Here is a 115343-nt window from a genome sequence, read left to right as displayed (position 1 = left end):
GATTTTTTCGAAAAGCTTGAATATGGAGCGCAGTATTGATTATTCGATTATCATTTTCGTTAAAAGACAACTTTCCAGTAGTTTGCTCTAAGGTATAATCATTAAAAATGGACAAACAGCCAGTACCATTACTATCTTCTCGCGCAGGGATCGGAACACCAGCAAGCACCTCTTCTGGTGAAGCATTAGCAAGTGCATCTTCTAACGCACGAATAGCAACACGTGCATCACGGCTAACATCTTTACGACGATCTTTTATTGAATCTAGTTCTTCTAATACCGTCATTGGGACGACGACATCGTGTTCCTGAAAGGATAAAAAGGCGAAAGGTTCGTGAAGTAAAATATTGGTGTCTAAGATATAAATCGTTTTCTCTTCAGTCATATACACAAATTCCCTCAACATTGAAAAACCTGCGTTAATCAACTCGGCAATCCGCTACCTAAGCAAGCTGTCAAATTGATCAACAATTGCGATTGATATTTGACCCTCCTCACGTCACTAAATGAATGAAGCAATTCCACTTTGACAGTTATTTTCATCACTTGCAAGCGAGATTTACAACAATTTACAACTGTTTTATTTCACTTTTTGAGAAGCATAAAAAAGGCCATTGAGCAAACCCAATAGCCTTTTTATTTTTAAGTTATTTGTTACTAGACTTATTTTAGTTCTGGTAACTAATACCGAAGTACACTACGCGACCTTGCGAGTAGTAGCCGCTTGTCGTGTTGTAATCTTCATTGAAGGCATTATTTACTTTCGCTTCTAATTTAATCGCCTCAGTAACTGGGTAGCTAACACCTAAATTAACTAACTGATAGCTATCTAATTCTACTGTACCTACACCCCACACAGAATCGTAACGCTTACCTTTGTATTGCCACTCTAGGTAAACATCAGCATTGGCCACTTCTGCATTGAACTGGTAACTGTAAAATTCCTTCGCACGACGGATAAGTTGCGCAATTTCACCCGGCTTTGCACCTTGGTCTTCTGCTTCAACATAGCTCGCATTAAACTGGTGAACACCGCCAAAACCACGGTAGTTTAAGCCAAGTTCCGCACCTTTAATTTCCACATTAGCAACATTTATTGGCGTAGTGTTTCCATCGCTATCTTTGCCTGTCCACTCGATAAGATTTTCGATATCCGTTTGATAAAGGTTAAAATCAACGCGCAACTCGTCAAGCTGACTAGTCAAGGTAAACTCATAGTTTTCTGAAGTCTCAGAAACTAAATTTTCATTACCAATCGAACCCCATTGTGGTGGGTAGTAAAGGTCATTAAAGGTTGGTGCTTTAAAACCTGTTCCTGTTGAAAAAACCATGCGCGTGTTATCAGTTAACTGATAAGCGACACTTGCGTTGTACGATGTTTCTGAATCAACACCATGTACATCATCATAACGAAGAGCTAATTCATAAGTGAATTTGTCTTTGTTGTACATGGTGTGACCAAAAATACCGTAGATATCACGTTGTTTTTCTTTGTATTCGTTCGTACCTTTTAGCTGTTCATCGATGTAATCAACACCAAAGCTCGCTTGCCAATCAGATGAAAAAACTGTGCTGTTTACCCATGAGACTTGATCACGTCGAGTATCATAAACATCTCCTGTTGGCGTGACTTTACCTTCGTCATTTCTAAATCCTTCATTTGAAGTACGGCTTTGACCAACTGAAAACTCAGAAACATTGTCGTAGTTACCAAGCATAGAATCAATTTTTGCACCTAAATGCCAAACATGGTTACTAACTTCTGTTTCATTCGCACCCCAGCCGCTATCGTATTCTGTATCGCCCGTATCAACTTGTACTAACCAGTTAACAGAAAAGCTATCCGTAACTTGTTGCTCGCCATTAACTGCAATAGAGTCGTAACTGAAACCATCTTCATCAGTTTCGTCGCCCTCGCGAACGTCAAAGCCATCACTTTCTTCATGGTTAACACTAATACTGGTAAAGCCATTGCCGTGCTCGATACCAACACCTGCACTGAACTTTTGGTAACTTTCACTACCAAATGTAGCGCTGGCAAAGTGCTCACCACCTTCAAGCTTACGCGTAAAGATTTGAATAACGCCACCGATAGCGTCTGAGCCCCAAAGTGCCGCGCGTGGACCTTTAACAATTTCAATACGGTCAATTAATTCAGGTGCAATTTCATTTAAATTTGCTGTACCAAGTGTTGCCGAGCCAACACGTACACCATTCACCAAAATTAAAGTATGCGCTGAGTCATTACCACGAATATAAACTGATGAGTTTTGACCTCTATCACCGTTTTTAGAAATATCAACGCCTGAAACAGTCGCTAACACGTCCAAAACAGATTTCGCTTGAATTAGCTCAATTTGTTCACGAGTAATAATCACTTCTGACGCTAATACATCTTCCGCTTTCGTTGCGAAGCGGTTTGCTGTTACCGAGATGTATTCATCTGCGTCAGTTGCTTGAGTAGTGTCGTTTGCTAATACCGGGGTTGTTAATGCCGTCAATACCGATGCGGCAATTATAGTTTTTTTCATATGCTCCTCGCCATCAAAGCCGCCCGCTTTGATAAGAAAGTTAGGTATTGAACCGGTCTCCGGACTGATGGTTTATCTAAACCAATTACCGTTGCGGGGGCAGTGTAGGAATTTCACCTACTTCCCTTTTTGCTCAATCTAGTCGAGCGCTCAATACGTAGTGTTTACGCCAGTTTTACTGGCAGGTTATTTGGCTCGCTGGCGAATCTCGTCAATTTGCTGACAAAGTAACGTTAATTCGTCTAACGAACGTATGGTCATCCGATGCATCTTGTCAGCATTCGGATGTAAAAATGCATTGTTTTTTACCGCTGGAATAGTCTTCCATTGTTGCCAGTTAATACTATCTGGCATGCTATTGCTGTGAGCGCTTGGCTGAATAATAATGTCAGGCGACGCTAACACCACATCTTCAACATTGATTTGCGGATAATCCGTTTTACTATCAATAAATGCGTTATTTACCTGACACAAATCCAGTTGCTGCTGCGGCCAAGCTTTTTTAGCAATGGTAGTTAACGGTCGCGGCCAAAGCTCATAAAATACAGAAATGGGCGCTTTATCTTGATATTGTGCTCGTAGCGCTTGCAAACCAGCCAAGTATCTTTGCGCAACTTGCTTGGCTGCTTCGTTTTTACCCGTTAGCTCACCAAGAAAAATAAGCTCCTCCGCCACTTCTTCGAGAGTTGTTGGCTTAGATTGCACTATGGGAATGCCAAAGCTTTTTAGGCGCTCAATATCATCGCTTGGACTGCCAGATTTCCACGCAATAATCAGATCTGGATCCGACGCTAATATTTGCTCTATGTTCAATCGTGCGTAGTTGCCAACTCGAGGAATTTCTTTAGCAGCTTCAGGGAAGTCGGCATGCTCAGTCGTACCAATAATTAAATCACCAGCGCCTATCGCATAAAGGTTTTCAACAATATGCGGCGCTAACGCAATAATACGTTTCGCAGGTGCTGTCTCTTTATTTTCACTTTTGTCAGTTGCACCTACTACAATAGAAAATGAAAGTGCAAAGACAAAACACAGGTAATGAAAAAACTTCATAGTCGTTCCTTTTTATCGATTGGCGGTGCTTACCAATCAATGCCTTTTTGTACTTTGATGCCTGAATCAAAAGCGTGCTTCAAAGATTGTACTTCCGATACAGTATCTGCCATTTCCGTTAGACGGCGATGAGCACCTCGACCAGTAACAATGACATGTTGCCCTTCTGGGCGATTAGCAATAGTCTCTAGTACTTCGTCGATATCTAAGTAGTTGTAACTCAACATATAGGTTAATTCGTCCAGTAAAATAGTATTTACCGACGCATCAGCAAGTAACTTTTTCGCTTCCTGCCACACTTTATCTGCAGCCGCCATATCGAGTTCTTTATTTTGTGTTTCCCAAGTAAAACCGGTTTTCATCACATAAAATGGAACACCGTTTTGCTCTAACAAGTTGCGTTCGCCACACTCCCAAGTACCTTTGATAAACTGGCATACAGCCGCTTTCAAACCATGGCCAACAGAGCGCGTTACCATACCAAAGCCTGATGTGGATTTACCCTTACCATTACCTGTAATTACCAAAAGTAAGCCTTTATCTTCAGTAGCATTCGCAATGCGCTGATCGACTTTTTCTTTTACTTTTTGTTGTCGAGCTTTATGTTTTTCTTGCTTAGTTTGATTCTCTTTTTCTGTGCTCATGTTAGTTTCCCCATTGTGCAATTAAGTGCGTTAACTGTTTCATATCTAAATGCTCGTGGCAGACATCCGCCAACTTATCGATGGCCTGTTCTTGTATTTCAGCCAAATCATGGTGTTCTGACAAAGCTGTCTCGCACCAGCTTGCTAATTCTTGGATCGCTTGGTCGTTATCGAAAATGCCATGCAAGTAACAACCAGCAATGTTGCCGTCATCATTCATCATGCCTTGTGCTTGATTTTCGATGCTAAGAATGGTGTTGGTCGACTCGGTAGCAAGACTCTCACCCATATGAATTTCATAGCCTGATACGTCAACATTGCCACCGGCTAAATTCAATTTACCAGTGCAATTTTTGAGTGTTTTCTCTTTAGCAAGCTCTGTCGTCATGGGTAAAAAGCCAAGCCCTTTACTTTCACCGGCTTCACCTTCTACACCGTATTTATCAATAATTAAACTGCCTAGCATTTGGTAACCACCACAAATGCCAAACACCTTACCGCCATAGCGAATATGACGCGCAATCTGTTTATCCCAGCCTTGCTCAACAATGAAAGCAAGGTCCGCTCGCGTATTTTTACTGCCGCCAAGGATGATTAAATCTGCTGCAGGTAAATCGGTTTTATGAAGCTCGGAGGCATAAACAAATTGGAAATTTATTTCAGGGTGAAGTTGCAAGGCATCAAAGTCATTGTGATTACTCATACGCGGCGTAACAGGCACGATAACGTTTAACTTAGTACCTTTATCTTCTTGACGCACCGTTACCGCATCTTCTGCTGCAATATGTAAACCGTGAATGTAGGGTAAAACACCAAGAACAGGCTTTCCGGTTCTCTCTTCTAACCAGTCTAATCCCGACTCTAAAAGCGCAATATCACCGCGAAAACGGTTAATAACGAAACCAATTACGCGCTTTTGCTCACTCTCACTTAACAGCGCTAGCGTACCAACTAAATGAGCAAAGACACCGCCTTTATCGATATCAGCGATAAGAATAACTGGACAATCAGCTTGCTCAGCAAACCCCATATTAGCGATATCTCGTTTGCGCAAATTGATTTCAGCAGGGCTACCCGCACCTTCTACCATGACATAATCGTAGTTGGCGGTTAAACGGTTATAGGAATCAAATACCGCTGCCCGCGCTATGTCTTTGTAGTGATGGTAATCCACAGCGCTCATTTGCTCTAACGCTTTACCCTGAATGATCACTTGTGCGTTTTTGTCTGAAGATGGCTTTAACAAAATAGGGTTAAAATCAATGGAAAGCTCGACATTGGCCGCTTGGGCTTGAACCGCTTGTGCGCGACCTATTTCCCCGCCACACGGAGTCACTGCGCTATTTAATGCCATGTTTTGTGGTTTAAACGGTGCTACTTTATGCCCTTGCCTAGCAAGAATACGACACAGGGCCGCAACTAGCGTCGATTTGCCCGCATCACTTGTTGTGCCTTGCACCATTAAGGTATTGGACATTACGCAGATTCCTTATGATCGGCACCAAGACCTGACTGAAGGTAAATTCGGTCACTATCTTCAACCAAAGGCTTACCAATATGTTTAACACGAGCGCCAGATTCAGTCAGCGTTATCTGGGTTATGCTTGCATAGCCTATTGCCAGCTGTGTGTACCAATTGGGATTACGAAAATCGATGTTAAGCAAGTGCGCTAAGATCATGCGAATAACCCCGCCATGGCACACCACAAGAATATCGCCTTTGTCTTTGCTCACCTGACTCAATATATTTTGCCACGCTTGAACAACGCGATAGCTAAAGCCCGTTAAAAGCTCAGCTTCAGGCAGCGAATGTTGTACGGGATTTTGCCAGAACTTCTCTAGCTGCGACCAAATATCTTGATCTTGATGAACATCATCAAACGGCGTACCGTCGAAACGGCCAAAGTTCATTTCTTTTAAATCAGTATCTTGCTTAATCTGACTAATATGTTGAACGGCAGCGATTTGTTCTGACAGTGACAAGCAACGAATTAATGGTGAGCTAATCACTTGCTCTATTTGAATATTTTTGTCCTGTAAATATTGCCCAAGCTTTTCAACAATCAGTCGATTTTCTTCTGGCGTAACAGTGATATCAGTATGACCATAAAGTGCCGCGGGCCCATCAACCTTACCATGTCGAAGTAAATAGATATTAGCCACGAGCAGCTCCTTTAATTGATATCGGGATGCCTGAAACCACTAAAGTCACTTCATCCGCTATTTTCGCCGTTGCCTGATTAACCCATCCGGCATGATCAACAAAAAGTCGGCTTAATTCACCTAATGGCACAATGCCACTGCCAACTTCGTTAGTAACAATAACAATATCGAGTCGGTATTGATGCTTTAAAAAGGCAGCAACAAGCGCTTCTCTTTGCTTAGTAAGCATGTCGTGTTGTTGTTCGCTGGTTAAGCCATCAACTTCTAACAACAAGTTGTTAAGCCACAAGGTTAAACAGTCAATCAGTACGCTACTGCCATCAGCAAATCTGTCTAAGGTATCTGCTATCGATACTGGGCACTCTATAAGCTGCCAATTATGCTGCACTCTATCTTGTTGATGTAAGGCAATGCGCTGCTGCATTTCTTGGTCAAATGCTTGCGCAGTCGCGAGATAAATAGGAGCCAAATCTTTAGCACCTTTTCCCGCAACTTTCTCAGCACACATGACCAATACTCGCTGTTCAGCAAAACTAGACTTTCCACTGCGAGCGCCACCTGTAACAAGATGAATCATTGAGCTGCTCCCGTCACTAACCCTTGAGGTATTTGAAAAAATGCATGCTGCACAATTACCAAGTAAATCAGCAATTCTGCTATCTGTTGCGCCGCGCCAAGGCAATCACCAGTAAAGCCTCCAAGCCTATTCATTAACCAACGGCGATACCACCAACGAAACGCTAATAGCACTGCGGTAAGCTTTAATACGAAAGAAAAATTAAAGCCTTCTGGAAGAAACAAAACAGGAGCGCCTCCTATTGCCAGCAAAATAACAAGCTCATGACCTGATTGTTGTTGCGCTAAAGGCTTACTCTTGCTTTTCGCATCTTCACTGACGTAAGGCATGGTAAAGATTAAGCTGCCAGCAACCGCTCGAGACAAAGCATGTGCCACCACTAACGCGATAAACGCTATACCTAACTGAGCTAGCTCAGTAAGTGCGCTAAACATAATCAAAGCACTAGCGATTAATGCAACCGTACCATAAGTGCCAATGCGGCTATCTTTCATGATATCGAGACGCCTCTCTATCGTGTAACCACCACCGATACCATCAGCCATATCAGCTAAACCGTCCTGATGAAAAGCGCCAGTGAGTAACAAACTTATTGTCATAACACATGCTATGGTCACAGACGCTGGAAAATATTGCGCCAGTAGTTGGTATGCAAAAGCAAGTATCAGCCCTAAAGCCACACCCACCAAAGAAAAATAACGATTTGACTTGTTTAAGCGCAGTGGAGAATAAGCCACTTTAACCGGCACAGGAATACGAGTAAAAAACTGCAATGCCAATAAAAAATACTGCCACTGCTGGTATACCTTTATCCCTAACCTTTTATGGTTAAACAATGGTACTGACATTACACAGTAACTCCTGCGCTTTCAAAACTTGCCATATCGTTATAAAACGCTGTAGTTGCCTGTAATAAGGGATAAGCGAGTGCCGCCCCAGTTCCTTCACCTAATCGCAACGACAAATCAAGTAATGGTGTCGCTTCCAGTGCTTCGAGTATTTTTTGGTGAGCCTGTTCATGGGATTTGTGGGCAAAAATCATATAATCACGGCTATTTGGCGCTATTTTCGTCGCTAACAATGCAGCTACTGATACGATAAAGCCATCTATAAGCATAGGCAGTTTCGCTTGAGCGCCGCCTAACATAGCCCCTGTCATCTGCACGATTTCAAATCCTGCTAACTCAGCCATCAAAGCAAGAATGTCAGTTTCAGACGCTAATGTATTTTCAACAATGCTCTTGCGAGATACAGCTTGTTCAACCAAACACACTTTTAGCTGAAGTTGCTCATTGGTGATGCCAGTACCTAAGCCAACCGCTTGTTCAGCCGTTAGTCCTAACAAAGCACAAACTAAGGCTGAAGCACTACTGGTATTGGCAATACCCATTTCACCAAACATAAGTAGATTTTTACCCGATTTAGCAGCCTTTTCAGCTAATTTAGCGCCAAGTTCAATGCCCTTTGCTACTTGTTCGACACTCATAGCCGCTTGTTCACTGAAATCTACTGTTCCTGTGCCTAAACGTTGTTCAATAAAGTTATGATGCTGCTGCGCAATGTCGTTAGGGATAGGCAGTTTTATACCGCAGTCAATCACCTGCATATCAATGGTAAACTGTCGGCAAAAGCAGTTAATCGCCGCCCCACCAGCTAGAAAGTTCATCACCATCTGATGAGTCACTTCACTCGGTGCAATACTAACGCCTTTAGCAGCAATGCCATGATCGCCAGCAAAAACCAACATTTGTGGTGCGTTAACAGAGATAGACTGCCACTGCCCTGTGCTTCCACTTTCAATGTTTGCCAGCTGTAAAGCTGTTGATTCCAATGCGCCTAATGCGCCTAATGGCTTAGTTTTCTGATCGATTTTCGCTTGGATTTGTTCAGAAAATTCACGAGCTAATGGTTCGATGGTAAACATGACTACATCCTACGCATTAAGAAAAGAAAGAAGATACTGCCGATGACCGAAGTGATAACGCCGATAGGAATTTCTTGCCCAGCAACGATGGTACGTGCAATAACATCAACCCATATCAAGAAGCAGCCACCAATAAAGCCAGCACTTAGCAGCAACTTCGCCGTGGTAATACCAAAAAACGGTCTTACGATGTGCGGGATCATCAAGCCAACAAAAGCAATGCCACCACAATAAGAAACGATAACAGCAGTCATGGCCGCACAAGCAACAAGCGCCACAATGCGCACTAACGCAACATTAACGCCTAGCGTTCTTGCACTTTCGTCAGAGAGTAATAGCGCATCTAATTGACGTGAAAAGACTAAGGCGAGTAAACAGCAGCATAAAATCACAGGAACAACCACAGACAGCGCCATATAATCTGCTCGAGCAACTGAGCCCATCAGCCAGAAAATGACGCGATTTGCCGCAAATGCCTCACCAAAATATAAGATAAAGCTGGTAAATGCGCTCAACATAAAAGAAACAGCAACGCCGGCAAGCAATAAATGCTCTATTCGGCGCCAGCTGTTATGCATCAACACTAAAACAACGATAAAGACCGCAAATAGCGCACCTAAAAATGCGGCAACAGGAACTGAAAACACCTGCCAAGGTGGCGGCAATAAGCTTGCTAAAGTAGCACCTAGACCTGCGCCAGAAACGATACCGAATAAGTAAGGGTCAGCAAGTGGATTTCGAGTGACATTTTGCATCAAGGCGCCCGCTGCTGCTAAAGCAAACCCAGCAAAGAAACCCATAATGACTCGAGGCAATCTAATGTCGACTAAGATGGTCTCGTAAATGGGACGTTGGCACTCATCGGTTAAACACTGCCAAACATTTTTAAAACCTAGTTCTGCCGTACCGAAGCCCATCGCTAACAACATAGAAGTAATGGTGATGGCCAGTAATAGCAATGATGATTGCCAAAAAGATAATCGTTTGATCATGGCTGAACTCCGGCAAAGGAAACACGTAACTTATGCGTAATCGGATGTTCATCCACTAAGCAATCTAAGTGGAACACTTCTTTGATAAGTGCTTCTGTTAAGACTTGTTCAGGTTCCGCGAAAGCAAGTGCTCGGCCCTGATGAATCAACAATAAGCGATCGCAATACTGCGCTGCTAAATTAAGATCGTGAATTGTCATCACCACGGATAAACCGAGTTCTTTCACGAATGACAATATCTGATGTTGATAATAGATATCTAAATGATTAGTAGGTTCGTCCATAATCAACAACTTAGGTTGTTGAACGAGGGCTCGAGCAATCATACAGCGCTGTTGCTCACCACCAGATAAGGTACTAAACACTTGCTCTCGTTTATCGAGTAAATCTACTTTGATTAACGCATCGGTCACCGACTTTCTGTCTTGGTCGGTATCTCGCTCAAAATAAGACTTGTGAGGAATAAGCCCCATGGCAACAATATCGTTTACAGACAAGGCAAAAATAGCATCGTATTGCTGGCCTACAACTGCCACTTTCTGAGCAACTTCTTTGCGGCTAAGTAAGTTAAGCGGCATATCGTCTAACGTAACATTGCCCGAATCAACAGTATTTTCTTGGTATAAACATTTAAGTAGCGAAGTTTTGCCTGCGCCATTAGGACCAACAATACCAACAACTTCACCGCAATTCGCAGCAAAGCTAACGCCATCAACAATAACCTTATTGTCGACCTGCCAGGTAATGTTATCTGCTTGTAATCGTTGACTCGCCATAATCCACTAAAAACATCTATTCAGTGCAGGCGAACAGAAAGGCTAGACGAAAATCATCTAGTACTTACCGAGTAACCCGCACGGTGTGTAAAAAATTTCATGGCAGGTCTCCTGACTTATAGGGGTAACCCAAGCTTCCCCTTCCCAGTCAAAAACCAGTGGATGAAAACTCAGCCCTACTTACAGTTGCGGGAACAGTTGTGGACTTACACCACATTCCCTTTTAAGCGGATTTATTTAGAAAAATGAACATTAAGATCACTTAAACAAATCTGCACCATAAAAAGCGGCGACACTCTAGCACAGAAAACAAGCTTTTACCAAGAATTAGAAGTATAGACGTCCAAAACGGCAAATTTATAATGTATACCAACTTGAGTGGGTAAATTTGAAAATAAGATGGATAAGATAACTACCAAGGACCGATCATGTAATCTAAGGTAGATAAAAACAAACTCCAACAAAATGCAGGAAGAGCACTCACCAATATGTACCAGTATCGAGCGGGACTCTTGGTTATTTGATTAACGATTTGAGCTAAAATAAAAGATAAGAAAGCAATCAGCAGAAAACCACCGATAAGCCCATAGAAAAAAAATGATGTAGTACCAGAGTTAAAGGCACTTTCAACAGTGACAGAACCATTAACCGAGTATGGGCCAAAATACCCAAACAATGGCACTGGGTAACGAAAAAACAGCATAAACGCTATTGACGTAATCCAGTTAAATAGTATTGCTGCAAGCAACACCCACCTGTTAAACGTGATACTCGCGGATTGCGCTGAGTTATCCGTGTGAATATCCATTATTTCGCTTACTCCTTAGTCCATCAAGCTACATATCAAAACAGTAACTGTATTACAAATCAAGCACTTCTCCACACTGGTTCACATAAAAAAAGCCAACCGGTTAAGGTTGGCTAGGACAAGAAATGTTGCGAGCATTTTCTTTAATTCAATAAAACACGTTTAGCTGATGTTACTTAACGATGACCTCGTTACCGTTAACTACGTAAACGTTATTTCCCTCAGTTACACCAGTACACTGTTGATTAGGACCAGAACACCAAGCATCAACTACCTTCAGTTCACCTTTAACTTCAACAATATAGCGCCAGCCATAAACAGTTTGTTGCTTTTTGGCTGCTTGACGTTTTGCACCAATTAATCCACCGACAACCTTGGCAGCATCGTTACCGCTACCAGAGCCAAAAGCTGAACCTATGCCAACACCAACGGCTGCACCTAATAATGGCTTACCATCTTTACCCGCTTTTGTCGTAATAACTTCAGCTTTTTTAATGACGCCCTCTTCAACGGTAGACTGAGCGAATGTTGCAAAACTTAAACCCATCATAGCAACGGCAGAAATTAGGGTGACTAAATACTTTTTCATTTCGGCTTCCTGTTTCGATTCAATGACAACAGTATAGGTGTTACATTCCTGTTTCATTGTTAACAATTGTTAACTGAGTGAAGCAATTTGTAGCTGCTTTTTTAACCAAGCAGCTACTAGAGGTAAAATTGATAGGTTGCTTTAAGGAAAACTAAGCGACATTTTCTATGTCTTCTGACGATTGCTGAGGCTCTAATTGATTCTGTTCACCATTTAGAGCATTTAAAATTTTACTCACTAATACAACGCGCCCTGCTAAACTTTCCTTACAAGCTCGCTCATTAACGGTATGGTCGCCATCGCCAAATGGCCCAAAACCATCTAGAGTTGCTAAACCCGCGCCTGAAGCAACATTGGCATCACTTACCCCACCTCGGCGCTCTAATTTAAACGGATACCCTGTTATTTTCTCTAGGCGCTGAATAAGTGCCACTTGGTTATCACTGGTTTCCATCACATCGCGTTGCAATCCACCGGATAGTTTTACAGATACACCTTTTACCTTAGGTGCATTAGCAATTTCTTCAATTGCATCTAAGACACGACGCTTTTCGTCACTATCGGTAAAGCGGGCTTCTACTTTTATTTTTGCGCTAGGCGAAATCGTATTAGCACCTATGCCACCCGACATTTTCCCAGCATTAACGGTGGTGCCACGGGAAAGTTTAGTTAAACTCGATAAAGCGATAATCATGTGAGCCGCGGCTAAGTTTGCGTCAGCACCATCAGAAAAATGATTACCTGCATGTGCGGCCTTACCTTCAAGCTCTATATCAAAAGTAGCAACACCTTTTCTTGCAATCACCACGTTGTCTTCAGGACCAGCTGCTTCAAATACTAAGCAAATATCGTAATCTTGAGCGATGGACGCTGTGACGTGTTTGCTATCATCACTGCCGGTTTCTTCATCGCTCACCATCAGCACGTCGATATTGCTCACTTGCCCGTGTTCAGCTAGAACATTTCTTAATGCTAACAAGGCAACGTAATTTCCACCTTTCATGTCACACACGCCAGGTCCATATATCCACTTTTCATCTTGTGAGAACCCTTCAAAAGTATTCGGTGGAAATACGGTATCGAAATGACCTAACAACAGCACTTTAACCCCTGCTGTTTTCGGGCTGACATACAAATGATGATTGCCAATGTTTTCACGTGCAAAAACACGGTCTTGAAAGCCAAGCTCAGACATCCATTGCCCATAAAGCGCCGCAACTTCATCTACACCTGCTTTATTTTTCGTGTAAGAGTTAATGTTAATCAAGGCGGCTAATTCCTGATAATCCACCTTTAATGCTTTCTGCTCTGTGTTTGCCGTTTCTATTGCCACTTCTATATCTCCGTTATACACATGACCCGTATTAGTTCGATTTCAACTGCATTTACCCCACGAGTTCTGCTGCGAACTCTGTCTTCGACATTTGCCTCGAACATTGCTTACGATTTGTACAGGCTATTTCAGCGCTTGAACTTGGCAGTAATATGACAATTTCAAGTCGAAACGATGAAATTTTCACATAACTGTTCCACCAGTTTTCAGATGACAGAAACGCGACATTTTTGTGAATTATTTTTGTCAAAAATCATTCGTCATATATCGGTAATAACCCTTGCCTAGTCTTGCCTTTCACTCATAACTTGCACTGCAAAATCTTGGCAAAAAATCGAAAATTTTAAGGAAGCAAATTCATGGCTAAACACCGTATTGGTACGTGGATGTATAAAAATGGCGGCGGAGACCAAATACATGACAAACTCACCGAACTTTTAAGAGAAAGAGACATTGAAGTCGTTTCGAATTTAAACCTTGCAAGAGCAGTAGCTACTAAAGGTGAAATTATTTGCAACGGGATAGCCATGGAAGAACTAGATGCGTTTTTCTCCTATAACGCAGGTAAGCAGACACAGTATCAAATGTACCTTTACCAAACGCTAAACGATTCTATTCCTTGCTTAAACAACTATGACGCTTTTGCGCTAACTGAAGACAAATTTAGAACCGCTCATCGACTTAACCGTGCAGGAGTAAATACTGCCGAATACAAAATGCTGAAATCGAAAGATAAAAAACGCTTAAAGAAAACGCTTAAAGATTGGGACGGACGCCTCGTCTATAAGCCTACCGATGGCTGGGGTGGCATGGGCATCGTAAAAATAGAAAACCAACGTGCACTAGACATGCTTTTTCCATTTTTAGATCAAACCAATATCCCCCACTTTTATGTAGAGCGCTTTGTTAACTACGACCACACCGATTTGCGCATTGACATTGTTGACGGCGAATTCGTCGGTTGCTACGGCCGTAAAGCGCCCAAGAACGATTGGAAAACCAATATCACCAGCGGCGGCTCAATCTTACTGCGCGAGCCGAGCGATGAAGCCGTTGCTATAGCAAAGCGCGCTGCGCAAATTACTGGCTTAGAAATAGCCGGTGTAGACCTTATTTATGATCTGGACAGAGAAGAATATGTTGTACTCGAAGTAAATGGCATTCCAGCCTTTGCTACCCCAGAGCAGCAAGCCTTAGGGCTTGATTTCAACGACAAGAAAATCGAGAAAATTGTCGACCTAATCCACCGCAAAGTGGACAACTCAATTAGCTACTTATCTGAAGTTAAATCAGTACAACAGGTTAATATTTAACATGAAAAAATCTACTTCTTTACCAAAACTTGGTTTTATATACCTAGATCACGTTCTTCGTTTCTTTGATAAATCTAACTTTAAAGGCTGGCCAGACAAAATCGAATCTGTGGTTTATCACTGGGGCAACGATAAACAGCGCTTTATCAAAGAAGTTAAGCGCAAAAAAATCGAGGTTTTAATTGGCAACATTCCGGCCACAGCATACGAGACTTTCCGCGAAATCGCGCGTGAATTACCTAATGTTAAATTTGTTCCTTCACTCGATGCGCAGTTTGCGAACAAATCAAAAGAGAACGTGACCCACTTTTGTCAAAAGTACAATTTGCCGATTCCGAAAACAGATATCTTTTACGAAGCCGAAGAAGCCATGGCATTTTTGTCAAAAACCTCTTACCCGAAAATTATCAAGAAATCTTACGGCCCTTCAAACTATGGTGGTTATTACGTTCACAAAGTTGATACTTTCAAAGAAGCACAAGCCTTACTTTCCCATAAAAAGTACTACCCCGTTTACGTTCAAGAATTTGTCCCTATGGCGGCAGATATTCGCGTTATGTTAGTGGGACACCGACCAATTTGTGCCTTTTGGCGCAGGCCACCTGAAGGTGAATGGTTAACGAACACCAGCCAAGGCGGCTCGATGGATTACACCAATGTACCGCAAAAAGCCTTAGACATAGCCGTGAAAGCATCAAAGGCAGCGAATGCAGAATACTGGGCATGTGATATTGCATTGGGTGTTGACGGCAAATTTCGCATCTTAGAGTGTGCTACCGCTTTTGCTGCCTTTCCGTATGTGCGCGATTGGATTGGGCAATACCTGATGTGGAGCCTGTCGAACGGTCAATTTAAAAAGCCATATATTCCATTATTTAACTGGGAAGAGTTAGGCAAAATCCGCTCTAGCTTACTACGCACTATGCGCCATATTACTTTTGGTGAATATACGCCGAGTTATGATGCAGGTGATGCGCTAGCGCGTGAAGAGCTTTGGTCACTGTTACCTATTGAACTTAGAGGCAAAGAAGAATGGCCGAGCGAAGAGTGGAATTTTCAAGATAACTACATCCCACGCTCAATGCGCGAACAAGCCCTATTAAGCCAACAGTCTGCAGAAATTGTCGAACTTGGTTTAGAAGATTCAGGTGATTCGGAAAACGAACTTCCACAACTGACTGAAGCGGAATTGGTTGAGTTTTTCTCTTCAGTAAAAGGTATTGGCAAAGTCATGGCAAACAACATTGTTGAATCACTTGGCGCACTCGAGTGCATTGTCGCTTTAACAAAAGATCCACTGCCACTGCTTCAAGTTAAAAACTTAAAAGAAAAGAAACTGGAAGCCATATTACTGGCATGGCAAGAAAAAACTCAAGTAACGGCATAATAGCGGCACGCTAAGGTAAACAGCAGATGAAAAAGCAATACACATCATACGATCAAACACTCGCTTTTCTTGAAAAAGCGATGGGAGAACACCCCCATTTAATTCGCCTGAAGAATATTGGCTACACGTGGGAAAACAGGCCAATTATGCTGGTAACCTTGTCGTTAGATGTAGAGTATGCTGATCAAAAACCTGCGTTGTTATACACGGGCACTATTCACGCTCGAGAATGGATTGGTAATGAGTTAGCGATTAAATTTATTGAGTATGTGATCGCTAACTATCAATTCAACCCCAAGCTAAAAGCGGCACTAACACGAAACACTCTGTATATGGTGCCCTGCCTAAACCCTGATGGTTTCGAATATTCTCGCAACCACTTTTCTTTTTGGCGCAAAAATCGTCGCGATAACAAAGACGGCACTTTTGGTGTTGATCTTAACCGTAACTTTTCAGTGCGCTTTCGAAAAAGTAATGACACAAACTCCAATATTTATGGTGGGCCTGAAGCGTTTTCAGAGCCTGAAACCCGAGCGATTAGAGACTTTGTGTTATCGCGAAAAAATATCACCATTGCATTAGATTATCACTCGCAAGGTAACGTCTTTTTTCCTGCCCATAAATTTAACCATGAAACGGAAATTGAAGGCACTGACTTAAACGTTTTATGTGCCAATATGAACCGCGAAATTCACAAAGTAACCGGCAGAAAGTACGGCATACATCGCGGCAAACCGCCTGCTAATTTAATAAACGGTAGTGGTAGAGAGTTTTACTATTCACTCGGTATTTTGGCCACAGTAGTTGAAGTAGGTACGCGCAACATTCCTGACTACTTAGTGAATATGTCACAAAGTGTTGATGAAAATATTCCGGCTGTGCTTTATGCACTTTCTGAAGCCATAAACTATTCGCCTATTGCGCCAAAGCGCCCAGACAGTTTCAGCTTAGTAGAAATAGATAATAATAACGCTACCTTGAGCTGGCAGTATTCAGGTGAAAACGAAGTCTACTTTGAGGTGTATCGCAGCCAACACGTAAAATCGCCCACCTGCGATGGCAGTTTAGTGGCTATTACAAAAGCGATGCAGTTTACCGATGTACAGCTGAAAAGCGGTCAAAAATACTATTACAACCTGCGTGCTGTAGACTCGGTAACTAAAATTAAATCGCCATTTGCCCCAGAGCTAAAAGTAAAAACCGAGCTGAACAATGATGAGTTTTCTCGTGCGCTATTTCCTTCGAAAAAAGATGTAGGCTATGTTAGCCAGCGCCTGCTAGACAAAAATAAAGAGCACTTCGGCCACAACTCTATGTTCGTCGGTGTAAATAAACGCAAAGGCATTTGTTATGGCATCGTGGTATTTTCGTTAGAAAACTTACCCGATGATGCCAAGTTAAAAAGCGCAAATTTCTCGTTGTACCCGATGAACCGCGTAAACGCCAAAGTAGAAAATTTTGGCGAATGGACGGTATCTATTTTAGATGCTAATGAAATTAGTGACGTGACAGACTTCAATCAAATTCAACAAGCAACACCCATTCAAACCTTAGGCCAGGCTATTACTTCTGATCAGCTCACCCAAGGCATTTGGAGTGAATGGACCTTTAACGTTAATGAGCGTTATTTGCTAAAACAAGCGATAAAATCGGGCCATGTGATTTTGCGCATTGAAGGACCTCAAAAGCTGCCGCTAGGTGCAGACTCGCAAATGATGCAGTTTGATATCGGTTATGGACGCTTTGGAGCAGGTATTCATTACCGCCCTAACCTAGAGCTTATTTACACGCGCACACCACAAAGTATTTCGTTAGAGCCTACAGCCCTTAACACCATTAACAAATACGCTGTCATTGAAAACCAGCTTAGCTCAGGCTTTGATGCCGAAGGCGATATTGTTTACGGGCAAATGGAATTTTCACTGAACGCGTTGCCTCAATCAGACAAAACGGTCATCACCAACGCTTATTTGGTGATGAGCAATAAAACTGTGATGAACTCTAACAAGGACACGCGCTTTACCATTGAAATGGCGGGCTTGAAAGACGTTGATTATCAAAGCGTAAAAAACCGCAAAAAGAAAGAGTTTATAGGCTATGAAGTTAGCGCACTGCAACTGAAAGAAAAGTCGCCCCATCACTTTATTCTCGACAGTTTTTGTAAGCAACAACTCGAAAAACTGCAACATGAAAATAAGCCAGTGTACTTAATTATTAGAGCAACTGCGTCGTCAAGCGATACCAGTGAGCAGATTGACTGGCATGGAGAATCTGGCGCACAGCCACCGCAATTAGTCATAGAATATATTCACCGCCGTAAAAACCCTGTTGCCCCTGCAACTCAGTTAACGACACAAATTGAGAACGGTGCGGTTAAACTCAGTTGGCAAAACCCAAATGATGAAGATTTCGTTGGCTGTTTTGTGGTGCGCAATCGATTCCACCCCCCTAAATCTCCATTAGATGGCGTGAAACTATACGGTGGCCCAGACAATTACACCTATGACAACTTCGGTAACGGAAACCTTGCTAAGTATTACTCGGTATTTACTTACGACGATGTACCAAATTACTCAGAGCCAGTAAGCGTTTATTACACCTCTGATGAAACCATCGTGATTGAAGAACAAGAGTACGAAATTCAAGACGACGACGAGATTATTCGTTAGCCATAACACTCCTAAGAGTTAGCACAATGGGTAGTTACTGAGAATGCTTGGTAAATACCCATTTCACTTAAAGGCAGCCATAAGCTTCTAATGTAGCAAAAACAACAAAGTTGAAAACTTACAAAGTTACGAGCAGTTAATCGTTTGAATTAATAAAGCTTTCTGATAAATTGTATACAATAAATAAACAAATATTACTAAGAAGCCTGCATAATAAGCGATAAAGAAAGGCTGTAGCTACTAAGCAAAACAAGTCTTAGCAGTGTGGAATTATTAACTGTTGGCTTTTGTCATTGCATTAATTTCTTTTGCCAGCAATAAGAAGCCCAAGAATCGAGCGTTAAGTAAACTAAGGAAGGATTAAATGAAATCTCGAGTATTAAAGTTAATTTCAATATTATCTGTTTTAATTGCAACAAGTGCTAATGCAAATCACGCAGATGTAAAGCTCACTCATATCAAACCAGAAAAAGCAGATGCGCGATGGATCAGAACGAAGCAATTCACTCCTAAATATCCCATGAAACTTGCAATGAACGGTATTACTGGTTGCGGTGTGTTTAAGGTTACCGTGGATAAAAACGGTAAAACAAGTGATGTTGAATTAGTTAGCTCAATTCCAAAAAAAGTTATTTATAAACCTGCCAAAAAAGTAATAAAAAACTGGGAATGGAAAAATATTGCAGGTGAACCTAACCTGGCAGAAGAAAAACTCATTCGTTTAGATTTTTGTATGGGCGGTAAAACAGAGGCCGAAGCTAAGGCTAGGTGCGCTGAACAAGCAAAATTAGCGTGTAATGGGTAATTTCATCTAACAAGTTGCTCAAAAGGACGCAAACGTTTGGCTTGTGCTCCTTTATCGCTAACTTTAATCAAGCATTGTCAGCCCCAATCGGGGCGTTAAGTATTTAGGAGTATTCAATGAATTACACAGAATGGATTAAAGCTGAATTACCCCATTTAGAATCAGAGTCGAGCGCAAAAACTTTCAAATATATCCAACAAGCAAAAGAGTCAACTGCCAAGCTTCGAATGATTATTTCGATTGTCAGTTTTGTCTTTTACGTTCTTGCTGGATACTCGGCTGGTTACATACTTGGCAAGGTCACTCAAATTGGTTATGCAATACCTTTAGCTATATCAATAGGTATTGTCATTTGGATGATTTCCCGCATAGAAGAGCGCGTCAAAAGCAATGTAATAAAAAAAGAGCTAATAGTTATCGCCGGAAAAGTGCCTAATTAAGAAACTTCCGCAGGACAAATAAATCTTAGCGTTGCTCATTGAGAGTAGAACTACTAGCCTAAATAAAGCGTTTCTCTTCAAGCTAATGATAGGTATATTAGGCACTTTGGTTTTCTTAAGCAATTTAGCAGCAACGTAACCTAGCAGGCTATTTCAGCTTTGCTAAATTTTAACCCACAATTTTCAGCACCTAAAAAACAAAATTCAACACACGAGATTTAAGGAGTATTAGTGGATAAAGAAATAGATAAACTAGCTTGGTTGTTTGTTCAAGATGGCAAATTACTAAGCGCTAGATCAAAAAATAAAGAATTGTTCTACATTCCTGGTGGCAAAAGAGAAATTGGTGAATCTGACGAGGAAGCGCTTGTTAGAGAAATAAAAGAAGAGATTTCCGTAGACTTAGTGCCGAGCTCTATACGATATGCAGAGACCTTCAAAGCAAAAGCTGACGGGAAAAATAGCGATGTTACTGTAAAGCTAACTTGCTATTTCGCAGACTATGTAGGAGAGCTTCGCCCTGACGAAGAAATAGAGGAAATAGAATTCATTTGTTACGAAGATAAATCGCGTTGTTCATTAGCATCGATTAAAGTAATGGACTGGTTAAAGAGCCAACACTTATTAACGTAATCAAATTTAAAATAAATACCTAAATGTATTCAAAGAAATTTAGCCACTAATCATCAGCATGCTAAGTGCAAGGAAGTAAAGTGTTTATACCCTACAAAGCGGAAGTTGAGCTACTCGCTAATCCTATTTCAAACATACTCATCATAGGTTTCACGTTTCTGTTCTTTATCGCTGTTTATTCCGGCTTAACCTCCATTGATTTCTATGTTTTAGATGGCTTCAATGCCAGCCTTTTTGCTCATGGATTTATGCATGGCAGTTGGGGGCATATTTTAGGCAACATGTTTTATTTGCTTCTTTTTGGCAGTGTAATCTGCTCTCGAATAGGCAATGCTACATTTCCCGCCATATATTTCACTCTTATAATCACTTCTGGCTTGATACATTTGGTGTTTGATGGCTCGCCAGCAATCGGCGCGAGTGGTGCTGTTAATGGCGTAATTGGAATTTACTTATTCTTATACCCTCGCTCAAAGATTAAATGTATGTGGACAGTCATTTGGGCATGGGGAAAAACCTTTAGTATTAAAGCCCACTGGCTCATCGGTTTATGGTTTCTACAAGACTTCTTTGGCGCTTTATACAGTGACGCACCTATTGCCTATGTAGCTCACTTGGGCGGTTTATTTTCCGGTATGGCGATAGGATGGTGTATGTATAAATATAACTGGGTAAAACGCCCGAACAATGAACCTAATCTAGCTCAAGTGCTAAGTAGTAGTTAGTAAGCATAATGAGCGAAACCTAAGAAAAGGAAGTCACATGTTAAAAAGTATCCTGCTATTCATTTCAGGCGCTATTTTATCTGGATTAGCGAGTTTTTATTATTTCACCGATCAAATTGAGTCTTCCAATGAGCTAAATAAGTTAATTGTTAATAATCAGGTTGATTACTTGAAAGCGCTGCATAGTGAAAAGGCTTTACAAATAATTAAGATAAACAATGCTTACATTCAACAATCCATGTCGAGCTCTTTAACGAATGAACAAATCGTTGCATCAAAGGCATTATTAGCATCCTCTCTTTTTTTGAGTGACATCACTAGTCAAAGCTTTGAATCTAAAGAAGAGACGTTTTTATCTATGATGGTTGTTTATGCTAGAACAATCAGCCTTAAAGAGTTTCAAGAGAAAATTTCCGATACAGCTAGCTTCTGTAAAAAGCATACAACTATTGAAGATTGTTCACCCGAAGCAATGATTACGATGTATGCCAAATTCAAAGAAATGGATTTCGAGACCCCCCAAAAAACGTCACCTTAAAAAGCAAGGACAGCCAATGAAATCGAGTTTGCGTTTAGTGTTATTGAGCATGTTAACAGTTACTGTTAGTGAAAAATGCTTTAGTCAGAACATTACTGCTAACAGCGAAGCATCGACTACTTCTCCAACGTCTGTAACTACAGAGCCAAATTATTTTGGTCAAAAGTTGCCAAGTACTGAAGCTGAGCTATTTCCCATTGAAGCATTAGCGTATAAAGATTGGGCACTAGGTGGTGATATTGGTCAGCACATGACTGAATTTTATATGGTCAATACTAGTAACGTACCACACCTACCTACGGTGATTGTCTTTGCGAAAGAAAATCGTGTGTGGAAAAAGCATGATTTCTACTCGGCATTTAGTGGTAATGACAATATTCTCTATTCAAAGAAAAAGTATATAGAACGTACTGATACGGGCTGGTCTAAAATGAAAAGCCTTGGCCCTATGATTGATCGTGATGAACTAAACATCATGCGCTTATCGGCGTCGTCAAATGGCACCTATGTTTTCGATGATGCACAAAGAAATAGTGATGTTATTCGCATATCACAGGTAAAGAATGGTAAGCGTGAACAGCCAAAACTGCTAGGACAACAAATAAACACAGGAAAATGGACCGCCCACCCATTTATCGCTCGAGATGAGTCGTATTTAATATGGGATTCAGAAAGAGACGGAGGTCATGGTGACTCGGACATTTATATTAGTTTTAAACAGAAAGATGGCTCTTGGGGTTCGGCAATTAATTTAGGCGACAAGATAAACACTGAGCACACAGAAAATGGCGCATTCGTGACTCCTGACGGTAAGTTTTTATTTTTTGGTCGTTCAGAAGAAAAACATAAAGACGACGGCAGCTCTTATTGGGTCAGCGGCAAGTACTGGGTGGATGCCCAAATTATAGAGGACCTTAGAGATAAACAATAATGTTTACTCTATTCCCCTTTACTTAGTAATATAACTAAGCACCGCACACACTTTTACGCAGTACTTAGCAATTAAGAAAAGGATTGTAATGGAATACCTATATTCACTCGTTTTATTCACTATCTCATCTTCTGCAACACCTGGGCCGAATAACATTTTGGTGATGACCTCTGGTGTTAATTTTGGCATAAAAAAAAGCTTACCTGTCTTTTTCGGTATATGTGTTGGCTTTGCCTTAATGCTGCTATTGGTTGGTGTCGGCTTTGGCCAAGTTTTCGAATTATTCCCCAATTTAAACACGATAATAAAAGTGATTGGTGTTGCCTATTTACTTTATTTAGCCTGGGGTATAGCGGTTTCTCGAAATAGCTTTTCATCTAACGAACAAGAAAAGCCATTAACCTTTCTCAATGGTGCTTTGTTTCAATGGGTTAATGCTAAAGCTTGGATTGTCGCCACAGGCGCGATTGCGGCATTTACCGCGTCAGGCGGTGAGCACTTGCTGCAAGTTACCATCATATCGACTACCTTTCTCGTTCTATCTTTTCCAAGTGTAGGCGTGTGGTTACTGTTCGGTTCGTGGTTAAAGAAATTTTTAACCAGTGATAGAAATCAACGAGTATTTAATATCACGATGGCCAGTTTATTGGTGTTATCGGTTGTGCCTGTTGTCGGTGAGTTAGTGGAACAATTTGCCTGATATCTACTCTTACCATTGCATAACATAGCGTTAAATTACTTTATCAGTTCAAGGAGTGTTGAATGAAAATTACCAAGAAAAATCTGGAGGATGCGGTAAAGGAAAACATTCTTACTTCGGAGCAATCTGATAAGTTATTTGAGTTTTTAAGTAATCAACCGAATGCTGGACCTAAATTCGATTTTACCCATGTGCTTTATTACCTAGGTGGTATGATAGCTATTGGCGCAATGACGCTATTTATGACCTTGGGCTGGGAGTCTTTTGGCGGTTTAGGCATTCTTGTTATTTCTTTGTTATATGCCGCGGCAGGTCTAAAACTTACTAATGTCTTTCAATCGAAATGCTTAGCCATTCCAGCAGGCATTTGCGGCACTTTTGTTATTGCGTTAACACCTTTAGCTGTTTATGGGTTACAGCAAGCCCTAGGCGTTTGGCCAGACGACACTGTTTATCGCGAATATCACCGCTATATCAAATGGCACTGGCTGTATATGGAACTCAGCACGTTGGCAGTAGGTGTTATTATCGCTAGGAAGTATAAATACACTTTTCTCATCATGCCCATTGCCGTCACCTTGTGGTATCTCACCATGGATATAGCAGTCATGATTAATGGCGGAGATTATAGTTGGGAACTTAGAAAGCTAGTCTCTATGTACACAGGCTTGCTGATGATTGCGCTAGCCTTTTGGGTTGATATTCGCACTCGCAGCAGAGCAGATTATGCTTTTTGGATTTACCTTTTTGGTGTCATTGCTTTTTGGGGCGGTTTATCTGCGCAACACTCTGAAAGCGAGCTAGCTAAGTTCGGCTACTTTTGCATAAACCTAACAATGATATTTATCGGAGTTCTGCTCGTTAGGAGAGTGTTTGTTATCTTTGGTGCAATAGGCTGTACCGGCTATATCGGTTATTTAGCATCAACGATGTTTAAAGACAGCTGGCTTTTTCCAATATCCTTAACACTTCTTGGCTTGTTTGTGGTGTATCTCGGCGTTATCTGGCAAAAAAACGAGCCTGCCATAACCGCCAAAACACGACGCTTTTTACCAAGTGCGCTGCGTGAGATGTTGGAAGCTAAACATGGATAATTTTAAGAAAGGAAGTTTATGAAAAACCTATTGTTAATCACCCTAACTATATTCACGTTTGGTACTCAAGCTAACGTAGCAAAAAGCTTCGTCAACATTTCGGTAAATACCTTAGGGAGCCCTAATGATAAAGTAGAAGCATCTGTACACATTGTTAGTGAACTTCCTTTAACACCAATCGTTGCTCAACTAGCTGCACGAGAAGTAATCGCTAAAACCTTAAGCTCATTTAAAGCACAAGAGCTAGTTTCAAGTGGCGCCATTGAAACCGTTAAGCATCATATATTCAAAGAGATAAAAGCGAACGATCACCTGACCCCCTTTTCTATTACAGAGGTATTCGTGACCGATATGGTTGTTTCTAATGTTGGTAATGTGAAAGTGAAACGAGTTGTTATTCCCACAAAGAGCTAAACTGACTTTATGAATCTAGCTTTAAAATACCTTCTGCGACTAGGAATATTTGTAACAGCGCTTTCTCTATTGGCTGTTTTATCTTTTACTTTCTTTACTTCTGATATGTGTGGCAATGACATCTATTCGGAATTATACGCACCAAATCGCGAGAAAAAAGCAGTGATATTTCAACGTGATTGCGGCGCTACAACAGGTTTCTCTACGCAAATATCCATTATAGAAAGCGAAACCACACTGGCCAACGAAAAAGGAAATGTCTTTATTATTAAAGGCCATCCAAAAGATGTTGCTCCAAAGCTTGAGTGGCTAAATAACTCTACACTGGACATAAACCATCTCCTCTCGGGAGACGAGTACCTTGCAAATACAAGCATTGGTTGGTTTGATAAAACGTCAATTAAGTATCGTTTGTAATGGGTAAATTGAATATGGACTATTGCTTTCAACCTTAACTACAAATAGGAATAGAATGAAACACCCTTGGTATTGGACACAAAATCAGCACCACTTTTGGTCAGAACAACGAACGCGAGGAAAGCTCGCTTTTTGGAAGGGGCATGTACTTTTCTGGACTGTGTTTATGTTTATTGTTAACGGGTTAATGCCCATGTATTTTGGCTTTCCGTATTCAGCAGATAAAACATTAACCCAACTAGTAATATCCCTGTTTATTTGGTCGCTAGCGGGTATAGCATACGGTCAATTAAGTTGGCACTGGAATGAAAAACTCTTCAAAAAATATAACAATTAAACACGTTCAATACATAAAAAGGTGTGAAAAAAGTCATGTACATAGAGTCTGAACAACAACTTAGAGAATTGTATGGGTTTGCCAAGGGGCGTGCCAAAGACAAACAACTAACGTCTTTGGAAAAACACTCTCGCCACTTTATTGAAGCATCACCTTTTATGCTTATATCAACTTATGGAAAAACAGGTTCAGTTGATTGCTCTCCTCGCGGCGGTAAGTCTGGTTTTGTCAAAGTAGTAAACAACAATTGCTTAGTTATTCCAGATGCCAAAGGAAACAATCGCTTAGACAGTTTGGTTAATATTATTGAAACTAAAAATATCGGTTGTTTGTTTCTTATTCCGGGTGTTGATGAAACGCTTCGCGTAAATGGTGTTGCTAAGCTCTCAACGTCAGCAGAATACCTAGCCATGTTTTCTGAAGAAAAAAATCCCCCTAAGGCTTGTATAGAAATTACTATTCAAGAAGTATTTTTACATTGTGCCAAAGCACTAATGCGTTCAGCGCTATGGTCGGAGGGTGCGAAAATTGAACGTTCAACGTTTCCGACTATGGGCGTAATGATTAATGATCAGCTTTCGATAACCGAACCTGCTGAAACTCACGCAGACATGGTCGCCCGTTACACAAAAGATTTATAATCGGTTGTTGGTATTCATCATTAACTTTGATTGAACCCATAAAAAAGGTGGGCATCGTTATCTGCGTACTACTGCCCACCTAACGACAGTCTACTTTGCTTAAGGCTCGTTTTTTAATTGGGAAATTTCAGCTAGCTTGTGTTCGAATTTTTTTCGTTGCGACACCTCTACTTCAGGTATCAGCTCAAGGGCCTTTTTCAACAGATTTTTTGCCATAATAGTCTTACCCAAAGCAAGGTATGTATCTGCTAAATGATAATAGGCATTCGGGTTTTTATCTGATTGAGATACCCACAGTTTGAATGCAGTTGCGGCTTGTTCTAATTCATTACGGCGCGTTAACTGAATGCCTATTGCTCGTAAACTATTTATGTTTCTTTTAAGGTCTGGCTGCGGAGGAATAACAACACCATAGCGTTCGCTTAACTTTTGATAATGTGCTTCAATTGCGGAGACAACATCACCGCCAGCGTTTAATAATGAACGAAACGAGGCAAAGTCTTCTCTGGGAAAGATCAGTTCAAGTCCATTAATCAAACCATGTAAGGCCATCGGATAATGGCCAAAACCTTCGACAAATTCCGCCTTTACCGTAAGCTTACTTTGGTTATTCGCTAGTCGTTTATTTAATTCAGCAACGTTTTGTGCCCGCGCGGGATCACGCACCGCCTCTTCTGCTGCAGAAGCTATATAAAGGTATTTTTTGGCAGTAAATTTATTACTTTTCGTAAGGTTAACAATGGCGTCAACCAACGACTCTTCTTTACTATAGCCTAACCCGAGTAAGTCAGTAGAGGCATTTAAAATATACCCGTTAAACAGTTCCGGCTCACTTACTAAGGTGTGCAGCCCAACCATTGCCGAAGGTGACATACCCACTAAAACTCTAAATTCATTGCCTCGATATTTATCTTCAATCAGCGGAAAAAGTTCTTTTTTAAAGAATTGGAAAAGCTTGTCATCATTACCATCGACATGATTTGCTTTGAAAATAGAGCTAGTACCGTCAGTTTTGTCATGCCCCCAATTTCTGGTGTTGTGTACATACATATTGGGTACATAAGGCCACGGCTCATCGTATAGGCTAACGACGATACTTCTCGGCATTGCCGCGGTGTTTTGCAAATGACTCACCACACCTGAAACGGCTTGAGATAAGGTCCATTTTTCAAACGTGTAGACCACCGGATATGTCACCGTTTTAGCGTCAAGCTCATAGCCACTTGGAAAATAGATATCAACACGCTTATCTTGTCCAAAAACTTTAGAGTTAATGGTAAGTGTTTTCCCATAAGGTAACGGATTAGAAGAAGCCTCGAGTGAAGCAGCGCTTAATTTAGAGCAAACAGCGGCAACAATTAGCGGGAGTAAAAACAGTAACTTTTTCATTATATATAATATCCTTATGGGGTACACATTGATGTAACCAGATTTAAGTCACCTCTTATGTGCCTATGTATTTATCTTTATAATTACGAAAAACATCGTAGCACAAAAAAAGTACATGTAAACAAAGCACAATGGCACAAAATACCTTTTTTTGAGGAAAAAATAATACCAAAACTCCTCGATAGCTTATGAAAGATATGGCTTTCAACCACTCTTATTCAAAGTACATTCGGAGCTAATATTTTCTTAACGAGCGTAATTTGATTTGTTACAGAATGTTTAAGTTTATTTGAGAAATTCTCATCATGCAGAGCGATTCAGTATGGACTCAACACTTTACTTGATATTCTTTGAGCAAACGGTTGAACTGAGACAGCTTTATGGTAGATTGCTTAATATTATAGGTGCAGGTGTAAATGGTAACGCAATGATTATTAAACTATTTATCGCAACAACTTCACCGTCAAAATAACGGATTTAAAGTATGTTTGACTCATTTCAAGACAAAGCCTCAATCAAGAATATTGCCAAGACACTACCGAAAAAACTCGTAAGCGACTATGGCAAACAGGAGTTTTACACTCAAGAGCAAGTAGACACTATTTTTCTTACTGCTTTTAAGGAGAAGTTCAATATTCAGTATGCATACGCTATGTTTTGTTTACCGCAAGACTTCACTCAGATAGCTAAGGCCAACAACTTTACCGCTAGTTATTCTGAGCTGCGACTAGAAATATCTGACACATGCTTTGAAAGTTGGCCCCGATTCAATTTTGATTCACTTTTACACTTATCATCAGAATCGCCTTTGCCTGATTTAGTCAATGAAGTCACTGATATTGGGCTTGACTTACTGCGCTAGCAAACTCTCCACAGAACAGATTTAAGGAAAAAACATGCAATTTGTAATTACTGCGTACGATCACAAAGATAGTGATGCATTAAACAGAAGATTAGCCAACAGGGAGTCTCACCTAGAAGGGATTCAAGCCATGATTGAGGCGGGAACGTTTCTAAGTGGTGGCGCAATACTCAACGATGATGGCACTATGGTTGGTTCAACTGTTCATGTACAGTTTGAAACTCGTGAACAGTTGGATTTATGGCTGGAAAGTGATCCATACGTTACAGGAAATGTATGGCAATCAATCGAAATTAAAGAGGTTAAGCTCGTTCCAATGGGTAAATAACCCCACTCTACGAGGCACCAAGTTAATAGCGAATAAAAATAACTGGTTATTTTTATTCGCATTGAAGAATAGCCTAAATTTTGCACGAAATTTCTCGCCAATTGCTATTAGAAAACGTATAACTAATAAACAGCATTCAAAAATAACAGAAAGTCGCAGTCCCCTAGGTGGGAGTTTTTAACCGTGAGGAATCTATAATGAACATGAGATCCCCGTATTTGCATCTGTTCGCATTCGCATCTTCGGTTATGTTGCTACCTTTTTTTTCTAACTTTTATCTAGATGGCTTTAATTGGTCCATAGCAGATTTTGCCATAATGTTTACTATGATTTTAGTGTTTGGTAGCTGCGCTATTTTTATCGATAACACGCTTACCGTTAAGTTTAAGCCTGTTATTATTGCTTTCGTTATTGTCGCATTTTTACTACTTTGGGCTGAATTAGCGGTAGGTATTTTTACCACATGGGGAAGTTAAAACGAGATGGAATTTACTAAATCGCTACATATCATGCCAGTAAAAAAATGGCTTATTCAGTATGCAATCGCCTTTCCTATCATTGGCGCTTTGCTTGCATTGGTTCAATACAGTAAAGGAAAAACTGTTGAGTATGCCGCTGAATTTGGCCTGCTTTGGGCAGCTATCTCCCTTTTGGTATTTGCTTTGCGAAGAGCTTATAACTTTCATAAAAATATAGATTGTGCGCTATGTAATGACCTAGGAGCAAAAACTTCTGGTCAACATCAAGAAGATACAAGTGCCTCACCTAAAACCTACTCTGTAAACGACGATGACTGAATACGTAGACATTAACCTACCAAGTAAAATGCGCATCGAGCGTAAAACTAAGCAGCTCGTTATCACAAAAAAATGGTTCGGCTCGAGTACCTTATTCTTTGCTTTAATCATGATTGGATTTTGGTGGGCAATACTTGATGAATTGCTTTACTTTTCTTGGAATTATTTTAGCTTCTATGAGTATACGATGGCATTTATTGGGGCGTTCGGTAGCTATTATGTGGTTGCTGACGCTATTAACCAAACACGTATTATTGTCTCGCGTTGGCAAGTTCAGGTAACACACGGCCCTTTACCCTTAACCAAAGGGAAACGGCTTAACGTCAACGACATAAAGCAACTTTACTGCAAAGAAGTCTCAAATAAGGCTCATAGCCATCATCTTTCATATGAAGTGCATGTAATAGCTCACTCTGGCAAAGACGTGCCATTAGTTGAGGGGTTAGACTCAAGTGAACAGGCCATTTATATTGAACAAGAAATAGAAAAATATCTTGGTATTGAAAATAAACGCGTTCGTGGAGAGTTATAACCTCTTCCTATTAAGCGCCTGTTGTTACCATGCTTTTTGTTAGATTGAACATCCAACGACACTGAGTAAAGCCTGGCACCAATACAACAAGGCTAACTAACAACAGTGAAATCTATAAGGGCTAAACTTTTCAGCCCTTCCTACCCGCTATTTAAATTCTCCGAGAATCACTCATTCCAGATTTTAATGAGTACCTAACATTAAACTTTTATTAATCTTACTGTTTACATTTCGCACTATTGACGATAATTTGAATTACGAAAATAATCGTAAATAAAAATTAATACCTAAAACTAAAAACAGAAAACAATAATAAATATTAATAATATCAACTAAGTTAGAAGGAAATTTACTTAATGAAGGCTTTCAAACTAGCTATCGTACTTTTACATTTGGTTTTGCTATCAATATCTTCGTACGCTTACGATAAAACTTCAGAGACAGTCACACTAACCTCTAAGGTGCTAAAAGAAGAAAGAGGAGTCACGGTTCACTTACCACCGAGCTATGAACAATCCCCCAAAAAGACCTATCCTGTACTATATATGCTCGATGGGCCAGGGCATATAGATTACGCCAAAGGAATAATTGAGACTGCAGCGAGAAGAGAGCTTACTTCTGAGATCATCATTGTTGAAATACCAAACACCAATCGAACCCGAGACTTTACGCCTACCCGCACAGAAGACCAAGCAGAATCAGGGGGTGCAGATAATTTTATCAGTTTTATCGAAACTGAGCTTATGCCTCAAATTCACAAAGCATATCGTACAAATAAGTTTAATATTATCGTTGGCCATTCATGGGGAGGATTACTCGTCCTGCGCAGCTTAACAACTAAACCCCATCTTTTTCAGGCACATATCGCTTTTAGCCCTTCTCTTAGTTGGGACAATAAAGTGATGGTTAAAAACGTAAAAGCGTTTATTAATAGCCAAGAAAACTATAAAAACTACCTCTACATGAATATGGGCAATGAAGGTCAAAGTGGCTTAATACCCGGCGCAATCGCTAGTCGTGATGGTTTTATTGAACTAGACAAATTTTTAAAGAGCAACCAACCTACGGATTTTCGCTACAAATCTGAACACCTAATTGAAGAAACGCATGGCTCAACACCTTTGGCTGGCTTATACCCGTCTTTACGCAGTGTTTACGAAGGATGGCACGTACCTTTTAAGACAGTAAGCTTAGGTGTAAACGCTTTAGAGAAACATTTCGCAAAGCTGTCTGAGCGCTTAGGTGTTGAAGTGCAACCAAGTGAATCAATTATTAACAATGCTGGCTATTTTCATATCTGGGTCACTAAAGACACCACTAAAGCACTCGCTTTTTTTAAACACAACGTTGAGAGCCACCCTAAGTCAGCTAACGCATACGATAGCTACGCTGAAGCTTTAGCTATGACCGGAAAAGTAGAACAAGCAATTAAACAAATGCACACGGCGATGTCGCTAGTAGAAAAAGGTTCGAGGGAATACGATTACTACCAAAACAACTTAGCAAAATTAAAAGAAAAACAGCTAAAAGAAGTAGACGGAGAGTAACATTAAGCAGCATTGAAAATGCTAGTTAAATAATACAGCTCTATTAAATCAACCCGATAGCCTACTGCAAAGTAACTGATACCGTTGCGGTAGGCTAATACCAATTTAATGTAATTGGTATTAGCGCCCAAATTCCTGCCATAGCCTTTGAAAACTCGCCAACATATTGTTAGCATTTTCCACGCTATTATTTCTTACTAGGTTTTTCACCTAGCTTGCTTTGTATCTATGATAAGGATATTTGCCTAATGCCAAGTCGGCCTCAAATTTCACTCGCCAATATTGTTTCAGCAAATAAGCTAGCTGTGACGACCAATTTAGTTATTAATACCATTGAAATTGCGCTGCTGGCGCTAGTGCCTTTGTTCATTGGATTTGCGATTGATGGCTTGTTAGCAAAAGAGTTCTCTGACTTTTATTTACTCATTGTCATCTTAATTAGCCTAATCGCAATGAGTGTTTTAAGACGAGTGTTTGATACGCGTGCCTACGGACACATAAGAGTTAAAGTGTTAACAGAATTGGCAGAAAAAAATAAATCACTTGCCGTTTCAACCCTTAACGCTCGACTGGCTATGGGTCGAGAATTAGTTGATTTTTTGGAAGAGAGTATTCCAGATCTTTTAAATGCTACGGTCCAATTTAGCGTGTCTATTATCGTGCTATATTTCTTTGATCCTATATTAGCGCTAGCTGCCTTTGTCGCCTCTTTAATGATGATGGCAATTTACAGTTTTTTCCATCGCGGTTTCTATGCTTTAAACGGCACGCTAAATAAGCAAACAGAAAGGCAAGTGTCTGTCTTAGAAACTAAATCACCGAGCCAATTACTAACACATTTAACTCGATTAAAACGCCTTGAAATTAAAATCTCAGATCGCGAAGCGATATTATACGGCAGTGTCTTTTTCGTATTGCTTTCTGTGGTGGCATTTAATTTATGGTTTTCGACCTTAACAGGTGAAATATCGGCAGGAAAAATATTTTCAATTGTAAGCTACTCTTGGGAGTTCGTAGGCGCTGCTATTGTCTTGCCGATAACGCTGCAAAGCTGGTCACGTTTATCTGAAATTACCGCCCGCATTAACTCATTTGAACAGGAAAATAACCTGCCCAATACCGACAAGCAAAAAGCCGATAATCACTAGGTATATTACCAGCGAGGAAACATCATTTGAACCAAGTCATTTTTAACAAAAAACCGATATCCCCTACCAAAGTTGTCTGCATAGGTCGTAACTATGTCGCTCATATTGAAGAATTAAACAATGAAATCCCTGACGAGCCAGTAGTATTTATTAAGCCAAACTCTGCTATTGGTAGTCGTTTGTTTGCCAAAACTAGCCATAACATTCACTATGAAGGCGAAATCTGCTTCTTAGTTCAGAAGCAAAAGTTAGCAGGAATTGGCATAGGGTTAGACCTCACCAAGCGCGATGTTCAAACACAGCTAAAAACAAAAGGATTACCTTGGGAGCGAGCGAAAGCTTTCGATAATTCAGCATTGTTTAGCGAGTTTTTACCAATTTCCGGTGAACTTAGCGACTACCAACTAACGCTAGCCATTAACAACCAAATAACGCAAGAAGCTAACTACGACTTAATGATGGTTAAACCGCAGGCATTACTAGAAGAAGTTCAGTCTTTCATGACATTAGAAGATGGCGATATATTAATGACAGGCACGCCAAAAGGTGTCGGTAAAGTTAATAAAGGTGACGAATTTACGCTTACACTTTTAAATAAAAGCGATGTGGTGTTAACTCAAACGTGGGTTGCAAGCTAAGCGCCCTCAATTAAAGGTTTAACTGTGTAAAGTGGCTGAGTTCACTAACAAATAGACTTAGGCAGATTGATATATGAACGAAGTCGTCAAAGCTAAACTTGAGCAATATCCAGAGAAAGTGCAACGTGTCCTAGTCGCACTCAGAAGTGAAATACTGACTTTAGCTAACGAGCTTGGCGTGAACCCAGTAGAAGAGTCGTTGAAATGGGGTCAGCTCACGTTTACCGTCTATTCTGGAAGCCCATTTCGCATTGACTGGCTGCCAAAATCACCAGACAAAATCCTAGTCTTTTTTCATTGCCAAACTAAGTTAGTGGCAACATATAGAGAACTTTATCCCGAGGAATTCATCTATCAAGGTAACAGAGCAATCGAACTACCGCTTAGCAACCTTACAGCTTCATCGGCACTGATTCACTGTTTAACCCTAGCGCTCACCTATAAAAAAATTAAACATTTGCCCCTATTAGGCGCATAGCTTGAACTTCTTATCCTCACTTAGTGTTAGGTACTAAGTGTAAAGGTGTCCAAATACACATGAATCACATTTGGCTGCTATAAGCTGTGAAATATCACGATCAGATAGCCCTGTATTTCTTACGCTAAAAGACATACCTTCAATTAATTTGTCCTGATTAAAAATCGGAACTAACGATAATTGATAAATATTGGTATTGTGAGAGCAGCTCAAGTAAATATCGACTATTTTCTGACAAGTTAGTAGTTGCTGAATGGCCATGTGAACTCGCCTAGTCTGCCTAGCCCCAATATGCACTTGCATATCTTCTAAAGTATTAAGGATAGGCTTGTTGGGGTTCAATGCTGAGCTGATGTTATAACAGGTAACATCGCCTGAGCTAAAGTAATACGAACCTAGCAGCACATCATGCAAAGTAAGGTGTAATTTAGCGTCTCTAAAGGCTGGATTATTTAACACTCTTATAAACGCATTTTTTTCAGCTTTAGCCACTATATCGCGTTCTGAGTCAGCGCCATATTTAAGCCAATCTTCGGTAACCGCTAACTGCCGAGAGAGTTTAGTTAAAGAACTCGCGCTGATATGGTCGCTTTCTAGCCAGTTATATACGGCTTGTCGGCTAACTTGCATATCGCGAGCAAGCTTAGAAATTGATATTTTTCGAGTGTTTAACAGTTTTTTTAAACGGGTTGAAAATCGAAGTGCCATAACTACTGGACCGTCTTATCAGTGTAACTATTTTATCCCACCCATAGCGGGCTGCCTTGATCTATATCAAGACTAAAAATAGATGTATCACTTTAAGCACACTGTCCATAAATAGTTGACAGTTTTGACATTATTTGACGATTGTTCAAATTAGCTTAGTGTTGTGACCTTAATTAAAGGATTGAGAACACGCTTAGATATGTCAAAACAGGTTCAATTTAACGAAGGCGACTTACTAATTTCCGTTACTGATGCAACCAGTGTTATTCGCTACGCTAACCCAGAATTTTGTAAAATTGCTGGTTACTCTGCCAAGGAGTTGCAAGATAAACCTCATAATATCGTCCGTCATAAAGATATGCCCAAAGCAGCCTTTGCCAACATGTGGAGCTATATTCAAACTGGGCACTCCTGGATGGGACCGGTTAAAAATGCTTGTAAAAATGGCGATTACTATTGGGTTAACGCTTATGTGACACCGATTAAAAACGAAAAAGGTGAAACCATTGAATATCAATCCGTTAGAACCAAGCTTGATGCTGATGTCCAAGCTAGAGCAAGTGAGGTTTACGGAAAAATAAACAATGGGAGCTCAATACGAAAGAGTCTTTTGGGAACTGATGTTACCGTACTAGTACTTATGGCCCTCGCCTTTTGTTCATTGTATTTGATCGGATTAAGCTTTAGCTTTGGCAATATATTGTCGTTAACGCCAGTAGTATTTGTAACCCTCACAGCAACCTTTGTTTTTGCCAACTGGCGTAAGAAATATCGTCAACTAGTCAAAGAAACAAAAGCCGTTTATGACAACCCATTGATGAACTACATCTACTCGGGTACAAAAGACGATATAGGTTCTATTATATTATCGCAGAAGATGCGAAAAGCAGAGCTTACCGCCGTAGTAGGTCGAGTATTTGAAGTATCTGGAAACGTTACTAAATCAGCAAGTGAGTGTCACAATTTAGGCGTAGAAACCTCAAATGCTTGTTCGCAACAAAAAGCAGAAACGTCAGAAGTGAGTGAAGCAATAAAGCAACTATCCATTACTATCAATGACATTTCTGAAAGCTTAAAACGAGGCTCTGAAGCTAGCGAACACAGTCTAACGATATCTCGTCAAAGCCATAATACTGTACAAGATATGCTTAATTCTATTCATGCACTTTCTGAGCAGCTTTCTTCTGTTAGCGGCACCATATCGAGACTAGTCAATCGCACTAACGCCATAGAAAATGTACTAAGTGAAATAAGCGGCATTGCCGACCAAACAAATTTACTTGCCCTTAACGCTGCTATAGAAGCGGCGCGTGCAGGCGAACAAGGCCGAGGCTTTTCAGTTGTAGCTGAAGAGGTTCGAGCTTTAGCAATGCGTACACAGTCTTCTACAGAAGAAGTAAATCGACTGCTAGAACAAATAAAATCAGAATCAAGCGGCGCTATCCAAGAAATGGATAAAGGGGGTGAGCTTTCCAAAACAAGCGTTACCCTTGCTCAAGCTGCCAAACAAGCAATCAGCGAAATTGCTGAAGAAGTTGAGCGAATGTCTCACCATAGTGTCGATATTTCAGTCAACGTTGAACAGCAAGCGGTAGTTGCGCAACAGATCAGTGGGAATTTAGAAAGTATCTCTGATATGTCAGAAACAACCGACCTGCACAGTAAAAACTCAAGTGAACTGAACACACAATTACTCAGTAAGATTAACGAGCAACAACGCTTAGTCGCACAGTTTCTACAATAGTTTGAAGTCCATTGTTAGGGTTGGTCAAAAGGCTAATATTTTGCACCAGCCTCAGCATCAAATCACACTTTTTAAAGGTACGGCTGGAGCTGATTCTGAAGGGCTTTCTAAGTTCACAGTTTCTGTCACCAGTTGATTATTTTTAAAACGATCAAAATTAATATCTTTCACGTCTAATTGCCGACAGAATTCAGCTAAAGTTGTAAAATCTTTTCGACTAAATGATGTGTCATCTCGAGTCATTAAGCCGTCGTAGTATGCAGTGTCACCATTTAGCGTTAGAGAAGCGATTGCAGAGTATGGATCACCATACTGTCCAACTTTTAACGCACGAACAGACTTTATTTCGAATATCCAATCGCCGTGTTGAATATACCTTGGCATTTTTGGCATCACACATAACCTATTAACAAAAAAACCGACTACCGGTTGGGACGTATAGTCGGCGCACCAGAAAAATACAGTGCAGAGTGAGCTAACTCTTAGGGGATTGACTATACGAGACAAATTCTTGCTCTGTAATGAGCAAATCTTTATTCGTATCAATTTTATCGAACACCGCAATTAATTGCGAGTCCAATGCTTCGGTTAATTCAGCTTTGCTTAAAGAACCGTCTTTATTTTTATCACTTTTTTTCAATAAGCGAGCAAATACTGGTGATGTCTGCTTAGTATCGGTTGCAGTGTCTTTAGATTTCTCTTGGACTTCTTTAGCTGCAGCGACACTTTTCGCGTTACTTTCTTCTACTTGATCAGTTGATTCATTAGCATTCACTAAAAAACCACCCGCCGTGCATAGGACGACTACTAAAGTCATTTTCTTTAAACTAATTGACTCCATCGTTTGTTCCTCTCTCATGTATTCTAAGTCTCAATTTAATTATTTTGATTACAACTGTGACATTGCACGGTATGTACCAACTTTTTATGCCTTTGATTTTATTGAATTAAGTGAATTTTCAGGGAAGTAGTGAATGTGATAACTGTCGCTGATTGACGACAGTAAATTTAATTTAACTAAGCATTATCAGAACCAGCAAAACTCACTGTTAAATTAGTCGTTTATTTTCATAAAGTTAAACGTTTTTACGACAACAAAGCCTGACTGTTGTCGATTAGCGACAGTCTTGTATTTCCATTCGGCTTAACGTAAAACTTGTTAACAGTTAATCAAACAATAACATCAAGCACCATGTTCAAACCCGCGCTAAAGCCAGTTCACGCGCTTGTAAGTAAGTACAGTCGACAATTATCGATCAAGAAACTAACCATTATTGGTTTCGCTGCGGTATTGATGCCGTTATTTATTACCATCATTTATGGTTCGTCACGAATAGGTGTTTTATCCGAACAAAGTGCAAATAGCATAGAGCGTGTATCAGCTTTTATACATACCGTTCGCCAATTGAACTCTTCATTAGACAAAAGCCAACGCGTCGCGAGTCAATATGCAGTGTTAGGCTCTCCAGAACTTTATCAGCGATATATACAGGAAAGAGAAAAGCAAGAAGCCGTTTGGTTAAACCGAAATGGTTATATGTTTGCTACTGAAAGTCTTAAAGGTGCTAGCGAACACTTAGTGACTAGTTTAGCCGCTATTGATGACTTACTAGAACAGCATCATAATAATTTGGACTCGGCTACTGAAAACAACGCCATTACACTCGACTCTTTTACACCTTTGTTTCGACAAATTGAATTAGACAAACAAGAAATTGCTGACGCAATCGAATTAGTAATCAATCAACAGGTATTGTCTTTAGATAAACAAGCTCAACAATCAAAGTACGTGTTGTTAACGAGCCTGCTTGTTATTCCTTTATCTCTTGCTATCGCAATCTTATTTGCCGTACAAATAATTCGTCCATTAAGAAAGTTTACTCGCCATATCAAGCAAATTGAACAAGGAAAGCTTGATAAATCAATTTCTATCCAAGGCGCAACAGAAATTCAATCGATCGGTATTGCACTTGATAAAATGCGCCGGCAACTGCATTCACTAGAGCAGCAAAAGTCGAGCTTTATTCGTCATATATCACATGATCTAAAAACACCGTTGGCGGCAATTAGAGAAGGTGTAGCATTGCTTCACGATCACAGTGTTGGTGAACTAAACGATAGCCAGCAAGAAGTCACAGACATTTTAAGCAATAACGTGGATCGCTTGCAGCGACTCATTGAAGATCTACTAAATTTCAATGTTGTTCTTGATTCATTGAGCTTACAACAAGCACAGAAAATCAATGTAAATAACGTATTCAGCGAGTGTGTTGAGGCCCATCAGCTAGATATCACCAGAAAACAACTTCACATTGAGCGTACCAACCACGACGTGTTTGTTTACTGTCACCCAAAACAGCTAAATGTTGTATTAGATAACCTGTTATCCAATGCGATAAAATATAGCCCGCAAAATGGCCAAATAAAGATGCAATGCAGCTGTGATAACCACAAGCTAGTGTTATCCATAAAAGATCAAGGTCCAGGAATACCGAAAGACATACGAGGTAAAGTTTTCGATGCCTTTGTACAAGGGCCAGCGCCAGAAAATTACAAAGTAAAGTCGAGTGGACTCGGCTTGACTATAGTGCAAGAGATCGCCAGCCGCATGCAAGGTAGCATTGCTTTGGGCGCAAGTGAACAAGGAGCTCACTTTGTGTTAACCTTGCCAGCAGCGCACTAAATTGTGCAACGATAATTCACGTGAATAATTTAAGTATGAAACATGTAACTACAGGCCGATTTTCCACGCCTTTTTTAGTCTTAGCGCTAAGCATATTTAGCTTAGTATTATCTGGTTGCCAAACGACAACCAAAGCGCCTGCTACTGACCTTACACCTTCCCTAAATAACTATTATGTTTGGTTAAAACAACAGCCTGAATCTCGTGTTGCCGAAGAGTTGAATAAATTAAACCAAGCCGAACAAAATATAATAGAAAATAAACTAAAGTTAGCTGCACTGCACTCTGTACCGTCAACGCGATACTTTAATCCCTACACAGCGAAAAGCTACCTTAACGCCATCAATGGCTTAGCAGTAAGTAATGCCCATCAAGGATTTATTCTGGTGATGAAAGATCATTTAGACCAACAGATTCTGCTTCGAAATGAGAAAAAATCCATCACAGCTAAAAGCAAGGAACACCTATTGCAAAAAGAACATTTGGTGCAAGAAAACTTAACACTTAAAAAGCAAATTCAGCAGCTTAAATCCATAGAATTAGATTTGGACCAATAGATGAGTAATGACTTTTCACCTAAACATTCACTACTACTGGTTGACGATGATCCAAGTTTACTGAGGCTTATTAGCATTCGTTTATCAGCAGCTGGATATCAAGTACATACCGCCGAAAATGGCATGCAAGCGCTAAACCTATTAGATAGTCAAACAATTCAGTTAATGATCAGCGATCTCCGTATGGATGGCATGGACGGTATGGCTTTATTCGAAAAAGCGCGCGAAAGGCACCCTCACTTACCGGTCATCATCATGACAGCTCACGGAACAATTCCCGATGCAATTCATGCTACCAAGCAAGGTGTTTTTAGCTTTCTAACTAAGCCTTTTGAAAGCCAAGAATTACTCGATACCGTCGAACAAGCACTTGCTTTAAATGTTCACGTATCTGACTCTAGTCAAGACGACATGCCGCAGCAATGGCGAGAAAAAATTATTAGCCGAAGCGGTGTAATGAACACTCTGTTACAACAAGCTTTCCAAGTAGCAAAAAGCGACTTTAGTATACTTATTCAAAGCCAAAGTGGTACAGGCAAAGAATTACTGGCACAAGCGATTCATAAAGCGAGTGATAGACACAATAAACCTTTTACTGCCATCAACTGTGCTGCGATCCCAGAACAATTGCTAGAGTCTGAATTATTTGGTCATAAAAAAGGGGCATTTACAGGCGCTGAAAGTAATCACATTGGACTGTTTGAGGCCACCTCAGGCGGCACGCTATTTTTGGATGAAATAGGCGACATGCCACTTAACTTTCAAGTGAAACTATTGCGTGCGCTTCAGGAAAAAGAAATTCGCCCTGTCGGTAGTATTCAGTCGGTTAAAGTCGACGTGCGGATTGTTGCCGCTACTCATAAAGATTTACATAAAGAAGTTGCTGATGGCAGTTTTCGTGAAGATTTATATTACCGTCTCAATGTTGTTGAGCTAGCCTTACCCGCACTAAATGATCGCAGAGAAGATATTCCGCTACTTGCAAACCATTTTCTCACACTTAGTAAAAACAAAACCAAACAAGCTATCAATAGCTTCACCAAAGAGGCGATGGAGTTATTGGTTAGTGCTTCTTGGCCTGGCAATATTCGCCAACTTCAAAACGTTGTCGAACACAGTGTTGCTTTATGTACCGAATCTCTTATTAATGACGGCTTAGTGAAAAAAGCACTAAGAGATACCACTTGTGAGTTGCCTTCTTTTCAAGAAGCGAGAGATCATTTTGAACGAGATTACTTGTCGAAATTGCTCACCATAACGGGCGGTAATGTGTCACAAGCAGCTCGAATTGCGCAACGAAATCGCACAGAGTTTTATAAATTACTCAATAAACATCAGTTAGATGCTGAGCAATTTCGCCCAGCATAATCAACGTAATGTAATCTGTGATTAAATAGGTCTAACGGCTTACGGCAGATGCTCTAATGCCAAATAGTCGTGTGACTGCATCTCCTGTAAGCGGCTTAAACAGCGCTTAAATTCAAAGGTTAGCCCACCATGAGTATATAGCTCACTCATTGGCACTTCAGCAGAGATGATAAGCTTTACGTGGCGCTCATAAAATTCGTCAACCAAAGCGATAAAGCGTCGTGCGGTATCGTCGCAGTCGCCATTCATTTGGGTAACATTGCCAAGCAATACGGTGTGATATATTTTACTCAATTCCATATAGTCACCTTGGCTTCGGGCAGACTCACAAAGAGTACTAAAAGAGAAGTAAACAACACCATCTGATTCAGCAATCGTCTCTAATGGTCTATTATTTACTTCAATCGAAGCGCCTTTTTTACCCTCTTCCACCGACAATTTGGTAAAGTAAGTCTCTAAATTTGTCGTTGCTTGTTCATCTAATGGGTGATGGTAAATTTCTGCTTGTTCTAACGTTCGCAAACGATAATCAACGCCACTGTCTACGTTCACCACATCACAATGTTGATTAATTAACGCTATTGCAGGTAAAAAGCGCGCACGCTGCAAACCGTTTCGATACAAATCATCAGGAATAATATTTGAAGTAGCGACTAAGGTCACGTTAAGTGCAAATAGCTCTTCAAATAAGGTCCCTAGAATCATCGCATCTGTAATGTCTGAGACAAAAAACTCATCAAAACAAATGATGCAGGTTTCACTAGCAAACTTCTTGGCAATAATTTTGAGAGGGTCACTTTTACCGGCCAAATCCTTCATTTCTTCATGAACACGATGCATAAAGCGATGAAAGTGAACGCGCATTTTGTTAGGAAACGGCAGGCAATCGAAAAAGGTATCAACAAGATAGGTTTTACCTCGGCCTACACCTCCCCAAAAGTATAACCCTTGAATAGGTTTGGTTTCAGATTTAGCAACAACACGCTTCCAACGGTTAAGCACCTTCTTAAAGCCCGTTACCGGCAGCGGCTTTTGTTGTAAATCTTCAAACAAACGTTGTAGGTGTTTTACTGCATTTTCTTGTGCAGCATCGTATTGAAAGTCGTCTCTTTTCAGATCTTGGTTATACTTTTCAATAGGAGATAAATGTATCATATGAATAAAATGCCTATTTGACTGCCATTGAAGCGCATTACTCTTGAAAATTTTGTATTGCGATCTTAAATATTAGTCAAATAATTTAGTCTCAGTGTGTTAATCTCTATTTTCACCAATTTTCTCTACGAATACAATTTCGTGCGACAAGTAAATTAAGGTTATATATATGAATATCGTTGTTGGAATTATTATTTTTGCTGTTGGCGCTCTTGTGGGTTTTATTGCGAGCAAGTTTTTATCCGCTGCAGAAACAGAAAACAAATCTCTTGCCGAAAAAGCAACTCAGGCAGAGGCTTCATTGGCGCAGTACAAATTAGATGTTGCCGAACATTTAGATAATTCAACACAACTACTTGAGCAAATGAATCAAACCTGTCAAAAAGCGATGAAGCAAATGGAGCAAAGCACGCAATTATTGCAACAAGCGACACCGACAGACATTGAACATATGCCATTCTTTTCAAAAGAAACGCAAGAACAGCTAGCGCAAACTGTAGCACTTCGTCATAACAAAGAAGAACGTAAAACAGATGAGCCTAGAACCGAAGCACCTCTTGATTATTCTGGGGAAGCGAGTGGTTTATTTGCTGATAAGAAACAACCTGTTACAAATACTGAAGCTAACAGCTAGGAACTAACAAAAAATCTATTAGTCTGTAAGTGGGTAGAAAACAGAAAAGTAGGAGAAATCTCTAAGATGAAAAAAATGTCTGTATTAATGAGTAGCATTTTTCTTTCCAGTAGTTTAGCCATGGCGAGCTTACCTGCGAGCGCAGCCTTACCAACTTCCGTCGCTGGCCAACAGTTACCAAGCCTTGCACCTATGCTAGAAAAAGTAACACCAGCAGTCGTGCTAATTTCCGTTAAAGGTACTCAAGAAGTCAAAAATGTACCTGACGCTTTTAGATTTTTCTTTGGTAATCCCCGCCAAGGTCAAAGTAGAGAAAGACCATTTCAGGGCTTAGGCTCAGGTGTCATTATTGACGCTGAAAAAGGTCATATTGTTACTAATTATCATGTTGTTAAAGAAGCTGATGAAATTCAAATCACCTTAAAAGACGGACGCCAAATCGAAGCGAAAAAAATTGGCGCTGACGAAAACAGTGATATTGCGCTTCTGGAGGTAGAAGCTGAAAATTTAACAGAAGTTAAGTTTTCTGATTCTGATCGACTACGCGTAGGCGATTTCGCCGTCGCTATTGGTAGTCCTTTTGGCTTAGGTCAAACAGTGACATCAGGTATCGTAAGTGCGCTAGGACGAAGCGGCCTAAATGCTGACAATTTCGAAGACTTTATTCAAACGGATGCTGCCATTAATAGTGGTAACTCAGGCGGCGCGTTAATCAACCTTAGAGGTGAATTAATCGGTATCAATACCGCAATTATTGGCCCTAACGGCGGCAATGTAGGCATTGGTTTTGCCATTCCAAGTAACATGGTAAAAAGCCTTGTTGGTCAAATCATCGAATATGGTGAAGTACGCCGAGGCGTATTAGGTGTTGCTGGGCGAAGCTTAACAGGCGAATTAGCTAAGGCAATGGAGCTCGAAGAGGCACAAGGTGCTTTTGTTGAGCAAGTCACCGAAGGCTCGGCAGCGCAAGAAGCAGGCATCGAAGCCGGTGATGTCATTGTTGAAGTAAACGGCAAGAAAATTAAGTCGTTTAGTGAACTAAAAGGTAAAATCGGCGCAGTGGGTGCAGGTAACTCAGTTAAGTTAACCGTGATTAAAAATGATGGTGATAAAGAAACTTACAAGGTTACTTTGAAAAAAGCTGACTCTGCTACGGTAGAGCCAGGTACTATCCACCGCATGCTTGAAGGTGCAGAGCTTGAAAACCATAGTAAAGGCTATGGTGTAACTATTACCGGTGTCGAAGAAGGATCTCCGGCAGCCATGTCAGGACTACGTGAAGGCGATATTATTCGTGGCGTAAATCGACGTAAAATTGCCACTATCGGCGAGCTTCGCGAGTTACTGCAAAGCAATGACGGTATCTTATTGCTTAACATCGTCCGAGGTAACTCTAACCTTTATGTAAGAATTCACTAAATAGGTGTGACATATAAGACCTTGACTTAAAGCGGCTAAATGGCCGCTTTTTTATTGGCGTAAAAAAATTAGCTTCTTCATTGGTAGCTATTATCAGCTTGTGTTAGTCTTTAGCGAAAAATGACAGACAATACTACTTGAAATTGTTAAACACTCTAAAGTACATAATCAATGCCATTAGCTATGGTGTTATCATCGCCGTCGTTATCATCGTTTTGTTTCCAGATATTAAAAACGGTCAATCGTCAGGATGGAAAATTCTTAACCAGTCACCCGCTGAGCCTGCTCGAGTATCTTATTCTAGCGCGGTAAAAAGAGCTGGCCCTGCGGTAGTAAATATTTACTCGCAATCAATTCAAAGTAGCCCATTTTATTATCGTTCGCAGTCGGTTCAACAACGTCTTGGTTCGGGCGTTATCATGTCGTCTAATGGCTATATGCTAACCAACTATCATGTCATTCAAAACGCAACGCAAATAGTGGTTCAACTTCAAACTGGGCAAACATTTCCTGCCAATGTTATCGGTTTTGACATCACCACGGATTTAGCGGTGTTAAAAATTGAAGCGGAAAACTTACCTATCATCCCTCAAGACCCACAATATCAATCGGAAGTAGGTGACGTGGTATTAGCCATAGGTAATCCTTTTGCGTTAGGGCAAACTATAACCCAAGGTATAATTAGTGCCACAGGTCGCCCTAGCGGCTTCCAAAACCATAGCTACTTGCAACTTATTCAGATGGATGCTGCAATTAACAATGGTAATTCTGGTGGCGCATTAATAGACAGCAACGGCGTGTTAGTTGGTATTACCTCCCACCAATACCAGCACAGAGATCAACAACAAAATGTTCAAGGCATTTTCTTTGCTGTGCCTTATCGTATAGCCTACAAGGTTATGGTGCAAATAATTGAAAACGGTCGTGTTGTTCGCGGTTGGATTGGGGTACAAGACGCAGGCTACAGCCCTCTACAAAAAGGTGTAAGCATTAGTGAATTAGTGCCTAATAGCCCTGCAACTAAAGCAGGTTTGACGCCTGGAGATGTTATCTATCAAATTGAAGACACACCGATAGAATCTATTCATCACGCTTTAGATATTGTTACTGAAACACGACCTGGTACTGAACTTACTTTCAAAGTACTTCGCAACAATAAGTCGATAGATGTCCCGGTAATTATTGGAGAGTATCGCCCTCGAAATAGATAAAGATTTCGAGGGTTAAAGAAGGAATTTTACGTTGAGCTTTAAAACATATAGCCAAATGATGGCTTGCTACAACCAACGCATGAATCAACAATTGCTTAGCGCTTCTAGCAAGCTAACGCAAAAACAATGGCAACAAGACACTCAGTCGTTCTTCCCCAGTGTTATGCATTATTGGAATCACTTATTATTTGGTGATTTGATTATGCTATCTCGAATTGCGCACAGCTTACCGCATTTGCTCGCACATGAGCAGCTAGTTCAATTCCCTAAAGCGACGGCGGTTGATAATATTTTCGCTACTTCGTTTGAAGAAATCGAAAGCTTAAGAAAAGCCGTGGATGAGGTTATTTTAACTTTTGCCCAAAACATCAATGACGACGATTACCCGAAAACCATTCGATATACCACGACTGAAGGGCAAGCAATGTCAAAAGGCTTAGGAAGTTATGTGAGTCATTTGTTTAACCATCAAACCCACCACAGAGGACAGCTTAGCTGTTTACTGAGCCAACTCAATATTGATTACGGTTGTACAGACTTACCCGTAATCGCAAGTGAATTTTAGTTGGAATAACAATAAAAAAGGCGTATTGATAGTTAATCAATACGCCTTTTTTAATCGTGTGCTTAAAGCTACTGGGCAATTCGTACTATGTCAGCACCTAGTGCCTGTAACTTATCTTCGATTTTGTGATAACCGCGATCGATATGATAAATACGATCAACTTGCGTTTCCGTAGTTGCAACAAGACCAGCAATAACCAAGCTAGCAGACGCTCGTAAATCTGTAGCCATAACTTGCGCCCCCGTTAACTGCTCTACACCTTGGATAACAGCAGTATTTCCTTCTAAACGGATATCAGCACCCATACGTTGCATTTCTGGCACATGCATGAAGCGATTTTCAAATATCGTTTCTGTGACCGTTGCTGCGCCTTCAGCGATAACGTTTAACGCCACGAATTGCGCTTGCATATCGGTAGGAAACGCTGGATGAGGAGCGGTTCGCACATTTACAGCTTTTGGCCTTTGATTCATTATGATTCGAATCCAGTCTTCGCCATACGATAACTCGGCACCCGCTTCTTGTAATTTACTCAACACAGCATCTAACGCGCTAGGGTCAGTATTTCGGCAAGTTACATCGCCACCAGTCACCGCTGTCGCCACTAAGAAAGTTCCTGTTTCAATACGGTCTGGCATGACCTTATATTCACTGCCAGAAAGAGACTCAACACCTTCAATAATTAGCGTATCTGTTCCTGCACCTGAAATTTTAGCTCCCATAGAGATCAAATACTCAGCAAGGTCAACAATTTCAGGCTCTCGTGCCGCATTTTCTATGACAGTAGTGCCATCAGCAAGTGCCGCTGCCATCATCAAGTTTTCAGTGCCTGTCACACTGACAGTATCCATAAAGATGGTAGCGCCTTTTAAGCGGCCTTCATTTTTTGCGACGATGTAACCGTTTTCCACCTCGATGTCAGCGCCCATTAGTTTCAAACCATGAATATGGAGATTTACTGGTCTAGCACCTATCGCACAACCACCAGGTAAAGAAACCTCAGCATGACCAAATCTTGCTAACAACGGCCCTAACACCAAAATTGACGCACGCATGGTCTTAACTAATTCGTAAGAAGCGACAAACTGATCAATAGAAGTAGCATCAATCAATAGCTTATCATCAGATAACCATTCAACTTTCGCCCCTAATTGAGACATAAGTTTGATGGTGGTATTAATATCATTTAAACGCGGTACGTTACTGATCGTAGTAGGAGTATCTGATAGCAAAGCAGCCATCAAAATAGGCAGAGCGGCATTTTTAGCGCCCGAGATTGTCACTTCGCCATTTAACGGATGACCGCCGTTTATTTTAAATGCATCCAAGGTAATTCTATCCAGCTAAACGGTTATAAAGGAAGGTTGAACATTTTGTCTCGTTGCCAATCACTTGTGGTATAAGTTTTAATGGTAACGGCATGTATCTGGTTAGATTGAATTGCTTCTTTAAGTGGTGCATAAATAGTTTGCTGACGCTTAACGCGAGATAGCTCACCTAAAAAATCCGCTACCGCTATAATCGTGCATTGCGAACCATCAAACTTTACATGTAACTCATCTAATTCAACGGCATCGTTGATTAATTTTTCTATTTCAGAAACGTCCACTTAATTGTACTCCCGATAATCTAATTATCGGGATTATAGGGGTTATTCGACTGGCAAGAAAGGAGAGACAGCAGATAATTTTGCTAATTTTTGTAAGTCTTCAGGAATATTGATAAATTGCAGAGTAACTTTGCGTTGATTTGCTTGCTCAACTAGCAATAAAAGCCACGCTAAACCAGCAGTGTCGCCGCGCTCAACAGCTGATAAATCGACTTTCAGCTGAGGTTGCGATAACAGCTCCAAGGCTTTTTTCTCAAATCCTTTTGAAATTGCGTCTCTGGTTAATGGTCCAGCGACAACAATACAATCATTATTTAAAGATAACTTTGTCTTCATATGCTCGATTACGACTTAAAAACGATGTCTTTATTAGCTTTTTCTTTCAACATATCGGTAACGTATGGCAAGCCTTTTTGACGAATTAAACTAGATAACTCAGCTTGTTTACTATCCAGCAAGCTAATACCTTCAGCGACCATATCGTATGCTTTCCATTCGCCCGATTTTTTACTTTTTCTCACGCGAAAAGAAATATCAATAGGATCTCTACCAGGCTCAAGTACCACTGTTTTTACTGCGACAACTTTCTCGTTGCTAAAATCTTTAGCCGGTCCAAATTGCACCTCTTGATTGTTATACAAAGTAAACACTTGCGCATATGACGTGATTAAGTAATCACGAAAAACAGGGACAAAAGCCGCTCGCTGCTCCTTCGTGGTCTTTTTAAAGTTACTTCCGCCGATAACTTTAAATGCAGCGTATTGATAATTGATATACGGTACCAACTCTTCACGGACGATATCTTTTAACAAATTTGGATTTTGACGAATTTGAGATTGTTCTCTAGCAAAGCGCTTAAACGTAATATCGGCAACCGTTTGGATCATTTCATAAGGGTCTTTCTTGTTGACCGCTTTACCGCCTTCATCTGCCACTAAAGGAGCAAATTGCTGACTATGCTCAATACTTGATGATTGAGCGAAAACTGGCGTCACCACAAAACTAATTGCGCTAACCATTAACATAACCAAAGATTTGCGTTTTACATTTAATAGGTTCATTTTGCTAATCGTCACTACCTTGTCCAAATAAAAACTGCCCAATTAACTCTTCTAATACAAGGGCAGGCTTAGTATCTTCAATAAAGTCACCAGCAACTAACGTCTCAACTGATTCATCCATAAAGCCAGGCAACAATCCTATATATTGTTCACCTAGCAAACCAGCCGTAAGAATAGAAACTGACGTTGCTTCTGAAAAGTTGTCATATTGTGTGTAAATCTCTAACGTCACCACAGGTGTGTAGTCTTCTGGGTCTAAGCTAATATCGCTAACCCTACCTACAACAACACCGCCAACTTTGACTGGAGAACGCACTTTAAGTCCACCTATGTTGTCAAACTTAGCATATAACTGGTACGTTGCGCCGTTGCCAGAAATACCACTATCAGCTACTTTTAGCGATAACATCAACAATGCCGCAATACCTATTGCCGCAAACAACCCTACTAATATTTCTACTTTTTTAGACACCATGTCTCCACCAAATTTACACTTATTTACTTAACAGAAGCTGAATATTCACTAATTTTTTTGCTAATTAGCGAACATTAAAGCCGTTAAAATAAAATCTAATCCCAAAACTAATAACGAAGATTGCACTACTGTCGCAGTAGTTGCACGACTAATTCCTTCCGAAGTCGGCTCACAATCATAGCCTTTGTAAACAGCAACCCAGGTAACAACAAAGGCGAACACAACACTCTTAATAATGCCGTTCAAAATGTCTTTTTCAAACGATACTTGTGCCTGCATTACTGACCAAAAAGTACCGCCGTCAACGCCTAGCCAGTCAACACCCACTAAATGAGCACCTAAAATACCAACCGCTGAGAAAATAGCTGCTAACAAGGGTAAAGAAATAAAACCCGCCCAAAATCTTGGTGCGATAACACGCCTTAATGGGTCAACCGCCATCATTTCCATACTGGATAATTGTTCAGTCGCTTTCATCAAACCAATTTCAGCAGTTAGTGCAGACCCTGCTCTACCCGCAAACAAAAGTGCGGCAACAACAGGACCTAACTCTCGAAGCAATGAAAGAGCAACCATAGGCCCCAAACTAGCTTCAGCACCATAGCCAACTAAAATAGTGTAGCCTTGCAACGCTAAAACCATACCGATGAACACACCAGAAACAATAACAATAATCAGAGATAACACACCAACTGCGTGTAATTGTTTTACCAGCAACGGCCAGCCTTTTCGTGGATTTGGCCAATGTAACAACGATGAGGACAATAAGATGATTGCTCGCCCTAAAGCGGCAACTCTACCAATAACTTTTTGTCCTAAAATTTGCAAAAACTTCACGAAAACTATTCCTTGCCTATCAATTCTTTTTGATATGACGGCGCTTTAAAGTGGAAAGGTACAGGGCCATCAGATTGTCCTTTAACAAACTGCTTAACAAGAGGAGACTCTTGTTGATGAATTTCTTCTGGCGTTCCTTGACCAATAATTTTTTGTTCCGCAATAATGTAAATGTAGTCAGCAATACTCATCACCTCAGGAACATCATGTGAGACAACAATTGACGTCAGCCCAGCAGCATCGTTTAGTGACTTAATCAATCGAACAATCACTCCCATTGAAATAGGATCTTGCCCAGCAAAAGGTTCGTCATACATGATAAGTTCAGGGTCAAGTGCAATTGCACGTGCTAACGCCGCTCGTCTTGCCATACCGCCTGATAACTCACTAGGCTTTAAGTGACGTGCGCCTCGAAGCCCTACAGCTTCTAACTTCATCAATACGATTTTCTCAATAATGCGTTCAGAAAGCTTGGTATGTTCTCTTATCGGAAAAGCGACGTTGTCGTACACTGACATATCGGTAAACAAAGCACCGCTTTGAAACAACATACTCATACGCTGTCTTGCTTGATACAGTTCAGCGCGAGAAAATTGGTTAATATCATCTCCGTCAAAACAAATTTGTCCAGACTCTGGTTGTAACTGACCGCCAATTAAGCGTAACAAGGTTGTTTTACCTATGCCGCTTGGCCCCATTATGGCCGTTACTTTACCTTTTGGAATTTGCAAGCTGATGTTATCGTAAATAACACGCTGCTCGCGTTTAAAGGTCATATTTTTAATGTCTACTAAAATATCTGACATAGAGCCTGTTCTAAGTTTGTCTTCTGTTTTACGAAGTGGCGCTAATTCTAACCTAGCGCAACAAATACTTCATCTGAAATTAACAATCTAATCTGTCTAAAATTAGTAATAATTCGTTTATAAACGTAAGAATTTGTAATATTCGTGGAATTTTCGTTCATTTGCCCCCACTAATAAACAGATGAATAGCAGACCTAGCTTTGGTTGACTATCTTTCATTAGCAGGTAAATTGATGAAAAAATGCCAATCTAAGACGAAATTCTGGCCTTTTTACACTATTTTGAGCAAAAGCTCTTTTTTTTTTGCCTACAACCAGCGACAATTTGCCGACATATTTTGGAGTCGTAAATGTTATTGCAAATTTTTATACTGTTAATTTCTTTAGTTACCCTTGTTTGGAGTGCGGACAAGTTTGTCGTTGGCGCTTCTTCACTCGCGCGTAATTTTGGTGTTAGCCCAATGATTATCGGATTGACTATAGTCGCTATGGGTTCTTCTGCACCTGAAATGATGATCGCTGCAACGGCATCCTTAGACGGTAAACCTGACACCGCGATTGGTAATGCGATTGGCTCCAATATCACTAATATCGCCTTAGTTTTAGGCATTACAGCGTTAATGCACCCCTTGTCTGTTTCTTCTTCTACCATCAAACGTGAGTTACCGCTTGTTCTTGCAATAACTTTACTCGCCTATTGGATGCTATTAGACAAACACTTTTCAGCAACCGAAGGCTACATCCTATTTGCTGGCTTTTTTATCTACATTATTTCTTTACTCATGATCACATTAAAACGCGCCAAAAATAAGCCTATGGACGATGCCATGATCATTGAAGCTGAACAAGAAGTACCAGACGCCCTACCGACTTCTTGGGCGCTGTTTTGGTTAGCAGTAGGCATGGTGCTATTGCCAATGAGTGCCAGCTATTTAGTAAGCTCAGCCGAATTTATCGCTCGAGCTTTTGGCGTCAGTGATCTGGTTATCGGCTTAACTGTTATCGCCATTGGTACTAGCTTACCTGAGCTCGCAGCAAGCATAATGAGTATTGTGAAAAAAGAAGATGATCTTGCCTTAGGCAATATCATTGGCTCCAACATATTTAATATTTTAGCGGTATTGTCACTTGCAGGCATGATCGCCCCAGGCGAAATCGACGCTAATGCAGCAGTAAGAGACGCACCTTATATGGTCGGTGTCACCCTTCTTCTATTTATCTTGTGTTTTGGTCGCAAGTTAGGCAATTTCAGAATCACTCGAGCTAAGGGTGCCTTACTTTTAGTAAGCTTTATTGCTTACCAGCTACTATTATTTAGTCAACTGTAAGATTTTACAGTTGAATGTATGATTCGGTTTTTTTAAAGCCAAACGGAAATTGAGTTAACTATGTCCAAATTTAAAGCACTTGCCAAACAAGTTATTGAAATTGAAAAACAAGCAATCGATGAGCTAAACGAGCATATCAACGATAACTTTGAAACGGCATGCGAATTAATTTTAGCGACTAAAGGACGAGTCATCGTTATCGGCATGGGTAAATCAGGCCATGTCGGTGGCAAAATCGCTGCAACATTAGCGAGCACCGGAACACCAGCATTTTTTGTCCACCCTGGCGAAGCAAGCCACGGTGATTTAGGCATGATTACCGAAGATGACATTGTTTTAGCTATTTCTAATTCTGGTGAAACTGGCGAGTTATTATCGATTATCCCCGTGATAAAGCGCATTGGTGCCAAAATGATAGGCATGTCAGGCAATGAAGAGTCGACTTTAGCTAAATTAAGCGATGTCCATATCTGTGTGAAAGTATCACAAGAAGCCTGCCCATTAGGCTTAGCACCAACCTCAAGCACTACCGCAACCTTAGTAATGGGTGATGCACTAGCAGTCGCACTATTAGAAACACGTGGTTTTACTGCCGACGATTTTGCGCTTTCGCACCCAGGTGGCAGTTTAGGTAAAAGGCTCTTACTTCGTTTAGAAGACATCATGCACAAAGGAAACCGCTTACCCGTGGTTAAGCTTGATGTATTAGTAAAAGACGCCCTAGTAGAAATGTCCGAAAAAGGTTTAGGCATGACCGCCATTGTTAACGATGAAAATCAGCTCGTTGGTTTATTCACTGATGGTGACTTACGTCGCGTACTTGACGATAAAACAGATATACATCAAGATGTTATTGAGTCAGTGATGACCAAAAACCCAACAACAGCTTCACCTGAAATGCTAGCAGCTGAAGCGTTGAAAATTATGGAAGATAAGAAAATAAACGGCCTTATTGTCGTAGATAACCAAGGCTACCCGATTGGTGCTATGAATATGCATGACTTGTTAAAGTCAGGGGTAATGTAATGAATACAACACTTTATGGCAGTATTGACGATAGTGTTTATCAGAAATTTTCTCAGATAAAGCTCTTTGTTTGTGACATAGATGGCGTTTTTTCCGACGGTAGAATATATCTAGGTAACGACGGTGAAGAGCTAAAAGCTTTCCACACGAAGGATGGTTATGGCGTAAAAGCGTTAGCAGCAAGTGGCGTTGATTTAGCCGTGATAACCGGCCGAAATTCAAATATTGTCAATACCCGCATGACAGCACTTAATGTTAAACACATTATTCAAGGTAAAGAAGACAAATTACCCGTTCTAAAAGAGTTATTAGCGGCAGAAGGTTTAGCGCCAGAACACGTTGCCTATATTGGTGACGATATGCCAGACTTTGCTTGTATGGATTATGTTGGTTTAAGTATCGCAGTTAATGACGCCCATCCCGCTATTTTGAAAATAGCACATTATGTAACGACAAATAGAGGTGGATTTGGTGCCGTACGTGAAGCCTGTGATATTATGATGCAAAGCCAAAATACGTTATCACAAGCCACCGGCGCTAGTATATGACACGCACTCACGTTCTTTCTTTACTCTTTTTCATCTGCGCTGTAACCATTTACGGCGTTTTTGAATGGTTTGAAAAAGACCTAGAACAAGCAAATAATGAAGACTATGCGATGAACCCGGACTTCGTTGCAGAGCAATTAAGCAGTAAAGCGTTCGCTCAAAGTGGCAAGTTATCTTATAAGATAGATGCACTAAAAATGGAACATTACAGCGAGCTTGCAGTCACATATTTTGAGCTACCTAAATATACTCTGTTCCCAAAAAGTGGTGACAAGCCTTGGGAAATAAGTGCTAAAGAAGGCACATTATTTGGTAATCATCGCGTACAGCTAGAACAAGATGTTTTGTTGGTAGCTACCGACGAAGACAGTATAATTAAAGAAATACACGGAACTGACTTGGAACTGGATCTCAGTACCAACATCATTAGTTCCAAACAGAATATCGAACTTAAGGGCGCCGATTTTGTGATGTATGGCGCAGGACTTATCGTCGATTTAAATACTAAACAAATAACGTTGACGAAACATGATAAAACGAATTATTTCAAACAAGCGCAATAGGTTACTGGCAGTCATTCTTTGTGCGACTTTTTCAGTAAACGGCTTTGCTGCCGATGACGACCTTAAGCAAAAAATACACGTTGACGCATCGCGTTCTGCTGGCGATCTAAAAAATAAAATATTTAGCTACATCGACAATGTCGTCATTACACAAGGCAGCTTAAAAATAAAAGCAGATCTCGTTCAAGTGTTATCAAATCCAGATTCAGAGCCAAAAACCTATATCGCAAAAGGGTCTCCAGCAACCTTCGAGCAAATTTTAGAAGATGGTACGCCTATTTATTTACAAGCCAATGAGATTACTTACGAGCCGGCAAAAAATACTATAGTCATTTCGGGTAATGCAGAATTAAGGCAAGCAGGAAGCATGGTAAAAAGTAGCGTGATTACCTATAACCTTCTAACTGAGCAAGTGCTTGCAGATAGTAAAGACAACGAACGAGTACAAACCACTCTTCAGCCGAAACAACTGGAAAAGCTTAAAAAATGAGTGCAGTGTTAAGTGCTAGCAATCTAGCTAAATCATATAAAGGCCGCCAAGTTGTAAAAAACGTTGGCTTATCTGTTGAAGCCGGGCAAATTGTTGGTTTACTTGGCCCTAACGGCGCTGGCAAAACCACGTCCTTTTACATGATTGTTGGCCTTGTTAACAATGACAAAGGCAAGATCACCTTAGATGGTGAAGACCTTACACTATTGCCTATGCATGAGCGCGCGCGTCGAGGCATTGGCTATCTGCCACAAGAAGCCTCGATTTTTAGAAAGCTAACTGTTTATCAGAACATTATGGCTATCTTAGAAACACGTAAAGATCTGAACGCTATCGAGCGAGAAGAAAAACTCGAACACTTAGTTGAAGAATTTAATATCGGTCACATTACCGAAAACACAGGCATGAGCCTATCTGGCGGTGAGCGTCGTCGCGTAGAAATTGCTCGTGCGTTAGCGGCTGATCCTAAATTTATATTGCTAGATGAACCCTTTGCTGGCGTAGACCCAATTTCTGTCGGTGATATTAAGAAAATTATTCTACACTTAAAGAACAAGGGAATTGGTATTCTAATTACTGACCACAATGTACGTGAAACCCTCGATGTGTGTGAACATGCTTATATCGTCAGTCATGGAGAATTAATCGCTCAAGGGAATGCAGATCAAATTTTAGCGAATCAACAGGTACGAGATGTATATCTTGGAGAGCAATTCACGTTATAGTTGTGATAAGCTGTTAAAAAAACAAAACCAATAACCTTGGAAAGGATAAGAATTAGATAAATGCGCCCTAGTCTTCAACTCCGTATTGGACAACAACTGACTATGACACCTCAGTTGCAACAAGCGATAAAATTGTTGCAGCTGTCAACGTTGGATCTACAACAAGAAATTCAAGAAGCGCTTGAAAGCAATCCTTTATTAGAAGTTGACGAAGCAGCTTCCGCTAACCAAGAATCTCAGCCTGATAATTTAGAACAAGCTTTTTCTGAAACAACGGAAACGCCTACGGCGAATGATGGCTCTGAAGACGCCTCGCCAACCATTGATGAAATCAGCACAACAGAAGCAATGGATAAGTCTGATATTCCAGAAGAGCTGAATATAGACACCACTTGGGATGAAAGTTTCAGTGCAGGCGTATCAAATACAGGTGCCGCTGCTCCTTCAGAAGATTTTGTTTATCAAGGTGAAACCACAGACTCCATTCAAGATCACCTTCGCTGGCAAATGGAATTAACACCATTTACTGAGACCGACGAAGCCATCGCAATGGCAATTATCGACGCTATTGACGATGCCGGTTATTTAACGGTAACCACCGAAGATATTTTAGAATCTCTTGGCTTAGAAGATGTTGAATTGGATGAAGTAGAAGCTGTGCTTAAGCGCATCAACGTATTCGATCCAGTTGGTGTCGGTGCCCGCTCTATTCCTGAGTGTCTAATTATTCAATTAAACCAATTTGATAAAGATACGCCTTGGCTAGAAGAAGCCAAGCTAATCATTGGCGAGCACATTGACTTACTAGGTAACCGTGACTATCGCACCATCATGCGTAAGACACGCTTGAAAGAAGACCAATTACGCGAAATTATTCGTTTGATCCAGTCACTAGATCCTAGACCGGGCGACTCAGTGATCAAACAAGAAGAGCAATACATTATTCCTGATGTATCTGTTGAAAAGAAAAATGGTCGTTGGGTGGTTGAACTAAATCCAGATACTGCGCCTCGCCTTTCAGTAAACCAACAATATGCTTCTATGGCGCGTTCGATGAAAAATTCTAACGATAGCCAATTTATTCGTTCTAATTTGCAAGAAGCCAAATGGTTTATCAAGAGCTTAGAAAGCCGTAACGATACACTATTAAAAGTAAGTAACTGCATTGTTCAGCGCCAACAAGGGTTCTTTGAGCATGGCCCAGAAGCTATGCGCCCAATGGTTCTTAACGACATTGCCGAAGCTGTAGATATGCATGAATCTACGATTTCACGTGTAACCACACAAAAATACATGCACACCCCACGCGGGATATTTGAACTAAAATATTTCTTCTCTAGCCATGTGAGTACGGAAAATGGCGGAGAGTGTTCTTCCACTGCGATCAGAGCTTTAATTAAAAAGCTGGTCGCAGCAGAAGTGCCAGCGAAACCACTGAGCGATAGTAAAATGGCTGAGTTGTTAGCTGAGCAGGGCATAAACGTTGCAAGACGGACCATAGCCAAATATAGAGAGTCTCTAGGCATTCCACCGTCTAATCAGCGTAAAAGTTTACTGTAAACCTTGAAAGAAGGATGAGAGCTTATGCAAATTAATCTTGCTGGACACCATGTAGAAATCACTGAACCTATGCGCGATAGCGTTAATAAAAAGTTTGCAAAGCTTGAGCGACATTTTGATCACATCAACAATGTCTATGTAGTACTTACCGTAGAGAAGCTCAACCAAATTGCGGAAGCAACTGTTCATTTAAACGGTACCGAAGTTCACGCCAAAGCACAGAATGAAGACATGTATGCTTCTATTGATTCTTTAGTGAACAAACTCGATAAACAAATCCTCAAATATAAAGGCAAAATAAGCCAACACTAGTTTCAACTTCAATGAAAATATCCGACATCATGACAGAGAACTGCACTTTATGTGCAGTTCCTGCTACTAGTAAAAAAAGAATCCTAGAAATCATTTGTGAAAAAGCTGCAGAAAATGCAGTTGAAATGAATACCTACACCTTACTTGAAAGTTTAATGCAGCGTGAAAAAATGGGCTCAACGGGTATCGGCAACGGTATTGCCATTCCTCATGGCCGGTTAGCTGATAGTGAAAAAGTGATGTTAGTGGTAGCAACAACTGAACACCCTATTGAATTTGACGCGATAGATAACCGCCCTGTTGATATTTTTGTCGCCTTATTTGTTCCCGAGCAGCAATGTCAGGAACACCTTTCAACATTACAAAGTATCGCAAAATTATTTGGTAATAAAAAAGTCGTCAAACAAGTGCGAAAATGTGACAGCGATAAAGCACTCTTTCAATTTATAACACAAGCCGAACAATAAAAACGGAATTACAACATGAAACTCACCATCGTCAGCGGACGTTCTGGCTCGGGCAAGACAGTAGCCCTTCGTGTACTTGAAGATTTAGGATATTACTGTGTTGATAACATTCCTGTTAACTTGCTACCAGCACTTACGCATACGGTAATCAATGATTACGAAACCGTTGCGGTGAGTTTGGATGTTCGAAATTTACCTGATGACCCGTCTGATGTTTCTGAAATTATCGACTACTTACCAAGCGCAGTAGAATTAAGTATTGTTTACTTAGACGCTGACGATAACGACCTGATAAAACGCTTTAGTGAAACCAGACGTTTGCATCCGCTTATCAAGCAAAACATCGCGTTAGATCAGGCAATTTCTCTTGAGAAAAAGCTATTAGAGCCTATTTCATCACGCGCTAACTTATACATTAATACTAGCCAGTTAACCCCTCACCAGCTTGCTGATCTTATTCGTGAACGTATTTTGGGTAAAACCACTGGCAATATGGTAGTGGTATTTGAATCTTTTGGGTTTAAACATGGTGTGCCGAAAGACGCTGACTTTGTTTTCGACGCTCGCTTCTTACCTAACCCATTTTGGGAAAAAGACTTAAAGCCTTATACCGGACTAGATCAACCTGTAATCGACTTTCTTGCAAGCCAGCCAATTGTCACTAAATTTGTTTGGCAAATTAACAGCTTTATGATGACCTGGTTACCTCACCTAGAGCGCAATAACCGCAGCTATATTACTATTGCTATTGGCTGTACTGGCGGAAAACACAGATCCGTATACATTGCGGAATTACTCACAAATAACCTGAAAAAAGAACGCGCAGACGTGCAAGCTCGACACCGAGACTTAAACGTTGCGTCAACGTAAAGGCTCGTGCATTAATGACCATCTCGAAAGATATCTTAATCACCAATAAACTTGGGCTTCATGCCCGAGCGGCGACTAAGCTTGCTCAACTGTGCCAGCAATTTACGGCAGATATTCAAATCGAGCTAGAAGAAAACACGGCAGATGCTAATAGCGTGATGGGATTAATGTTATTAGCAGGAAGCCAAGGAAAAACAGTAAAAGTTCACGCCAGCGGAAAAGATGCAGAACAAGCGATGTTTGCCATAAACAAGCTTTTTACTGACAATTTCGATGAAGAACAGTAATTTTCAATAACTTTACCATTCCCCTATCCACTAAGTTACGCGGTTAAATTCGCTAGCATCAAGAAAAAAGCTGATAAAACCAGATAGTTGAGATAAACTATTGTAGTTGGTAACGCAGTATTTACTGTTTAACCTGCATTGGTGAACCAGTTATTTTCATCAAGAAAAAATAACGTTTGATAGTAAAAGTGTCACCTTTTTCAAAGATTATTCAATATTCGTGTAGTGATACTGATTGAAGTAGATATTTACCTCAATTGGTATGAAGGCATAGGACAACAAGATGCCGGAATTGTCAGAACAAGATTATAGTCAACAAAAGCTGCAGCAAGTTAACGAAGCACTTGGTAGCGGTATGTTTGTCTATGTGCGCAAGTTAATGCAGAACATGCCTGCATATGACTTGGCACTACTACTCGAATCATCTCCAACGAAAACACGTACCGTACTGTGGCAACTTATCGACCCAGATCATCACGGTGAAGTCCTCGAAGAGCTTAATGAAGAAGTTCGTAAAGGCATCTTAAAAAACATCCGGCCGGAAAAGCTTGCCGAAGTTGCTGAAGGCATGGATGTAGATGACCTCGCAGAAGTATTAAGAACGCTACCTGATAGCGTTTATCGTGAAGTACTTAGCTCCATGGACTCGCAAGACAGGAGTCGCGTAGAGCAGGCACTTGCTTACGAAGAAGATACCGCTGGCGGTATCATGAATACCGATACTATCACTATCCGCCCTGACGTAACGGTGGATGTGGTTTTACGCTATTTAAGATTAAAAGGCGAATTGCCTGAGTCAACTGACTCCTTCTATGTTGTAGACAGAAAAGACCGCTTTATCGGCGCTATTTCACTACAAGCAATTGTCACAGCGAAGCCTGAAACTACAGTTTCAAACCTTATCGATGCCGAAGTTGAAGCTGTCACCGTTGATATGCCTGAGACAGAAGTTGCTCAGCTGTTCGAACGATTTGACTGGTTCTCTGCCCCAGTTATCGATGAAGAAGGCCGCCTAGTAGGTCGTATTACGGTCGATGATATCGTTGATATCATCCGTGAAGAAGCAGAACACTCGATGATGAGTATGGCGGGTCTAGATGACGAAGCCGATACCTTTGCCCCTGTTGTTAAAAGTACACAACAGCGCTCTATCTGGCTGGGTGTAAACTTAATTACCGCTTTATTCGCTGTAGCTGTATCAGCGATGTTCGAAGACATCTTAAGCCAGTTAGCCATTCTGGCGATCTTAAATACCTTAGTGCCAAGTATGGGCGGCGTTGCAGGTAACCAAACACTTACCCTGGTTATTCGTGGTATTGCTTTGGGCCATGTTGGTGAAAGTAACTCGAAAATTTTACTTTATAAAGAACTCGCTATCGGCTTCTTAAATGGCATTATTTGGGCGCTACTGATAGGGCTTGTTGTGGGTATTTGGAAACAAGACGTCACCTTAGGTAGCATCATAGCCTTTGCCATGTTGATGAATATGACGGCTGCTGGTGTAGCTGGTGTGGTTATTCCGTTAATGCTTAAACGAATGAATATTGACCCAGCGCTCGCGGGTAGCGTTATCCTAACAACGATTACGGATGTAGTGGGTATTTTTGCGTTCTTAGGCACTGCAACATTGTTATTGGGTTAATACTTAACATTTCCCCTTTAAGAACTAACAATGTTGCAAGCCAAAATTGTTGCAAGCCAGCATAGTTATGAGCCACAGAAACTAGTTACGACTAGTTTCCTGCTACTTGTAATTCGTTAATAAGTACAGAGCCGGTGTGAATCGCACCTTTTAAGTCAGTATCGCTACCTACAGCAACTAACCCTGAGAACATATCTTGTAGCTTACCTGCAATAGTAATTTCTGACACAGGATAGGCAATTTCGCCGTTTTCTACCCAAAAGCCAGCAGCACCGCGAGAATAGTCACCATTTACGATATTAACGCCCTGCCCCATTAGCTCTGTTACCAATAAGCCAGTGCCTAGTGTTTTAAGCATTTGCTTAAAATCACCGCCATTTGCCGACACTTGCCAGTTGTGAATACCGCCAGCATGACCTGTTGTTTGTAAGCCTAACTTGCGTGCTGAATAACTCGTTAACAAATAAGTTGCTAGCGCACCGTCAGTGATAATTTCGCGATCTTGTGTTGCTACGCCTTCGCTATCAAAAGCACTACTCGCTAATGCGCCTTTAATTTGTGGACGCTCTGAAATCGTTAGAAACTCAGGAAAAAGCTGCTTACCAATAGAATCAACTAAGAAAGACGATTTACGGTATAAGTTTCCACCGCTAATAGCGGCAATAAGATGTCCCCAAAAACCGTTAGCAATATCAGCACGGAACATGACAGGAACTTTCCCTGTTGGCAATTTTTGCGCATTTAAACGTGATGTTGCTTCAATTGCCGCCTTTATGCCGATATCTTCAGGCTTTTCTAATAAGTCGAATTTACGATTGATAGAATAGGCGTAATCGCGCTGCATTTCATCTGCTTCATTGGCAATCATCACACAGCTCAAGCTATGACGACTACTAGGGTAGCCAACAATTTGTCCGTGGCTATTACCGTACACTTTAAAGCCTTCAAAACTTGCTAATGTGGCACCGTCAGAGTTACCGATACGCTTGTCATGATTTAAACCTGCCACTTCACACGATTTAGCAATGTCAATGGCTTCATCAGTAGATAAAACTTTCGGGTGATATAAATCTAGGTCAGGCGGGTCCATTGCTAGCAGTTCTTTATCCGCTAAGCCAGAACAGTCATCAACCGAGGTATATTTGGCAATATTTACCGCTGCTTGTACCGTTTGGTTTAATGCTTCTTGAGACAAATCTGCGGTAGACGCACTACCTTTTCGCCCTTCACAGTACACAGTAATACCCAGGGCACCGTCGTTGGTAAACTCAACGGTTTCAACTTCACCTAGGCGAGTACAAACGCTTAAGCCCTGCTGACGACTCATCGCAACTTCCGCGCCATCTGCGCCAAGAGAATTGGCCAAATCAAGTACGTCACCAACACGCGACTTTACTTGTTCCATTTGTTCTATAATTGAATTTTTATCTGTCATCGAAGTAAACAACTCTTAACCCAGTACTTTCAGTATAGGCTTATGCTAGTGGCAAAGTGCAGCTTAAGGTATACTATGCCAATGTTTTTAATCCAGTCTTTTTATTATGCCTGACTACGACCACGATATCGACGCATTAGACGAAGAATATAAAAGTAAATCTGATATAAAGCGTGAAATGCACGCGCTACAAGATTTTGCTATGCGTTTAGTTAAACTATCAAAGCATCAACGTTCGAAGGTTCCGTTTACCGAAGAGCTATTAGAAGCCCTTGCTCTAGCCGATAAAATTCAAAACAAACCTGAAGCTTTGCGCCGCCATGTGCGCTTTATGAGTAAAGTATTACTTGAAACAGATCTAGAGCCTATTCAAAAAGCGCTTGATATCATGGCTAACAAGCATCAGCAAGAAACCACCAAGTTTCACAAACTTGAACAATTGCGCGATGAAGTGATTGACCAAGGCGGTAACAAAATTGAAGAGCTGTTAAGCCAGCACCCTGCAATGGACAGACAAAAGCTACGTCAGTTGCAACGACAGGCTGCTAAAGAGAAAGCTTCAGAGAAAACTGGTAAGTATTACCGAGAGCTATTTGCTTATTTGAAAGAACATGTAGAACAATAAAAAAACGCGCTTTAAGCGCGTTTTTTTATTCACTGGCTAAATCTTAATGTCGACCATAATTATGATTAAAAATGTGGTTTAAATATCTAAATCATCGGAGCCATAATTGTTACAAACACCAACAACAATCTTCAACGCCTGATCCTCATTAAACCCTTGGTTGATTAGCGCTTCAAACAACAACCTAATTTCCCGAGCTTGTCGGTTAATTGATTCTTCGTCAACTTCCACCGTTAACCATTTATTTAACGTTTGTGTAATAGACATAAATAATCGCCTCCATTCTAAATAAGTAATAAAAAAGGTTTTACTAAGCGAAACCGAGCCAAACTTTAGTAGTCCCGCACTTAATTGGCTTGTTATGTGTCACTTAATTACCACATAAGAAATTTACGAATAAAAGGGGTGACAAACTTGTTTCCTTTTATGCCATAAGTAAGGAATAGAATACCAAGCAATAAACTAAATGAAGCAAAAGCGTAACCAAACAAGTCATGCTTTATAAAAATTAGGCTATAGCTAAAAAATGCGATAAAACTTATACCTAAAGAAAAACCCAATACACGAATCATTTTGACACTCCATCGTTTCATTGACACAAAACGCCCACTCAAGGGGCTGATAATGCTTGGCTAAACTTGTGTAGCGGAGCGGAACCGAGCCAAGCTTTAGCAGTCCCGCTTGATTTACTTGTTAGTTTTTTTTGCTCTTTGATATAAATACAAGAAGCCTACTACAGTGCCCGATGGAATACATAGCAATAACACCATTGCTATTGGAAACGCAAATCTATGGACATTAGTATTTTGTTTTATTAAATAATACCCACTTAACAAAACTAACACATTTAATACTAAAGCAATATTAACCAAAGCGTGGACGTAAAGAGGTAAAGCAAGATAGGCCGGCATTTGAGTTACGCCAAACGAGAAAGCTATAACAAAACCGATTAAGCTCGTGGTGCCATAAATTAAATAAGCCCAACCTGACACTCGAAAATCACTATTCATTTTTAAACCTCAATCCTTTGAAAAACCTAACGCCCCAATAACGGGCTGATAAATGCTTGGCTAAACTTGTGTAGCGAAACGGAACCGAGCCAAGCTTTAGCAATCCCGCACTTAAACAGCTTGTTATATAGCGATTACTCTATACAACGCTTTAGATTGTTTAGTAAATTACCAAAATTGGAGTCAGAAGTATACGAACCAAAACCTGATGAACTGTAATAAAACCAACTAGTTAAATATGCTCTAACTTTGACACCTTTTTCTTTTTTAAAGCCGCTAAATTTTAAATTTACATTGATAGAGTCAGTCTTAATTTTTAACTTACCAGAATAATTTTGTTTCTGAATAATTTCCAAGTCTGCTATCAGGTTCGAAATAATACTTTCTCGAATAGGGTAAGTAACTATTTCACCTTGTGATCCCAAAGCAGAAACGGAACATTGAAGTTTATCCTCTGCATGGACAAACGTAAAAGTTGAGGTATCAAAAATTAGTCTAGATTGGCCGCTCATGCAGTTCCATGCTTAGCTATATAACGCCCCAATAAGGGACTGATAAATGCTTGGCTAAACTGTGTAGCGAAGCGGAACTGAGCCAAGCTTTAACAATCCCGCCTTGAACAGCTTGTTAGCTGTTTTTTAAACCGTAACCTAAATACTCAAATGCTTTAAGAATTAGTAAAGCTAGTAAAACATAAATAAGCCCAGTAACAAAGCTGAACGGTATTGCGAAAATAAGCATTATTGGCAAGAACTCCAACGCTGAATTTACACCCTTTGAAATTGCTATTTGAACTGTAAAGCCAGAAATAAAGAAGATTAGAAATGCTATGGGTGTAAAAATTATATACTTCGAAATGTTTTCTGTGGGTTTAAACCAAACATAAATAGAATAACAAACCGCAAATGGAAGGTAGTACCAAATCCAAATATCTTGAAAGTGATCTACTTTCAGCGGATACAGGATTACTGGTAATAAATAAACTAGACCTAAATATTTCGCTTTGTTCATGAAACAGCTAACGCCCCGCTAAGGGGCTGATAATAGCTTGCTAAAATATGAAGCGAAGCGGAACCGAGCAAGCTGTTAGCAGTCCCGCCTTAAGCGGCTTGTTATGTTTACTACTTAACTTAACCATCAAATAGCACAAACAAACCCAGTAAAATCATTGTGATATAAAATAGTAATACAAGGATACCTTTAAACGAAAATAATAAAAATTTTTTAGAATCTATGAATATGAATTTATTTTTTACTAATTCATATAAAAGGTATGAAAACACACACAACAATGAAAAGACAATGATGTGATAAGCTTCTATAGGTTTTATAAATCCCGCGTACATTAACGCAACAGAAGCGATAAAGACTAAGGTTACTATAGTGTTTATTTGCAACTTAATTTTTTTAAACTTCAATAAAATATCTTTCATTAGCCTTTCAAATTAAGCCGAACTACAAGGCAAACATAACGCCCGCATAAGCGGACCAAAATGCTTGGCTATAATTTGCGAGGAACGAGCACAAGCCAAGCTTTTTGTGTCCGCCTCTTAATGCGCTTGTTAGCTGTACTTCGCCTTATTGAACATTTTAGCCATCCGTATTGCGGCTACAAATGAAAATGCAAATACTACCGCAACATACGCAAACCATGACACTTGGTATAGGCCAAGTAAATTGCTTAAAGCATGTGACATAAAAAACACAAAAGTTGCGGAAAATGCTAGATGCTTAATTGCTAGTGTGTCTTTTATTTTAAGTTGGCCTAAATAGAAGCCTGCACCACCAACCACACCCGCGATAGTTACACTGAAAAATATATTAAAAATGCCTATATCTGCACCTGATTTATAAACTGAGTAATAACGAAGAATAAACCCAAAGATAATCAAAAATGCGGTAAATAAACCTGACTGTTTGATAATACTCAATTGTACTCCTTGTACAGCTAACGCCCGCATAAGGGGCTGATAATAGCTTGCTAAACTGTGTAGCGAAGCGGAACCGAGCAAGCTGTTAGCAGTCCCTTCACTTAATGCGCTTGTTAGGTATTATTGAGCCTAGAGATGAACTTAAACTTATGAATACCATACGTAAATACAGCAAACACTACAAACGAAAACAGCCCAAAAGTTGTATCTTTTTCATCAATTAGCGATGTAAAAGAAACAAGTGTTAATAGTAGAAAAAGCCGCTCAAAACTTTGAGCAATTAGTTTGATAAAGGTATGCATGAATGGCTCTTCTGATTTAATGGAAACCAAAACTACGCCAGCTATACCAAATAAAATAATAATGAACTCTCTCGCTAGAGATACTTCCTCAATTACTTCACTAAACCCTGTTAAATTAAATAAGGACATTCCAATAGCGAAGCATGAAATATGCAAAATTATAGCGAGAAAGGTTCTGAAAACTTCACCCATATTTGAGTAATACCTAACGCCCTGCTAAGGGGCAAATAATACTTGGCTAAAATTTAGAGCGCAGCGACAAAAGCCAAGTGTTATTTGTCCCATGCGTCGTTTGCACTTAAGCAGCTTGTTATATGCCCCATTCAACAGCACTAACACCTTCGATTCTATTAACGATACTTTCTAGTTCCACTTTAACTTTTGCTTCCTCTGCTTCACCAGAGTTGCCAAAGAGTTTTTTTAGAAAAGGAACTCGTTGCTCAGACCAAATTTGCCAGAGGGGCACGTCCGTCTCTTCATCATTTCTCCCCATATAAATATCAACAACAATTCCATTTACACATGCTTCTATCGAAAACATATATTCAGAATCAATTGGTTCATTTGGCGTAAAGTTTAACTTTTCGAGCTCTGAGTGAACGTACTCAGCCAACTCTTTGGCAGAATCAAATTTGTTTGTTTTAAAATATAAGTTTTGATTCATGCGCAATCCTTTATGGGCATATAACGCCCCAATAAGGGGCTGATAAATGCTTGGCTAAACTTGTGTAGCGAAGCGGAACTGAGCCAAGCTTTAGCAGTCCCGCACTTGATTGGCTTGTTATAAGCCATTTGTTGCCACCCTTTGCCCGCAATGAATGCAAACAATTGAACCAGAAAACCAACGCCAAACCACTTTATCCCAGCTCCCGCTTGATGCTGGGTGAGGCTTTTTGAAACCTTGAACAGTTAAACACTTATTGCAATGAGGGCAACGATTAAAAAATGCCAAAACAATATGCATAAAAACTGCACATAAGAATGCACCAAACAAATAAACTAAATGACTAGCACTTGCTTCAGGTTCTGAAAATATTTTTCCGTAAGCCAGAGATACAAAGAAAACTAGCAAAAGTGCCCACGCTGAAAACACGCTCAACACATCAAGTTTTCCAATTATCGATTTCATAGCCGAATTTCCCTTGGCTTATAACGCCCGCATAAGGGGCTAAGCAATGTTTGGCTAAACTGTGTAGCGGAGCGGAATCGAGCCAAACGTTGCGTGTCCCGTTGCTTTATGCGCTTGTTAGGTTTACCTACCTCTTGATACAAGTAGGATCTGATTTTAATTTGTCAAGTAGATGCTTTAATGCGTCACTTTCTGAATCAAACTCAACCCTTAAATTTTTATTGCCTCTTTCGGCATAGAACACTTCCCACTTATTTCCAGACACCCCCAAACAATACTTTTCATTCGATGGGCCATTTAACCAAAATGCTGATGAATCTATTTTGAATTCATCTACGTGTTCTAAAAACTCAAATCTATCCATTTTCGAGGTAAACCTAACGCCTTTAGCAGCGGCAGTTTACTGTCCGCTGCCTAAATTTGTTATGTGTGCAGATTTACACTCTAATGATGATTCTTTTACAGTCTTTAATGTATAGGTATTTTTGCGAGCCTTCTGATGTTGCTAAGAATCGCCTTTAAACCCGAATTTATAGCTTTTAGGCTTTCTATTTCTTTAAGCGGCTTTTCCTCTGGAAGAAGAGCATAAAAAGCCATCGTCGCATCCATCAAGGGCATTATTTCGAGGAATGGAATATCCTCTATTATTCTTAGCTCTTCTATCTGACGAATATTCATTCGCATGGCTTGCCTTGCAGCCATCCAAGCTTCTTCCAATTCCTGGGGGTTCGCATCATTCTCAACCAGCTGAATGTAATCATCAATATTCTCGATCATTTCAAAACGTATGGCAGACATAAAAAGCATATTTTGAAGATACCTTCGCATCTTTCTGGCTTTGCGAGGAGAAATAACATCTGTACGTGAGATGGCTACACTGCGCCCTGAATCAAAAGCCTTAAGCAGGTCTGAATAAAACGCACCATATTCTTTAAGCTTATTTGCTAATTGTAAGACGCTGCCTTCTTCTGCATTAAGAGTCGTTGGAGGCTTCACAGTAGTTCGACGAGAGTGCGACCACATCAAAAAACCAAATAGAGCAGTAATAATCAGCGCTGCAAATTGAATTCGATCCGACATTGCCAGCGCCTGCCATATATCGCTTAGTATTTCTAGCATCTCTTCGGATCCTTATTTCTCACTCGATTTCACCACATAACATGTTTATAGCGAGCGAATCGCGCGTTTTTCTACCGCAGCAACGCTCGCTTTCCTGAATGCTATATTTTTACCAGAGCAGCTAACTGATTGCTAGTTAAAAGAAAGTTAAACTAAATTATATTTTACGGTCGGATAAAAACGAGCGATTCGCTCGTTTTCCTGACTATGCGAGCGAGGGGTTAATATGAGAGTGGCTACAAACTTAAGAATTAAACGTTAACCTAAAACAAGCGCCTTTGTTTCCCTTGTGGATATAGGATAAATCACCACCATGTTGGATCATTATCTGCCGAGCTAAGCTTAGGCCGATACCTGAGCCTTGTTTTTTAGTAGTAAAAAAGGGAATAAATACTTGTTCAATAACATGTTCAGCAATGCCAGGGCCTGAATCTTCAATATCCAAAATAAGCTGCTGTTCTGCGCTTTTATCGCTGGTTAAGCTTAAAAGTAAAGTAACTTCTTTTATCTCGCTATTATTTACTGCTTCAAAGGCATTTTTCACTAAATTAATCAGCACTTGCTCAATTTGAGCAGGGTCAGCGGTAAGTAAACAGTTAGCTTCGTTCGAAAAGGTTAGTTGAATATCTTGCTCTTGCGCTTGCCCTTTAAAGAGCACAAGAACTTGTTGAACGAGTTCTGATAATTCTACTTTCTGCAAGTTTGGCGATGGTAGATTAGCAATCTGGTGAAAGCTTTTGATAAACATCCCTAAATGAGACGAACGACTAGCGATGGCATTAAGCGCTTCGAATAGATCTTGTCTGTCTTCTGCATCATCAAAAGCACTTGGATCAGGCACTAAAGATTGCGCTGTTTGGGCAAGTGATGTCATCGGCGTAATAGAATTAGCCACTTCATGGGTCAGCACCTTGGTCAGTCGTTGATAGGCTTGTTGCTCTTTCGTCATCAAGGCAAGATGAATCGATTGAATGCTCACGAGTTTTAAAAACTCGCTATCAATCTCGCAACAACTGATATGCACAGACAAGGTATCTGAGCTATCGCCTAATTGCCAAGAGACAGTTGCACGGCTATTTACATAGGTTGAAGCGATAAGCTCGCCCAGTTCACCTAGCATCTCTAAGCTGCTTACTGATGTACCGAGCAATTTTTCACTGGCGGGGTTTTTGTGAATTATTTTCCCTTCGCCATTTACCACGATAATGGCCTGATCTAAATGCAGTAATAGCGACTGTAAGAATTGCGCTTGTGATTCGCTTTTCTTGCGATTCTGAGAAATTTGTTCACTGACTTGAGCAAGCTTTTTTGCCAGTGGCGTGGTTTGATTCAAACCCAATGTTGGATCGTCATTTGCCATAGCTTCAATCACTTGGGCTAACTTTTTGTGGCTACGTTGAAATAGATGGCTTAACTTCGCTGCTACTAAGATGCTGAACAACGCCAATATGATGGCAATAGCTGATGACCCATTTCGTAAAAATTCAAAACCAGCAAGCAGTAACGCAAGCGCGAAAACACTCAACCAGATCCAAAGGGTCATTTTTTCGCGGTTAGAGTTCATATTTATCTAATCTTCTATATAAGGCACCGCGAGTTAAACCAAGTGCTTTAGCCGCTTTGCTTACGTTACCTTTAAAATGGCTCAGTGCTTTGGCAATGGTTTGTTCTTCTACTTTTTCTAAATCAAACACTTCTTCAGCGTTAGCTTGCTCACCAGATTGTTGTGTTAAATGCTGGGCATTTGGTGACATAATAATGGAGCTGATATCCAAGACATTTGAGTCTGCCAGAATAACGGCACGTTCAATCGCATGGCGTAATTCTCGAATATTACCTGGCCATGAATATCGCGTTAGCCTTTGTACATCGGAAGCGTTAATAACAATGTTGCGATGATACTTAGTGCAAAATTGCTTTAAGTAGTAATCAATTAACAGTGGGATATCTTCTTTGCGATCACGTAATGGTGGTAGGCGAATCTCCACTGTATTCACACGATACAGTAAATCTTGTCTGAAATTACCGTCGGCAACCGCCTGCAACAAGTTGTCGTTGGTGGCGCTAATTAAGCGAATATCAATATCAACGACTTTCGTGCCACCTACTGGTGTTACTTGGCGGTTTTGTAGCGCAGTAAGTAACTTTGCCTGCTGGTTTAATGGTAAATTCGCTAACTCGTCTAAGAACAAGGTGCCGCCTTTAGCTAATTCAAATCGGCCTAAACGATCAGACTTAGCGTCAGTAAAAGCCCCCTTCTTATGACCAAATAATTCACTTTCAAACAAGGCTTCAGAAATCGCGCCCATATCAACATTAATAAAGGTGTTATTGGCGCGCATACTCTTTTGATGAATTGCCCGAGCGACTAACTCTTTACCTGTACCACTCTCGCCTGTAATTAAAATATTGGCATCGGTTTGTGCGGCTTTGTCTATGGTGGCGAATACTTGTTTCATCACCTCACTTTCACCAATAAATTGCTGATTCTGACCACTCATTGCTTGGCTTAGCTGTTGCGCTTGTTGTTGCAACACATTAATTTTTTTCTTCGAAGAAGAGTGCTGAAAAGCGGAAGCCATTGATGCGAGTAGCTGGTCGTTATCCCAAGGTTTAGGGATAAAATCAGACGCGCCAGCTTTGATTGCTTCAACCGCTAGTTTTATCGCGCCATACGCCGTTACCATAATCACGACCACACTAGGGTCAACGGTTAGAATTTTTTTCAGCCAGTAAAAGCCTTCCTGTCCGCTGATGGCATCTTGGGTGAAGTTCATGTCGAGTACGATCACGTCAAATTCAAACTCTGACATTAGCGATTCTATTTGATGTGGATCGTTGGTGGTTTTCACCAAGCTATAGTGTTTTTTGAGCAACAATCTCGTTGAAATTAAAATATCGTCATTGTCATCAACAACTAAGATATGTCCCGCGTGCTTCATTTAGGCGTGTGCCTTACCTGGCCAATAATTGGATTTACATTAGCTTAGTTAGCGATTGAATTAAAGAAAAAGTGTCCATAAATGGACAAGTGGTTGTTCTACTGATGGACACTTTTAGATAACAAAACATAACACAAACAACATAAACCACTGTTTTTAATTAAGTTTATTTGTTGGCACAACAATTGTTATATCTACTACCAATGAAACGCGATTTTTTGTCTGTTTGACACGCGATATTGACACTAGGAGAACATTTGTGGATAAGCCAAGACAGTCCCCAAAATACAAAAAGCACCTAAAGCCAATCATGGCAATTGCTGTTGTTTCAGCGATAGCCATTGCGGCTTTTGCTTCAGGGCTAGCTAAGCCTAATCAAAAAACGCAGCGAGTAGCCATTAATTCTTTTACAACAGCTGCTGTGGTAGAAGGCCACTTTGAAGACAAATTAAAACTAAGAGGCAATGTCAGCCCGCAAACGTCTATTTACTTAGATGCAGTAATGGGCGGTAGAGTAGAAGAAAAGCTGGTTGAACAAGGGCAATATGTTGAGAAAGGCCAACCACTTTTAAGGCTATCTAATGTCTCTTTACAACTAGACGTAATGAGCAGAGAAGCACAAGTAACTGAGCAGCTAAACTTTCTGCGCAATACCCAAATGACCATGACAACTAATCGCCTTAACTTACGCCGCGATTTACTGGAAATAGACTTAAATATTGCGCACCTAAATAGACAAATAAAGCAGTCTAAAAAATTAGTGTCACAAGGCGTATTAGCCAAAGATAAACTGCAAGCATTGCAACTAGATCTTGATTATTACCAAGAGCGAAAAACTTTGACAAAGCAGCGTCAGCAGCAAGAAGAAGAAATTCGCCAAGTACAAGTGCAACAGCTTGAAGAAAGTGCACAAATGCTACAAAAAAATCTTCAGTTTGCCCGTAATAATTTAGACAACTTAACAGTAAAAGCGCCTACTTCTGGTTATTTAAGTGAGCTTAATGTTGAACTAGGTGAATCAAAGTCAAAAGGCGCTCGCTTAGGACAAGTTGATATTCCTAACCGCTTTAAACTTGTCGCCAATATCGACGAGTACTACTTGAACGACATTACTTTAGATATGAAAGCCATAGTGTCAATTAACGGCGAGGACACGGAAGTGTCAGTAACGAAAATTGACAGTCGCGTTAACAATGCCCAGTTTCGCATTGAATTTGACCTACCGAGTGAAATAGCCAATATTAAGCGCGGTCAAAATTTAGATTTAGATCTGCTATTAAGCCAAGGAGTTGAAGATTCGGTATTAGTTAAGCGTGGCTCATTTATTACCAGCACTGGCGGGCAGTGGGTATTCGTTTTAGACGAAGACGGTACAACCGCAACGCGAAGAGCAATTACGCTGGGCAAAAAGAATAAAAATTACTATCAGGTGGTCGACGGTTTACAGCCAGGCGAAAAGATCATCACCTCAAATTACGCAGCCTTTGATAAGGCAGACATTATCGAAATTACAGGACAAAAATCATGATTAACTTAACCAATGTATCACGTGTTTTTCGCACCCAAGATGTGGAAACGACAGCATTAAACAGCATCAATCTATCGGTTAAAAAGGGAGAATTCGTTGCGATAATGGGTCCTTCAGGCTGCGGTAAATCAACACTGCTTTCCATGCTTGGCATGCTAGATTCACCTGATGCGGGCGAGTACAACTTCAACGACGAAAACATTACCCATTACTCAGAGCAAAAGCTCGCACACCTGCGCAGTAGCTCGATAGGTTTCGTTTTCCAAAGCTTTAACTTAATCGATAGCTTAACTGTCTTTGAAAATGTCGAACTCCCGCTACAGTATTTAAAGGTAGGCAAGAAAGAGCGCGTTCAGCGCGTAGAAGAGATTTTAAAGAAAGTGGGTATTAATCATCGCGCCGAGCATTTACCCCAGCAGCTTTCTGGTGGTCAGCAGCAGCGTGTTGCTGTTGCCAGAGCGTTAGTGATAAACCCCGCAGTAGTGCTTGCCGATGAACCTACAGGTAACTTAGATTCGAAGCACGGTGAAGAAGTAATGACCATGCTTAAGTCGCTAAATGAAGAAGGCACTACCGTAATCATGGTGACTCACTCTGAGCAAGATGCAAGATACGCAAGTCGCATCGTACGCTTGCTTGATGGCCAAATCTTATTAGACAAAGCAAGCGAAACGGTTCGTGAGGTGCAACATGCTTAAGTATTTATTAGGTAATTACATCGTTAGCGCATCTCGTTCCTTAGCGCGTCATCAAATGAATTTAGCACTAACGGTTGTAGGGTTATCAATTGGTTTAGCTGCTGCTTTTTTAGTGGCTCTGTATACCTTTCACGAAAGCTCTTACGACAGTTTTCAACCAGATGCAGAACGCACGTACCGTATTGTGATGCATCATCAACCGACAGGAAATCAGTTCCCATTAACAACGCCGCGAGGGCAGCAACATATTGAAAAAATCGTCGGCGTCGATGATGTTCTTTCATTACTCAGTACCCAGTACTTACTGCCGGGAAAAGTAAAAATAGGTGATGAGCACTTTAAATTAGAAAAGCTGATGGCTGCACCTGAAAATCTAACGGACTTTGTTGTTATCGATGTTATGCACGGCAATTTAGCCACTGCGCTGAGCCAGCCCTACAAAGTTGCTTTGTCAGCGTCGCAAGCCTTACGATTGTACGGTAAAGAAAATGCCGTAGGTGAACGCTTTGTTATCGAAGGTGCTAAGCAAGACTTTGAAATAACAGCGATATTTGCTGATTTCCCAACGAACAGTCACTATGACATGAACGCGATTATCAGAAACAGTTCTTTCATGGACATGATAGGAAAAGTCTCTCACACCTATGTGAAGCTTGATCCTGCAGCAAATGTTGAACAGGTAGCGAGTCAAGTTACCCGTATCTTGAACGACTTATGGCAAGATGAAAGCAACGAAATCGTTTACTTCCTACAGCCAGTGCGAGACATCCACTTAGCAGCCAACTTCAACACAGATATGAGGGTCGGTGGCTCAGAAAAAACCGTTACCGTTAGCATCGCATTAAGTATTTTGCTTATCGTTATCTCTAGTTTTAACTACATCAACATGAGTGTTGCACAAGCTGGTCTTAGAGCGAAAGAAGTGGGTGTGCGAAAAGTACTAGGTGCCACCAGAACACAGCTTGTGATCCAGTTTTTAACTGAATCTATCTTAATTGCTTTGGTGTCTGCACTGCTTGCCTGTGGCTTGGTTGAACTTTTACTTCCTTCTTTTAGTGAATTAGTCGGGCGCGATCTGCAAATTGATAGCTGGTTGACTTACTTACCTCAGATATTACTGGTAACTATTACTATCGGTACTTTATCAGGTTTATACCCTGCACTATTTATTTCATCTTTCAGTGTGCATAGAGTATTGAGTGGCGATTTTGGCAGAGGAAAAACGGCGATTTTAGTGCGAAAATCTCTGATGGTTTTACAATCGGCCTTATCAGTAGGCTTAATCATTGCCGCTTCCAGCTTATACCTGCAGTTAAATTACTTACAAAACCTCTCGGTAAACTATGCAAAAGAACAACGTTTAAAAGTATTAGATTTACCAGGAAACAAAATTTACGATCGCGATAGCCAAACTTTTTATCAAGATCTAGCGAAAATTGACGGGGTAATTTCTGCCACACCGACAGACTTTGACTTAACTAAGTCTACTTATGCGGGTGCATTTGTTACTTCAGTACCAAACGTAACGGACTTTGGTGTTGCCATGGGCTACGCTGGTGTTGGCTTTAACGCTGCTCAATCTTTGGGATTACAGTTAGTCGCTGGTAGAGACTTTAGCCGCGAAACCCAATCTGATTGGTTTAATGAAGAACAAGGTACTATCGGCATTATGATCCCCGAATCTGTTCTAGCGCCAGCGGGTTATAGAACGGCTGAAGAAGCCATTGGTGACATTTGGCGTTTCGGCGCAGGCGGACAAGAAAACCTGCAAGGTCGTATAATCGGTGTATTCAAAGATGTAAAAATAGGCTCAGCGAAACACCACGCTAACCCAGTTCTGTTAGCTTGCGGCTACACTTTCAGCGGCAATTACTCGCTGGTGGTTGAAGTAGAAGATCAATACTCAGCAGCAACGCGGCAAGCGGTTGTAGATTTTATCGAACAACGACTACAGGTTCATGCCATTGAAAGTGAATTGGTTAAAGACAACTATGCGGTTATCTATCGCGACGAAGCTCAATTAGTGGATATGATATCTATCTTCTCTGGGCTAGCTGTATTTTTAACGTGTATTGGCATGTTCGGCTTGGCAGCATTTAGCGCGCAACAAAGAAGAAGAGAAGTGGGTATTCGCAAAGTGCTAGGCGCCTCTAGAGGTGGCTTGATGGCCTTGCTAACACAAGAGTCTGTCGCATTAGTGCTTATTAGCCTTGCCATTGCTTTTCCGCTATCTTTCTACTTCATTGATAGCTGGTTAAACAATTTCAACGACCGCATTAGCCAAACGCCAACGATATACCTAATTTCGGCCTTAACGGTGGCACTAGTCACTTGGCTAACCGTGGCAAGTATTGCCTTTAGAAGTGCAAGTGTTAAGCCGTCATTGAGTTTACGACACGAGTAATACTTTACAAATAAACTCACTCTGGACGAATAAAAAAAGCACCAAGGCTGATAACAGTCTCGGTGCTTTTTTATCGTTTCTGTACGTTTTTTTTAAAGTACAAAGAACTCTTCAAATACTTTATAAAGCTCTGTGCCTTGGTTAACACTAGCCGATGCGAAATGAAGAATTGGGATCACTTCTTTGTCCAAACTCACATAGTGTAAAGCATCACCATCGCCGTAATTATCCATGCGTAAAATTCGTGCTAAAGGCTCACCAGCAGGTAGCGGTTTGCCAAATTCAGCTAAGTAATCCACCATGCCACCCATAGGCGAATAAAACGCTTTATAATGCTCTAAATAACAAGCGTATCGCGTCATTTCTTTTGGCTGATATTCTGGTGCATGAATAACACCTTTATATTGCAAATAACTGAATATACTTTTCGCATCTTCAAGGGCAACGTCTAAATCAATTTGCTCTTGTGAGCCTAGCTCTACAGTAAAACTTTCTTTGTTTAACGCATCTGAGCTAATTGAAAACTCAATGCCTAGATCGGCAAATGCTTCTTGCAACTTCCACCAAGGACAAAAGGTTGCTTCGTCCAAGGCACCGGCAAAGTCGTTTGGTATTAGCAAAGTATGTTCAATATCAAAATACTTAGCGCTTTCTCTTGCATACTCTGGACAATATAGATGCTTGCTCGAAATAGGCCCTGTGTGTAAATCTAGCACCAAGTCTGCTTGGTGTGCTAAGCGCTGTAATTGATAAGCGATACGTTGACCCGTCGTTAATCCGTAGATATTGTGATCAAGCTTTTGCTCAATCGTGTCTATCATTAACGCTTTGAAATTCTGTTCAATTGTTTTGTCGTCTTGACCAATGCTTTGACGAACAAATGGCGCAATAATATCTTCATCAAAATGATACATGCGGTTCCAGTTAACACCCGTAATAGGGTCAAATCGCCCTAAAGTATATTCACCGTTTTTGTGATTACAGCCCACAGGGTTTGCGTATGGAACTAAAGTGATATCGCCGATAATTGGTGTGTTTTGCAATAGCTCAAGCAACTGAAAAATAACAGCGTTACCCTGCACTTCTGCACCGTGCATATTGGCTTGAATGTAAACACTACGCCCATTGTCTTGTCCCTTAAAGCGGTACACAGGAACAGTTAAGGCAGCACCACTGGCCATTTCGCCAACGTGCATCACTTCTTTTGTAAATTTATTCATTGTTGATTCCTGTTTATCGTAGATACCAATCAGCTGGTTGTGCCGCTCGCACTTCTTCAAGACCGTTTTCTGTATAAACGTATTCGGCCGCTATTTGGTGACATAAGAAAAAGGGCATACTTTCGGTAAAGCCATAAGCGCCAGCAAAAGCAAACACTAAGGTATCATCGATATTCGTATCGGCAGGGAATGACAACCTGCCCAGTTTGTCCATACTGGTACACAGTGGCCCATGAACATCAAAGGCGAGACATTCTTGGTCTGATTCCCTTAATAACCTTGCAGGAAAAGGCTGGTCAGTAATTGCTGGACGCAGCAGATGATTAATTCCTGCCGCTAATACTAATTGTTCTTGCTGATAGTTAGTTTTTCTATCAACAACCTGTGTTAGATAGTAGCCCGTATGCGCAACCGCATAGCGTCCAAGTTCTAACCACAACTCTTTTACACCTGCTTGGCGTTTAATATCAGACAAATCTTCAATAATTTGCCCCCAACTTAGTCCTTGGCCAGTTTCAAGGTAATCAACACCTAAGCCACCACCAAGATCTAAAACTTCCAAATTCATGCCCAATGAATCAGCTAAACCAACTAATGGCGGTACCATTTGCTGCCAAAGAGAATACATCTTGGCATTGCTGAGTAAATTGCCCCATTGAAAAATATGAAGCCCATTAACATTCAGTTGAGAATAGTCTTCTAGGTTAACGCCTTGCCATTCTTCAACTGATAAACCAAATGGTGTTAACGCGTTACCGCCTAAAGGATTTTTTTCACCTTCTTGCCACTGTAACTGCACGCGCAACAACACATTCGGATTAACGTTTTTACCTGCAGCCACTTCGTTTAACCAAGTTAATTGATTAAGGCTTTCTACCACGAATATATTAACGCCAGCTTCCACAAACTCTGCCAATTGTTTTTTAGATTTTGCAGGGCCAGTATTTAAAATTCGTTCAGGTGATACACCCTGTTTTTTCACTTGATTAAGTTCACCCAAACTTGCAACGTCAAAGTTAATTCCCGCGCTGTCCACCGTTTGAATAATGCGTGATAAAGGGTTGGCTTTTACCGCATACCAAAGCTTAATAACCTCTTGCTCTTGCAAGCTATTTAAGTGATTAGCTAACGCAGGCAAGTCGTATACAAAGCTCGCCAGCTCATCTGGATTAGTCGGCTTATGCTGTGATAGAGCTGAAACTAATCCTTCAGAAACAGGTAACTGTTCAAACCAAGCGTCATTTGGGTTAAAAGTCGAAGATGGCTGCATAACGGTTATCTCAATAAAGTTTCTAACGTTAAAGAGGCGTTGCTTTGCTCATCACGGTATTTAACAATAAGTGCACAAGCCATAGAAAGGCCTTGTTCTTTACCCCACTCACTTGAAACAGGACGAGTGCCAGGAACAACAACTGCATACTCAGGAATATCAGCACCTTTTTCTAGCATCACTTGATTAACACAGTCATAAACGGGCACTGATGCTGAAAGGTTTACACCGGGTGCTAAAACAGCGCCTTTGCGAATCACAATGCCTTCAACCACAACAACACCTGCACCAAGGAAGGCATCATCTTCAACAATTACTGGGCTAGCACCAACAGGCTCTAATACTCCACCAATTTGAACAGCAGCAGAGACGTGAACATTTTTACCAATTTGCGCGCAAGAACCAATTAACGCGTGGCTATCAACCATAGTGCCTGAATCGACAAAGGCACCAACGTTGATATATGCAGGTGGCATAATAATAACGCCTGGGGCAACGTGAGCGCCACGACGTACAGAAGAACCACCAGGTACAAGACGCACGCCATCTTCAGCGCTAAATGCACGTGCAGGTAAATTATCTTTATCGACAAAGCCTTGGTAGATACCATCAAATTCTGTGTTTTGACCGGCTTTAAATGCAGCTAAAATTGCTTGCTTGGCATCTAGATTTGCGTGCCAATTACCTTGTGAATCTCGGTTTGCTGATCGCATCGTACCAGCTTCTAATTGTTGTAAAATATCTTGCCAATTCATTACTGACTAACTCCAATGAACGACGGCACACAAGAAAGTATTGATAAGCGTGAAGCTCAACACCTTCTAGGTACACGTAACTAACAAGCACTAAAGGCTTGTTGAAATAAATAGCAAGGAAAACTTAGGGCATTTGTAAGACGAGAACTTGTTGTGAAAAACAAGCACGCAGACAAAGGCCAGAAGCTCTCCACCTAGGAATAGGTGACAGTTGCTAGGATTCAACCTATACAACCGACAAATACATCAATCAAAAATGTATTTACCTCGGCGTTAAACTCCCTCGTCAATGTTCATCAGAGTTTGATCTCTTCCCATTGACTACCTAGTTTACGCTCCTCTTCTGGCCTTATTTATACACGCCGGCAAGATAGCCCACGTGCATCAAATAAGGATGCGCGTATTAGAACATTTATTCTAACTTGGTGCAATACAGGATAATTGTCAGTTTAAGACAGGTTTGTAATTACATAGAATGAAAGTACTTAGAAGGAAAGTGCGCGTTGTTCAACAACGTTATTTTCGTTTTCGAGATATTCTTGAAGGGCTTGCTCTATAACAAATAATCGATCTTGTCCCCAACAAAAAGTATTTTTGAATTTAAAACACGGCACGCCCCATAGCTTTAACTCAGCCAATTGTTTTAAGTTTTGTTCTGACCAGATTTGCCAATCGTGACTTTGTTGAAAATCTATCGCCTCTTGATAATCAAAGCCCGCCTTCTCACAAAGAGTACGAATGACGTTTTCGTTGCTAACATCACTTCCATCAACATAAATAGCTCGAAAGGCATTTTCAATAAAAGCTTCATCTTTGCCACAATGTTGAGCATAAGCAAACACTTGATAACAATTCATCACCCCCTTTCCAAGTGGGTCTGTAAAGCTGCCAAAAGGTATACCTGCACGTTGCGCCTCTCGGTTTGCATCTAAATAAATATACTTTTGCTTTGAAAGTGGCACCTTTAAGCCACGCATTAATAATGGCATAACAGGCTTTAAATTTAGCGGTACACCGTAAGCTTGGCTTAACCTTTTTGCTTTGATAAACCCCAAATATGAATATGGGCTTCGTAGCGATAAATACACTTCGATTGGCTCTGAAGCTTTTAGATTGTTTGAGGGTACATGCTGACAAGGTGGGGCTGACAACTCAAATTGACGACTAAAATCGCCTGAGTTAAGCGACAAATCAAGGAGCCTATCCTCTAAATATGACAATCGATCAACGCCTAAATACCACTCACCAGCAAACAACACACTTGCCGAGAGGTAGTGCCCTTTTTGTATTAACCTTCTCTGGTTATTCACTTGAAAATTTATAACGGGTGTTGAAGGGAAACAATAGCCTTCAAAGTTATCGTTCCACGTATCGTCAAATAATTGAATAGCGTCATCAATTGAGTGCACGCGTAATTGCCAATATTGCTGTCCCGTAGTAAGCGCCTGCTCGCTCGGGTAAGCTTTTATTAAAGGAAGGTTTAACTTGTTTGCCAAAATATTCGCGTCATTAAGTGCCCACTGGTTCATCAAAGAAGGAAAAATAGTGACCCCAGGTACCGTGTCATAGACCAAGTAAAGCGCTATAGAAACTCGATAATTAGTCTCTATATCTTTCAATGCACGAACTAATAAATAACTATGAGGATCATTTAAAGCAAGGTACGCTTCAATTTTAGGTTGCGAAAAAAATACCTTTGGCATAGAAAGATAATACCAAGAAAGCAACACACGACGAATAGCACTGCGTAGCCACCAAGTTTTTAATCGATTTTCTCGAATTTTTCTGCTCAAAGTGACCCCTTCTCAGTACGATACAAGCACTAAAAAGTGCCGCCACTCCTTTGGTATCGCGTTAAACTTGCGGTAAGATACCCGATAATTATGACACAAAATCGCCGATCCATAAGAGATTAGCTATTTATAATCACCTGAGCCCTGAATGTCTTTAAGTAATATTAGTCAATTGTTGATACGAAACATCGACCTTTTAACTGCCAAAAAACCTTTATTAGTTAATTTGCCTGACGACTTTATCGGCACAATTCAATTAGCTGATGCAGGGTTTGAATCTATAACCTACTTTGATACCCATTACGGCAACTTTTGCGCACGTCCTAAACACGAGAATTCAAACGCGGTTTTCGATGCTTCTTACGATGCTTCTATTCATGACTTAGTTATTATTCGCTTCCCAAAGAGCAAACCTGAGTTTCTATTTACACTTGCTATGCTAAATAGCTCGTTAGCTGAAGATACGCCAATGATTATTGTTGGCGAAAACAAAAGTGGAATTAAGTCATTAGCGAAACTCTCTAGCGGACTTCTCAATAATGTCATTAAGCAAGATGCCGCCAAACATTGCCTGCTATTTAGTGCCACTTCGCAAAAAGGCAAACCTTTCGTGTTGTCAGATCACTATTCTCAGTACCAGTTATCTTTAGCGAATAAAGAACTAGATATTGCAGCGCTTCCCGGCGTATTTAGTCACAATCGATTAGACAAAGGCACACAAGTATTATTCAAATACTTACCTGACAATATCCAAGGCCGAGTATTGGATTTTGGTACAGGAGCTGGGGTTATTGCTGCTTATCTAGGTAAAAGCACAGAAAACATAGCATTGGAATTAGCCGATGTTAGCGCGCTGGCTTTATCTTCAGCAAAGCAAACCTTAGAATTGAATGGGCTGACTGGCGAAGTATTTGCGACAAATAGCTTATCAAATGTATCGAAAAAATATGACGTAGTAGTCTCTAACCCTCCGTTTCATCAAGGATTAAACACCTATTACCGAGCGACAGAAGAGTTTCTCAAAGGTATCATTAATCACCTAAATTCAGGAGGGCAATTAATTATCGTCGCCAATAGCTTTCTTAAATACCAACCTATTTTGGAAAACCATTTTAGTAAGGTGGTATCCTTGGCAAATGAATCAGGATTTACCGTTTATCAAGCATTTAAGTAAATGCTGACTTAACTTCTGAGAGTAACTTTTTTACTAGAAGAGTTGCAATCTAGCAAAATTTTTACAATTATCGTAATTAAGTAAAATACTAATAGCTAAGCTTTATATATGCAGAACCCTGCTGAGATTAAGTCAATTCGTCGCCCTATAGTGATTGCCATTGTAGGTTTCATCATGATCTTTGTTTCTGTATCGGTTCTATATTTAGCAAAAACATTTCGTACTGAATCACACGAGCAAGCGCTACAAAGTACCCTGCAATGGGCTTACTATTTTGGGGAGATTGCGCTGTTAGCCGATTCAAATAACGACAGCGAAAGCTTGAAACGTATCGCACAAAAGATACAAATCAATAAGTCAATACAAGTCGTTGAAATCTATAAGTACACCAACGATGATGCCGAATCCCTGAACAATATCGTTTACTATGACCATTTAAAAACGGGTTACAAGCCCAATAATGAAGCACTTCACGTTAACCTTAGTAATTTAACGCAATTAGTATCACCTACCTATAGTGGTGACATTGTTAAAGTGCTTGTTCCAATACAACAACAGAACAACCAAGCCTATGTTTATATTGAAATGGATAGCCATAGCGGCTTAACCTTCAGTAACCATCTATTTATTATCTTGCTCGTGCTATTTTTCTTACTTATTGTCGGCACATTTTTCATTTATTTACGAGTAACCCAAATAGTTACCATGCCAATTCGAGATCTTAGCGAGGACGTGCTGAAGGTTTCAAAAACTAAAGACTTCAGTCTTAGAATCAGACAAATGCCCTATCGAGAATTTGATATTTTGTCGCGCAATATAAATGGTTTTTTAAACCGTACAGAGCGATACATTACTCAGTTAGGGCTCGCTGAACAAAAAAGCTTAGAATTGAATATCGAATTAGAAGATAAAGTGTCAAAACGTACCGAGGCATTAAAAGAGTCAAACCAAGAGCTACTAGCGACCTTAGAACAGCTTCATCAATATCAAGATCAACTCGTTGAAAGTGAGAAGATGGCGTCTTTAGGTGATATGGTTGCCGGCGTTGCTCATGAGGTTAATACTCCTATTGGCCTTGGTGTAACGGCATCTACTTTACTGTCTGACAGAATGACAGAAATTAAAACCGCATTTGAAGATAAGACCCTTAAATCGAGCCAACTCAAAAAATTCTTAACCGAAGGCTCGGAAAACGTTGGTATTATTTATCGAAATTTAAAGCGTGCCGCAGAATTAATCTCTAGCTTCAAAAAGGTTGCCGTAGACCAATCTAGTGATGATTATCGCCAGTTTAACTTCGCAGAATTACTTAACGAAATTTTGTTAACCTTGGCACCGCAAATTAAAAACACACAGTATCAGATTCATTTCGATTGCCCTGAACAATTGGTGGTAGTGAGCAAGCCAGGCCCTATTAATCAAATTTTAATTAATTTGATTCTTAACTCAATTAACCATGGCTTCGACGATACACCAGATGGAAACATTTGGCTTAAGGTGAGTGAGGTTGGTGGACGCGTAACCTTAAATTATCGTGATGATGGCAAAGGAATAGCACCTTCAATAAAGGACAAAATTTTCGAACCCTTTACGACCACTAAACGAGGTGAAGGTGGCAGCGGCTTAGGGCTACACTTAGTTTATAACTTAGTCATTCAAGCTCTTGGGGGGACTATTCAATTAGAAAGTGAACCTGGGCAAGGAGCGACATTCGAAATTAGTTTTTCTGTATCTGAGCAACTTTTATAGATATGTGTTAAATACTTGTATCGAAATGTTAACAAAACCATGAATTGAGTATGGAATAATTGTTTTTTATACTTAGGTTATATAACATGTAATATGGTTGTTAAGGGTTAAAAACTGTTGGTTAAATAACGTACTAACCTCTAACACTTGCTAAAATTAACTCAACCCTGTTCACAATATATTGGAAATTGAGCATGCAAAAACCTCATATTCTTATCGTCGAAGACGAAGAAGTAACAAGATTCAACTTACGAAACTTATTTGAAGCCGAAGGTTATTTGGTCTCAGAAGCTGTAAATGGCGAAGCTATGGAGCAGCAACTTACCAATAATACAATTAACTTGGTGATTATGGACATTAACTTACCAGGTAAAAACGGTTTGTTACTTGCCAGAGAATTAACCAACAATAGTGAACTAGGTCTTATCTTTTTGACTGGGCGCGATAGCGATATCGACAAGATATTAGGTTTAGAAATTGGTGCTGACGATTACCTAACCAAACCATTCAACCCTAGAGAGCTTACTATCAGAGCGAGAAACATTCTGAACCGCATTACTCAAGGTAAGAGCGAGTCAGAAAGTGCAATTATCAAGTTCAACCAGTGGACACTTGATGGCAACTCACGAAAAATGACATCTCCAGAAGGTGAAGAAATTTCAATTCCTCGAGGCGAATATCGCGCTTTAAGGTTATTAATTGCCAATGCAGGGCAAATCGTTACTCGTCAACAATTAATCAAAGAAATGACGGGACGAGATTTACGTTCAAATGACCGCACTGTAGACGTAACGATTCGCCGACTTAGAAAGCACTTTGAAAGTGTTTCGAATCAGCCGGAGCTTATTAATACGATTCATGGTGAAGGCTACCGTTTCGTCGGCTCTATCGATAGCTAACGAAAGAATTTTTGAAATAAAAAAGGCGCTTCAAGCGCCTTTTTTATTTTATAGAGCAAAAAAATTACTCATCGAATTTACGCAAGCCATTGCTCAAAAACACCGATAGATGCTTGGTTTTCATCACTCAGTTCTTGTAAGTAGTTTTGTTTAGAAGACCAAGAATCTGTCGACTTCTCTATAGCAACCAATTTACTGTGAACCGCAAGTAATCCTACACTACCAGCAGCTCCTTTCATTTTATGACACCTTTCTTGCCATTCTTCCTGAGATTCGTTGCTGAGTGCTTCACCGATCTCTTCTATATAAACAGCTGATTGTTGACGATATAGATCTAACATCTGTTGAACAACTTCGACACCTAAGTTGTCTACATACCCTTGCAATAATTCACTATCTATTACTTTACTCTCGCCCACTTTTATAATTCTCTTGTCATAATTTGAAGCCATTGTATCAACGTCATTACGTTTGTCATTAGAAGATTAGTATACAATCTCCAAAATACACTAAATGAACGGCTATTGTTTGCTTTTAGCTAGGTTTTCATTCAAAATAGCCGCCTTTTAAAATGCCACGTAAACTCACTTAATATCGTGATAGTGTGCTTTCTATTTTCGTTATGACTGAAGTTAGGGGACAGCCTAGCCCTTTACATAACTTGCTACATCTGGAGTCACCATGTCGACCATAATGCCTGATATTGCCAATCAATCAACAGCCCAAACAGAAGGAACCTTAGACTGGGTTGGAATGAGCAATATTGAAATGCCTCTCATGCTTTCTTCTATGGACGAAGCTCCTCGCATGGTTTCAGCTCACGTTGACGCATTTGTCAATTTAAAGGAGCCACAAGCAAAAGGCATCCATATGTCACGCTTGTACCTTCTGCTAGATGATTTATCGACGCAGAACCAGCTGAATTACCAAACCTTAGTTACCTTACTTGACGGGTTCATTAGTAGCCATCAAGAACTGAGTGACAATGCGAAAGTAGAAATGCGCTTTGATTACCACTTACGTCGTAAATCACTTATCAGTGGTAAGGAAGGTTGGAAAGCCTACCCAGTAACAATAACGGGTCGTTTGAACCAAGGTAAACTTACCATCGAACTTACAGTAGACGTACGTTACTCATCAACATGCCCTTGCTCTGCGGCGCTCGCGAGACAGCTTATCCAAAAATCTTTTAAAGATAGCTTTGAAGATAAATCGCTAAATTACGATCAGATCCATGAGTGGCTTGGTACCACCGAAGGTGTAGTTGCTACTCCTCATAGTCAACGCTCTGTTGCCGAAGTAAAGGTAAAACTAGGCAGCAATGTTACCGAGTTCCCGATTAGAGATGTAGTGGATTTAATTGAAAACTCATTGAAAACACCAGTACAAGCTGCTGTTAAGCGCGAAGATGAGCAAGAGTTTGCTAGACTTAACGGTCAAAATCTAATGTTCTGTGAAGATGCAGCAAGAAAGCTCCAGCATGCAATGAACCAAGTGCCAAGTTTTGAAGACTTTTGGTTACGTATAAACCATTTAGAGTCTCTTCACGCTCACGATGCCGTTAGTGTGACAACAAAAGGCATTGATGGTGGTTACCAACCTTAAATCTACTTCAACCTTTTAAAAAGGCCGATTAGCCACTAGCGCTAATCGGCCTTTTTTTCTATCTATTCACAATAAAAATAGTGAATATTTTTTGAATAATTTATTACACTTGATTCTATCGATGGTACAGTAACATACTGTAAGTAAATTACATTTATCTTCTGTAAAGTAAATAAAAATTCCCGAAAAATATACAAAAAAAGAAATAAAAACAACTAAAACCAATAAAAACAACACCTTAACCACAACCCTTCTATCACCGGAAATTGTAATTATATTACGAGCAAAAACTCTATTTTTATTGACCTTTATCAATTTTGTGGTAGTGTTGGTCATTCCCCGGAAGAAAATAGCAGAGTAATTATGCAAATAATTGAAAAAAATATTCTAAACCATACTCTGCGACCTGAAGAATAATTGTAGGAGATAAAACATGCAGCTTTTTGATCCCAGCCAACAACGAGACAATTGTGGGTTTGGTTTAATTGCCCATCAACAAGGTGAAAGAAGTCACAAGCTAGTCAAAACAGCTATTTCCGCACTAGATCGTATGCAACACCGTGGTGGTATTAATGCTGACGGTAAAACAGGTGACGGCTGTGGTTTACTCATGCAAAAGCCAGATTCATTCTTTCGCTCTATCGCGGAAGAGAACAACTGGAAACTAGGTCGAAAGTACGCCGTTGGTATGATTTTCTTAAACCCAAATCCTGAGATTGCGGCTGAGAGTAAGAAAATCCTTGAAGAAGAACTAGCAAATGAAACCTTAACATTAGTTGGCTGGCGTGTAGTACCTACGGACAAAAGTATTCTCGGGGAAATAGCCGCTAGCAACGTCCCTCAAATAGAGCAAGTTTTTGTAGACGCTCCTCCTGGTTGGCGTAACCGCGATCTAGAGCGTCGTTTATACATGGCAAGAAGACGTGCAGAAAAGCGAATCGAGGATGACAGATTCTATGTTGCGAGTTTGTCTTGCTTGGTGACAATCTATAAAGGCTTAATGATGCCTGTCGATCTGCCAAACTTTTATCTAGACTTAGCAGATATTCGCATGCAAACAGCCATTTGTGTGTTCCACCAGCGCTTTTCAACTAACACGTCTCCACAATGGCACTTGGCACAGCCTTTTAGATATTTGGCGCATAATGGCGAAATCAATACCATTAAGGGTAACCGCCAATGGGCGAGAGCCCGTACTTATCGATTTAATTCACCACTTCTTCCTGATTTACGAAATGCAGCCCCTTTTGTAAATGAAAAAGGCTCTGACTCATCGTCTTTAGATAACATGCTAGAGCTATTTTTAGCGGGCGGCATGGATTTATTTAGGGCGATGCGTTTATTGGTGCCGCCTGCATGGCAAAATAGTCCATTAATGGACGATGATTTAAAAGCTTTTTATGAATTTAACTCAATGCACATGGAGCCATGGGATGGTCCTGCAGGAATCGTGATGACCAATGGTCGCCATGTTGCCTGTAACCTAGACAGAAATGGCCTTCGCCCTGCACGTTATGTTATTACTCGAGATGGCTTTATCACCTTGGCTTCCGAAGTAGGCATTTGGGAATACGGTGAAGATGAAGTCATTGAAAAAGGCCGCGTTGGTCCAGGTGAAATGCTTGCTATAGATACCTATACTGGCAAAGTGTTCTCTTCAGCAGACATCGACAACGACTTAAAAGAGCGTCATCCATACCGAGAATGGCTAGATAAAAATATTCGCCGCCTTGTACCGTTTGATAAATTAGCCGCTGAACAAATTGGCCAACGCGTGTTTGACGATAAGCAAATGGCGGAGTTTCATAAGCTTTATAACTATAGCTATGAAGAAATTCAGCAGGTTATCAAGACTCTTGCTGAAAATGGTCAAGAAGCGACTGGTTCCATGGGTGACGATACACCAATGGCAGTATTATCGAGTAAACCACGAACGCTTTACGATTATTTTAGACAGCAATTTGCCCAAGTCACTAACCCGCCAATAGACCCTTTGCGCGAGCGCTATGTTATGTCACTAGGTACCTGTATTGGCCGTGAGCACAATGTGTTTAACGAAACAACGGGTCATGCTGATCGCATTTTATTTGATACACCTGTACTTATGTATACGGGCTTAAAACAGTTACGTGAACTGGATCCTGACCACTATCGCAGTGACACACTAACCCTTAACTACGATCCAGAAGAAGGCCTAGAAGCAGCTATTCGTCGTCTTTGTGACGAAGCAGTAGAATTAGTTCGAGATAAAAATACCGTAATTTTAGTATTGTCTGATCGTCAAATTCATAAAGGCTTACTACCTATTCCTGCAGCAATGGCCGTCGGCGCGGTGCAAAAACGCTTAGTCGATGAACAACTGCGTTGCGACTCTAATATAATTGTTGAAACGGCATCAGTACGTGACTCTCACCAGTTTGCAGTATTACTTGGATTGGGTGCTACCGCGATTTACCCTTATCTAGCACTAGAAACGGTAGAGCAGCTTGTTGAGCAAGGGCAAATAAACCTGTCAGCTCGCGAAGCCGTCACTAATTACCGAAACGGTATTAACAAAGGGTTATTAAAAATACTCTCTAAAATGGGTATTTCTACCATTGCCAGTTATCGTTGTGCGGGTTTGTTTGAGGTTATTGGTTTACACCAGAACATCATGCAACTATGTTTTCCAGATCTACCAAGCCGTATTCAAGGCGCAGACTTTGAAGACATTGAGCAAGACAATATTAACCTTGCTCGCCGCGCTTTCTTACCGCATCAGAAAGTCGATCATGGTGGCTTGTTAAAGTACGTTCATGGCGGTGAATACCATGCTTATAACCCTGACGTAGTCAAACACTTACAAGACGCGGTGCAATCAGGGAATTACTCTGATTATCAAAAATTTGCAGACACGGTTAACAATCGTCCTGTTGCAGCTCTTCGAGATTTGTTAGCACTGAAAGAAGACACAGAATCAATTGCTATTGATAAAGTAGAACCTGATAGTGCCCTTTATCAGCGCTTTGATAGCGCAGCGATGTCAATTGGCGCGTTGAGCCCAGAAGCTCACGAAGCCCTAGCGATTGCAATGAACCGTTTAGGCGGGTTTTCAAACTCAGGTGAAGGTGGCGAGGACGAACGCCGCTTTGGGACAGTTAAAAACTCTCGTATCAAGCAAATCGCTTCAGGTCGATTTGGTGTAACTCCGCATTACTTAGTGAATGCAGACGTACTACAAATAAAAGTCGCTCAAGGCGCAAAACCCGGTGAAGGCGGTCAACTGCCTGGCGATAAAGTTACACCGTTAATCGCTAAGTTACGTTTTTCAGTGCCTGGCGTGACCTTAATCTCGCCACCGCCGCATCACGATATTTATTCTATTGAAGATCTTGCACAATTGATTTTCGATTTAAAGCAAATCAATCCAAAAGCAGTGATTTCAGTCAAGTTAGTATCTGGCCCTGGCGTTGGCACCATAGCCTCAGGTGTAGCTAAAGCTTATGCTGACTTTATTACCATCTCTGGATATGACGGCGGTACAGGTGCAAGTCCTCTTACATCTGTGAAGTACGCTGGTTGTCCTTGGGAACTAGGATTGGCAGAAGCGCATCAATCACTTGTATCTAATGGCTTACGTCATAAAGTACGCCTGCAAGTAGACGGCGGCTTAAAAACTGGTTTAGACATCGTAAAAGCGGCAATTTTAGGTGCTGAAAGCTTTGGCTTTGGTACAGCCCCTATGGTGACACTTGGCTGTAAGTTCTTGCGTATTTGTCACTTAAACAACTGTGCAACAGGTGTTGCTACGCAAGACGATATCTTGCGCGAAAAACACTTTAAAGGCTTGCCTGATCAAGTCATGAACTACTTCCGCTTTGTCGCCAAAGACGTGAGAGAGATTCTGGCCAAATTAGGTGTAAGTAGCTTGACAGACATTATTGGCCGTACTGATTTATTAGTACCTTTAGCCGGTATTAGCGCTAAACAGCAAAAGTTAGATTTAACGCCAATAATCGCACCTGTTGTCGCAGACGAATCTACCGCTCTTTATCAAACAGATACTAACGAGCCGTTTGATGAAGGCGCACTCAACCAACAAATGCTAAACGCTGCAAAAGATGCGGTACAACATAGCAGTGGTGGTCACTTCCGCTTTAGCGTTCGCAACGTTGATCGCTCTGTAGGCGCAGCCCTTTCTGGCGAAATTGCTAGACACCATGGTGATCAAGGCATGGCCTCAAGCCCTATCAAAGTTTCTTTAACAGGTACTGCGGGACAGAGTTTTGGCGTGTGGAATGCTGGTGGTTTAGAAATGACGCTAACAGGCGATGCTAATGACTACGTTGGCAAAGGGATGACAGGCGGTAAGCTAACCATTAAACCGCCTAAAGGCGTTGCGTATCGAAGTGAAAAAACCATGATTGTTGGTAACACCTGTTTATACGGCGCTACTGGCGGGAAACTATTTGCATGTGGCCGCGCCGGTGAACGCTTTGCCGTTAGAAATTCTGGTTGTCATGCCGTTGTAGAAGGTACAGGCGATCATACCTGTGAATATATGACCGGTGGTATTGTCACGGTATTAGGACAAATAGGTGTTAACTTTGGTGCGGGTATGACTGGTGGTTTTGCTTATGTACTAGACGAATCAGACGATTTAGATGTACGCATCAATAACGAGTCAATCGAGTTACTACCTGTCACTGAATATGCGATTCATAAAGAGCATTTACGCGGCATTATTAATCAGCATTTTGAAGAAACAGGTAGTTTGCGCGCGCAAGCGATACTGCAAGAGTTCGATCAATATGCCAATAAATTTATGCTGGTTAAACCAACCGCGACTGACGTAAAGACCTTGTTAGGTCATCGAAGCCGTTCATCTGCAGAACTTCGCGTTCAAGCACAATAACGCGAAGAGGATTTAAAAATGAGTAAAAACGTATACCAATTTATCGACGTTAAGCGAATTGATCCGCCTAAAAAAGCGATTGAGCAACGTAAATTAGATTTTGTTGAAATTTACAATCCATTAAGCAATGAGCAAAGTGCAGGGCAAGCTGACCGCTGTCTAGATTGTGGTAACCCTTATTGTGAATGGAAATGTCCTGTTCATAACTACATTCCACAATGGCTGGAACTGGTCACTGAAGGTAAAATTTTTGAAGCAGCTGATCTTTGTCATCAAACAAATAGCTTACCGGAAATGTGTGGTCGCGTATGTCCACAAGATAGGTTATGTGAATCGGCTTGTACGTTAAATGATGAATTTGGTGCAGTAACTATAGGTAATATCGAAAAATATATTACTGATACCGCCTTTGCACAGGGCTGGACACCTGACTTGTCTAACGTTGATAAAATCGGGAAAAAAGTAGCAATAGTGGGTGCAGGGCCTGCAGGACTCGCCTGTGCTGACGTGTTAACTCGTCATGGTGTCGACTGTGTTGTTTACGACAAGCATCAGGAAATTGGTGGCCTACTCACCTTTGGTATTCCTTCTTTTAAACTTGAAAAGTCGGTAATAAAACAGCGTCGCAAGATATTTGAAGGTATGGGCATTGAGTTTGTACTCAATACGAATATCGGTGTTGATGTGCCGTTTGAGCAACTTACATCTGACTATGACGCAGTATTCCTAGCCTTAGGCACATACACTGATATGACAGGCGGTTTTGAAAACGAGAACGCTGACGGTGTTTACAACGCGTTAGACTTTTTAATTGGTAATACCCAACACATTATGGGGCTTACAGAAAACGTAAAGCCATACGTAAGCTTCAAGGGCCAAAAAGTTGTTGTTCTTGGTGGAGGCGATACGGCGATGGATTGTGTTCGCACCTCGATTAGACAAGGCGCAAGCGAAGTAACTTGTGCGTATCGTCGAGACGAAGCAAATATGCCCGGTTCACCGCGAGAAGTACTTAACGCGAAAGAAGAAGGTGTTGATTTCCAATTTAACCTACAACCACTAGATATCGAGGTTGATGATAATCAACAAGTCGTTGGTGTTAAATTTGTAAAAACTCAGTTAGGTGAACCTGATGCGGCGGGCCGAAGACGCCCTGAGCCTATTCCTGATAGCGAATTTGTAATGCCTGCTGATGCTGTCGTCATCGCTTTTGGTTTCTTACCTAGTCCGCCTGAATGGATGAAAAAGGCAGGTGTTTCTGTTGATGAAAGAGGACGCGTTATCGCAAACGAACAAAGTAATTTCGCACTACAAACCAGTGCAGATAACGTTTTTGCTGGTGGTGACATGGTGCTCGGCTCTGACTTAGTAGTGACGGCCATCGATCAAGGCCGCAAGGCAGCAATGGGCATTCTAGACTACGTATGTAATGAAGTTATCATGATGAACAGAGCCCTTTAAGTTTTACATTTGATTTAAAAGTAGTGTTTATATCAAATAAATTACTACCTTTACTTTAGTTATAAGTGCTTGTTTTTTAAGAAGGGTAGCGAAAGCTACCTTTTTTAGTTATAAAAAAGTTAACTATTTGTCTACTTTTCATCCATTTTTCATGTAAAATGCGCTTTCTTCTTTAACCTTTGCATTGCTACCAAGGAACCCGTAATCCTCCACAAGGTATGTGGCGAATGTGACAAATAAGCACGCTGTAATATGAAATTTGTAATCCAATTCGCTCTACTGTTCTGTCTATCAGTTCAAGTATCTGCTACCACAACTCAACTTACACCTAAGTGTGAGATTGATGTTGTTACTGAGTATTTAGAACCCTATCAAATAGAATTGCCAGATGGCACTTTAGGTGGTTATTCTACCGATGTTATTAACGCGCTATTTGAGCAAGCAAATTGCCAAGCTAATATCCAAGTAATGGCTTGGGCCAGAGCCTATGAAATTGCAAAAAGCCAAACCAATGTAATGATTTATTCAATCGCGCACACCGAGCGCCGCACCGATAGTTTTAATTGGGTAGGCAGTTTATTAGAAGAAAGGTTGTATTTTTGGGCGCTCAAAGAGTCTTTCCCTGAATTAATTGACGATGAAAATCAGTTAAAAGATAAAAGAATAGCTGCTTCTAGGCATTCTAATGTTGCCCAATACTTAGAAGATAATAACTTCACTAAGGTGTATCACTTAATCAAAGAAGATCAAAATATGCTGATGCTTTATCGAAGTCGTGTTGATCTTATCGTAGCAACTGAAATGACCCTTAAGAACAGGGCGAAAAAACTGGGCTTGGACTTTAATAAGATTCACAAGATAAAAGAAGTTAGTTACCTAAATAACGACCTATCTATTGCTTTTAACAATAAGACTGATCCCCAAATAATTTCGCAATTCAAATCAGCTTACCAACAGCTTGTTGATAAAGGTACTATCGCAAAAATAAAAGAAAAATGGCAAATTTATCAGTAACAAAAAGCCGCAATGATGCGGCTTTTATTTTTGTTCAACAACAATGGGTATTAAAGGCGAGTAGCCAATTGTTGTGTTAGTGCAGTTAATTGCTCATTAATTGCTTCATCAGAAACCTGCTGGTTTTCCATATCGAATTTATCGAAAAAGCTAGGCACCGACAACGAACCAACGACATCGCCATCAAAGTATGGTGCAGAATTAACGGCAGCTGATAACACACTTGCAGCGCCGCCAGGTCCCGGAGAAGTCGCCAGCATTATCATAGGCTTGTTTTGAAAAACCTTCATGTTAATGCGCGAAGCCCAATCAAAAAGGTTTTTATAAGCTGCAGTATAAGAACCATTATGCTCTGCGAAAGACACGACTAATGCGTCGGCTTCAGCAATATCGTCTAAAAATAATTGCGCATCTTCAGGTTGACCTAACTCTGCTTCAACATCCTGACTAAAAAGCGGTAACTGATATTTGTTCAAGTCTAGTACTTCAACATGAGCACCTTCTACCAAATTAGCAGTATAAGCGGCTAACTGTTTGTTTATTGATTGCTTACTTGTTGAAGCACCAAAAGCGACGACTTTCATAATGAATCCTATTAACTGAAAAAGTTAAGGTCATGTTAAAGGATGATTCGCCACTTTTAAATCGGTAATAGAGAAAACATTTTTTCCATTTGATCACTAATAGAAGGGATACCTAACTAAAAGCATCTCCACTGGAAAAGCAAAAAGAGTGATTCGTAAGGTGCGTATGACGGTGCCATAGCTCGATGTTTTAAGCTAAACAGCTATCAATTTGCTCTGGTGGCATGGGACGGTGAAAATAATAGCCTTGCCCATATCGGCATTCCATTTGATCTAACAATTGGGCATCTTCGAGGTTTTCTATGCCCTCGCCAACCGTTGCCATTTGTAAATTAGTGGCCAAGTCGATAATGGTTTTAATGATGGCTTTATGATTGTCATGCTGATGAATATTATTGATAAACGAGCGATCAATTTTGAGTACATCGATCGGAAAACGATGTAAATAGCTCAAACTCGAATAGCCGGTACCAAAGTCATCTAACAGTATTTTAACGCCGTTTTCTTTAAGAGCTTTCATATTCTCAAGCACCAAATCGCTATTCTCCAATAGTGCTCGTTCTGTTAACTCTAATCTAAGGTGACGTGACTCTAATTGCGTTCGTGCCAATATTTCTGCAATTTGATCCGGTAAATTGCTATCGAAGAAGTGATTACCATATAAGTTACAGCTTACATATAAATCGTCACGTTGATGAATTTCTTGCCACTGTTTAAGTTGGCGGCACGCCTTCTCTAAAATTTGTAAATCAATCGACATGATTAATTTAGTCTCTTCGGCAAGAGAGATAAAGTCACCAGGGTAAACAAAGCCTCTTTTATCACTTTGCCAACGAGCTAATGCTTCAAAACCGACGATACTGCTATCTTGTAGTCTGACAATAGGTTGAAAGTGAGGAAAGAACTCATTTCTATCAATTGCTTCGCGAATATCAGCTTCTAGAATTAAGGCATCTTGCAGCTTTTTATGCATACTAGAATCGAATACTTCATATCGACCCTTGCCCATATCTTTAGCATGGTACATGGCAATATCAGCGTCTCTAAGCATGACTTCAGCACTGCTATAGCGTTCATCATTAAATAACACGCCAATACTCGTACCGATGAATACTTGCTGTTTCGCTACCGTAAATGGCTTAGCTAAAAAGTCAGTTATGCGTTGAGCAACATCGTAGGCTTCCTGTCTACTAACTATGTCTTCAATCAAAATAACAAACTCATCGCCGCCTAAACGAGCAACCGTATCCTTACCACGAACAACTTGCTTTAATCCTTTGGCAACTTGAATGAGAAGGTCGTCACCAGCATGGTGCCCTAAACTATCATTAACAACTTTAAATCTATCTAAATCTAAAAACAAAACAGCAAATTGACTCTGCGGTTTTCTTGAAATACACGCGATAGCGTAATTTAATAGATCAAGAAAGACCGCTCTGTTAGGCAGCCCCGTTAACGTATCGTGTGTCGCCGCATGTTTCAACTTGGCTTCAATACTTTTACGCTGTTTAATCTCTTCTTCTAATTCACCAGTGCGCAGCTTAACTTGTTGTTCTAGCAATTCATGTGACTGTCGTTCAAACAGAGCGATTTCACGACGTTTAATGGCTGTGGCAATATGTTGAGAGACAAAAGTTAATAACTCAGCATCACTTTCAGTAAAAATAGTTCTACTCTGATAGCTTTGTACCACCATAGCGCCAATCGCTTTTCCCGACTGCATTAATGGCACACCCAACCAGCTTTTATTTGATGGATCAGGTTGATGTAAAAGCCCTTGCTGGTGAAGCGAAAGCATCTGAGGATAGTCCAGTAAGACACGTTCTCTTTTGGTAATAACCATCTCAGTTAGCCCATTTGAAAACTTACGTTCTTCAAACTGACTATTGGTTTCTAAATTAGTTTGTTCAGAGTGATAAACGAAAGAAATGACGTCTTCTGATTCATTATATTTCGCTATATAAAAGTTAGTGGTATCTATCAATTGTCCAATAATGTTGTGAACAAGCTGATAAAACCTATCAATTTCAATACTGGTATCTGTGGTCAGTTCTGATATGCGAAACAACGACTCTTGAAGTAATTCAGACTTTTCACGTTCGCGAATTTGACTCATTAACTCTCGAGTACGAGCGTCTACCGCTTGTTGCAACCTTTCACGATCTTGTAATCGAGCCATCGCCGTCACAATATGCTGAGCGGTAAAGGTTAGCATTTCAAGGTCGTGCTCTTGATAGCGTGTTGTCTCGTTATAGCTTTGAACAGCCATTACGCCTATAACAAAGCCATCACTCATTAAAGGGACGCCTAACCAATCAGTACCAGAAACACCAATTTGCTTAATAACACCCTGAGCAATTAATTCGTCCATTTTTTTACGGGATGCCAACAAGGGCTGGCCGGTATTAATCACATGGCAAGTCATTGAGCCTTTCATTTCATCGAAATCGATCGGCCCTTCTGGATAATCATCTGCTTCATCTACGTGATAAACAAATTCAAGGGTATTAAAAGTTTGGTCGAACATCACAATATAGAAATTTGTGGCATTCATTATAGCGGCAATGGCTTGGTGAACTTGCGGATAAAAACGGTTTAAATCTTTACAGTCATGAGATAACTGATTCAAGGTAAATAATGCAGTATAGCGAGCTTCTAACTTCCTATAGTTATCAGCCATATCTATAGCTTGTTTGGCTAATTCTTGATAATTAGCCTCCAAAGGTAGATCTTTATTACTACTATTTTTATTCATACTGCATTTAAGTTTCGACTATTTAACTGTCACACCATTTATACATTTACTACTTATACATTTACTACGAAGTTTAGAGTAACTGCTGTGTAACAAGTTTGAACTTCTATAAATTTAGCTGAAAATATCACCCGCCGTCAATTTAACAAAAAATTAACCTTTAGTCTTTTTTATTCTTTTCTTGTCTTTCACGTGCGGCTTCAATGTGCTCTTCAAGTTGTTGCTTGTTTCCACAAATAGCTGAAGTATGCTCATCGCGATAATAACGAACATCAATACAGTCTGTCTGGTAGCGACGCTCTAACTCAGTGCGAATCAAGGGTTTATTTTTAGCATTAGCTATTTGTCTTTGTAACGCCTGACATTCTTGGATCTGTTCTGCGGCTAACGTCACGTCTTCGCAAGCATCTTCTTGGCTAGCACAGCCAATTAAAAAACTAGGTATAGCAATTGCGGCAATTAGTTGGAATTTCATTATTGTTTTCACTACTTTTTAACGATGAGTTCATATTATAGCTATGCATCTACCATTGTCACTGCCAAATAATCTGACCAAATGGACAAGTTATATGTTATAGTTATAAATCATCAATTAACAGGAGCACATTTTATGCAAGTGCAAGTTGTGGACTATCGTGCCGAAGACGCACCTGAACGATTTGTAAAAAGCTTACAAGAAACTGGCTTTGGCGTTCTTAAGAACCACCCAATTCAACAAGAGTTAGTAGAATCTATTTATCATAATTGGTATGAATTCTTTACTCATGGTAACCCTGAAAAATATGCCTTTGACCCTGAAAAACAAGATGGATATTTTGCCCCTGAAATTTCAGAGACTGCAAAAGGACACAAAAAAAAGGATATTAAAGAGTATTACCATATTTACCCTTGGGGCAGAGTGCCTGAACAGTTAGAGCAAGAAATTCGCCAATACTACCAAGATGCATCAAGCCTAGCAGCTCAGTTACTCGGTTGGATTGAACAATATTCTCCAGAACATATCGCAGCTAAGTATTCTGAGCCTTTACCTTCAATGATTAAAGATACGCCGAATACGTTGTTACGTGTATTGCACTACCCACCTTTGACAGGAGACGAAGAGCCTGGTGCTATTCGCGCAGCGGCTCACGAAGACATCAACTTGATAACTATCTTGCCAGCAGCAAACGAACCTGGACTTCAAGTGCAGCAAAAAGATGGCTCTTGGTTAGATATTCCAGCAGATTTTGGTCACCTAATCATTAATATTGGCGATATGTTACAGGAAGCGTCGCAAGGACACTTCCCGTCGACAAGTCATCGCGTTGTTAACCCTAGTGGAGAAAATGCGAAAAAGTCTCGTATTTCCTTACCATTATTCTTACATCCAAGAGACGAAGTGGTGCTTTCTGACAGACACACACAAGAAAGCTATTTGTTAGAAAGGCTGAAAGAATTAGGAGTAAAATAACCGTCAACACTGTTAACAACTCAAGTTAACTTATTTGCACGCAAAAAAGGGGCGATTTTTCACAATAATTGATGATCAAGACTATGATTAACGTTACCATAGCGCCCCTTTTTTCTGAGCGTAAATTGAGTACCGTAATCTTATACGCTCTAGTCATATATTTGTGGAGTAAAATTAATGTCGTTTCAACCCGGTCAACGTTGGATAAGTGATGGAGAGTCGGACCAAGGATTAGGTACTGTTACCCAAGTAGAAAACCGCTTTGTCTCTATCATGTTTACCGCTACCGGTGACATTCGTAAGTACGCTATAGATAACGCCCCTTTAACTCGTGTTATCTTTCAAAAAGGCGACACCATTCCTAACCATGAAGGTTGGCAATTACTGATTGACTCAACGTCAGAAGAAAACGGTCTCATTACCTATCACGGTAAAAATGTACAAACCGGCGAAGAAGCCAGTGTCAAAGAAGTGATGATTGATCACTTTATCAAATTTAATAAGCCACAAGACCGACTACTTAATGGTCAGGTAGACCGATTAGATTGGTTCCGCTTAAGAAAAGACTGTATTGAACAGCAATTTACTCAACAGCAATCGCACCTAACTGGATTAGTGGGTGGACGTGTTAGCTTAATTCCACATCAGCTATACATCGCCAATGAAGTCGGTAGCCGTTTTGCACCACGAGTATTATTAGCTGATGAAGTGGGTTTGGGTAAAACCATTGAAGCGGGTTTGATTTTGCATCAACAACTGGTTACAGGCAGAGCTAACCGTGTGCTTATCATAGTACCAGAAACGTTGATGCACCAATGGCTAGTAGAAATGCTACGTCGCTTTAATCTCCAATTTAGCATTTTTGATGAAACTCGCTGCGAAGAAATCGTTAAATCTGCAGATCCTGAAGAGCCAGTCAACCCATTTAGTGCTGAACAACTCGTACTCGTTAGCTTATCGTTTGTTCGCGACAACCCGGACTGGTATGAAGAACTTATTAACGAACAATGGGATCTTATGGTGGTTGACGAAGCCCATCACCTTGATTGGTCCATTGAAGCACCAAGCGTAGAATATTTATGTGTAGAGCAATTAGCACAAGAGATTCCAGGTGTATTATTGCTTACAGCGACGCCAGACCAGCTTGGCCACGAAAGCCATTTTGCGCGTTTACGTCTATTAGACCCTGACCGTTTTTATGATTACCAAACCTTCCTAGAGGAAGAAAGCCACTATGCGGAAGTTGCAGATGCTGCAAACGCCTTAGTAGCAAAAGCAGAGTTAACATCTGATCAAGAAACGACACTCACCGAACTGCTAAAAGAAACTGATATCACGAAGCAGCTAGCAGATATCCGACAGCAAGATGAAGAACAAAGCGATGAAGCGCGCAGTCAATTATTAGATCAGTTGTTAGATCGCCATGGCACCGGCCGTATTTTATTTCGCAACAGCAGAAACACCATTAAAGGTTTCCCTGAGCGACAGTTAAAACCAACAGCGCTTGCTATGCCTGAGCAATATCAAGAAGCAATTGAAGACTTCCTTTTATCAGACACAAAAGAAGCATTGGCCGCTAAAAAACAAGCTAGCTTTATCACCTCTCCTGAAAGGCTATTTAGCTTAGCAAGTGCCCAAAATTGGTTTGATATTGACCCTCGTGTTAACTATTTGATTGAGTTATTGCAAAGCTTGAATAAAGAGAAGCTTCTGGTTATTTGTGCTCATGCTGAAACCGCGATTGAACTTGAACAAGCGTTACGAGTTAAAGAAGGTATACGCGCTGCGATATTCCATGAAGGCATGTCTATCGTAGAGCGCGATCGCGCCGCAGCTTACTTTGCGCAAGAAGAAGATAGCGCTCAAGTATTATTATGTTCAGAGATTGGTAGCGAAGGTCGAAACTTTCAATTTGCGCATCATTTAGTGCTATTTGATTTACCAAGCAATCCAGATCTATTAGAACAACGCATTGGTCGCCTTGATAGAATCGGCCAAACACAAACAATTCGCTTACACGTACCTTACTTTGAGCACTCTGCTCAGCAAGCCTTGTTTGAATGGTACAACTTAGCTATGGAATCTTTCGAGCATACGTGTGTTACCGGTAGAGCCGTCTTTGAACGTCACGGAGATGCACTAAAAGACATCATGTTAGATGCCGTGTTAGACACTGAGCAGTTAGCTCAGGTTATTAGCGAAAGTAAAGCTAGCCACTTAGCGATAAAGCAAGAATTAGAATCTGGCCGCGATAAGTTACTTGAATTGAGATCAAGTGGACAAGGCAAAGCCGAGACATTAGTTGCTGAAATCGACAAGCAAGACCGAGCGGTTAGTCTGCCTCAGTTTATGTTCCAACTGTTAGACGTTTTTGGTATTAATCAAGAAGATAAAGCCGATAATGCCATCGCTTTGCAACCAACAGAACACATGCTAGCAGCTAACTTCCCTTGTCTACCTGACGACGGAACGACCATTACTTTTGATCGTGAAACCGCATTGGCTTGCGAAGATTACCACCTCATTACTTGGGATCACCCTATGGTAAGTGGTGCAATGGATCTTGTGTTATCAGATGAGATAGGTAACGCCAGCATTGGCCTATTAAAAAACCCTGCCCTACCAGCAGGTACATTTTTTGTTGAGTGCTTATTTACATTAGAAGCAACAGCGCCGAGCCACTTGCAATTAAACCGTTACTTGCCGGTAACACCAATTCGCGTGTTAGTGGACAAAAATGGGAACAATCTAGCCGATAAAGTTGGTGCTCAGTTACTCGATCAGCAATTAACGCCGGTTAAAAAGCAAATCGCTTTACAATTAGTAAAAGCCCTTAAAGGTGAAGTGTCTCCACTAGTAGAAAAAGCCGAAGCACACGCTGATAAGGAAGTAACTCCAATTATCGACAATGCTAAAGCCAACATGACAGAACAGCTTAACAATGAGCTAGAACGACTAGTAGCGTTAAAAGCCATTAATCCAAGTGTTCGCGAAGAAGAGCTTACTTTTGTTAAATCTCAACGAGAGCAGCTTTCTCAGTACATCGACAAGGCACAGCTGAAATTCGAAGCAATTCGCTTAGTGGTTGTCAGCAATTAAGCAGTTGCGAATACCGTAATGGCAGCTAATCCTGACTTTGTTTATCAACCACCGATGACTCCTTATCTCGATATCGTTTATCGAGATGAGGACATTATTGTCCTTAACAAACCGAGTGGCTTACTTACCGTTTCAGGGCGTCTACCTGAGCATCAAGATTGTCTGGAAACACGTGTGCAAAGAGTTTTGCCTAGTGCAGTCATTATTCACAGGCTGGATATGGCAACCTCTGGTATTATCGTGATGGCATTAAACAAGCAAGCGCAAGCGCGAATTGGCCGCCAGTTCGAGAAAAGGCAAACCAGCAAAACATATATTGCCCGCGTATTTGGTAATGTCGCGACAGATTCAGGTTCAGTTGATGCGCCGCTTATTTGTGATTGGCCTAATCGACCCAAGCAAAAAATAGATAATGAAAATGGTAAAAAAGCCCTAACTCATTACAAAGTACTTGCTAGAGAGCAAGCAACTACCTTGGTTGAACTAACCCCAGTTACAGGTCGCTCGCATCAATTGAGGGTTCATATGTTGTCAATAAGCCACCCCATTATTGGCGACCGCTTATACGCACACTCCGAAGCACTAGCGCTAAGTCCTAGACTCGCGTTACATGCACAATCACTTACTATTTATCATCCAACAACTAACGAGCGACTCACCTTCAATATTGAGTGCCCTTTTCTATAATCACTGAATTTTCGTTGCAGAAATTCTAGATAAAGCCGATAGTAAGATATTGCTTTTAGGTCACTATTTTTATGAATAAAACTATTCTACATTGCTTTTTGTTGTTGCAACTCACGTTTGTCAGTATTGATGCTCTAGCGGTATCACCTAAAGAGGCGCTTGCAAGCCAACAAGAAACTGATTCTTCCAAGACCTCTCAAGAGCAAAGCGAAGACAGCGCTAAAAACAGTGACGCCCCTAAAAAAACGGAAACGCAAATCAAGCTACCGATAAACTTACAAAACCAACAGCAAGCCGATTTAGAGCATTACTTACCGGAAAAAGACATTAACAAAATCCTAGTGGGACCTAATGAACATATTACCTTACTGTCGCTAAGTGAAACCACGAATAGCAAAGGCATACTGGTACTAATTCCAGAATGGCAGCAATCAGCCATAAGCCCTAGTGCCATGGATAACTTACGACAAGTAATGCCAGCACAAGGTTGGACGACAATTACAGTTCACCCGCTTGCAAAACCCAGTAACTTCCCATCACATGCAATCTCCAAGCAAGCAAGGATCGAGGCAGATAATAAAGCTATTGAGACGTATCGTGAGTCACTTACTAGCCTGATGAAAGCCGTAGACGAGCAAACAAAAATGTATCCTGGCATTATTGTCGTTGTCGCCCAAGGTCAAAGTGGAGCACAGTTACTTGATCTATACAATAAAGAAGCCATAACTTCTCCTGCAGCGCTGGTACTGTTAAGTGTATTTATGCCAGATCAGCATTGGCAAAAACAAGCAGCCGACAGCTTAGCAAACTTAGGATTTCCGGTACTCGATGTTTCTTTAGCCCGCGACAATCGCTACATGCCATCGAGCAAAAAGATTAGAAAAGTAACGGTAAAACGAATGGCAAAATCTCAATACCGCGCCTTAGAGATAAAAAACCATCAAGCAGGTGTGTATCCAGACAATACACTCGATAGAGAAATTAAAGGATGGTTAACGGCGAACGGTTGGTAATTGCTCGCCGCAATGCTCAATGCAGAAGGCTAGTTTAAATCATCATTTAGCCAGTACTTAGTTCCTTGAAGCGTTGCTTGTAACGCTAACCCTGCTTCAGTAATTTGGTATATCGATACGCCGTTTATCACAGTAGCCGCTTCGCTATGCTCACCACCTTTATCACGAGATTTAGCAGCAGCATCGGCTTGCCCCGAGAAGTCCCAACCATATTCGACAAAGTTTTCCATCGATTTTTTCGTATGAAAAATAAAAACAGCACTAAAGTCTTTAACACCTAACCCTATACCTAGACCAGCAGACCCCATACGCATATAAGTATTTTTACCTGTACTATTGTTATGAACAACGCCAGATCCACCACCAGCAGAAAGAAAAATTAAATTAACCCCAATGTTAGAAAAAACCGCATAGCCTTCGGCTTTTTTTATTTGTGATTTTGTGCCTGGCTCTTCTTTATATAAACGACTTAGCACATCATCTCGCATATCTAGAACTTCTTGACGATCTTTTTCTTTATTAGCAAAAGCAGAAAAAGAAATAGTAAATATAACTAAGGCAACGATTGCTTTCATTGAATGACTCATCTTTTCAATTGATATTAGATTCACTATAGACAAACGAAGTATCTTCACGCAACTATCTTATTCTATTTAGATTTAGTGATAACTTCATAAGCCGCTTGAATATCTTGCGCTTTTTGTTTCGCGGCTTCCATCATCTCAGGAGGTAACCCTTTGGCAATCAATTTATCCGGGTGATGTTGCGCCATAAGCTTTCGATAGGCTTTTTTTACCGTTTTATCGTCAGCGTCTTTGTCGACACCTAGCACTTTATATGCTTGCTCTTCCTGCTCTGCCTGACTAACTTTACCGCCCTGCTGATGAAATTGCGCACCCGCAATAATCATTTCCAATAAGTTATCTAAATCACGTGCAGAAAAACCAAGGGCTTTAGCTAATTTGTGCAATGCGTCACGCTCTGCTGGGTCTAGCGAGCCGTCGGCGAATGCTACTTGAATCTGGATCTCTAAGAACACCAGTAATAAGTCTTGTCGACCTAAGGTCACACGCTTAAATTGCTTGAGCTTGTCTTCAAGAGGAAAACCCGCCATTTTTCCTTCTCGAAAAGCCTCTTGTGCGGCACGTTTCATATCACTGGTTAAACCCAATTTATCCATGTACGCGGAAGCAAACTGAATCTCGTGCTCAGTGACTCGCCCTTTCGCTTTTGCGATATAACCCATAGTAGCGAAAGAAGTGTAGAAGAAAATCTGCTGACGCGTTTCTTCTGTTTGACGCGCTAAATCATCAAAATTAAAGCCTAATCCTTTGTCAAATCTGTGCCCTAACCATAAGCCTAGCAAGGCACCAAATATGTTTTTTGATAACATAAAGCCACACAAAAAACCGATGACTTTTCCCCATACTTTCATCAAAATCCCCTATCAGAAATGAATTGATTAAGTTGTTCCAATCTTTGTGGTGTACCTACATCAGTCCACAATTCATTGAGCTTTATCGCCACAACTTTACCTTGGTCAACTCCTTCTCGTAACATGCCACCAAGCGCTTTAGCGACATTGGGCTTACATTCAGTGAAAAACCTTGGCCTAAAAATAGCGATACCTGAATACGTAGCCGTGGTTAGAGGGGCATGTTCACCTTTGTTCTTCACTTCTTCCTTTTGCGTCAACACAAAATCCCCGTCAGGGTTATGTTCTGGGTTATCTACTAACCAAAGTAAAGCGTCTTTTTCAGGAGATAATGTAGGAATGTTTGCAAAATCATAGTCGGTATATACATCGCCATTAACAACTAGGAAACTTGTTTCACCGCTAAAAAATGGTAGTGCTGTTGCAATACCACCTGCCGTTTCCAAAGCACCATTTTTTTCATGACTATATTCGATATTAACCCCGTACTCCTCACCAGAGCCCAATAGCAATTGGACTTGTTCAGCTAGCCAAGCAATATTAATAATAATGTCTTTTATACCGGCTGCTGCGAGCTTTTCAATATGATGGACAATAAGCGCTTTGCCGCCTACTTTTAACAAAGGCTTAGGCGTAGTATCCGTTAACGGTTTCATGCGCTCACCACGGCCAGCTGCTAAAATCATCGCTTTCATGAATGACTCTCCTCGATTTTTGCAGGTAATGTTTGACTAAACTGGTGCAGGTAGCTCAATTCTGGGTAGCGACTGGAAATGTCGATAATGTAGCTAAGAGTAAGTGGAATATCTTTTAAATAACCTGACTTATTATCGCGATGATGTAAACGCGCAAAAATACCACACGCCTTGATATGTCTTTGCAGACCCATTAAATCAAACCATCGTTGCCATGTTTCAAGCGGGTGATCATATTCAGACATTTGCGAACTATATTTCTCGACAAACTCTGTTAACAATTCGCTGACTAGCGCATCAGGCCATTTTTGGTAACAATCTCGTAATAGCGACACCACGTCATAGCTTATTGGCCCTTTAACGGCATCTTGAAAATCTATAACGGCAATTTGATCATCTTCAACCATTAAATTTCGGCAATGAAAATCTCTATGCATAAAACATTGAGGTTGCTCTAGCGCGCTTTTAATTAATACCTCATAACACGATTGCAACTTAACTTTATCCTCAGCAGATAAAGACAAACCTAAGTGTGCATTTAACAACCATTCTTCAAAAATATCTAATTCAAGTTGAACAAAGTCAGCATCATAAAGTGGTAACCCATATTGGTCACAAGTCGCCATCTTAGGAATAATAGCCATTGCTTGACGATACCAAGTGCCGGCATTATCTTCAGTTAACAAGTTACCAAGACACGTTGACCCTAGATCAGATAAACAAAAAAATCCTTGTTCTTGTTGATAATGAATAATCTCTGGTACATGAATCGCCCGTTCTAACAGTCGACGCTGAACATCAACAAATGCTTGGTTGTTGCACTTATCTACTGGCGAATCGACAAGAATGTATGACCGATCAAAGATGGTCGCTCGAAAGTAACGACGGAAGCCGGCGTCACCATCAAGTGAACTAAGCGAAAAGTCTTCGGTCTGAAAAGTATCAGATAACCACTGATAAAGTTGCAGTTTTCTTTGATCGCGCAAGATTTAAACCCTTAATTTAAAATAAATCGACGTAAGATCGCCCGTTAAGACGTAAAATTGCTATATTATTAACAACTTTGGCGCTAAAATAACACGCATATTGAATAACGCCTATCGGTCAATAATAAAATATCGGACCTTGAATGCATTTTCTTCGTAATTCTTTAAGCATTGCTTTGTTTTCATTTATTTCAGCAAACGCTTTTGGACAACAAACTGAATCAGACAAAACGCTCGCGAATGCTTGTCCTGTTCCTGACTTTACGCGAATACAACACAGCGAAAAACTAAACGCTGATCAATCCATCAATATTATTTCGGGAACGACAGATATTCGACAAGACAAGTTCGCTAAATTTACTGGTGGTGTCACATTTTTCAGCGATCAGCAAGCAATTATTGCTGATGCTTTAGAAGTAAACCAAGAAACCGAAACTTTCTCTGCTACAGGCAATATTCATTTTCAAAACAACAGTATTGATGTCTTTGCAAGTCAGTTATTTGCGAGTAAGTCCGCTAAAACAACAGAAATGCTCGACAGCGCTTACCAATTAAATGGCAACCCAGGTCATGGCAGCGCAGCTAAAATAAACATTAGCGCAGATGGAAATTTAGTCTTAACCGATGCCAGTTACAGCAGCTGTTACGGCGACAAACCTGATTGGCAGCTAAAAGCCAGCGAAATTAACATATCTAAAGAGGAAAATATTGGCGAAGCATATAACGCGAGAATTATGTTTTTCGATGTGCCAGTGCTTTATATTCCGTATTTCTCTTTTCCGGTATCGGAAGAGCGAAAATCAGGTTTCTTATATCCTCAAATAAGCTCTTCGGGAAATTCGGGCTTTCAAATAGAGACGCCTTATTACTGGAATATTGCGCCTAATATGGATGCCACCATAACACCGAAATATATGTCAAAACGCGGCCTACAATTACTCACGGAGTTTAGGTACTTGCAAGGCCTGCAAAGCGGTGAAATCAATCTAGAGTATCTTCATAAAGACGATGAATTGGTTAATAACAACGACGCTCGTTATTTAGCAAGATGGCAGCATATTGGTACCTTCTCGGAAAACTTCAGAGCCCATATTGATTACACCACGATTAGTGACGATAACTATTTAGTTGATATTAAAAGCGATCAATACAACTCAAACGATGCGTATCTATACCAAACGGGTGAATTAGCTTACTTCCAAGAAAATTGGCTTGCTAAAGTCAAACTGCAAGATTTCGAAGTATTAGGTGAAGAAGTGTCAGGCTACCGTACTTTACCACATATAGAATTTAGCAGTTTCTACCCTATGTCTTTCTTAAATGGTGAGTTTGATATTTATTCAGAAATCACCCGTTTTGACACCGATGACTTAAGTAAACCAGAAGCAGACAGGTATCACATAGAAGCTGGTGTCACGATTCCTATCGCGACTCCTGCTTGGTTCGTCAATTCTGAATTGCGTTTACTGCAAACCAATTACCATCAGTCTCGTATTGAAGATAACGAAAGTTTAGAAGAAAACGTTAGTCGTACTTTACCTAAAGCACGTATACATGGCGGCATTAATTTCGACCGAGATGCTAGCTACTTTGGTCAGTCTTTTACCCAAACGCTAGAACCACAATTGCAGTATTTATATGTTCCCGATGAAGATCAATCCAACATCGGTATTTACGATACGACCAAACTGCAAGATGATTATAGCGGTCTATTTAGAGATCAACGCTTTAGTGGCTTAGATCGAATAGCCCAAGCAAACCAATACTCTTGGGGTATTACGAGCCGCCTATTAGACGCGAGTAATAAAGAAACCCTGCGAGTAAGTTTAGGCCGCATTGTTTATTTGAACGATAGTAATGTCGACGAACAAAACAACGTGATATCAAGTGACGAGTCGGCATTGGCTGCGGAAGTCTTTACTCGTATTAGCGATCGCTGGCAATTTAGTAGTGATATTCAATACAGCACAGACAATAACATTACCAACAAGAGTCAAAGTACGTTAGATTATCGTTTTGTCGATAAACACCTAGTTCAATTGAACCATAGGTACTCTCGTAATGTCTCAGGTAATAAGCTTGAACAAGTTTCTTTATTATCTGCTGTGACCCTCAACAAAGATTGGCAATTTGTTGGGCGCTTCACGCAAGATCTTCAAGATAGACGAAGCTTAGAAACCTATGCTGGATTTCAATATGAAAGTTGCTGTTGGGCAGTTCGCTTTTCATATTACCGACATATAAATTCAAATATAGATGAACAAACAGATATTATTGAAAACCGCGATGAATTCGACAGCGGATTCATGGTAAAGTTTATCATCAAAGGATTAGGGGGCAAGAAAACCCGCATCGATACGTCAGACATGTTTGATGATAGTATCTTCGGTTATAAACGTCCTTACTTTCTCAACAATTAACTAGATAACTAACTAAATGAAGAACTTAGTAAAAATAATTACCGCATCACTCTTATTTGCAACAGGAATATCTGTTGCTGAACAAGTTGAGCTTGATCGCGTTGCCGTTATTGTTAACGACGGTGTCGTTTTAGAATCAGAAGTCACCGAAATGCTTGCAAAAATTAAGAAGCAAGCAGCAGATAACAACCAAGACTTACCTAGTGACAAAGCATTACGCATCCAAATTATGGACAAGCTAATTGAAGACAGCCTTATTGCGCAAATGGGTGAACGTATGGGCATTCAATTAAGTGACCTTCAATTAGATGAAGCGTTGGAAAACATCGCAGCAGAGAACAAGTTAACACTTGAAGAATTCCGAAATTCAATAGAGCAAGACGGTATGTCTTATGACAAATACCGTGAAAAAGCGCGAGCTGAAATGGTTGCAGGTGAAGTTCGAAGAAACTCTGTTCGTCGTCGTGTCTATGTGTCTCCTCAAGAAATCGCTAACTTATTGGAAGTGATGAAAACCCAAACCAATAACGACGTAGAGTATCGATTAGGCCATATCTTAATTGAGTTTCCACCAAATCCAACGCAAGAAGATATTAACGAAACAAAAGACCGTGCAGATAAGGTCATTGATTTATTAAACAGTGGGTCGGATTTCGCAAAAATCGCGATTGCTTCTTCAGGTGGCGCAAATGCGCTAGAAGGTGGTGATATGGGCTGGCGCAATATCAATGAATTACCGACACTCTTCTCAGAGCTAGTGGAAGACAAAGATAAAGGTACTGTTTTAGGCCCTATTCGCACAGGCTTAGGTTTCAGTATTATAAAAATTAATGATATTCGCGGCCGTCAAGTAGTTGAAGTAGAAGAAGTTAAAGCACGCCACATTTTGATACAGCCTACGATTATATTAAGTGAAGCCAAAGCAGAAGAAATGTTAAAAGACATTCGCGAAAAAATTGTCTCTGGCGAGGCAACTTTTGAAGATATGGCAAGAGAACATTCTGGTGACGGCACAGCTGCTAGAGGTGGTGACTTAGGTTGGGCAGATCCTGGCATGTATGACAAAAAGTTTACTAAAGAGCTAGAGGCTTTGGAAATCAACGAACTTTCTCAGCCATTCCGCTCGTCTTTTGGTTGGCACATAACCGAGTTAACTGGGCGCCGCACATTAGATGCAACAAAACAAATGAACCAAAACCGCGCGCACCAAATTTTATTTAACCGCAAATTCTCAATGGAGTCGGTACGTTGGATTAAAGAGATCCGCGACCAAGCTTACATTGAAGTAATGGAGTAAATTTAATGGTAAATCGTATTGCCGTAACTCCTGGAGAGCCTGCTGGCATTGGCCCAGATTTGGTTATTTCCGTTGTTCAGCAAGACTGGCCGGTACAGTTGGTGGTAGTAGCTTCACTTGAAATGATGCAAGCTAGAGCTAACCAATTGGGTGTTGACATCGAATTTTATCAATACGATGCGTCGCAACCTGCAAGAGCACACAAAGCCAATACCATGACTATCCTCCCTGTTGCCCTTGCAGAAACCTGCAAGGCGGGAGAATTAAATGCGGCCAATGGGCAATACGTAGTAGAAACACTTCGTGTTGCCAGTGATAAAAATATCAATGGCGAATTTGACGCTGTTGTCACAGGACCCGTTCATAAAGGTTTGATTAACCAAGCTGGCATCGCCTTTAGCGGTCATACCGAGTATTTCGCTTACCAAGCTAATTGTTCTGACGTAGTAATGATGTTAGCAACAGAAGGCTTGCGTGTTGCATTAGTAACTACTCACATACCGCTAGCTTACGTATCTAAAGCAATTACCTACGAGCGCTTACAGAAAGTGACTCAAATTCTTCATCACGATTTAATCGAAAAATTTGGTATCAGCTCGCCCAAAATATATGTGTGCGGTATCAACCCGCATGCTGGCGAAGGTGGACATTTAGGCAAAGAAGAAATCGAAGTGATGAACCCTGCGCTTGATGAATTGAGAGCACAAGGGATGAATTTAATTGGCCCTTTACCTGCGGACACCATCTTCCACCAGAAATACTTAGACGATGCCGACGCTATACTGACCATGTACCACGATCAAGGTTTACCAGTGTTAAAATATAAAGGGTTTGGCAATTCAGTTAATATTACCCTAGGCTTACCTTTTATACGTACTTCAGTCGATCACGGTACGGCAATTGAACTCGCGGGTACTAATAAAGCGGATCCAGGTAGCTTTATGCAGGCAATTGCCACTGCTGTTGAGCTAACACAAAATCAAAGTAAACAATCGAAATAAGGCCTTTTTTTTATGGGTAAAAATTCTCATCTTGGCCACCAAGCGAGAAAGCGTTTTGGTCAAAATTTTCTTCATGATCAAGCGATAATTAGTCAAATAGTAGATGCTATTAACCCTGAACCAGGCGAGAACCTGGTTGAGATAGGCCCAGGTCTTGGCGCACTAACTGAGCCTGTCATTGAGCGCGCTGGTGACATCTCCGTTGTCGAGCTAGATCGTGACTTAGCGCACCGCTTACGCCACCACCCTTTTTTAGCTAAGCATTTAACTATTCATGAACATGACGCGCTTAAATTCGACTTTTCTCAACTAGCGAGCGAAGAAAAGCCATTGCGTATATTTGGTAATTTGCCATATAACATTTCAACACCACTTATTTTCCACCTATTGTCATTTCACGACAAAGTAAAAGATATGCACTTTATGTTGCAAAAAGAAGTGGTTGAGCGCATGGCAGCGGGCCCAAACACTAAGGCCTATGGCCGCTTATCATTAATGACACAATATCAATGTCAGGTAATTCCTGTTATGGAGATAGGTCCGGAAGCGTTTCAGCCACCACCAAAAGTTGATTCAGCGATAGTTCGTTTAGTGCCTCATTCTGAGATAAAGAACCCTGTTAAGAGTATTAATGCATTAAATCAAGTTTGTGCGACAGCCTTTAATCAAAGACGTAAAACGATTCGCAACAGCTTTAAGAAACTTATCGATGCAGAAGCGTTAGAATCACTTGGTGTAGACTTAAGCTTGCGTCCTGAAAACTTGAGTTTGGATGACTACATCCGACTAGCAAATTATTTAAGTGACAACCCAAGCAATGACTAATTATTCTCCTGACATTCGGGTAACAGTTGAAACCCAATATATTGATGAACATTCAGATGAAGCCGAAGAGCAATTTGTTTTTAGCTATACTATTACCATCGAGAATATTGGCGAAGATACCGTTAAACTGATTTCTCGATATTGGGAAATTACCGATGCCAATGGCGAGCTTTCCACCGTCGCAGGTGAAGGTGTCGTTGGCAAGCAGCCTACCCTGCGAGCTGGCGGCAGTTATACTTACACCAGTGGCTGTATCTTAAAGACACCTTTTGGCACAATGGAAGGGCACTATCAATTTATCAACGATGTCCATCAGCCTGTTCAAGGAAAGATCCCCTTGTTTCGTTTAAGTAAACCTAACCTATTGCATTAAACGCTATGGCCAATTATTTTGTCGGTGATATTCAAGGGTGCTTTGCCGAGCTTAAAGCATTGCTTAAACAAGTCGATTTTGATCCTAAAAAAGATATTCTTTGGCCTGCCGGCGATTTAGTGGCAAGGGGAGACGACTCGTTAGCAACATTAGATTTTCTGATCGAATTGGGCGATAGCGTGCGCCCAGTGTTAGGCAACCATGACCTTCACCTGATCGCCACTCACTATGGCATAAAAAAGCCTAAACCTGCCGACAAACTAGCCCCTATTTTTAAAGCTCCTCACCGAAAAGACCTCATTGAGTGGTTAGTACACCAGCCGCTACTTCGTAAACTTCCTAATGAAGAAGTCTATATGAGCCACGCTGGACTTTCGCCGCAGTGGACAATAGACGAAGCGTTCGACTGCGCTCGCTTTGTCGAAAAGAAACTGCAAGGAAAAAAGCGAGAAGCCTGGTTAGCTAAGATGTATGGTGAAAAACCAAATGATTGGCACAAAGTGACCACTAAAGAAGATAAGTTTCGTTTTACCATTAACGCTTTAACACGTATGCGCTACGTATACGAAGACGGGCGCCTTGAATTTAACTGCAAATTGGGCCCTGAATACGCACCAGATAACCTAATGCCATGGTTTTGCCACAAAAAATTATCACTTGGTAATCAGCACTGGATATTTGGTCATTGGGCAGCTTTAGAAGGTGAGGTTAACCACCCTCGTGTATATGGACTAGACACAGGTTGTGTCTGGGGCGGCGAGTTGACAATGCTATGCTGGGACACCAAAACAATTCATCAAATCTCATCTTTGCAAAACAGTAAATAAAGCAACAACTAAACGTGAAATAATCCTCAGCGCTGTTATACTACACTTTAGTAAGAGTATGGCAAAACTATAACTATATCAATTGTCAGCCTTACTGAAGCCCTCTGAGAAAGTAAAATAAACTGGTGATTTTAATGAACCTGAATCTAACTGTTCGTAAGAAGATAATTGGCGGCTTTTCCATCTTGGTAATTCTGCTGATTTTTACAAGCATCACTTCCTTGAGCAATTTGAATACCATCAATAACGCCACTAAACAGCAAGGCGAACTAGCAATACCTACGTTAAGTATAAGTAATGCATTAGCCAATCATTTAGCGCAAATTGGAACTCTAACATTAAGCGGTTACTATCAAAAAGACGTGACAAAGTTAAACGCTGATCGTAATGAGTATAGTGAGATTAATAAGACACTTGACGGTGAATTTAAACGATTAAAAGTCATCGTGAAAGATGAAAGTGGGTTATTAAGCAACCTACGCAAAGTAGACTCAGTTTATGCTTCATTGCAGTCGAACATCGATCAGGTATTTAGTCAAAGACAATCGTCGATTGAAAACTTCTCGTCGCTTGATGAGCAAGTTTACGAAATAGAAGAACGCGCAGATGACGCAGCAACCGTCATGTTGGATTTAGCTGACAACGATTTAGCCGACACTACGTTGCAACGTGCAGTTTCACTTGGTGAACAACTTGAAACCTTATTAGATGGCATTGTGACGTCTGCTTTTGAATTTAAAGATGTAGAAGATAAACAAACAGCAGACATTATTGCTAACCAAATTACTGGTAACTTTGAATCAGCTCAACAAGTTATTCGTGAAATTGAAAATGAATTAGCCGTAAACAACATTGAAGGCATTAGCGAAGAAATAGTAGATACAGAGCAAGCATTAGCGACGCTATTATCTGGTAGCCAAAGCATATTCCAACGAAAAGACAATCAAATTAACGCTAACGCGACTGCAACAAGTCAGCTGGCAGAAGCTGAGTCTAATATTCGCAAAGCGACAGATATCCTCAATCAACAAATTAATTTGGCTAATCAAACCGCTGATAGAACTGGTGAAATGGTAGCAGACTCTGTTTCTACAGGTAACAGCGTCACTTGGGTCATTATGATCGTATCTACAGGTATTGCTTTTGGCATCGGCTGGGTTACGTTGATGAGCATTACTAAACCATTATCACGAGTAAACGATATCCTGCAAACGGTTGCCTCTGGCGACTTATCGCGTAAGTTAGATGATAGTGGCAAAGACGAGTTCGCTCAGCTTTCTAGAAACTGTAATACCTTAATCGACAGCTTACGTTCACTTATCAATGGCATTGTTAGTCGTTCTACTCAGTTGGCAACAGCTTCTGAACAAACATCAGCAGTTACTGCGCAAGCGACTACTGCCATTGAAGAGCAGCGTGCTCAAGTGGAGCAAGCGGCATCTGCTACCACAGAGATGAGCAGTACGTCACACAGTGTTCTATCTAGTGCCAATGACGCTTTAGGTGAAATTAAACAAGCAGACGATGAAGCAGAGCGCGTTAAACACATTTCGAATCGCAATAGATCAACTATCGAACAGCTTGCACAAGAAGTTGAAGATGCGTCTCAAGTTATCAACAAACTACAGCAAGACAGCGCCTCTATCGGCGGTATTCTTGATGTTATCCGTGGTATCGCTGAACAAACTAACTTATTAGCATTAAACGCAGCAATCGAAGCCGCTCGAGCTGGTGAACAAGGTCGAGGTTTCGCCGTTGTTGCTGACGAAGTTAGAACTTTGGCGAGCCGAACACAAGAGTCGACGCAAGAAATTCAAAATATGATTGAAGTATTACAGTCAGGTGCTGAGCAAGCTGTAACTGTGATGGATACTGGTAAGAAGAAAGCTGCTGAATGTGTTAATCAAAGTGAAGAGGCGGGTAAAGCGCTAGAAACAATTACTCATGCTGTTCATGAGGCCTTTGATCGCAGCTCACAAATTGCGAGTGCAGCAGAAGAGCAAAGCGCAGTAGCTCATGAAATCAGTGAGAATTTAGAGTCTATTGTTGCTATTGCAGAGCAAACAACAGCAGGCTCTAAGCAAACAGCTGAATCCAGCAGTGAAGTTGCCCGCTTAGCGGAAGAGCTTCAGTTGTC

At 40.7% G+C, this 115343-nt stretch carries 117 protein-coding genes and 3 riboswitches (2 of these 120 only partly in view); of the genes, 67 read left to right on the top strand and 50 right to left on the bottom strand.

The window, feature by feature from the left end:
- The 14 genes from ACOB80_RS18225 to ACOB80_RS18160 form a co-directional block, all read right to left on the bottom strand.
- Positions 1-385, bottom strand: the 5' end (the start) of a protein-coding gene (locus tag ACOB80_RS18225; protein WP_473167295.1) for a PhoH family protein. Its footprint begins 995 nt before the window's first position; the window shows 385 of its 1380 coding nt (coding positions 1-385); the start codon lies at positions 383-385; the stop codon falls past the left edge of the window.
- A gap of 283 nt (positions 386-668) precedes the next feature.
- Positions 669-2531, bottom strand: coding sequence for a TonB-dependent receptor domain-containing protein (locus tag ACOB80_RS18220; protein ID WP_473167294.1), 1863 nt, complete (start codon positions 2529-2531; stop codon positions 669-671).
- A gap of 33 nt (positions 2532-2564) precedes the next feature.
- A riboswitch (cobalamin riboswitch) is annotated at positions 2565-2700 on the bottom strand.
- 17 nt (positions 2701-2717) lie between these two features.
- Positions 2718-3584, bottom strand: coding sequence for a cobalamin-binding protein (locus ACOB80_RS18215; protein ID WP_473167293.1), 867 nt, complete (start codon positions 3582-3584; stop codon positions 2718-2720).
- 29 nt (positions 3585-3613) lie between these two features.
- Positions 3614-4228, bottom strand: a complete 615-nt coding sequence (cobO, locus tag ACOB80_RS18210) for a cob(I)yrinic acid a,c-diamide adenosyltransferase (protein ID WP_473167292.1) — start codon at positions 4226-4228, stop codon at positions 3614-3616.
- 1 nt (position 4229) lies between these two features.
- The gene (locus tag ACOB80_RS18205) at positions 4230-5705 is read right to left on the bottom strand and encodes a cobyric acid synthase (RefSeq protein ID WP_473167291.1); all 1476 of its coding nucleotides are present in this window, start codon (positions 5703-5705) and stop codon (positions 4230-4232) included.
- Positions 5705-6391 carry a histidine phosphatase family protein gene (locus ACOB80_RS18200; protein WP_473167290.1) on the bottom strand — a complete coding sequence of 229 codons (687 nt, stop codon included), beginning with the start codon at positions 6389-6391 and terminating at the stop codon, positions 5705-5707. The genes ACOB80_RS18205 and ACOB80_RS18200 overlap by 1 nt, the downstream gene beginning before the upstream one ends.
- The gene (gene cobU, locus ACOB80_RS18195; protein ID WP_473167289.1) at positions 6384-6968 is read right to left on the bottom strand and encodes a bifunctional adenosylcobinamide kinase/adenosylcobinamide-phosphate guanylyltransferase; all 585 of its coding nucleotides are present in this window, start codon (positions 6966-6968) and stop codon (positions 6384-6386) included. Before cobU ends, ACOB80_RS18200 begins: the two co-directional genes overlap by 8 nt.
- Positions 6965-7816 carry an adenosylcobinamide-GDP ribazoletransferase gene (locus tag ACOB80_RS18190; protein WP_473167288.1) on the bottom strand — a complete coding sequence of 284 codons (852 nt, stop codon included), beginning with the start codon at positions 7814-7816 and terminating at the stop codon, positions 6965-6967. Before ACOB80_RS18190 ends, cobU begins: the two co-directional genes overlap by 4 nt.
- Complete coding sequence (gene cobT / locus ACOB80_RS18185) at positions 7816-8892, bottom strand: nicotinate-nucleotide--dimethylbenzimidazole phosphoribosyltransferase (RefSeq protein ID WP_473167287.1); 1077 nt, start codon at positions 8890-8892, stop codon at positions 7816-7818. Before cobT ends, ACOB80_RS18190 begins: the two co-directional genes overlap by 1 nt.
- Before the next feature lie 2 nt (positions 8893-8894).
- A complete protein-coding gene (locus tag ACOB80_RS18180) occupies positions 8895-9884 on the bottom strand; it encodes a FecCD family ABC transporter permease (RefSeq protein ID WP_473167286.1) in 990 nt (329 codons plus the stop codon).
- Positions 9881-10660 (bottom strand): ABC transporter ATP-binding protein, encoded by a 780-nt coding sequence (locus ACOB80_RS18175; RefSeq protein ID WP_473167285.1) that lies wholly within the window; start codon positions 10658-10660, stop codon positions 9881-9883. The genes ACOB80_RS18180 and ACOB80_RS18175 overlap by 4 nt, the downstream gene beginning before the upstream one ends.
- An 84-nt stretch (positions 10661-10744) precedes the next feature.
- A riboswitch (cobalamin riboswitch) is annotated at positions 10745-10929 on the bottom strand.
- A 143-nt stretch (positions 10930-11072) separates the two neighbouring features.
- Positions 11073-11468, bottom strand: a complete 396-nt coding sequence (locus ACOB80_RS18170) for a hypothetical protein (protein WP_473167284.1) — start codon at positions 11466-11468, stop codon at positions 11073-11075.
- Between the two features lie 172 nt (positions 11469-11640).
- A complete protein-coding gene (locus tag ACOB80_RS18165) occupies positions 11641-12057 on the bottom strand; it encodes a hypothetical protein (RefSeq protein WP_473167283.1) in 417 nt (138 codons plus the stop codon).
- Positions 12058-12208: 151 nt separating this feature from the next.
- Positions 12209-13390: a M20 family metallopeptidase gene (locus ACOB80_RS18160; protein WP_473167282.1), complete on the bottom strand. Its 1182-nt coding sequence runs from the start codon at positions 13388-13390 to the stop codon at positions 12209-12211.
- A gap of 359 nt (positions 13391-13749) precedes the next feature.
- Between ACOB80_RS18160 and ACOB80_RS18155 the strand changes: the two genes are divergently transcribed.
- From ACOB80_RS18155 to ACOB80_RS18085, 15 genes are all read left to right on the top strand, one after another.
- Positions 13750-14703: an ATP-grasp domain-containing protein gene (locus tag ACOB80_RS18155; RefSeq protein WP_473167281.1), complete on the top strand. Its 954-nt coding sequence runs from the start codon at positions 13750-13752 to the stop codon at positions 14701-14703.
- 1 nt (position 14704) lies between these two features.
- The gene (locus tag ACOB80_RS18150; protein ID WP_473167280.1) at positions 14705-16090 is read left to right on the top strand and encodes an ATP-grasp domain-containing protein; all 1386 of its coding nucleotides are present in this window, start codon (positions 14705-14707) and stop codon (positions 16088-16090) included.
- Positions 16091-16116: 26 nt separating this feature from the next.
- Complete coding sequence (locus ACOB80_RS18145) at positions 16117-18759, top strand: M14 family zinc carboxypeptidase (RefSeq protein WP_473167279.1); 2643 nt, start codon at positions 16117-16119, stop codon at positions 18757-18759.
- Positions 18760-19123: 364 nt separating this feature from the next.
- Positions 19124-19564, top strand: a complete 441-nt coding sequence (locus ACOB80_RS18140) for an energy transducer TonB (RefSeq protein WP_473167278.1) — start codon at positions 19124-19126, stop codon at positions 19562-19564.
- Positions 19565-19680: 116 nt separating this feature from the next.
- Positions 19681-20004, top strand: a complete 324-nt coding sequence (locus tag ACOB80_RS18135; RefSeq protein WP_473167277.1) for a hypothetical protein — start codon at positions 19681-19683, stop codon at positions 20002-20004.
- A 231-nt stretch (positions 20005-20235) separates the two neighbouring features.
- Positions 20236-20637, top strand: coding sequence for an NUDIX hydrolase (locus ACOB80_RS18130; protein WP_473167276.1), 402 nt, complete (start codon positions 20236-20238; stop codon positions 20635-20637).
- Positions 20638-20717: 80 nt separating this feature from the next.
- Positions 20718-21362 (top strand): rhomboid family intramembrane serine protease, encoded by a 645-nt coding sequence (locus ACOB80_RS18125; protein ID WP_473167275.1) that lies wholly within the window; start codon positions 20718-20720, stop codon positions 21360-21362.
- Positions 21363-21399: 37 nt separating this feature from the next.
- A complete protein-coding gene (locus tag ACOB80_RS18120) occupies positions 21400-21900 on the top strand; it encodes a hypothetical protein (RefSeq protein WP_473167274.1) in 501 nt (166 codons plus the stop codon).
- 16 nt (positions 21901-21916) lie between these two features.
- The gene (locus ACOB80_RS18115; RefSeq protein ID WP_473167273.1) at positions 21917-22831 is read left to right on the top strand and encodes a hypothetical protein; all 915 of its coding nucleotides are present in this window, start codon (positions 21917-21919) and stop codon (positions 22829-22831) included.
- Between the two features lie 88 nt (positions 22832-22919).
- A complete protein-coding gene (locus ACOB80_RS18110) occupies positions 22920-23531 on the top strand; it encodes a LysE family translocator (RefSeq protein WP_473167272.1) in 612 nt (203 codons plus the stop codon).
- 62 nt (positions 23532-23593) lie between these two features.
- Complete coding sequence (locus tag ACOB80_RS18105) at positions 23594-24625, top strand: DUF2157 domain-containing protein (protein ID WP_473167271.1); 1032 nt, start codon at positions 23594-23596, stop codon at positions 24623-24625.
- 18 nt (positions 24626-24643) lie between these two features.
- A complete protein-coding gene (locus tag ACOB80_RS18100) occupies positions 24644-25039 on the top strand; it encodes a hypothetical protein (RefSeq protein ID WP_473167270.1) in 396 nt (131 codons plus the stop codon).
- A 9-nt stretch (positions 25040-25048) separates the two neighbouring features.
- The gene (locus ACOB80_RS18095) at positions 25049-25456 is read left to right on the top strand and encodes a hypothetical protein (protein WP_473167269.1); all 408 of its coding nucleotides are present in this window, start codon (positions 25049-25051) and stop codon (positions 25454-25456) included.
- A 55-nt stretch (positions 25457-25511) separates the two neighbouring features.
- Positions 25512-25793: a hypothetical protein gene (locus tag ACOB80_RS18090; protein ID WP_473167268.1), complete on the top strand. Its 282-nt coding sequence runs from the start codon at positions 25512-25514 to the stop codon at positions 25791-25793.
- Between the two features lie 35 nt (positions 25794-25828).
- Entirely contained in the window at positions 25829-26434 is a 606-nt protein-coding gene (locus tag ACOB80_RS18085) for an MSMEG_1061 family FMN-dependent PPOX-type flavoprotein (RefSeq protein ID WP_473167267.1), read from the top strand.
- A 99-nt stretch (positions 26435-26533) separates the two neighbouring features.
- Here ACOB80_RS18085 and ACOB80_RS18080 read toward each other — a convergent pair whose 3' ends face one another.
- Entirely contained in the window at positions 26534-27823 is a 1290-nt protein-coding gene (locus tag ACOB80_RS18080) for an alpha/beta hydrolase-fold protein (RefSeq protein ID WP_473167266.1), read from the bottom strand.
- Positions 27824-28145: 322 nt separating this feature from the next.
- On the opposite strand from ACOB80_RS18080, the gene ACOB80_RS18075 reads away from it, so the two are divergent.
- From ACOB80_RS18075 to ACOB80_RS18030, 10 genes are all read left to right on the top strand, one after another.
- Positions 28146-28295, top strand: coding sequence for a hypothetical protein (locus ACOB80_RS18075; protein ID WP_473167265.1), 150 nt, complete (start codon positions 28146-28148; stop codon positions 28293-28295).
- A gap of 12 nt (positions 28296-28307) precedes the next feature.
- Positions 28308-28685, top strand: coding sequence for a DUF6559 family protein (locus ACOB80_RS18070; RefSeq protein ID WP_473167264.1), 378 nt, complete (start codon positions 28308-28310; stop codon positions 28683-28685).
- A 34-nt stretch (positions 28686-28719) separates the two neighbouring features.
- On the top strand, positions 28720-29013 hold the full coding sequence (locus ACOB80_RS18065; protein ID WP_473167263.1) for a YciI family protein: 294 nt from the start codon (positions 28720-28722) through the stop codon (positions 29011-29013).
- A 197-nt stretch (positions 29014-29210) separates the two neighbouring features.
- A complete protein-coding gene (locus ACOB80_RS18060; protein WP_473167262.1) occupies positions 29211-29489 on the top strand; it encodes a hypothetical protein in 279 nt (92 codons plus the stop codon).
- Between the two features lie 6 nt (positions 29490-29495).
- Positions 29496-29810 (top strand): hypothetical protein, encoded by a 315-nt coding sequence (locus ACOB80_RS18055; protein ID WP_473167261.1) that lies wholly within the window; start codon positions 29496-29498, stop codon positions 29808-29810.
- Positions 29803-30342, top strand: a complete 540-nt coding sequence (locus tag ACOB80_RS18050; protein ID WP_473167260.1) for a hypothetical protein — start codon at positions 29803-29805, stop codon at positions 30340-30342. The genes ACOB80_RS18055 and ACOB80_RS18050 overlap by 8 nt, the downstream gene beginning before the upstream one ends.
- 356 nt (positions 30343-30698) lie before the next feature.
- Positions 30699-31889: an alpha/beta hydrolase-fold protein gene (locus tag ACOB80_RS18045; RefSeq protein ID WP_473167259.1), complete on the top strand. Its 1191-nt coding sequence runs from the start codon at positions 30699-30701 to the stop codon at positions 31887-31889.
- Between the two features lie 248 nt (positions 31890-32137).
- On the top strand, positions 32138-33037 hold the full coding sequence (locus ACOB80_RS18040; RefSeq protein ID WP_473167258.1) for an ABC transporter six-transmembrane domain-containing protein: 900 nt from the start codon (positions 32138-32140) through the stop codon (positions 33035-33037).
- A gap of 26 nt (positions 33038-33063) precedes the next feature.
- On the top strand, positions 33064-33675 hold the full coding sequence (locus tag ACOB80_RS18035) for a fumarylacetoacetate hydrolase family protein (RefSeq protein ID WP_473167257.1): 612 nt from the start codon (positions 33064-33066) through the stop codon (positions 33673-33675).
- 73 nt (positions 33676-33748) lie between these two features.
- On the top strand, positions 33749-34153 hold the full coding sequence (locus ACOB80_RS18030) for a DUF1801 domain-containing protein (RefSeq protein WP_473167256.1): 405 nt from the start codon (positions 33749-33751) through the stop codon (positions 34151-34153).
- 33 nt (positions 34154-34186) lie between these two features.
- Here ACOB80_RS18030 and ACOB80_RS18025 read toward each other — a convergent pair whose 3' ends face one another.
- Positions 34187-34861: a helix-turn-helix domain-containing protein gene (locus ACOB80_RS18025; protein ID WP_473167255.1), complete on the bottom strand. Its 675-nt coding sequence runs from the start codon at positions 34859-34861 to the stop codon at positions 34187-34189.
- 199 nt (positions 34862-35060) lie between these two features.
- Between ACOB80_RS18025 and ACOB80_RS18020 the strand changes: the two genes are divergently transcribed.
- Positions 35061-36605, top strand: a complete 1545-nt coding sequence (locus ACOB80_RS18020) for a methyl-accepting chemotaxis protein (RefSeq protein ID WP_473167254.1) — start codon at positions 35061-35063, stop codon at positions 36603-36605.
- A 57-nt stretch (positions 36606-36662) separates the two neighbouring features.
- On the opposite strand, the gene ACOB80_RS18015 is transcribed toward ACOB80_RS18020, so the two are convergent.
- Entirely contained in the window at positions 36663-36998 is a 336-nt protein-coding gene (locus ACOB80_RS18015; RefSeq protein WP_473167253.1) for a hypothetical protein, read from the bottom strand.
- An 82-nt stretch (positions 36999-37080) separates the two neighbouring features.
- On the bottom strand, positions 37081-37446 hold the full coding sequence (locus ACOB80_RS18010) for an EF-hand domain-containing protein (protein WP_473167252.1): 366 nt from the start codon (positions 37444-37446) through the stop codon (positions 37081-37083).
- 351 nt (positions 37447-37797) lie between these two features.
- Between ACOB80_RS18010 and ACOB80_RS18005 the strand changes: the two genes are divergently transcribed.
- Genes ACOB80_RS18005 through ACOB80_RS17995 form a run of 3 tightly spaced genes read left to right on the top strand, consistent with a single transcriptional unit; the run spans position 37798 to position 41213 of the window.
- Entirely contained in the window at positions 37798-39288 is a 1491-nt protein-coding gene (locus ACOB80_RS18005; protein WP_473167251.1) for a HAMP domain-containing sensor histidine kinase, read from the top strand.
- 20 nt (positions 39289-39308) lie between these two features.
- Positions 39309-39845, top strand: a complete 537-nt coding sequence (locus tag ACOB80_RS18000; protein WP_473167250.1) for a hypothetical protein — start codon at positions 39309-39311, stop codon at positions 39843-39845.
- Entirely contained in the window at positions 39846-41213 is a 1368-nt protein-coding gene (locus tag ACOB80_RS17995) for a sigma 54-interacting transcriptional regulator (protein ID WP_473167249.1), read from the top strand.
- A gap of 39 nt (positions 41214-41252) precedes the next feature.
- Here the strand turns inward: ACOB80_RS17995 and zapE are convergent, their stop codons facing one another.
- Positions 41253-42368, bottom strand: coding sequence for a cell division protein ZapE (zapE, locus tag ACOB80_RS17990; protein WP_473167248.1), 1116 nt, complete (start codon positions 42366-42368; stop codon positions 41253-41255).
- Positions 42369-42537: 169 nt separating this feature from the next.
- Here zapE and ACOB80_RS17985 point away from each other — a divergent pair, with 169 nt between their 5' ends.
- From ACOB80_RS17985 to ACOB80_RS17970, 4 genes are all read left to right on the top strand, one after another.
- Complete coding sequence (locus ACOB80_RS17985) at positions 42538-43002, top strand: Z-ring associated ZapG family protein (RefSeq protein WP_473167247.1); 465 nt, start codon at positions 42538-42540, stop codon at positions 43000-43002.
- A gap of 66 nt (positions 43003-43068) precedes the next feature.
- On the top strand, positions 43069-44421 hold the full coding sequence (locus ACOB80_RS17980) for a Do family serine endopeptidase (protein ID WP_473167246.1): 1353 nt from the start codon (positions 43069-43071) through the stop codon (positions 44419-44421).
- Between the two features lie 137 nt (positions 44422-44558).
- Positions 44559-45632 (top strand): trypsin-like peptidase domain-containing protein, encoded by a 1074-nt coding sequence (locus ACOB80_RS17975; protein ID WP_473167245.1) that lies wholly within the window; start codon positions 44559-44561, stop codon positions 45630-45632.
- Between the two features lie 31 nt (positions 45633-45663).
- A complete protein-coding gene (locus tag ACOB80_RS17970) occupies positions 45664-46197 on the top strand; it encodes a DinB family protein (RefSeq protein ID WP_473167244.1) in 534 nt (177 codons plus the stop codon).
- A gap of 68 nt (positions 46198-46265) precedes the next feature.
- Here the strand turns inward: ACOB80_RS17970 and murA are convergent, their stop codons facing one another.
- The 7 genes from murA to ACOB80_RS17935 are packed head-to-tail and all read right to left on the bottom strand — an operon-like array spanning position 46266 to position 50985.
- Positions 46266-47525: a UDP-N-acetylglucosamine 1-carboxyvinyltransferase gene (gene murA, locus ACOB80_RS17965; RefSeq protein ID WP_473167243.1), complete on the bottom strand. Its 1260-nt coding sequence runs from the start codon at positions 47523-47525 to the stop codon at positions 46266-46268.
- Positions 47526-47548: 23 nt separating this feature from the next.
- Entirely contained in the window at positions 47549-47806 is a 258-nt protein-coding gene (locus ACOB80_RS17960; protein WP_473167242.1) for a BolA family protein, read from the bottom strand.
- Positions 47807-47848: 42 nt separating this feature from the next.
- The gene (locus ACOB80_RS17955) at positions 47849-48142 is read right to left on the bottom strand and encodes an STAS domain-containing protein (protein WP_473167241.1); all 294 of its coding nucleotides are present in this window, start codon (positions 48140-48142) and stop codon (positions 47849-47851) included.
- Positions 48143-48150: 8 nt separating this feature from the next.
- On the bottom strand, positions 48151-48867 hold the full coding sequence (locus ACOB80_RS17950; protein ID WP_473167240.1) for an MlaC/ttg2D family ABC transporter substrate-binding protein: 717 nt from the start codon (positions 48865-48867) through the stop codon (positions 48151-48153).
- A 4-nt stretch (positions 48868-48871) separates the two neighbouring features.
- Positions 48872-49342, bottom strand: coding sequence for an outer membrane lipid asymmetry maintenance protein MlaD (gene mlaD, locus ACOB80_RS17945; RefSeq protein WP_473167239.1), 471 nt, complete (start codon positions 49340-49342; stop codon positions 48872-48874).
- 60 nt (positions 49343-49402) lie between these two features.
- Positions 49403-50179: a lipid asymmetry maintenance ABC transporter permease subunit MlaE gene (gene mlaE / locus ACOB80_RS17940; protein ID WP_473167238.1), complete on the bottom strand. Its 777-nt coding sequence runs from the start codon at positions 50177-50179 to the stop codon at positions 49403-49405.
- Between the two features lie 5 nt (positions 50180-50184).
- Positions 50185-50985 carry an ATP-binding cassette domain-containing protein gene (locus tag ACOB80_RS17935; RefSeq protein ID WP_473167237.1) on the bottom strand — a complete coding sequence of 267 codons (801 nt, stop codon included), beginning with the start codon at positions 50983-50985 and terminating at the stop codon, positions 50185-50187.
- 349 nt (positions 50986-51334) lie between these two features.
- Between ACOB80_RS17935 and ACOB80_RS17930 the strand changes: the two genes are divergently transcribed.
- The 12 genes from ACOB80_RS17930 to mgtE all read left to right on the top strand — a co-directional run bounded on the left by ACOB80_RS17930 (position 51335) and on the right by mgtE (position 60802).
- Positions 51335-52312, top strand: a complete 978-nt coding sequence (locus ACOB80_RS17930; protein ID WP_473167236.1) for a calcium/sodium antiporter — start codon at positions 51335-51337, stop codon at positions 52310-52312.
- A 60-nt stretch (positions 52313-52372) separates the two neighbouring features.
- Positions 52373-53338: a KpsF/GutQ family sugar-phosphate isomerase gene (locus ACOB80_RS17925; protein ID WP_473167235.1), complete on the top strand. Its 966-nt coding sequence runs from the start codon at positions 52373-52375 to the stop codon at positions 53336-53338.
- Positions 53338-53886 carry a 3-deoxy-manno-octulosonate-8-phosphatase KdsC gene (gene kdsC, locus ACOB80_RS17920; protein WP_473167234.1) on the top strand — a complete coding sequence of 183 codons (549 nt, stop codon included), beginning with the start codon at positions 53338-53340 and terminating at the stop codon, positions 53884-53886. Before ACOB80_RS17925 ends, kdsC begins: the two co-directional genes overlap by 1 nt.
- A complete protein-coding gene (gene lptC / locus ACOB80_RS17915; protein ID WP_473167233.1) occupies positions 53883-54449 on the top strand; it encodes an LPS export ABC transporter periplasmic protein LptC in 567 nt (188 codons plus the stop codon). Before kdsC ends, lptC begins: the two co-directional genes overlap by 4 nt.
- Positions 54415-54939 carry a lipopolysaccharide transport periplasmic protein LptA gene (gene lptA / locus ACOB80_RS17910; RefSeq protein WP_473167232.1) on the top strand — a complete coding sequence of 175 codons (525 nt, stop codon included), beginning with the start codon at positions 54415-54417 and terminating at the stop codon, positions 54937-54939. Before lptC ends, lptA begins: the two co-directional genes overlap by 35 nt.
- Entirely contained in the window at positions 54936-55664 is a 729-nt protein-coding gene (gene lptB / locus ACOB80_RS17905; RefSeq protein ID WP_473167231.1) for an LPS export ABC transporter ATP-binding protein, read from the top strand. The genes lptA and lptB overlap by 4 nt, the downstream gene beginning before the upstream one ends.
- 60 nt (positions 55665-55724) lie before the next feature.
- Positions 55725-57224: an RNA polymerase factor sigma-54 gene (locus ACOB80_RS17900; protein ID WP_473167230.1), complete on the top strand. Its 1500-nt coding sequence runs from the start codon at positions 55725-55727 to the stop codon at positions 57222-57224.
- Between the two features lie 24 nt (positions 57225-57248).
- A complete protein-coding gene (gene hpf / locus ACOB80_RS17895) occupies positions 57249-57536 on the top strand; it encodes a ribosome hibernation promoting factor (RefSeq protein WP_473167229.1) in 288 nt (95 codons plus the stop codon).
- A gap of 11 nt (positions 57537-57547) precedes the next feature.
- Positions 57548-58003 carry a PTS IIA-like nitrogen regulatory protein PtsN gene (gene ptsN, locus ACOB80_RS17890; protein ID WP_473167228.1) on the top strand — a complete coding sequence of 152 codons (456 nt, stop codon included), beginning with the start codon at positions 57548-57550 and terminating at the stop codon, positions 58001-58003.
- Positions 58004-58018: 15 nt separating this feature from the next.
- Positions 58019-58873, top strand: coding sequence for an RNase adapter RapZ (gene rapZ / locus ACOB80_RS17885; protein ID WP_473167227.1), 855 nt, complete (start codon positions 58019-58021; stop codon positions 58871-58873).
- A gap of 14 nt (positions 58874-58887) precedes the next feature.
- A complete protein-coding gene (locus tag ACOB80_RS17880) occupies positions 58888-59160 on the top strand; it encodes an HPr family phosphocarrier protein (protein ID WP_473167226.1) in 273 nt (90 codons plus the stop codon).
- Between the two features lie 283 nt (positions 59161-59443).
- Entirely contained in the window at positions 59444-60802 is a 1359-nt protein-coding gene (gene mgtE, locus ACOB80_RS17875) for a magnesium transporter (protein WP_473167225.1), read from the top strand.
- 91 nt (positions 60803-60893) lie between these two features.
- Here the strand turns inward: mgtE and pmbA are convergent, their stop codons facing one another.
- Positions 60894-62237 carry a metalloprotease PmbA gene (pmbA, locus tag ACOB80_RS17870; RefSeq protein ID WP_473167224.1) on the bottom strand — a complete coding sequence of 448 codons (1344 nt, stop codon included), beginning with the start codon at positions 62235-62237 and terminating at the stop codon, positions 60894-60896.
- A 106-nt stretch (positions 62238-62343) separates the two neighbouring features.
- Here pmbA and yjgA point away from each other — a divergent pair, with 106 nt between their 5' ends.
- A complete protein-coding gene (gene yjgA, locus ACOB80_RS17865; protein ID WP_473167223.1) occupies positions 62344-62862 on the top strand; it encodes a ribosome biogenesis factor YjgA in 519 nt (172 codons plus the stop codon).
- Positions 62863-62940: 78 nt separating this feature from the next.
- On the opposite strand, the gene ACOB80_RS17860 is transcribed toward yjgA, so the two are convergent.
- The 11 genes from ACOB80_RS17860 to ACOB80_RS17810 all read right to left on the bottom strand — a co-directional run bounded on the left by ACOB80_RS17860 (position 62941) and on the right by ACOB80_RS17810 (position 71295).
- The gene (locus ACOB80_RS17860) at positions 62941-63129 is read right to left on the bottom strand and encodes a hypothetical protein (RefSeq protein ID WP_473167222.1); all 189 of its coding nucleotides are present in this window, start codon (positions 63127-63129) and stop codon (positions 62941-62943) included.
- Between the two features lie 419 nt (positions 63130-63548).
- Entirely contained in the window at positions 63549-63872 is a 324-nt protein-coding gene (locus tag ACOB80_RS17855) for a hypothetical protein (protein ID WP_473167221.1), read from the bottom strand.
- A gap of 134 nt (positions 63873-64006) precedes the next feature.
- Entirely contained in the window at positions 64007-64384 is a 378-nt protein-coding gene (locus ACOB80_RS17850) for a hypothetical protein (protein ID WP_473167220.1), read from the bottom strand.
- 1050 nt (positions 64385-65434) lie between these two features.
- A complete protein-coding gene (locus ACOB80_RS17845) occupies positions 65435-65803 on the bottom strand; it encodes a hypothetical protein (protein WP_473167219.1) in 369 nt (122 codons plus the stop codon).
- A 113-nt stretch (positions 65804-65916) separates the two neighbouring features.
- Positions 65917-66297: a hypothetical protein gene (locus ACOB80_RS17840; RefSeq protein WP_473167218.1), complete on the bottom strand. Its 381-nt coding sequence runs from the start codon at positions 66295-66297 to the stop codon at positions 65917-65919.
- Positions 66298-66415: 118 nt separating this feature from the next.
- Positions 66416-66769: a hypothetical protein gene (locus ACOB80_RS17835; protein ID WP_473167217.1), complete on the bottom strand. Its 354-nt coding sequence runs from the start codon at positions 66767-66769 to the stop codon at positions 66416-66418.
- A 117-nt stretch (positions 66770-66886) separates the two neighbouring features.
- A complete protein-coding gene (locus tag ACOB80_RS17830) occupies positions 66887-67234 on the bottom strand; it encodes a hypothetical protein (protein WP_473167216.1) in 348 nt (115 codons plus the stop codon).
- A gap of 127 nt (positions 67235-67361) precedes the next feature.
- Positions 67362-67598, bottom strand: a complete 237-nt coding sequence (locus tag ACOB80_RS17825; RefSeq protein ID WP_473167215.1) for a hypothetical protein — start codon at positions 67596-67598, stop codon at positions 67362-67364.
- 104 nt (positions 67599-67702) lie between these two features.
- Positions 67703-68353 (bottom strand): hypothetical protein, encoded by a 651-nt coding sequence (locus ACOB80_RS17820; protein WP_473167214.1) that lies wholly within the window; start codon positions 68351-68353, stop codon positions 67703-67705.
- A gap of 244 nt (positions 68354-68597) precedes the next feature.
- A complete protein-coding gene (locus ACOB80_RS17815; protein ID WP_473167213.1) occupies positions 68598-69896 on the bottom strand; it encodes a sensor histidine kinase in 1299 nt (432 codons plus the stop codon).
- 10 nt (positions 69897-69906) lie between these two features.
- Positions 69907-71295 (bottom strand): sigma-54-dependent transcriptional regulator, encoded by a 1389-nt coding sequence (locus tag ACOB80_RS17810; protein ID WP_473167212.1) that lies wholly within the window; start codon positions 71293-71295, stop codon positions 69907-69909.
- A 259-nt stretch (positions 71296-71554) separates the two neighbouring features.
- On the opposite strand from ACOB80_RS17810, the gene ACOB80_RS17805 reads away from it, so the two are divergent.
- The 3 genes from ACOB80_RS17805 to ACOB80_RS17795 are packed head-to-tail and all read left to right on the top strand — an operon-like array spanning position 71555 to position 75925.
- Positions 71555-72823 carry an efflux RND transporter periplasmic adaptor subunit gene (locus tag ACOB80_RS17805; RefSeq protein ID WP_473167211.1) on the top strand — a complete coding sequence of 423 codons (1269 nt, stop codon included), beginning with the start codon at positions 71555-71557 and terminating at the stop codon, positions 72821-72823.
- The gene (locus ACOB80_RS17800; protein WP_473167210.1) at positions 72820-73521 is read left to right on the top strand and encodes an ABC transporter ATP-binding protein; all 702 of its coding nucleotides are present in this window, start codon (positions 72820-72822) and stop codon (positions 73519-73521) included. The genes ACOB80_RS17805 and ACOB80_RS17800 overlap by 4 nt, the downstream gene beginning before the upstream one ends.
- Positions 73514-75925, top strand: coding sequence for an ABC transporter permease (locus ACOB80_RS17795; protein ID WP_473167209.1), 2412 nt, complete (start codon positions 73514-73516; stop codon positions 75923-75925). The genes ACOB80_RS17800 and ACOB80_RS17795 overlap by 8 nt, the downstream gene beginning before the upstream one ends.
- Before the next feature lie 92 nt (positions 75926-76017).
- On the opposite strand, the gene ACOB80_RS17790 is transcribed toward ACOB80_RS17795, so the two are convergent.
- The 4 genes from ACOB80_RS17790 to ACOB80_RS17775 all read right to left on the bottom strand — a co-directional run bounded on the left by ACOB80_RS17790 (position 76018) and on the right by ACOB80_RS17775 (position 80963).
- Complete coding sequence (locus tag ACOB80_RS17790) at positions 76018-77145, bottom strand: succinylglutamate desuccinylase/aspartoacylase family protein (protein ID WP_473167208.1); 1128 nt, start codon at positions 77143-77145, stop codon at positions 76018-76020.
- A gap of 13 nt (positions 77146-77158) precedes the next feature.
- On the bottom strand, positions 77159-78415 hold the full coding sequence (locus ACOB80_RS17785; protein ID WP_473167207.1) for a PLP-dependent decarboxylase: 1257 nt from the start codon (positions 78413-78415) through the stop codon (positions 77159-77161).
- Positions 78416-78420: 5 nt separating this feature from the next.
- Positions 78421-79170 (bottom strand): 2,3,4,5-tetrahydropyridine-2,6-dicarboxylate N-succinyltransferase, encoded by a 750-nt coding sequence (locus ACOB80_RS17780; protein ID WP_473167206.1) that lies wholly within the window; start codon positions 79168-79170, stop codon positions 78421-78423.
- Between the two features lie 175 nt (positions 79171-79345).
- Positions 79346-79521, bottom strand: a riboswitch (Lysine riboswitch).
- 134 nt (positions 79522-79655) lie between these two features.
- Positions 79656-80963, bottom strand: coding sequence for a DsbA family protein (locus ACOB80_RS17775; RefSeq protein WP_473167205.1), 1308 nt, complete (start codon positions 80961-80963; stop codon positions 79656-79658).
- Between the two features lie 148 nt (positions 80964-81111).
- Here ACOB80_RS17775 and ACOB80_RS17770 point away from each other — a divergent pair, with 148 nt between their 5' ends.
- From ACOB80_RS17770 to arcA, 3 genes are all read left to right on the top strand, one after another.
- On the top strand, positions 81112-82137 hold the full coding sequence (locus ACOB80_RS17770) for a methyltransferase (protein WP_473167204.1): 1026 nt from the start codon (positions 81112-81114) through the stop codon (positions 82135-82137).
- A gap of 108 nt (positions 82138-82245) precedes the next feature.
- Positions 82246-83886 (top strand): sensor histidine kinase, encoded by a 1641-nt coding sequence (locus tag ACOB80_RS17765; RefSeq protein ID WP_473167203.1) that lies wholly within the window; start codon positions 82246-82248, stop codon positions 83884-83886.
- 194 nt (positions 83887-84080) lie between these two features.
- Positions 84081-84785: a two-component system response regulator ArcA gene (arcA, locus tag ACOB80_RS17760; protein WP_473167202.1), complete on the top strand. Its 705-nt coding sequence runs from the start codon at positions 84081-84083 to the stop codon at positions 84783-84785.
- Positions 84786-84862: 77 nt separating this feature from the next.
- Here the strand turns inward: arcA and ACOB80_RS17755 are convergent, their stop codons facing one another.
- On the bottom strand, positions 84863-85237 hold the full coding sequence (locus ACOB80_RS17755; RefSeq protein WP_473167201.1) for an Hpt domain-containing protein: 375 nt from the start codon (positions 85235-85237) through the stop codon (positions 84863-84865).
- Positions 85238-85466: 229 nt separating this feature from the next.
- On the opposite strand from ACOB80_RS17755, the gene folE2 reads away from it, so the two are divergent.
- The 4 genes from folE2 (at position 85467) to ACOB80_RS17735 (ending at position 93759) form a co-directional block, all read left to right on the top strand.
- Positions 85467-86390, top strand: a complete 924-nt coding sequence (gene folE2, locus ACOB80_RS17750; protein WP_473167200.1) for a GTP cyclohydrolase FolE2 — start codon at positions 85467-85469, stop codon at positions 86388-86390.
- 433 nt (positions 86391-86823) lie between these two features.
- Positions 86824-91284, top strand: a complete 4461-nt coding sequence (gltB, locus tag ACOB80_RS17745) for a glutamate synthase large subunit (protein ID WP_473167199.1) — start codon at positions 86824-86826, stop codon at positions 91282-91284.
- An 18-nt stretch (positions 91285-91302) separates the two neighbouring features.
- Entirely contained in the window at positions 91303-92745 is a 1443-nt protein-coding gene (locus ACOB80_RS17740; RefSeq protein ID WP_473167198.1) for a glutamate synthase small subunit GltD family protein, read from the top strand.
- 252 nt (positions 92746-92997) lie between these two features.
- Positions 92998-93759 carry a substrate-binding periplasmic protein gene (locus ACOB80_RS17735; RefSeq protein ID WP_473167197.1) on the top strand — a complete coding sequence of 254 codons (762 nt, stop codon included), beginning with the start codon at positions 92998-93000 and terminating at the stop codon, positions 93757-93759.
- 50 nt (positions 93760-93809) lie between these two features.
- Here ACOB80_RS17735 and ACOB80_RS17730 read toward each other — a convergent pair whose 3' ends face one another.
- The 3 genes from ACOB80_RS17730 to ACOB80_RS17720 all read right to left on the bottom strand — a co-directional run bounded on the left by ACOB80_RS17730 (position 93810) and on the right by ACOB80_RS17720 (position 97573).
- Positions 93810-94343 (bottom strand): NADPH-dependent FMN reductase, encoded by a 534-nt coding sequence (locus ACOB80_RS17730; RefSeq protein WP_473167196.1) that lies wholly within the window; start codon positions 94341-94343, stop codon positions 93810-93812.
- A gap of 190 nt (positions 94344-94533) precedes the next feature.
- Positions 94534-97098 (bottom strand): sensor domain-containing phosphodiesterase, encoded by a 2565-nt coding sequence (locus ACOB80_RS17725; protein ID WP_473167195.1) that lies wholly within the window; start codon positions 97096-97098, stop codon positions 94534-94536.
- Between the two features lie 160 nt (positions 97099-97258).
- The gene (locus ACOB80_RS17720; RefSeq protein WP_473167194.1) at positions 97259-97573 is read right to left on the bottom strand and encodes a hypothetical protein; all 315 of its coding nucleotides are present in this window, start codon (positions 97571-97573) and stop codon (positions 97259-97261) included.
- Between the two features lie 135 nt (positions 97574-97708).
- Here ACOB80_RS17720 and ACOB80_RS17715 point away from each other — a divergent pair, with 135 nt between their 5' ends.
- The 4 genes from ACOB80_RS17715 (at position 97709) to ACOB80_RS17700 (ending at position 103347) form a co-directional block, all read left to right on the top strand.
- Positions 97709-98548 (top strand): 2OG-Fe(II) oxygenase family protein, encoded by an 840-nt coding sequence (locus ACOB80_RS17715; protein WP_473167193.1) that lies wholly within the window; start codon positions 97709-97711, stop codon positions 98546-98548.
- A 177-nt stretch (positions 98549-98725) separates the two neighbouring features.
- Complete coding sequence (rapA, locus tag ACOB80_RS17710) at positions 98726-101647, top strand: RNA polymerase-associated protein RapA (protein ID WP_473167192.1); 2922 nt, start codon at positions 98726-98728, stop codon at positions 101645-101647.
- 18 nt (positions 101648-101665) lie between these two features.
- On the top strand, positions 101666-102334 hold the full coding sequence (locus ACOB80_RS17705; protein ID WP_473167191.1) for an RluA family pseudouridine synthase: 669 nt from the start codon (positions 101666-101668) through the stop codon (positions 102332-102334).
- Positions 102335-102405: 71 nt separating this feature from the next.
- Positions 102406-103347: a DUF3530 family protein gene (locus ACOB80_RS17700; protein ID WP_473167190.1), complete on the top strand. Its 942-nt coding sequence runs from the start codon at positions 102406-102408 to the stop codon at positions 103345-103347.
- A 29-nt stretch (positions 103348-103376) separates the two neighbouring features.
- Here ACOB80_RS17700 and ACOB80_RS17695 read toward each other — a convergent pair whose 3' ends face one another.
- From ACOB80_RS17695 to ACOB80_RS17680, 4 genes are all read right to left on the bottom strand, one after another.
- Positions 103377-103922 (bottom strand): lipid-binding SYLF domain-containing protein, encoded by a 546-nt coding sequence (locus ACOB80_RS17695; protein WP_473167189.1) that lies wholly within the window; start codon positions 103920-103922, stop codon positions 103377-103379.
- Between the two features lie 74 nt (positions 103923-103996).
- Positions 103997-104782: a co-chaperone DjlA gene (gene djlA / locus ACOB80_RS17690; protein WP_473167188.1), complete on the bottom strand. Its 786-nt coding sequence runs from the start codon at positions 104780-104782 to the stop codon at positions 103997-103999.
- The gene (murU, locus tag ACOB80_RS17685) at positions 104782-105477 is read right to left on the bottom strand and encodes an N-acetylmuramate alpha-1-phosphate uridylyltransferase MurU (RefSeq protein WP_473167187.1); all 696 of its coding nucleotides are present in this window, start codon (positions 105475-105477) and stop codon (positions 104782-104784) included. The genes djlA and murU overlap by 1 nt, the downstream gene beginning before the upstream one ends.
- Positions 105474-106463, bottom strand: coding sequence for an aminoglycoside phosphotransferase family protein (locus tag ACOB80_RS17680; RefSeq protein ID WP_473167186.1), 990 nt, complete (start codon positions 106461-106463; stop codon positions 105474-105476). Before ACOB80_RS17680 ends, murU begins: the two co-directional genes overlap by 4 nt.
- 143 nt (positions 106464-106606) lie before the next feature.
- Here ACOB80_RS17680 and lptD point away from each other — a divergent pair, with 143 nt between their 5' ends.
- The 7 genes from lptD to ACOB80_RS17645 form a co-directional block, all read left to right on the top strand.
- Positions 106607-108883, top strand: coding sequence for an LPS assembly protein LptD (lptD, locus tag ACOB80_RS17675; RefSeq protein WP_473167185.1), 2277 nt, complete (start codon positions 106607-106609; stop codon positions 108881-108883).
- A 16-nt stretch (positions 108884-108899) separates the two neighbouring features.
- Entirely contained in the window at positions 108900-110180 is a 1281-nt protein-coding gene (gene surA, locus ACOB80_RS17670) for a peptidylprolyl isomerase SurA (RefSeq protein WP_473167184.1), read from the top strand.
- A 5-nt stretch (positions 110181-110185) separates the two neighbouring features.
- The gene (pdxA, locus tag ACOB80_RS17665; RefSeq protein WP_473167183.1) at positions 110186-111181 is read left to right on the top strand and encodes a 4-hydroxythreonine-4-phosphate dehydrogenase PdxA; all 996 of its coding nucleotides are present in this window, start codon (positions 110186-110188) and stop codon (positions 111179-111181) included.
- A gap of 12 nt (positions 111182-111193) precedes the next feature.
- Positions 111194-112006, top strand: coding sequence for a 16S rRNA (adenine(1518)-N(6)/adenine(1519)-N(6))-dimethyltransferase RsmA (gene rsmA, locus ACOB80_RS17660; protein ID WP_473167182.1), 813 nt, complete (start codon positions 111194-111196; stop codon positions 112004-112006).
- Positions 111999-112379: a Co2+/Mg2+ efflux facilitator ApaG/CorD gene (gene apaG, locus ACOB80_RS17655; protein ID WP_473167181.1), complete on the top strand. Its 381-nt coding sequence runs from the start codon at positions 111999-112001 to the stop codon at positions 112377-112379. The genes rsmA and apaG overlap by 8 nt, the downstream gene beginning before the upstream one ends.
- Before the next feature lie 5 nt (positions 112380-112384).
- Positions 112385-113206, top strand: a complete 822-nt coding sequence (locus tag ACOB80_RS17650) for a symmetrical bis(5'-nucleosyl)-tetraphosphatase (RefSeq protein WP_473167180.1) — start codon at positions 112385-112387, stop codon at positions 113204-113206.
- A 134-nt stretch (positions 113207-113340) separates the two neighbouring features.
- A protein-coding gene (locus tag ACOB80_RS17645; protein WP_473167179.1) for a methyl-accepting chemotaxis protein crosses the window boundary here: on the top strand, positions 113341-115343 show its 5' portion. 22 nt of this gene lie beyond the right edge of the window; the window shows 2003 of its 2025 coding nt (coding positions 1-2003); the start codon lies at positions 113341-113343; its stop codon lies beyond the right edge, outside the window.

The organism is Thalassotalea coralli (assembly GCF_055786205.1).
The sequence above is the reverse complement of the archived record's forward strand: the minus strand, read 5'-3'. Positions and strand labels throughout refer to the sequence as shown.

Excerpts from the sequence above, each read along its gene's own strand:
- ACOB80_RS18220 (WP_473167294.1), bottom strand. The coding sequence starts at position 2,531 with ATGAAAAAAACTATAATTGCCGCATCGGTATTGACGGCATTAACAACC.
- ACOB80_RS18140 (WP_473167278.1), top strand. The coding sequence starts at position 19,124 with ATGAAATCTCGAGTATTAAAGTTAATTTCAATATTATCTGTTTTAATT.
- ACOB80_RS18165 (WP_473167283.1), bottom strand. The coding sequence starts at position 12,057 with ATGAAAAAGTATTTAGTCACCCTAATTTCTGCCGTTGCTATGATGGGT.
- ACOB80_RS18015 (WP_473167253.1), bottom strand. The coding sequence starts at position 36,998 with ATGCCAAAAATGCCAAGGTATATTCAACACGGCGATTGGATATTCGAA.
- ACOB80_RS17900 (WP_473167230.1), top strand. The coding sequence starts at position 55,725 with ATGCGCCCTAGTCTTCAACTCCGTATTGGACAACAACTGACTATGACA.
- ACOB80_RS18115 (WP_473167273.1), top strand. The coding sequence starts at position 21,917 with ATGAAATCGAGTTTGCGTTTAGTGTTATTGAGCATGTTAACAGTTACT.
- arcA (WP_473167202.1), top strand. The coding sequence starts at position 84,081 with ATGCAAAAACCTCATATTCTTATCGTCGAAGACGAAGAAGTAACAAGA.
- cobT (WP_473167287.1), bottom strand. The coding sequence starts at position 8,892 with ATGTTTACCATCGAACCATTAGCTCGTGAATTTTCTGAACAAATCCAA.
- ACOB80_RS17825 (WP_473167215.1), bottom strand. The coding sequence starts at position 67,598 with ATGGATAGATTTGAGTTTTTAGAACACGTAGATGAATTCAAAATAGAT.
- surA (WP_473167184.1), top strand. The coding sequence starts at position 108,900 with ATGAAGAACTTAGTAAAAATAATTACCGCATCACTCTTATTTGCAACA.
- ACOB80_RS17950 (WP_473167240.1), bottom strand. The coding sequence starts at position 48,867 with ATGAACCTATTAAATGTAAAACGCAAATCTTTGGTTATGTTAATGGTT.
- ACOB80_RS18190 (WP_473167288.1), bottom strand. The coding sequence starts at position 7,816 with ATGTCAGTACCATTGTTTAACCATAAAAGGTTAGGGATAAAGGTATAC.
- ACOB80_RS17810 (WP_473167212.1), bottom strand. The coding sequence starts at position 71,295 with ATGAAGCACGCGGGACATATCTTAGTTGTTGATGACAATGACGATATT.
- ACOB80_RS17995 (WP_473167249.1), top strand. The coding sequence starts at position 39,846 with ATGAGTAATGACTTTTCACCTAAACATTCACTACTACTGGTTGACGAT.
- mlaD (WP_473167239.1), bottom strand. The coding sequence starts at position 49,342 with ATGGTGTCTAAAAAAGTAGAAATATTAGTAGGGTTGTTTGCGGCAATA.
- ACOB80_RS17935 (WP_473167237.1), bottom strand. The coding sequence starts at position 50,985 with ATGTCAGATATTTTAGTAGACATTAAAAATATGACCTTTAAACGCGAG.
- ACOB80_RS17820 (WP_473167214.1), bottom strand. The coding sequence starts at position 68,353 with ATGCTAGAAATACTAAGCGATATATGGCAGGCGCTGGCAATGTCGGAT.
- rapZ (WP_473167227.1), top strand. The coding sequence starts at position 58,019 with ATGAAACTCACCATCGTCAGCGGACGTTCTGGCTCGGGCAAGACAGTA.
- ACOB80_RS17785 (WP_473167207.1), bottom strand. The coding sequence starts at position 78,415 with ATGCAGCCATCTTCGACTTTTAACCCAAATGACGCTTGGTTTGAACAG.
- ACOB80_RS18100 (WP_473167270.1), top strand. The coding sequence starts at position 24,644 with ATGAAAAACCTATTGTTAATCACCCTAACTATATTCACGTTTGGTACT.
- ACOB80_RS18080 (WP_473167266.1), bottom strand. The coding sequence starts at position 27,823 with ATGAAAAAGTTACTGTTTTTACTCCCGCTAATTGTTGCCGCTGTTTGC.
- ACOB80_RS17955 (WP_473167241.1), bottom strand. The coding sequence starts at position 48,142 with ATGAAGACAAAGTTATCTTTAAATAATGATTGTATTGTTGTCGCTGGA.
- ACOB80_RS18215 (WP_473167293.1), bottom strand. The coding sequence starts at position 3,584 with ATGAAGTTTTTTCATTACCTGTGTTTTGTCTTTGCACTTTCATTTTCT.
- ACOB80_RS18075 (WP_473167265.1), top strand. The coding sequence starts at position 28,146 with ATGGACTCAACACTTTACTTGATATTCTTTGAGCAAACGGTTGAACTG.
- ACOB80_RS18020 (WP_473167254.1), top strand. The coding sequence starts at position 35,061 with ATGTCAAAACAGGTTCAATTTAACGAAGGCGACTTACTAATTTCCGTT.
- ACOB80_RS18030 (WP_473167256.1), top strand. The coding sequence starts at position 33,749 with ATGAACGAAGTCGTCAAAGCTAAACTTGAGCAATATCCAGAGAAAGTG.
- ACOB80_RS17730 (WP_473167196.1), bottom strand. The coding sequence starts at position 94,343 with ATGAAAGTCGTCGCTTTTGGTGCTTCAACAAGTAAGCAATCAATAAAC.
- ACOB80_RS17835 (WP_473167217.1), bottom strand. The coding sequence starts at position 66,769 with ATGAATCAAAACTTATATTTTAAAACAAACAAATTTGATTCTGCCAAA.
- ACOB80_RS17925 (WP_473167235.1), top strand. The coding sequence starts at position 52,373 with ATGTCCAAATTTAAAGCACTTGCCAAACAAGTTATTGAAATTGAAAAA.
- ACOB80_RS17930 (WP_473167236.1), top strand. The coding sequence starts at position 51,335 with ATGTTATTGCAAATTTTTATACTGTTAATTTCTTTAGTTACCCTTGTT.
- lptC (WP_473167233.1), top strand. The coding sequence starts at position 53,883 with ATGACACGCACTCACGTTCTTTCTTTACTCTTTTTCATCTGCGCTGTA.
- ACOB80_RS18105 (WP_473167271.1), top strand. The coding sequence starts at position 23,594 with ATGAAAATTACCAAGAAAAATCTGGAGGATGCGGTAAAGGAAAACATT.
- apaG (WP_473167181.1), top strand. The coding sequence starts at position 111,999 with ATGACTAATTATTCTCCTGACATTCGGGTAACAGTTGAAACCCAATAT.
- ptsN (WP_473167228.1), top strand. The coding sequence starts at position 57,548 with ATGAAAATATCCGACATCATGACAGAGAACTGCACTTTATGTGCAGTT.
- ACOB80_RS17705 (WP_473167191.1), top strand. The coding sequence starts at position 101,666 with ATGGCAGCTAATCCTGACTTTGTTTATCAACCACCGATGACTCCTTAT.
- ACOB80_RS18180 (WP_473167286.1), bottom strand. The coding sequence starts at position 9,884 with ATGATCAAACGATTATCTTTTTGGCAATCATCATTGCTATTACTGGCC.
- ACOB80_RS17720 (WP_473167194.1), bottom strand. The coding sequence starts at position 97,573 with ATGAAATTCCAACTAATTGCCGCAATTGCTATACCTAGTTTTTTAATT.
- ACOB80_RS18045 (WP_473167259.1), top strand. The coding sequence starts at position 30,699 with ATGAAGGCTTTCAAACTAGCTATCGTACTTTTACATTTGGTTTTGCTA.
- ACOB80_RS17795 (WP_473167209.1), top strand. The coding sequence starts at position 73,514 with ATGCTTAAGTATTTATTAGGTAATTACATCGTTAGCGCATCTCGTTCC.
- ACOB80_RS18110 (WP_473167272.1), top strand. The coding sequence starts at position 22,920 with ATGGAATACCTATATTCACTCGTTTTATTCACTATCTCATCTTCTGCA.
- ACOB80_RS18095 (WP_473167269.1), top strand. The coding sequence starts at position 25,049 with ATGAATCTAGCTTTAAAATACCTTCTGCGACTAGGAATATTTGTAACA.
- ACOB80_RS18025 (WP_473167255.1), bottom strand. The coding sequence starts at position 34,861 with ATGGCACTTCGATTTTCAACCCGTTTAAAAAAACTGTTAAACACTCGA.
- ACOB80_RS18060 (WP_473167262.1), top strand. The coding sequence starts at position 29,211 with ATGAACATGAGATCCCCGTATTTGCATCTGTTCGCATTCGCATCTTCG.
- gltB (WP_473167199.1), top strand. The coding sequence starts at position 86,824 with ATGCAGCTTTTTGATCCCAGCCAACAACGAGACAATTGTGGGTTTGGT.
- ACOB80_RS17860 (WP_473167222.1), bottom strand. The coding sequence starts at position 63,129 with ATGTCTATTACACAAACGTTAAATAAATGGTTAACGGTGGAAGTTGAC.
- mgtE (WP_473167225.1), top strand. The coding sequence starts at position 59,444 with ATGCCGGAATTGTCAGAACAAGATTATAGTCAACAAAAGCTGCAGCAA.
- ACOB80_RS17740 (WP_473167198.1), top strand. The coding sequence starts at position 91,303 with ATGAGTAAAAACGTATACCAATTTATCGACGTTAAGCGAATTGATCCG.
- rsmA (WP_473167182.1), top strand. The coding sequence starts at position 111,194 with ATGGGTAAAAATTCTCATCTTGGCCACCAAGCGAGAAAGCGTTTTGGT.
- kdsC (WP_473167234.1), top strand. The coding sequence starts at position 53,338 with ATGAATACAACACTTTATGGCAGTATTGACGATAGTGTTTATCAGAAA.
- ACOB80_RS17780 (WP_473167206.1), bottom strand. The coding sequence starts at position 79,170 with ATGAATTGGCAAGATATTTTACAACAATTAGAAGCTGGTACGATGCGA.
- ACOB80_RS18120 (WP_473167274.1), top strand. The coding sequence starts at position 21,400 with ATGTTAAAAAGTATCCTGCTATTCATTTCAGGCGCTATTTTATCTGGA.
- pmbA (WP_473167224.1), bottom strand. The coding sequence starts at position 62,237 with ATGACAGATAAAAATTCAATTATAGAACAAATGGAACAAGTAAAGTCG.
- ACOB80_RS17650 (WP_473167180.1), top strand. The coding sequence starts at position 112,385 with ATGGCCAATTATTTTGTCGGTGATATTCAAGGGTGCTTTGCCGAGCTT.
- hpf (WP_473167229.1), top strand. The coding sequence starts at position 57,249 with ATGCAAATTAATCTTGCTGGACACCATGTAGAAATCACTGAACCTATG.
- ACOB80_RS17815 (WP_473167213.1), bottom strand. The coding sequence starts at position 69,896 with ATGACCCTTTGGATCTGGTTGAGTGTTTTCGCGCTTGCGTTACTGCTT.
- ACOB80_RS18050 (WP_473167260.1), top strand. The coding sequence starts at position 29,803 with ATGACTGAATACGTAGACATTAACCTACCAAGTAAAATGCGCATCGAG.
- ACOB80_RS18040 (WP_473167258.1), top strand. The coding sequence starts at position 32,138 with ATGCCAAGTCGGCCTCAAATTTCACTCGCCAATATTGTTTCAGCAAAT.
- ACOB80_RS18070 (WP_473167264.1), top strand. The coding sequence starts at position 28,308 with ATGTTTGACTCATTTCAAGACAAAGCCTCAATCAAGAATATTGCCAAG.
- ACOB80_RS18090 (WP_473167268.1), top strand. The coding sequence starts at position 25,512 with ATGAAACACCCTTGGTATTGGACACAAAATCAGCACCACTTTTGGTCA.
- cobU (WP_473167289.1), bottom strand. The coding sequence starts at position 6,968 with ATGATTCATCTTGTTACAGGTGGCGCTCGCAGTGGAAAGTCTAGTTTT.
- ACOB80_RS17855 (WP_473167221.1), bottom strand. The coding sequence starts at position 63,872 with ATGAATAGTGATTTTCGAGTGTCAGGTTGGGCTTATTTAATTTATGGC.
- pdxA (WP_473167183.1), top strand. The coding sequence starts at position 110,186 with ATGGTAAATCGTATTGCCGTAACTCCTGGAGAGCCTGCTGGCATTGGC.
- ACOB80_RS18170 (WP_473167284.1), bottom strand. The coding sequence starts at position 11,468 with ATGGATATTCACACGGATAACTCAGCGCAATCCGCGAGTATCACGTTT.
- djlA (WP_473167188.1), bottom strand. The coding sequence starts at position 104,782 with ATGAAAGTATGGGGAAAAGTCATCGGTTTTTTGTGTGGCTTTATGTTA.
- cobO (WP_473167292.1), bottom strand. The coding sequence starts at position 4,228 with ATGAGCACAGAAAAAGAGAATCAAACTAAGCAAGAAAAACATAAAGCT.
- ACOB80_RS17880 (WP_473167226.1), top strand. The coding sequence starts at position 58,888 with ATGACCATCTCGAAAGATATCTTAATCACCAATAAACTTGGGCTTCAT.
- ACOB80_RS18150 (WP_473167280.1), top strand. The coding sequence starts at position 14,705 with ATGAAAAAATCTACTTCTTTACCAAAACTTGGTTTTATATACCTAGAT.
- ACOB80_RS18010 (WP_473167252.1), bottom strand. The coding sequence starts at position 37,446 with ATGGAGTCAATTAGTTTAAAGAAAATGACTTTAGTAGTCGTCCTATGC.
- ACOB80_RS17800 (WP_473167210.1), top strand. The coding sequence starts at position 72,820 with ATGATTAACTTAACCAATGTATCACGTGTTTTTCGCACCCAAGATGTG.
- ACOB80_RS17715 (WP_473167193.1), top strand. The coding sequence starts at position 97,709 with ATGCAAGTGCAAGTTGTGGACTATCGTGCCGAAGACGCACCTGAACGA.
- lptB (WP_473167231.1), top strand. The coding sequence starts at position 54,936 with ATGAGTGCAGTGTTAAGTGCTAGCAATCTAGCTAAATCATATAAAGGC.
- lptD (WP_473167185.1), top strand. The coding sequence starts at position 106,607 with ATGCATTTTCTTCGTAATTCTTTAAGCATTGCTTTGTTTTCATTTATT.
- ACOB80_RS17735 (WP_473167197.1), top strand. The coding sequence starts at position 92,998 with ATGAAATTTGTAATCCAATTCGCTCTACTGTTCTGTCTATCAGTTCAA.
- ACOB80_RS18005 (WP_473167251.1), top strand. The coding sequence starts at position 37,798 with ATGTTCAAACCCGCGCTAAAGCCAGTTCACGCGCTTGTAAGTAAGTAC.
- ACOB80_RS17765 (WP_473167203.1), top strand. The coding sequence starts at position 82,246 with ATGCAGAACCCTGCTGAGATTAAGTCAATTCGTCGCCCTATAGTGATT.
- folE2 (WP_473167200.1), top strand. The coding sequence starts at position 85,467 with ATGTCGACCATAATGCCTGATATTGCCAATCAATCAACAGCCCAAACA.
- ACOB80_RS17850 (WP_473167220.1), bottom strand. The coding sequence starts at position 64,384 with ATGAGCGGCCAATCTAGACTAATTTTTGATACCTCAACTTTTACGTTT.
- ACOB80_RS17980 (WP_473167246.1), top strand. The coding sequence starts at position 43,069 with ATGAAAAAAATGTCTGTATTAATGAGTAGCATTTTTCTTTCCAGTAGT.
- ACOB80_RS18135 (WP_473167277.1), top strand. The coding sequence starts at position 19,681 with ATGAATTACACAGAATGGATTAAAGCTGAATTACCCCATTTAGAATCA.
- murU (WP_473167187.1), bottom strand. The coding sequence starts at position 105,477 with ATGAAAGCGATGATTTTAGCAGCTGGCCGTGGTGAGCGCATGAAACCG.
- rapA (WP_473167192.1), top strand. The coding sequence starts at position 98,726 with ATGTCGTTTCAACCCGGTCAACGTTGGATAAGTGATGGAGAGTCGGAC.
- ACOB80_RS18065 (WP_473167263.1), top strand. The coding sequence starts at position 28,720 with ATGCAATTTGTAATTACTGCGTACGATCACAAAGATAGTGATGCATTA.
- ACOB80_RS17985 (WP_473167247.1), top strand. The coding sequence starts at position 42,538 with ATGAATATCGTTGTTGGAATTATTATTTTTGCTGTTGGCGCTCTTGTG.
- ACOB80_RS17840 (WP_473167218.1), bottom strand. The coding sequence starts at position 66,297 with ATGGGTGAAGTTTTCAGAACCTTTCTCGCTATAATTTTGCATATTTCA.
- ACOB80_RS17755 (WP_473167201.1), bottom strand. The coding sequence starts at position 85,237 with ATGGCTTCAAATTATGACAAGAGAATTATAAAAGTGGGCGAGAGTAAA.
- ACOB80_RS18085 (WP_473167267.1), top strand. The coding sequence starts at position 25,829 with ATGTACATAGAGTCTGAACAACAACTTAGAGAATTGTATGGGTTTGCC.
- ACOB80_RS17700 (WP_473167190.1), top strand. The coding sequence starts at position 102,406 with ATGAATAAAACTATTCTACATTGCTTTTTGTTGTTGCAACTCACGTTT.
- ACOB80_RS17770 (WP_473167204.1), top strand. The coding sequence starts at position 81,112 with ATGTCTTTAAGTAATATTAGTCAATTGTTGATACGAAACATCGACCTT.
- ACOB80_RS17830 (WP_473167216.1), bottom strand. The coding sequence starts at position 67,234 with ATGAAATCGATAATTGGAAAACTTGATGTGTTGAGCGTGTTTTCAGCG.
- ACOB80_RS18145 (WP_473167279.1), top strand. The coding sequence starts at position 16,117 with ATGAAAAAGCAATACACATCATACGATCAAACACTCGCTTTTCTTGAA.
- ACOB80_RS17790 (WP_473167208.1), bottom strand. The coding sequence starts at position 77,145 with ATGAATAAATTTACAAAAGAAGTGATGCACGTTGGCGAAATGGCCAGT.
- ACOB80_RS17725 (WP_473167195.1), bottom strand. The coding sequence starts at position 97,098 with ATGAATAAAAATAGTAGTAATAAAGATCTACCTTTGGAGGCTAATTAT.
- ACOB80_RS18055 (WP_473167261.1), top strand. The coding sequence starts at position 29,496 with ATGGAATTTACTAAATCGCTACATATCATGCCAGTAAAAAAATGGCTT.
- ACOB80_RS17695 (WP_473167189.1), bottom strand. The coding sequence starts at position 103,922 with ATGAAAGCAATCGTTGCCTTAGTTATATTTACTATTTCTTTTTCTGCT.
- zapE (WP_473167248.1), bottom strand. The coding sequence starts at position 42,368 with ATGATACATTTATCTCCTATTGAAAAGTATAACCAAGATCTGAAAAGA.
- ACOB80_RS18175 (WP_473167285.1), bottom strand. The coding sequence starts at position 10,660 with ATGGCGAGTCAACGATTACAAGCAGATAACATTACCTGGCAGGTCGAC.
- lptA (WP_473167232.1), top strand. The coding sequence starts at position 54,415 with ATGATAAAACGAATTATTTCAAACAAGCGCAATAGGTTACTGGCAGTC.
- ACOB80_RS18205 (WP_473167291.1), bottom strand. The coding sequence starts at position 5,705 with ATGTCCAATACCTTAATGGTGCAAGGCACAACAAGTGATGCGGGCAAA.
- ACOB80_RS18155 (WP_473167281.1), top strand. The coding sequence starts at position 13,750 with ATGGCTAAACACCGTATTGGTACGTGGATGTATAAAAATGGCGGCGGA.
- yjgA (WP_473167223.1), top strand. The coding sequence starts at position 62,344 with ATGCCTGACTACGACCACGATATCGACGCATTAGACGAAGAATATAAA.